The following is a 114,846-nucleotide window of genomic DNA, read 5'->3' as shown; positions in this document are numbered from 1 at the left end:
CCGCGACCAAGCGCGCCAACGAGCTGATGGCGCACAGCTACAGCCATCTGTTCCGATTGCCGACGACCGGGCTTCGCTTCTTCACCGTCTATGGTCCCTGGGGTCGCCCGGACATGGCGCTGTTCCTGTTCACCAGGAACATCCTGGCCGGCGCGCCGGTCAAGCTGTTCAACAACGGCAACCACACGCGCGACTTCACCTATGTCGATGACATCGCCGAAGGCGTGATCCGCGCCAGCGACAGCCCGCCCACGGGCAATGCCGCCTGGGACTCCAGCCGTCCCGATCCGGCCACAAGCAGCGCCCCCTGGCGCATCTTCAACATCGGCAACAACAACCCGGTGAAGCTGACCGCCTATGTCGAGGCGCTGGAAAACGCGCTGGGCCGCAAAGCCATCGTCGAACTTTTGCCGCTGCAGCCCGGCGACGTGCCCGATACCTTCGCCGACACCTCGGCGCTGGAGCAGGCGGTCGGCTACCGCCCGACGACGACAGTGACCGAGGGCGTCGGCCGGTTCGTCGAGTGGTACCAGGCGTATTTCGGGCGGGGATAAGGCTCGGCGTTTCCCGGCTGATCCGCGCTGTTCCATGATCACGTAACCAGGAGCAGATGGAATCGATACGGCTCGCAAACAGGCAGTCTGCAATCCAATGCAGTCCCAGGCGCTATTGAGCGTCTGCATCCCCACGTTCAATCGGCGTGATCGCGTTGCGGCGCTGGTTCAGCAACTGCTGCGTACGAACTGCCCATTGCAGATATGTGTCCATGTCGACGGTTCGACCGACGGAACGAACGAAGCGCTTGCGGAAATCGCATCTCGCGATGCCAGTTTGGTGGTCACCACCGGCCCGAATGACGGCAGAGGCCGCGCGATGTTTTCGGCGATTGCTTCCGCCACTGGCGACTATTGCATGGTCTTCGATGATGACGACGATCTCTTCACCGATCGCTTGCCGGAAGTCTGTGAGCACCTCTCGCAGAGAAGTGTCGATGAGAAGATTGCGGGTTTTGTGTTCTCGATGGCTCTTGGCCACCCAGAGACGGCAGCAGAGCCATTTCCGTCGGAACGGACAAACCTGATAAAGATGCGGGCCGACGAACGGGTGGTCGGCGACAAGAAGGAGGTCATCAAAACTCCTTTGCTTAAACGGGTTGCCGTGCCCCCAGCGGGGCGGTTCCGCCGTGTTCCAACATCTCTTCTCTGGTCCAGATTGGCGATCGAATACGACGTTATCTGTGTCAATGTCGAGATTGGACGGAAACGATATTTGCCGGAGGGGATGACGGCAAGGATTCGGCTTCTTCAGCGGCAAAATGCGTACCCGATGTTGTTGCTGAACTTGAACTACATCAAGGCGTTCTGGCTAGGACGATATCGGTCGGTTCGGTTCCTGGGCAAGGCGGTTCTTGCCTGTTTGAGCTTTGGTGCCTTGAGTTTCCCGTTCTTGCTCAAGAGGTCATTCGTGCGGGTGACTTCATGAAAGAAGCCAGCCTGTGGAAGTTGGTGGAAGCCATCGTAATACGAATTGTTCCTGGTCTTCTGAACATAGCGACGTTGCTGTACATCGGCAGCCATCTGGAGACTGGACAGTACGGTATTTTCAGCACGACGATTGCAACAGTTTCATTTATTTCGACACTTGTTTTTGGGGTCGCGACCTATTCGATAATGCCGGTTTCCGCAAAAATGCATGCCGCGGGAATGGGTAGAGAGTACGTATCGTCCATCTTGACCGTGCTGGCAGTTGTGGCGTTGTTTGTCGTCCTGTCTGGACTGGCACTGACGTGGCTGGGATTTGGCAATGCCGTTGCCGCGACCATCATCGTTTCTTTCGGCTTGCACACCGCACTTCAAGAGATTTTGAGGTCACAACTGCGCTTGTGGGCGTACGGTTGGTCGGCGATTGGCCAGGCCGTCGCATACCAGGCAGGAGCCATAGTCCTGCTTGTCGGAGATGCGAAAGTAGGCTCGGCTCTTGCAGCCTTTTCGCTCAGCTATTTCGTCGGAGCGCTGATTTCATTTGCCTTGCTGGGACCTAGGAATCTGAGACGGCCTGGCTTTTCCTATCTTGCCGGGTCTCTGGTCACTGGCTGGGGATTTGTGTTGAGCAATCTGGCCGAGAGCGGCGTGTTTGTCGGCATCCGATACATAGTTTTGTTGCTTGGCTCCGAGACCCATCTCGGTGTCTTCTCGTTTTGTGTCGATCTTTCACAACGGTCCGTCGGCTTCTTCATGAATGCGGCCAGCTTCGTTTTCGTGCCAAGGGCGTTTCTCAGCGCCGCAAATGAAAATGTCAGGGAGTTTCGGCGCGGACTGTTCGAGGGAGCGGCCATCGCACTCATTTTTGCGACCGCGGCGGCGGCCGGAATAGTTGGCCTGTTTTTCTCGGGCCATGCATCCGGGTGGCTGGGGAAGTCTTTTGATCCTGTGGTGTTCGGGATCGTTTCTTGTGCTGTTTTGGTCAACAGAACGAAAAAAGTGATCATCGATCCGTTTGCGCTTCGGTCGAGCAAAACGATGACGTTGACCTACTCCTACGCGGTAGGGGCGTTGGCTTGCTGTTGTCTGGCGGCATTGGGCCTTTGGTGGCGGGTGCCGCTTGGCAGTGAAATGGCATTTTTGTTCGGATATGTCGTTGCCGCTGCCTGTTCCTTTTTCGCATTGAGGAATGTGATTGCAGACCAAGGGCCTGGTGCGAAACAGCGCACCGTTTTGGTGGTCGGGCCGGATGCCAGAAATGAATGAGAAGAAAGCATTTTACGACAAGAAAAACAGGCGCATCGCCCATGTCGGCACGGTGGCTGATGACGACTATTGGGATTCTCACTGGGCCGAAGGGATTGTCTTGAGGCCGGATCGCTTTGTCGTTGAAACCACCAAGCGATATCTGACCGGATCGGCCAAGGTCCTGGACGCTGGATGTGGCTTGGCCAATACGGTCCATGGCCTCCACCAGGCAGGCTTTTCCGCCTACGGGATCGACTTCGCGCAGAAGACCGTGAGGATGGTGAACCGTGCCGCGCCCCATTTGCAAGTGACCGTGGGGGATGTTCGAGCAACGGGCTTCGCGGACGAATTCTTCGATGGGGTGTGGTCCCTGGGGGTGATCGAGCACTTCTTCGACGGTTACGATGAGATCGCATTGGAGATGAGGCGCATCATCCGGTCAGGAGGAGTTGCCTTCGTGACAGTGCCGAGCATTTCTCCTCTCCGACGGCTGAAGATCAGAATGGGTCTCTATCCCAGGTTTTCAGGTGAACAGGCCGGATTTTACCAGTTCGTTCTTGAGCCGTCTTCGATTGTTTCCAGTTTCGAACAGCACGGCTTCAAGCTTCTGGGATCACAGCCAAGGGGAGGCTTCAAGGGGCTGAAGGACGAGACATTTTTCTCCAAGCCGATGCAGGCCTGGTACGACAGCAAGAATGGAATCCTGAGAGGTTTGCGTGCTGCCGCGGACCGGTTGCTCGGCCCATTTTCGCATCATACGCGGCTCTACGTCTTCCACAGGATATAGCGCGGATGTCAAATCCGAGTGGGCGCAGATCGCCAGACGAAACCGGTGGTGAAGCAGTGTCGATATTGCGAAAGTTTGTTCGCGCGAATGTGGCCATTTCCGAGCTCCTGGACAGTGCTCTGCCGCGGCGCCTTCGCATCGACGGCAACCGGACCTTTGCGACGGAGATAGCACCTCCCTTACTTACCTCAAACGCACGGGTTTACGATCTTGGCGGGGGTGCCAGGCCGTTCGTCAGTCTTTCGGAGAAGCGGCGCCTGGGGCTTTTTGTCGTTGGGCTCGACCTCGACGCGGAAGAGTTGTCGAAAGCGCCACGCGGAATATACGACGAGGAGATTGAAGCGGACCTTACCTCGTTTAGGGGGAGGGGCGATGCTGACGTCGTCATTTGCCAGGCAACGCTCGAGCACGTCCGTGATGGCGAGGGTGCCCTGCGCGGCATTGCCAGTTGCGTGAAGCCGGGAGGCATGGTTGCCATTTTCTCGCCCTCGCGCAACGCCGTTTTTGCCAGATTGAATCGGGTCCTGCCGGAGGGGATGAAGCGACGGCTGCTTTTTGCGATCTATCCTGAAAAGGGCATGGGTCATGACGGGTTTCCGGCCTTCTACGACAAGTGCTTGCCCAGTGACGTCGAGACAATCGCAAAACGGAACGACCTGGAACTTGTCGAGCGCCGTCTGTTCTGGAAAAGCTCCTACTTCTATTTTTTCGTGCCGGCCTTTCTTGCCTGGCGCATCTGGTTAGGCGTTTCGGCCCTGTTTCTCCGCAAGGATGCCGCGGAAACCTACGCCTATGTCTTTCGGCGAAAACAGTGAGTTCCCGCGGCTCATGAAAAGGAAGCTCGCGCTGATCGCCATTCCGCTCGACAGAAGAGGCGGTGCCGAAACCATCCTGAAACTTGTTGCGCGCGCACTCGCGAGGCGACCCGACTGGGACGTCGAAATCGGTTTCTTGGGTAGCCAGGCGGCGGGCGAGGCCGCTGGATCACACCAGGACGGAATTCGGTGCAGCTACGGCTTTGGCGGCGGCAAGGCCATGAGCGAGTTTTTGCTCGCCCCGCGGCTGCTCCGGCGTCGGTACGATTTGGTGTTCTCGAGTCACGCACGGGTAAACTCGTTTCTGGCTGCCGCCCGAAGCATTGGACTTCTCCGCAGCCATAGGCTGGTCGCCCGCGAGTCCACGGTACTTCTGGATCGCTTCAAGGGTCCTCGCGCGCTCGCTTACAAGGCGCTCTACGCTGCCTATGGCAGCCAAGACATGATAGTCGCGCAAACGAGCTATATGAATGAACGCCTGCGTGACGTATTGCCCCGGCGAGCAATCGCCAAGCTGTGTACTTTGCCCAACCCGGTCGACGAAGATCTCATCGTCAAAATGTCCATGCAGGCATTGTCCGGGCACGACGCCGAGATACTTTCCCGCCGTCCGCAGATAGTCTGGTGCGGCCGGCTGATCGATGTGAAGCGTCCGACGATCGCGGTTGATGTGCTGGCCGAAGTCAGACGAAGGACCGGCGAGGATTATGAGCTGACCATGGTTGGCTCTGGCCCCATGGAAGCGGAGTTGAGAGCCCGCGCCGGCAAGCTTGATCTGGCCTCGCGACTAAATCTGCTCGGCCAGAGAGACAACCCGTTTCCGCTGTTTCGCGCTGCGCGTGCCGGCTTGCTTACGTCGGCGACGGAGGGATTTCCCAACGTCCTTCTGGAAATGATGGCTTGCCGGATTCCCGGCATCGTCACCACCCCCTGTGCGGGAGATCTGGACATGCTGTCGGGCCTGGAGATTTCAGCCGGCTTTGGCGCGTCGGAAATTGCGGAAGCACTGCTGAAGGTCATTCAAGTCGGTGATCGGTCGGCCTTGTACGGAAAGACCTTGTCGGAAAGATCGCCGGATCGGTTTGCGGATATGCTGTTGAGAGCGCCGTCGTCATATCCGGGTGGGCAGAGATGACGGCCGTTGCTCGCAACAAGATAGTCGTCTCGATAAACACATCCTGGAATGTCGTCAATTTCCGCAAGGGACTGATCGAGGCGCTGCGGAGCCGTGGCTATGACGTGGTCGTCGTCGCGCCGAGAGACGAGTATTCTCCGCTGATTGGGGCCATGGGCTGCCGCTATGTCGAACTCGACATGGACAATTCCGGCACGTCACCGTTGCGGGATTTGGTCCTTCTGTGGCGCTACTGGCGTCTCTTGCGGCGCGAGAGACCGCTGGCGTTTGTCGGCTTCACGATCAAGCCCAATGTGTTCGGCTCCATCGCGGCCAATCTGAACGGCATTCCCGTCATCAACAACATTTCGGGATTGGGGACGGCGTTCGTCCGCGGTGGTCTGCTGCTCAGGATTGCCAAGGCCTTGTACCGGGTGGCATTGGCCCGTTCCAAAATGGTTTTCTTCCAGAATGACGATGACCGGATGCTGTTCGTCGACGAACGTCTGGTTCGCAAGGATCGAACCGCGCTTTTGCCTGGCTCCGGGATCGACCTCGTGCGTTTTGCCCCGTTGTCCGAAGCGCGCACCGGGTCTGGCGCCATCGTCTTTCTTCTCGTGGCCCGGCTTCTCTGGGACAAGGGTGTCGGCGAGTTCATCACGGCGGCCCGTCGGGTTTGCCGTGAGGTGCCCGGAGTGCGTTTCCAGCTACTCGGCTTTCTTGATGTCGAAAACCGGACCGCGGTCAGCCGCGAGCACGTGGAAAAATGGGTTGGCGAGGGATTGGTCGAATATCTCGGCTCCACCGACGATGTGCGGCCTTTCATGCGTGCCGCCGATTGTGTCGTGCTGCCCTCTTACAGGGAGGGAACGCCGCGCTCGCTGCTCGAGGCGGCTGCGATGGGCAAGCCGCTGATCGCAACCGACGTGCCAGGATGCAGGGAAGTGGTGGACCACTCCGTCAATGGCTTCCTATGCAAGGTGAGGGACCCTGATGACCTTGCGAGCAAGATGGTCGAGTTTGCGCGGCTGGACGGCTCGTCCAGGGACAGGATGGGGGCACAGAGCAGAAACAAGGTCGAGCGGCAGTTTTCGGAAACGATCGTCATCGAGAAGTACATGCAGCAGATAGAAAGACTGAGCGCCCTTGCGACGAAATGAGCGGACCGGCCGCACAGGGTCGGATGGAGGATGGTTTTGTCAGTCAGGAGCATAGCGTTGCTTGCCGTCGTGGCTGTTTTGTTTGGTGTTGGCTTTCTGGGCATCATCGTGATGCAGAGGGGCGGCCCGTCCCCCGCGAAGCCGGTAGCCGAGCTCAAGCCGTTTGACGGCAAGCTCGCAATCCCATCGGTCGATGATCTACGCGTCGGCGGTCGCAAGATCCTGCTGTGCGGAGCGGCGTTTTCCAGGCCTCAGGCTATGCGCCTCCTGGTGACGGAAGCGGCGCGCCGAGACTACCAGGGGCTCGTCCTGGCCTGCAAACCTGTCGGTGCCGGAACACCTTGCGACGGCAAGATCGCCTCCAGGGTTGGCGATACCCTTGTTGTGCAGTGCTTGACGGCCGAGGGCGAAGATTTGGCCACCATACTTACGCAGGGCGGAATTCTCTGCGGCCAGCCGGTTCAGGCCGGCGCAACGTACAAACCTTGCTGAGCAGGTCGCCAGTAAAGACCGGAGCCTCTTGCGGCGAAGTGAGTGGGTCTTGTTCTCAAGCTGGCCGGCTGCCCGTATTTGGGTATTTATGGGTCCTTTCTTGGGTATGTCGGTTCTTGAATTTTCGGGTATTTGTGGGTATATTTGTGGGTATGACCCTGAAGATCGACTCTCTGCAAATTACCACCGAAATCCTTGCCCTGGTCTCGGAGATCGACGAATTCAAAGGGGCTTGGCGAGCGATGGGCGCGCTCGCTCCGGAGCGCCTATCGGCTCTGCGCCGCGTTGCGACCATCGAGAGCATCGGCTCTTCTACCCGTATCGAAGGAAGCAGGCTTACTGACGGCGAAGTGGAGCGGCTGCTCGCCAACCTCGACATCAAATTCTTTGAGTCCCGAGACGAGCAGGAAGTCGCCGGATATGCGCAGGTCATGGGAATGATCTTCGCACATTTCGATGCGATTGATCTGACCGAAAACCACCTGACACAATTACACCGTGACCTGCTGGCGTTCAGCAACAAGGATGAACGCCATCGCGGTGCATATAAGACACTTGCCAATAATGTCAGTGCGTTCGATGCCGACGGAAAAGAGATCGGCGTCATCTTCGAAACGGCGACGCCTTTTGATACGCCGAAGCGGATGAAAGAGCTCGTCGAGTGGACACGCGACACACTCAACGAGCAAAGCCTTCACCCTCTGCTCGTCGTCGCAATCTTCACGGTGGTGTTTCTGGAGATACACCCATTCCAGGACGGGAATGGACGGCTGTCGCGCGTTCTGACGACGCTCCTGCTGATGCGCAGCGGATATGCGTATGTGCCTTACTCTTCCCTCGAAAGCGTGATTGAGAACAGCAAGGAAGGCTACTATCTGGCGCTACGCCAGACCCAGAAGACGATCCGCAGCCCGAACCCCAATTGGCAGCCATGGGCTGTGTATTTCCTACGCGCTCTGCAGCAGCAAAAGCGGAGGTTGGAGAAAAAAATCGAGCGGGAGCGCCTTGTGCTCGGCACGTTGCCCGAACTCTCGCTGCAAATCGTTGAGGCCATCAATGAGCGTGGGCGCATAACCATCAGCGAGATCGTCAACTTGACAGGTGCAAACCGAAATACCGTCAAAAAACACTTGGCCATTCTGGTCGAAGCGAACCATCTGGCCCAACATGGAACCGGCAAGGGAACGTGGTACGGCCAAAATAGGCGGTAAAGGCTCCAAGTCTGAGGCACGTCGACTTGGTGAATTGGATCGAGGTGGGGGCATGGAGCCAGATCTCCATGGCCGAGAGATGAGGAATGGGTAGCCGAGCCGGCCGTCTACCCCCGTTGGCCGCGATTGGTATCGAGCCGATCTCGAATTACATGCTGTCAGCAGGAATATCTACACCGAAAATGTATCTATAATTCAATATATTAGCTTGGGTGTCGGAAGGTTTGGCGCGCTCAGCTTGGTCAAATCTTATCGAGCCAGTCACCACAGAAAGGAGACGTCAAATTTTTGCCCGATAATAAGAAACCTGTGAAAGTTAGTCGAAAACTATTAATGCGATTTGGCTAAAGTACTGTGCTCGGACAGACACGCATCAGCTTAAATCGCTTCGCGCGCGCGAAACAGGTTGGAATTGTGGCCAAAAACTGGTACGCGCTGATGCACTGCCTTTGACTGGGTGCGTCTGAAGTGGTGCAGCAAGAAGGGATCGAAGACTGATGAACCTTGTGGTTAAAACTGCGCTTGCCGTATTTGTCGTGTCAATCGGGTTTGGTCCAGCTTCATCGTTTGCCCAGGATGCTTCGTGCAGCTGCGCGACACCCTATCAAGGTTCGGCAAACCCGATCGGATCCATCCGTTCCGCCATCGGTGATGTGATGGTGTCGCAGACGGCGGGCTATGGCGCTGCCAAGGTTGGAAGCGCGCTCGATTTCGGCAGCCGTGTGGTGGTTGGCGCCAAGGGCGAGGCCTCCGTTCTGGTCGGCGGCTGCAATCTGGAGGTTTCGGCCAATTCGAGCCTCGACGTTTCCCGCCTTGGCGACAACATTTGCCTCAAGCTTGTCGGCTCGGAGCAGACGGCTGCTATTCAGCCCTCCGGGGGCGGCGCTGGGTTCGGTCCGCCGGAGGCGATTTTCGCCGGGGCGCTTCTGACGTCTGGCGTGCTCGCGGCGACGCAGGACGACGACAACGGCGTCAGCCGCTGACGAAGATATGGCGGCGTCGGCCGCTGTAGAGAAGGGTCTGGATAGGTTGGCGGGGCCGGCTGGTTTGTTGGGTTTGTTAACCATATTGTTCTATTGCTTGGAGCGGGGCGGGCTGTAATTCGTACCAACAGGGCGAGTTACAGGTTTTGGTGGGGTAAAATGATGAGTTGCCATCGGTTCGGGGCTGCTTTTGCTTTTGTTGCATTCGTCGCAGGGGGCGTCCTGTTCGCCGCTCCCGAGGCTGTAGCTCAGCAAACCTGTTCCTGTCTTGCGCCCGTGCCGGCGTCCGAAGACGCGATAGGTCGTCTTACGCAGGTCCGGGGTGATGTCCAGATGTCCCAGGCCAGCGGCTATGCAGGGGTGGATGCCGAGGCGCCGGTGTATGCGGGCGCGCGCATCATGACCGGGGCGCATGCGTCTGCTTCGCTGGCTATCGGAGCCAATTGCGCGCTCGATATTCCAGCCAATGCCACCGTCAAGGTCGACCCTATCGAAGGCGGCATGTGCGTTTCGCTTGAGACACCATCTGCGACGATCGTACCCGCCAGCTCAGAACCTGGCATGCTGCCGGTTCTCTTGGGCGGCGCCGCCGTCGGTGGTGCCGTCGCCCTTATTATCGGCCTGCAGGATGACGACGACGCGGTCAGCCAATAGGCGGGATACGACCCCCGTTGTTTTGCGTAAATTTGTCAAATGCGTCATTCGCCTTCATGCGGGTGACGCGTTTCTATTTTTGTCGAGGCGAAGCTTTGCCTCCTCTCAACCAGAAACGCCAATGATCGACCTGCATTCACATATCCTGCCCGGTCTCGATGACGGTTCTCCTGACTTGGCCATGTCGCTGGAGATGGCACGGCTGGCAGTCGCCGACGGTACAACGCATATGGCATGTACGCCGCATGTAATGCCTGGGGTTTATGAGAACGCCACGCCAAACATTGCCGAGGCTGTTCAGGCGTTGGAACTGGAGCTTCATCGCGCTGCCATACCGCTTACCCTATACGTTGGCGCTGATGTTCATCTCGCGCCTGATCTTCCCGATCGGTTGAGGCTTGGTACGGTGCCGACTCTGAACGGATCCCGCTATTTCCTGTTCGAACCGCCACATCACATTCTGCCTCCGCGGCTCGAAGATTTCGCCGCGCGTCTCATAGGCGCCGGCTTCGTGCCGATCCTCACTCATCCAGAGCGGTTGACCTGGATCAAGGCGAATTACGACGTCATCGAGAGGTTGAATACGCTAGGCTGCCTTATTCAGCTCACGGCTGATTCTGTGACGGGGGCCTTTGGACGTACGGCGCTCTACTACTCGGAGAAGCTGCTGGATGAGGGCAGGGTGGATATTGTCGCCTCCGACACGCACGGCGCCAGCCGGCGGCGGCCAGGGCTTTCGCAGGCGGTTGTCGCCATCGCGAACCGGTGTGGGGAAGATGAGGCTTACAACATGGCAGTGAAACGCCCGGACGCGATATTGCAAAATCGGCCGCTCGTGCCCATCGGAAAGCAAAGCGCGAGGAAATCGGGCGGCAGCAGTGCGGGGCGGTTTGGCGGATTGGGCCGGTTGTTCAAGAGCGGGGCTCTTTGATGGGCATTTTCGATCTTGCAAGAAGTCATGCGGGCACCGTGCCCGCTTTGCTCGCATCGCTAGCAATATCTGCTTGCGCAAGCACTTCGTCGACATCGACGTCCTCCACCAGTTCTGTCGATGCGCTGCAGCCGATGGCGTCTTCATCGGCGCTCTCAGGCGGTGGTACGCTGCAGGTGGTCAAGGATCTCCCGCCGCCGCAGAATACCCAGAACGGCAGCGAGCAGCCGCTGTCTGCCAACGATGTACTCGAGGTCAGTGTGTTTCAGGTCGATAATTTGAACAGAACAGTTCAGGTCGACGCGGGCGGGCAGATTTCGCTTCCGCTGATTGGAACCATGACCGCAGCCGGCAAGACCGTTCGTCAGCTCGAGAAGGAAATCGAGACTGCCTACGGTGAAAAGTACTTGCAGTCGCCTGACGTGACGATTTTCGTCAAGGAGTCGATTGGCCAGCGCATCACGGTCGATGGTGAAGTCAACAAGGCCGGCATTTATCCGGTGTCCAGCAGCGCTTCCTTGCTCGACGCGATCGCCCTTGCCGGAGGGTTCAATCCGGTCGGTGATGCCGGTAAGGTCTTCGTCTATCGCAATGTCGGCCAAAACAAGCTGGTCGCAAATTACAATGTCGAGGAAATCCGCGCCGGCAAGAACCGCAACCCGCGGATCTATGGCGGCGACGTGGTCGTCGTTTTTGCTTCGAAGTCGAAAATCGCGATGAACAATTTGAAGGATGCGCTGGGCCTCGCCTCCAGCGCTGCCCGCATTGCGGTCATTCCGTAGACACGGACAACCCCAGGATCACCTCGCGTATGCTCGATCGCAACAGGCAGCCCCAACTTGCCGGACCCGGACATGGCCAGGCCCTGTCCGCGGACTCCTATTACGACGTGCCGCAAAACTACGGTCCCTATGGTCGCGACTATGCGGGCCAGGATGAGGGGTTCAACCCGCTCAAGCTGCTTTTATACATCGTCCAGTATCGCTGGCTGATCGTCATGATGGCAGCGGCCGGGCTCGTTGCCGGCGTCATCGTGACGATGATGCAGACACCAAAATATCTGGCGACGACGCAGCTCGAAGTTCTGGTGCCTTCGGCGAAAGTGTTTCAGGACATTGAGGTTGTTTCCGAAAACAGCGACGTCCGGGCCTTCCTGACCGCTCGGGAGAAGCTGAAGAGCCGGGCATTGGCTCAGCGCGTGGTGTTCCAGCTTGGGCTTAGCGAAAAACCGGATTTTCTGTTTCCGACGCCGAGCTTTTCCCCGAGCAATATTGTCTACCGTGCGTTCGGGATGTCCAAGTCACCCTCCATTGAGGAGAAAACGCCCGAAGAGCGCGAGGCAATTGCGATCAAGCGCATCCAGGAAGATCTGACGGTCAATCTGGTCACCAATACAAGCCTGCTATCGATCACCTTCGTCGATCAAAAGCCGAAATATGCAAGCGACGTTGCCAATCAGGTTGCGCAGAGTTTTATCGATCAACGTCTCGATCAGACCAGCGAGACCTCTGACCTGGCACGGCAGTTCATCCAGGAACAGGTTTTGCAAGTGAAGCAAAAGCTGCAGACCTCCGAAGAGGAACTGGTCACCTATGCAAAAGATGCCGGCATCACGGTTACCGGCGATGACAAATCGCTGATCGGCTCCAACATCGAAGCCCTGAACACCGCCCTGGCCACGGCAATCCAGGAGCGTCTTGATGCGGGGCGGGTGGTCGATCAGATAGAAAAGGGCCGCGGGTCGAGCCTCGGTCCGGTTCTGGAAAGCGAAGGTTTGCAGAAGCTTAGCGATAAGCTGGCGGATCTGACCAGCCAGTATCAGCAGAAATTGGGCATCCTGAAGCCCGGTTTTCCGGAAATGCAGCAATTGCAATCGCAGATCAAGGAACTGCAGCGACTCTACAACAACGGCGTGCTGGCGATAACCGATTCGTTGCGGCTGAAATATCAGGAAGCGCAGAACAAGGAAACCGACCTCAAGTCCAAGCTCGCGGAGATGGAGAGGCAGCAGGTCGTCTTCAACGACAAGAATATCAAATACACGATCCTAAAACGCGAAGTCGACTCCAACCGATCGCAGTATGACAGCCTTATCGCCAAGCTGAATGAAGTCGGCGTTAGCTCGGAGCTCAAGACGCAAAGCGCTGCGATAGTCGATTTCGCTTCGCTGCCCACAGCCCCCTATTCTCCACGTCTGAGCATCAATCTTGCAGTCGCTCTCGCGCTTTTCATGGCCCTGGCTGCATCGATCATCTACATCATCGAGTTGCTGAACAACACTTTCACCAACCCGGAGCAGATCGAGAAAGAGCTGGGGCTGGCGATGCTCGGCATCCTGCCGCTTGTCGGTGACCGCGAACTCATAGCCAGCATCGCCGATCAAAAATCCGGGCTCTCCGAGGCCTATCGTTCGCTGCGAACATCGCTGCAGTTCTCCGGTGCGGAGGGCGCGCCGCGATCGCTGCTGGTGACCAGTTCGGAACCGTCGGAAGGCAAGTCGACCACGTCGTTCAAGCTTGGCCAGGATTTCGCGGCACTCGGCGCAAGGGTTCTGCTTGTCGACGGCGATCTCCGCAAACCCAACCTGCACCGGCTGTTCGGCCTCGACAATGCGATCGGGTTGAGCAACCTGCTGACAAATACCGTTCGCAAGGACGATCTGCCGAGCATTTTCAGACCGACGAAATACCCCAATGTCACCGTGCTGACGTCCGGAACGATTCCGCCGAATCCGGCCGACCTGCTCTCGTCGCCGAAGATGGCATTGATCTTGACCAATCTAGGCAAACGCTTCGATCTGGTCATCATCGACGCCCCGCCGGTCGTCGGTCTTTCCGACGCACCAATCCTCAGCCGGCTTGCCGAAGGCACATTGATGGTCGTTTCGACCAATCAGGTCACACGCAAGTCAGCCAAAACGGCACTCAAGCGTCTGCGCTCAGCCGGTGCGAACGTGATCGGAGCGGCGATGTCGAAATTTACGGTCAACAAGTTCGATTACAATTACGCCTATAAATACATGAACTATCAGTACTACGACTATGGCGCGAGTACCCCGAAAATTGAGGGCAAAGTCGATGACGGAGCAGGCCAGCCCGCTCACGCGAAATCTCCGGCGTTCAGGCGTTTGGTTCGTCGCCTCCGTTCTGGTGTTGGCGGTTTCGTCGATAGGGCTAAGTCGGCTTCTTGAGTCGGAAACGCCGGCCGTCTCGCTTGCGCTCGATCCCTTGAACACAGATGCCTTGATAGGCGAAATTGCCGGTCGGTTGAGCGAAACAGGCGACGGTGTTGATCTCGACGTCTTGGCGACAAAGGCGAAGGGCGCGCTTCGTTTCAATGTCGCGGATGCCCGGCTCTACAGCCTGATAGGCGAGATTGAGTATCGACAAGGTGAGAAAGACGAGGCTTTTGAACTCTTCGACCAGGCTCGAAAGCTGTCCAAGACTGAAATCCATTCGCTTCAGAGATCGATCGATCGCTCGATCGCAGTGGGCGATCTGTCAAAGGCCGTTGCCGAGATCGACACGTTGCTGCGTCGGTGGCCCGACAGATTTCCAGTCATTGCGGCGGGCATGCCGGCTATTCTTTCAAACCCGGACGGATATCAGGCTGTCCTGGCAGCCTTAAGGATCGAGGCACCGTGGAGGTCCAATCTTTTCTCCGCCCTTGGTAAGGATCCGCGGGGCCTGCGCGTCGCAAATCAACTGTTGCTGGACCTTGCCGGATCGAGCTCACAACCGACGTCGAAGGAGTTGTCTGCCGTAATCAACGGGTACATCCGGCAGAAGGAATACGAGGCGGCCTATCGGCTGTTCCTGTTCAGTCTGTCCGATCAGGAGCGGACACTGGCCGGATACATTTTCAACGGCGGCTTTGAGCATATCCTCAGCGACAAGCCATTCGACTGGCAGGTTCGCGACCCCTCCGGTCTGGAAATTACCTTTGCCGGGGCGCGCGATGTCGGCGAAAGCGATAGCGGAGCGACTGTTCGATTCCTGAATACGCCGGTGAAGAACGCCGCGCTCCAGCAATATGTCGAACTGCCTCCCGGCTCCTACAGGATTTCCCTGATCGCCTCCGCGAGAAACCTGAAGCTGCCCAAACAGTTGTTCTGGTCCATCAGATGCGCGGATCCGGCGGGCGAAATAGCGCGGTTCAACATTCCGGAAGGCACATTCAATCGGCGGCAGTTGAGCCTGGATTTCGCGATCGGACCAGGCGCGTGTCCCATGCAATTGTTGCGGCTGGAAACAGCTGCCATCGCTGAGAGCTGGCGATTTCGGTACGTTGGCACGCTGGTCATGCACAAATTGAGCATCGAAAGAGTTTCATCTTGAGAGAGCGGTCAACCCGGTCCACGGAATGGGAAAAATATCTGCTTGGGTCGGTTCTTTTCCTGTCAGTGCTGATTGGCGGCGGCACCGCGAGCGGTCTCTACACCGAAGCGCTGATCGAGGTGGCGGCGATTGCAGCGGCCGCGGCCGTCTTTTCAAGGCCGTCGGAGCACGGCATCCCTCGCTCGGCCCTGTGGTTGCTTGCTCTGGGCCTAGCCGTGTTCTGTTTTCAGATCGTGCCGCTGCCTGCCGCCCTGTTGAGCGGATTGCGGCCTGAGGTTTTACTTGCAAATCCATGGCTGAGCGGTGAAACCGGGCTGCGTTTCGTCAGTGTCGGCGTGGGACGTACGATCGAGTGTCTGTTGTACTTCGTGGCGATGGCTGCATTCTTTCTGAGCGTCACCCGCTTGCGCCTAGATCAGATCTACGGTCTTCTGCCCTTCTTTTTCATGGGTGTCATCTGTAACGGACTGGCTGCGGCGATCCAGTATTCGCTCTCCGACACGGTTGCCATACAGGGTTTGCTGCCGTTCACGATCAATGCGGGACTGTTTGCCAACCAGAACCATTTTTCAGCTTTGCTCTTCGTCTCCGTCCCCTTCGTCGTCTACTACGGCCTGTTTCGCGGGCACCTTCTGTCCGGGTCGCTCGGCTTGATAACGCTGCTGCTGTTGCTCCTGGCCGCCGGTTCGCGCGCCGGTATTCTGATAGGGCTGGCGATCACAATAATATCGGTTGTCTTTCTGTCCGCGCGCTCGAGGCTGGGCGGGTATGGAATACCCGCTGTCTTCATCGGGCTTTCGCTTTACACGATCGGGGCGTGGACGAAGATCGATGAGGAAGTGGTTGACCCGGCCTTTGGACGGGCCGAATTTGCCCGCACGACGATCGCGGGAATTGAAGAGAACTGGGCGACGGGCGTCGGCTTTGGCAGTTTTCCGAAAGTCTACCAGATTTACGAAAAGGGAGAGATGATCTTCAAGCCCTACGTCAATCACGCCCACAATGATTATCTGGAATTGGCACTTGAAGGTGGCGCGCCTGTTGTCTTTCTGGTCGCGGCCTACTCGGTATTGGTTTTTGCGTTTTCCCTTGCGGCACGGCGAGATCCGCTGCAGAAAATGGCATTTCTCTCAGTATCGTTTCTGCTCGTTCATTCCCTGGTCGATTATCCCATGCGAACGGCGGCGCTTGCGATGACTTTCGCCTATATGAATGGCATCATCTTTCACAAGGGATTCGCTGGGCGGTTAAGCCAGAGAGGCGAGTCGACCGAGGCCCATGATGACAATCTGCTTGTTCCCGTCAGGCCGGCCTTGGCAAGACGATAGCAATGCGTCGCCTGGAATTGGCCATGGATTGGCGCTGGACCGTGACCCGGTCGTTTGCCGAACGCCGAGATTGACAAGCCATTGCATGGAACCTAAGCACGGGCGGCTGGGGCCGGGGGGTTCAGGCATGTCAAGGAGAGCTTCTTGAAAGGAATTATCCTTGCTGGAGGCAGTGGAACGCGTCTTTATCCACTAACATTAGCAGTCTCTAAGCAAATTCTGCCGATATACGACAAGCCGATGATCTATTATCCGCTGAGCGTTCTGATGCTCGCGGGTATCCGTGAAATTCTGATCATTTCGACGCCGCGTGACCTGCCGATTTTTCGCGATCTGCTTGGCGATGGATCGGAGTTCGGCCTCGACCTGTCCTATGCCGAGCAACCGCAGCCCAACGGGCTGGCGGAGGCCTTCATCATCGGCCGCAATTTCATCGGCAAGGACAACGTGTCGATGATCCTCGGCGACAACATCTATTTCGGCGACGGGCTGTCGCAGCTTTGCCGCGACGCAGCCTCGCGCGAAAAGGGCGCTTCGGTGTTCGCCTATCATGTCGAGGATCCCCAGCGTTATGGCGTGGTTTCCTTCGACAAGGCCACAGGAACGGCGCTGACGATCGAGGAAAAGCCGCAGGTGCCGAAATCCAACTGGGCGGTCACCGGTCTCTACTTCTATGACAACGACGTCGTCGACATCGCCCCTGCCATCCGTCCCTCGGCGCGCGGCGAGCTCGAGATCACGGCGGTCAACAACGTCTACCTCGAGCGCGGCCAGTTGCATGTGCATCGGTTGGGGCGCGGCTTTGCCTGGCTCGACACCGGCACGCATGACAGCCTGCATGAGGCCTCGTCATTCGTGCGCACCATCGAGCACCGCCAGGGCATCAAGGTCGCCTGTCCCGAAGAGATCGCCTTTGAACAGGGTTGGCTGACAGTGGACCAGGTTCTGCGTCGCGCCGACCACCTGGGCAAGAATGAATATGCCGCCTATCTGCGCCGGCGTGTCGTCGACCTGTCGGAGGGCTAGGCGTTGGAGGTCAGGCCCCTTGGCATCGATGGCGTGCTGGAAATCGTTCCGAAGCGACATGGCGACGCGCGCGGCTTCTTCGTGGAAACCTACAATGCCGAGCGCTTTTCGCAGGCCGGCATAGACCTGGCCTTCGTGCAGGACAATCATTCCTATTCCGCCGCGGCGGGCGTCTTGCGAGGGCTTCATTATCAGCTTGCGCCGCGCGCGCAGGACAAGCTGCTGCGCGTCATCCGGGGCAGCATTCTCGATGTGGCGGTCGACATTCGCCGCGGTTCGAAAACCTTCGGAAAATGGGTCGCTCTCGAAGTATCGGCCGAGAAGGGCAACCAGATTCTGGTGCCGAAAGGCTTCGCGCACGGCTTCGTGACGCTCGTGCCCGACACCGAGGTCCTGTATAAGGTGACCGACACCTATTCGCAGGCGCATGATCGGTCGATCCGTTTCGACGATCCCGACATCGGCATCGAATGGCCGTCATTGACCGGCGGGTTCCAGCTCTCGGACAAGGACCTCAAGGCGCCGCTGCTGGCCGCCGCCGAGGTGTTCGCCTGATGGGTTACGTGAGGACAGCGGCATGAATTTTCTGGTGACGGGCGGTGCGGGCTTTATCGGTTCGGCGGTGTGCCGGCATCTGTGCGCCAACCCGGCCTATCGGGTGACCAATCTCGACAAGCTTACCTATGCGGGAAACCTGGCCTCGCTGCGGCCGATCGAGAACGCACACAATTATCGCTTCGCGCAGGCCGATATCTGCGACGAAAAGGCGGTGCTCGACATCCTCCGGCGCGACGATATCGACATCGTCATGAACCTTGCCGCCGAGAGCCATGTCGACCGCTCGATCGATGGGCCGGGCACCTTCATCGAAACCAACATCGTCGGCACCTACAAGATGCTCAATGCCGCGCTGGAATACTGGCGCGGCCTGCCCGAAGACAGGAAGAGCCATTTCCGCTTCCATCATGTCTCGACCGACGAGGTGTTCGGCGATCTTCCCTTCGACGGCGGCATGTTCGTCGAGGAAACGCCCTACGCCCCATCCTCGCCCTATTCCGCCTCGAAAGCGGCCTCGGACCATCTGGTGCGGGCCTGGCACGAAACCTATGGCCTGCCGGTCGTGCTTTCCAATTGCTCGAACAATTACGGGCCCTATCACTTTCCCGAAAAGCTGATCCCGCTGGTCATCCTCAATGCGCTCGATGAAAAGCCGCTGCCGGTCTATGGCGCCGGCGCCAATGTGCGCGACTGGCTGTTCGTCGAGGATCACGCGCGCGCGCTGGAACTTGTCGCGACCAGGGGACTGCCGGGCGAAAGCTACAATGTCGGCGGCAATTCCGAGCGGACGAACCTTGGCGTCGTCGAGACGATCTGCGATCTCCTCGACAGCAGGCGGCCGCGGGCAGGGGGCAAGAGCTATCGCGACCTGATTTCCTTCGTCACCGACCGCCCCGGTCACGATCGCCGCTATGCCATCGACGCCTCGAAGATAGGCCGGGACCTGGGCTGGGCGCCCAATGAGAATTTCGACAGCGGCCTCGCCAAGACCATCGACTGGTTTCTCGACAACACATGGTGGTGGGGACCGATCCGCGAGCAGCGCTATGCCGGTGAACGGCTGGGCGAAGCGCGCAAGGGGGCGGCGTGAGGCTGGTTGTCACAGGACGCGACGGGCAGGTCGCGGCAAGCCTCCTGGAGGCCGGCCAGGCGACCGCCGGCGTTGAGGTCATCGCCATTGGCCGTCCGCAACTCGACCTTTCAAGACCCGACACCGTGATCGAAGCCATCGCGGCCGCGAAGCCGGATATCGTCGTGTCGGCTGCCGCCTACACGGCGGTGGATCAGGCCGAGGATGAGCCCGATCTGGCATTCGCGGTGAACGCCATCGGCGCCGGCAAGGTGGCGGAAGCGGCGGCGCTGCTTGGCGTTCCCGTCATTCATCTTTCGACCGACTATGTCTTCGACGGCACCAAGGACGCGGCCTATGTCGAGACCGACGCGACCGCATCAGCCAGCGTCTATGGCGCCTCCAAGCTTGCCGGCGAGCAGGCGGTTGCATCGGCCAATCCGCGCCATCTGATCCTGCGCACGGCATGGGTCTACAGCCCGTTCGGCAAGAATTTCGTCAAGACCATGCTGCGGCTGGCCGCCGACCGCGACGAGATCGCGGTGGTGGCCGATCAATGGGGAAATCCGACATCTGCACTTGATATCGCAGACGCAATCCTGCATGCGGCGGCACAGCTGCACGAGGGCGCCGCCACATCCGGCATCTATCATCTGGCCGGAACCGGCGAGGCCAACTGGAGCGGCTTTGCCCGCCATATCCTCGACACAAGCCGCGTGTTGGGTGGTCCCTGGGCGCGGGTACGGGACATTGCTACGATGGACTACCCAACCAAGGCGCGCCGCCCCGCCAATTCCCGGCTGTCGAGCGCGAAATTCGCGGCGGCGTTCGCGTGGGATGCGCCGGACTGGCGGCAATCGACGGAGGCGGTGGTGCACCGACTCCTAGCCAGTGAGATGAAACAAGTATTGACGGCATGAACAAGCACCCGTCACCCGAGACCTTGCGCGATGCGATGCCTGCTGGCAAGGCACGCGCCAAAGCCAAAACGGCAAGGCCTGCAAAGCAGGCTCTTTCACTTCGTGACCTGTACGACGCGCATCGCGGCAAAGTGTCGGATAAATGGTCGATCTATCTCAGCACCTACGACGATATTTTTTCAGAGTATCGAGACAGGCCGGTTCGAATCCTGGAAATCGGAGTTCAGAATGGCGGATCCCTGGAGATATGGCAGAAATATTTCCCCAATGCTGAAATAATCGTTGGTTGTGACGTCAATCTGGCTTGCGGGAATCTCGTTTTCGACAGCCGGAAGATAAAGATCTCCGTAGGTGACGCCAATACTGATGAAACAGAGCGCGACATCATCTCGATGTCGGAAAAGTATGATATTATAATTGATGACGGATCGCACCTATCCTCGGATATAATACGCTCGTTCGCACGATATTTCCCCCATCTTTCCGAAGGGGGCATGTACATCGCCGAGGATTTGCATTGCAGTTACTGGCAGGAGTTCGAGGGCGGTCTCTACGATCCGCTTTCCTCAATCTCGTTTTTCAAACGCCTGCTTGATGTAGTCAACCATGAGCATTGGGGACTGGATCGTCGTCGGGTCGATGCCTTGGCGACTTTCGCCGACAGGCACAAAGTCACATTCGATGAGGCTTCTCTCGCGTCGGTTCATTCCGTCGAGTTCTTGAACTCGCTTTGCATTGTCACGAAGCTGCCTATTCCGGAAAACGTCCTGGGCGCGCGCAACGTGCACGGGCGGGTCGCGCTCGCCGACGGGAGCGTGGTTCTTCTCGACGAGACGAAGAGCAAGGCGATCGATCAAACCGGAAATCCATGGTCGTTGAAGGCAACAACGATGGAGGAGGAGATCGAAACCAACCGGAAATTGGTGGGGCATCATGGGGCGCGTATCGAGGCTTTCTCCAGCGAGATGGCTGAAATGCGAGAACAAATCCGGACCTACAAAGACGAGATCTCAAGCGCAAGGACACAAGTCAGCGCAAGAGACGACGAGATTGCTCAAGGGCGGACACAGATCATTGCGAGAGACAAGGAGATCGAGCTCCTGCAACAAAATTTGTCGATGGCGCACAGGGCGACGAGTGCGCTGCTTGCGGATCGCGACGAGGCGCGATCCGAGGAAATCCGGTTGCATGAGGTTCTCGATGCCGTTTATGCCAGCACATCCTGGCGAGTGACCAAGCCTCTGCGGGGGATTGGGAGCCGCGTCCGCGCTATCGGCGATGTTCGCATACGGGTCCGCCGCTTGGCGATTCGGGGTGCCTACGGTTGTTGGCACAATCTGCCGCTCTCCATCGACCTCAAGCGAAAATTGAAGAGAGCGGCGTTTTCGACCTTTCCTTCGCTGTTTGGCGTTACGAATGCCTACCGCGCCTGGAGAAGCATGGAGGCACCCCAAGCGCCTGTGGGCAGCAACGAGATGGTCTTGCGCGGGGCGCTGGTCAGTTCCGGCCCGATCTTCTCGCCCGAACCAGTCTATGTGCCGCTTCTCGATGCGCCGCCGTTGCTCCAGAAGCCGGTGCGCGTCATCGCGTTCTACCTGCCGCAATTCCACCCGATCCCCGAAAACGATGAATGGTGGGGACAGGACTTCACCGAATGGTCTAATGTCCGGCCCGCTGAGCCGCAATTTATCGGTCACCACCAGCCGCACGTGCCGGATACGCTCGGCTACTACGACTTGCGCGATACTGCTGTGCAGCATCGCCAGATCGAAATGGCAAGGCTCTATGGAGTGGAAGGCTTCTGCTTCTATTTTTATTGGTTCGGCGGCAAGAGGCTCCTGGAAAAGCCGCTCGAAAACTGGCTCGAGGATAAGCGCCTCGACATGCCATTCTGCGTCTGCTGGGCCAACGAGAATTGGTCGCGCCGCTGGGACGGAATGGACCAGGAGATCCTGATCGCTCAGGATCACTCCCCCCAGGATGATCTCGCGTTCATCGCCGAGGTCGCGCCCTATCTTCGTGACCCTCGCTACATCCGCATCAATGGCAAGCCGCTGTTGCTCGTCTATCGGCCAAGCCTGCTCCCGGCGGCGGCTGAGACAGCGCGGCGCTGGCGGACTTGGTGCCGGGAGAACGGCATCGGCGAGATTTTCCTGGCCTACACCCAGTCCTTCGAATCTGTGCCCCCCCATCGCTACGGGTTCGATGCCGCCGTGGAATTTCCGCCAAACAATTCCGCGCCGCCAAATGTCACGCATACAGTGACGCCGCTGCATGAGGATTTTGCCACGACCGTCTATGACTGGTCGGTATTCCCACAACGCAGCGAAACCTATTCATCCCGCAAATACAAGCTCTTCCGTTCGGTTTGCCCGGGCTGGGACAATACCGCACGCCGCAAGCGCGGCGGCACGGTGTTCATCAACAACACCCCCGAGCTGTATCGCAGATGGCTGGACAATGCCATTGAGGACACCTTGGCCCATATTAGCGAGCCATCCGAGCGGGTGGTTTTCGTCAATGCCTGGAACGAGTGGGCGGAAGGCGCTCACCTGGAGCCCGATAGCGTTAACGGCCACGCCTATCTGCAAGCGACCCGCGACGCTTTGGAGGCGGCGAAGGGGAAGTCCAAGGCCAGGATTGCAATCGTTTCCCACGACGCCCACCCGCATGGGGCGCAATTGCTGGCTCTCAATCTGGCCAAGGGATTCAAGCAGCTTGGTTTTGAGCCCGATCTCATCGTGCTGGGCGACGGGCCGCTGCTCGGCCGTTTCGCCCACGCCGCGACCGTGCACAGGATCGACTTGCCTGAACAAGGCGATGCCGATGTGTTGAAACGTCTGGCCACCATTAGAAACAACGGTGCCGAGGTCGCCGTCGTGAATACCACCGTATCCGGAAAGCTCATCCCGCTGCTGAAGCAGGCAGGGTTCCGCACCGTTTGCCTCGTCCATGAACTGCCCGGAATATTGGCGTCCTACGGTCTTGCTGACGCAGCCGCAGCCATTGTTGAGAACGCTGAAACGGTCGTTTTCCCAGCCGAGATCGTCAAAGCCGGATTCGAAGAGTTTGTTGGCCAACCGGTCAGCCAGTCGGTAGTCAGGCCGCAAGGACTCTATCTGCGTACGCCCTATCTCGCCGATGATCGCCGACAGGTCCGCGAGGCGGTTCGCGCAAGATTAGGGCTTTCGACAAACGCGAGCATCATCCTGTGCGCGGGCTATGCCGACCATCGCAAGGGCCTCGATCTTTTCCTTGATGCTTGCCTCAAGGTTGTGGCATCCAGGCCGGATGCGGTTGCAGTCTGGGTCGGTCATGTCGATACTGTCTTTCACGCCAAGCAAATGCGGCGGGTGAAGGAAGCGGGACTTGAGGGCAGCTTCGTCTTTGTCGGATTGGTGGAAAATCCGCAGGAATACTATTTCGCCGCTGATATCTACGCCTTGACCTCGCGTGAAGATCCATTCCCTTCGGTGGTGCTTGAGGCGCTGGATGCCACAGTGCCGGTCGTTGCCTTTGAGGGCGCTGGTGGCTTCCAGGATCTGCTGAAGCGGGATTGCGGAATCCTCGTGCAGGCATTCGACACCGATGCGATGGCCGAGGTCATTGGCAATCTGCTCGACAATCCAAGTGAAGCCCGGCGTCTCGCCAGCGTTGGCCGCGATATCGTCCGCCAGGAGTTCAGCTTCAGCCAATACCTGCATGATCTGCTGATTTACGCCGAAAAGCCATTGCCGCGGGTGTCGGTCATCGTGCCTAACTACAACTACGCCCGATACTTGGGCGCACGTCTAGGCTCCATTGTCGATCAGACGATAAAGCCCTACGAGTTGATCGTGCTTGACGATGCTTCGACCGATGATAGCGTCGAAGTCATCGAGAAATTTCTGGCCGGTTGCGACATTCCATACCGGCTGGTGGCCAATGCGCAGAATTCAGGATCGGTATTCCGCCAATGGATGCGGGGGGTCGAAATGGCGCGCGGCGATTATGTCTGGATCGCCGAAGCCGACGACCTCGCCGATCCCGATTTTCTGGCCGAGCTTCTGCCCGCCTTCGAACGCGAGGAGGTGGTGATGAGCTATTGCCAGTCGCGACAGATGGACGGCGCCGGCCGGGTCTTGTCCGAACACTATCTCGACTATGTGTCGGACATCGACCGGTCTCGCTGGACGAAACCCTACGTCGTGGACGGCCGCCGGGAAATCGCCGAGGCACTTTACCTCAAGAACACCATTCCGAACGTCAGCGGCGTCTTGTTTCGAAGGGAGGCGCTCAGGAATGCGATGGCCAAACACAGCGAAGAGATCATGTCGTTGCGCAACGCCGGGGATTGGGTGACATATTTGCGTCTGCTCGAAAATGGTTCGATCGCTTTTTCCCCGCGTTCGCTCAATTCACACCGCCGGCATCAGTCGAGCGTAACCATAGGAAATTTCGATCTCAGGCACCTACAGGAGATCAGGCAGGTACAGGCCGATACAATCCGCAGCCACGATCTTGGACCTGCCGCGCTCGAACGAGCGAGCATCTACAGCCGTGAACTCAGTGAACGATTTGGTATTCCAATTCAAGAATGACGACGCTGGTGACTGTGGGGAATTAGATGTCTACAGAGCGTCGAGGAGACTTTAGTGAGAGTTCTTTTTCTGGGAGCGTCAATAGCTCCGCATCCCGACCCGCAGATTGCCTTTGAAAAGAAATTCGAAGTCATTGGATATAACACCGGAAATCTTCTGATAGGACAGTCTCTGTTCGAGGAACTTCGCTTTGAAGAATTCGGGCAGGGGTTGGGCTATTCCCCGCAAGAGGCAAACGAACGTTTCGACATCATAGCTATCTCAGCGGCAAATTTCATTTTCAAGAATTTTGATTTGTCCTATTTGGCTGACTTCATAGAACCGACCAAGCTGCCATGCGTGGTCGCCGGCCTCGGTGCGCAAGCACCCGCCATCGGCAACAAAGTCACAGATATTCCCGAGGGCAGTAAACGCTTTCTTCATATAATATCCGAACGCAGCAAGACCGTGGGCGTGCGAGGTCATTTTACGGCCGAGGTCATGAATGACTTTGGGATAAAAAACGTCAGCGAGGTAGGATGTCCCAGTCTGTTTCGCAAATTGCGTCGTGACCTGAAAATAAAGCGGCCGGGAACAGACGCCAGCCTGAGGGTTTCGGTGAACGGATCACGAAACGTATTTTTGCATTCGGCCAATCCCGAAGCTGCCCGGCGCGTTGAAGCTGATCTTTTGAAATTATCTATCGATAGAAAGTATCCCTACGTCCTGCAGAACGAAGAACCAGAAATGGCAATGCTCCGTTCTGGAGAGGGGAATAAAACCGATTTAGAGAACGCTCAGGCAATTATCAACCAGCTGAATATGGGCATGGACCCGTCGCTCTATGTAAAGCATATCAAAGAGAACGCAAAAATGTTCTTCGACCTGGCGGAATGGGATAGTTACATATCAAGGTTTGATTACACTGTCGGGACACGCTTCCACGGAAACCTGATCGCGTTGACCAACGGCGTTCCCGCGACCATAATTTCCCATGACTCAAGAACCACGGAGATGGCGGAACTTATGAGCATCCCGCACGTCCCTGTCGGTAAAGTGGGACAATTGGACGTCCGCGAGCTCGTGCAGGCTGGCGACTATGATGCCTTTCAGCGCAAGTACACCGTTCTATATGATCGTTTTGCCCAGTTCCTTTCGAACAATGGAGCCAACCACAGGCTGGAATAGCACCATGAAGTGGTACTTTTTCGCGATGCGAACCGATCCGCGCGAGCACGCCAAGTGCGCCGCCGTCTCGGTTAAACGCGATCTCCCGCTATCCCTGCCGCGAAGTAGAAAAGGTGTGCCCATTTGGGAGAGTTGCCCCAAAGTGCGGCGACCCACCTTCGTTGCTTGCCAAAGCCCAGTCGCTAAACGGAGGGCTGCATCAGCACCGACACTTGGAACGGGTCAATGATCGATCGATCATGTCCCACTATATCCCAACCGTCACCGCCCAAAAAGTCGATCTCGCAAGAGATGTCCCCATAGGTTTCGCCTTCGACGCCACCGTGAGGAAGATAAGCAAATCCGTTAAGGCGATGGTTCGACTGCATTTTCGCAGCGACCGAAGTCTTTTGAATCCCATCGATAAAAGGCCAGAATTCAATTGGTCGAATAGTGGCCACGAACAATCCACCAGGCTTGATGTGTTTGCGAACTGCCATAAGGCAGGCTTTCGCGCTCGAAGGCGCCAGATGTGTGAATACCGAGAATGCGAAGATCAGATCGAACTTCTGGTCGTCGACTGGTAGCACGGAAGGAATCCGCTCCGATTGAGCGAACATGCCAGGCAATCTTGCCTCTCTACACAAGCTGAGAGACTTATCCCAGGCGTCAATACCCCATATGGACGATGGATCGCTGTAGTAGTACATCATGCGCAAGATGCGTCCGTAGCCACATCCAAAGTCGAGAATATCAGAGCCCGCCAGCGGCTTTTTGGTATGTCGGGTATAATTGTTTTCAAGTTGTCGGGCGAACGACGCGGTTTGCCGGTACAGATCGAGACCGGATGCCCCGGTCCAGGTCTTCTGGACTTCGTCACTGGCCATCGCGGGCAGAAGACGTGACAAACTGGGATAATCCTTGTTCGGCAAGGAAATCATGAAGAGGCCGAAGTCGTCCAGGCTCATTCGGCGAAGAAAAACGAGAGCCTCTTCAGTTGTGCACCCGTTGGCCGCCTCGCGTTCGGCGGCATTCAAATGTGGGAAGGCTGTTGAGAACATGCTAATATTCTTGCTCTTTCTGGCGCTGCCTGGGAACACATAGCCGTCTAACATGCGACGGATTGCGGTCAACGAATTAATAGTCAAAGAAATCACCACAGAATACTAGCCCAGCTGGACTCGCTGATCCACGATCCAAATGGTTGGACTAACAATCTCGAATCGAGGGTTCTCCGTACCCTAAATGTAACACGCTGCCGCAGCCGGGCGATATCGGCGACGCCAAGGTTCGAAAGCGAAAAGGCCATTAAGCTGGCCAGACTCGACCGAAGCGAGATCGTAAGGCCATGCCGGGCCTTTCTATATACCGATAACTCAGCAAGGATAGTGGTATCAACATCGCAAGAGTTGCTACCACTGAGGCAAGGAACGGCAAGGATGCTCCATCGAAGGATGCGTAAACCGTCCGGTACAGGCCCACCCGATCCAGGATGACGATAACGACCGGATGCCAGAGGTAAATGCTGAAACTGGCGTTGCCGAGCAGCTTCGCAGCCGGATTCACGAACCATCTTTGCGGATACAGGGAAACTCCCACGACAGCGCTCGCCAACGTCACCGCCCAAGCGGTTTTGACGCCGGAACCGCCGCTTGACCCAAGTATCGTTCCGAAGAGTACGGCAATCTGGCTCGTGAAACAGATCAGGCCAACGATTGTCAGAAGACTGGCAGCAAAGACTATTCGGCCAATCTGGGGGGAAGTGCGACAAACCCCCAGCCAGACATAATATCCCGCTATCCCTGCAGCAAAATAGAACAGTTGAGCCACTAGAGAAAAGTGGCCAAAGAGCGCTAACGCGCCCCCCGTTCCTTGGAATGCCAACGCCCAGTTGGCCGCCAAGAATACTGCTACCGCAAGAAACACCACAGAACGAGCTAGACCGGTGATGGCAAACACCAGCAGCGGCAGGATGGCATAGAACGCCATCTCGACACCGATGGACCATGACGCCATGACGAATCCGGTCACGTGGTTCGGCACAAAGTTGAAGATGAACAGTGCTGAACTGAGGAATTGGGAAAGAGGGACTGTCGTCTTCCATACTATCCAGCAGAACGGTATGTAGAACAGCATTATGAAATAGAATAGAGGCGCGATGCGCAGCAAACGCCGAAGGTAAAATTCTCGCAATTCCTGCCGCGTCTCGATCCTGCCACTATACCCGACAAAGAGACCGAATGCGCTGACTATGTAAAACAGCGGCACTCCGTTGCCGAAATGCGTCGGCACGAACCATAGGTAGCCGGGGATCTGCAGTTTTGGCAGCGCAATCAGATGAACAAGGACAATCGACAACGCCGCGTAGCAACGCATTGCCAGAAGTCCCGGGAGCTCAATTCGCGAATGCGCATCCTTTACTACGAATCTCCTATCGATCTCGACGTTCATTCTGCCCTCGACTATCTTGCAGCGACCTTAATAATTCCCACACTGCTTCACGACGCTCAACGGCTAGCTGCTCCCTCAAGAGCTTGCTGATTTGAGGAGCTGGGCGTCTCACCGAGCCGTATCAGTACGATGTCGTCTTTGATTTCCACGCTACCGGGAGCCGGCCAAACAGGCATGGTCGAAAGATTGACGATCGTTTGAAGTACCTGTTCTTGGTTAGAACCACTCAAATTTGAATAGCCAAGCAATTTCATATAGTAGGCGATCCGCCAGGAATTACCCCCATTCCATTCGAAGAAAGAATAACCGACCGTCGAGTCGGAAGGCTTCGGATAGTTGGTCACAAATGGCTGCGCGCCAAACACACTTAAAGCATAACTGCGCTTTGCGTCAAAACCGGGCGTGGCCGACAGCCTGTCGTATATGGCTCCCGCCAAGAGAGTATCGTGCTTGTCGACCAGATAATTGGATGCTTGGCGATAGTTCTGAACGACCTGAATCTGGAAAAGCGCCACCGCCAGCAAGATGGCCGAGGCTGCGCGGATTCTGGAGTTTCTGCTCGTCACCGCGACATAGGCAAACAGCCATACGGCAATCGGCACCCCGATGAGGCTCCTGACAGGCATGCTGCCCGCGGCAAGGAAGTGAAAGCCGAAGGGAACAAGCAATGAAACGAAGGCAACTGCCGTCAACAGCAATTTCGTGCGGGGCAATTCCTTCAAGAGCGCCCAGCCGCCCAGGAGCAACAAGAGCGGGATTGCCCACAATGCAACGCCGTATGTGCGCTGGTCCAGGCCATAGATCCCGCCTATCGCCTCAATCACGCGCCCGACAACGGTGATAGGATGTTGAAGCAGAAAGTTTGGCTGGGAAAGCGAGTCGAAATACTCGTTTCTGCCGGGGGCGAACGATCTGAAAATGATGTCGCCGATGACATAGAACAATATTGCGCCGGCCAGCAGAATACCGATCCGAAGCAGGTCTTTCGGCAACGATACGCTGCTGCCGGACCGTGCTTGCAGAATTGAGATCGCAATGCCCAGGACCAGAATTGCCGGTGCGAAACTCTGATAGATCGAGATTGCGAAGGCGCCGACTCCCACAGCTCCGAGAAAGCGAGGGCTGAGTGGGGAAACCTCCTCCTTTCGGATCAGCCAAAGCGCTAGAGCGGTCGCGAACAGGCCGACGCCGATAGCGGCAATGTTCGAATAAAATTCGACGATAAAAAACCAGGTCGGGAAAGCACAGAAAATCGCAAAACATGCGTACTCAGCGATGGAGAGCTCTTGCTTGTTGATGACATCCATGACGAGGAGGTAGGCGGCCACGCAACCGGCGCCAAAGACGGCCGGAGCCAGGAAAGGCATGACCGGATGAGGAATAAGGAATCTCTCGATCAGATACGCGCCCCAGCGTCCCTGAAGAATCCAGATCGACGCGTCCGTTCTGAAGGCGGTTACTTCGTCATCGATTGACAGCGGAAAGGAAGCCAATTCGGAAAAATACATCGCGACGAAAATCGCAAAGAGATTAATGGCTGGTCGTATTGTGCTCGGTCGCGTCAGCATGATCTGCGGAGTATCCATCGAGAAATCACGAAGTTGAGGATGGTCGTGATGGCAAGGGTGACAAAGAAGGCTGCTGCAGCATTTTGCAGAACGCTTTCAAGCGTTTTGAGGGCTGCTAGGCCGAGCACGAACACGACCGCAATCGACGCCCCGATTGCCAGTCGATCGGCGATGCCCGTGCGGCCGCCGGGAAAGACGCGATCGGGATAGAACACCATTACGAACACAAGTCCTGTCAGCCAAGCGAGCGCGTAAGACAAACTTGAGGGCAGGACGACAAGGCCGGCAAAATAGACAAGGCTGGTCAGGGCGGTATTCAGTCCGCCGGCGACAAGAAACCGGACGGCGTCTCCGCCAATGCGATCAGCGGTCATCCTGCCTGACCGTATCCAGGAAATCCGCATAGTCCCTGATGTAATCGCCAGCATCATAGTTGTGCGAAGCCATGACCAGCAATGCTGTATCGGGTTGGAATTTATACTGAATTCCCCAAATGCCGGGCGGAATGTAGAGGCCGATCGAGGGTTCGGTCAACGAAACCTCTTTTCTCTCATGGCCGTCGTCAACGACAACGGACAGGCGGCCATGGGCCGCGATCAGGAATTGATGGCACTCGCGATGCGCATGCTCACCCCTGACCTTGTCGGAGGGAACGCCATAAACCAGAAAGGACCGGGCCGGCTTAAACGGTAGGTTTGCACCGAATTCGAGCGGGGCGAGTTCGCCTCGCAGATCGCTAAAATGCGGCAGCCGCCAGAGCTCGGTACCACCGACCCCAAGCGACATTTTCTCGCCCACTGCGCCGGGGAGGGTTTGCGTCAAGGCTGGCACGATCTTCGGGCCGGTCTGGTAGCCGACGATGACTGCGGGATTTCCGACCACGACGGCATTGGCAGGGACGCTCTTGGTCACCACGGCGCCGGCGCCGACCATCGCCTGGCGGCCGACGACTATGCCCGGCAGGATTGTGGCATTGGCGCCGATGGAAGCGCCGTCCTCGATCATGGTCAGCAGAAACGCCTCGGGATATTCCTTGGAGCGTGGGAAGCGATCATTGGTGAAGGTCGCATTCGGGCCGACAAACACACGATTGCCCAGGCGCACCCCGTCCCACAGTTGGACGCCGCTCTTGACAGTCACGTCATCGCCGACGATCACGTCGTTCTCGATGAAGACGTGATCGCAGATGTTGCAGTTCGAGCCGAGCACGGCCCCAGGCAGCACGTGAGCGAAGGCCCAAATACGCGTTCCGTCGCCGACATGGGAGCTTTCGCAGATACCCCGTTCGTGCACGAAAAATGGCTTGGCGTTCATTTCGCTGTTCCGTCAACGACGCGGCTGATGATCCGAAGTGGGCGCGATTTGGTGTTTTCAACTGCCCGCCAGAGATAGCAACCAAGAATCCCTTGGACTAGAAGGCTGGCCGAACCGAAGCCCGTGATCAGCAGCACCAGTGTCGTATAGCCAGCGGGGTCTATATTGCCAAGCAGCCGTGCAATCACGGTAACGACTGCAAATAGGAGACTTAGCGCACAGCCGGCAAATCCTACCCAGAGGGTGAGCATTATCGGAAAATCAGAGAACGAGAAAATGCTGTCCATCATGTATCGGAACCGCCGTGCCATGCCCCAGGCGCTTGTTCCGTGCTTTCGTTCGCGCCGCCGATAAGGCACGAATTCCCGCCTGAAGCCGACCCAGAAAAGTTGTATGACAAGCGAGCTGTTCGGCTCCTCGATCGAGAGGATCGCTTCCAGAACCTGACGGTTGCAGGCGAAGATATCCACTCCGCCACTCGGCATGCTGGGCAGGACGAGCCTGCGGTAGGCCGACCAGAAAGCCCTCGACAGAAATTTGGTCAAGGGCGGATCGCTACGCCCGGTTCGCTGCCCAAACACGACGTCAGCCTCGTCCTTTTCCAGCTTCGAAAAGAATTCGACGATCAGTTCAGGCGGCTCCTGCAGGTCGGCGGCCATCGCAGCGACCTGGTCACCCGAAGCGTGTTCGAGCCCGGTTCGAATAGCAGTGAACGAACCAAAGTTCCGGCTATGGAAGATGATCTTGTAATCATAGCCCGAGCCTTTCAATTCCTTGATCAGCAGCGGGCCGGATTCGTCCGGCGACCCGTCGACGACGAAGACGAACTCGATGTCGCTATGATATCTGGAGTGGAAATCGGCGACTGCGCCCAGGAGGGAAGGGATGTTCGCCTGATTTCGATAGATCGGGAAAACGATCGAGCGTGTTGTCACATTGTCTCCCATTCGCGGAGGGCCAGGCAAACCCGCTCTACCTCGTCGTCCCTCATATCGGGATAGCAGGGGACCGAACAGAGACGGCTGACGCTGGCCCTCGAAACGGTGAGATTTTCGCTCCCCATCATCGGTAAGTCCGCCCAGCCGACTTGGTCGCAATCCAGCACAGGGTAGTGTATGTCAGTGTCGATGCCGCGCTCTTTCATGAACGCCCTGAAGGCGTCCCGGTCGTCGCAAAGCGCGACCGCGAGGTGCGCGACAGCGCCTTCGCCACCTTCCAGGAACTGGAATCGACGCCCGGCAACCGACTTGTACTGGTCTAGGATGCCACGCCGCTGCTGGTTGCGTCTATCCACATCGCCCAGCAAAACGTCCAGTATCGCGGCTTGAACTTCATCCATGCGGGAGTTGCGGCCGTTGGGCACGCCGACATGATATTTTGAACTCCAGCCATATTGTTGCAGTTGCCGTACATGCGCGGCGGTTGCCGTGTCGGAGGTAAGAACAGCGCCGCCGTCCCCCATGGCTCCGAGATTTTTGGTTGGGTAAAAGCTGAACGTGGAGATATCCCCCAGCGAGCCTGCAACGTCGCTTCCGATTCTCGCCCCGTGCGCCTGCGCGCAATCTTCCACGATTGGAATGTGCGAGAGGCCAGCCTGCTCAAGTCCGTCCCGGATGGCGCGGACATCAACGACGCCACCATAGAGGTGGGTGGCGACGATCGCAGCGGTGTCTGCGCTGGCTGCTTTCAGTACCGATTGAAGGGCTATGAGTTGGCTGGCTGGTTCGATATCGACGTAGTGCGGAACGAGATCATTCTGCCAGCAGGCACAACTGGCATAGCCCCCCGCATTGGCGGCGACGATCACCTCGCGCCCGTCGTAGCGCTTGGTCACTGCGGCCAATGCAAGTTCGAGCGCATCCGTCCCATTGGCCACGAGAACGCATTCCGAAACACCTATGAATCTGGAAAAATTTGCCGCAAATCTTTTGCCGATAGCGCCATTGAGCCACCATCCCGAACGTAGCGTGTTCACTACCTCACTCTCGATTTCGACCTGGTAGCGCTGATACAGGCGCTTCAGATCATTCATGGGAACAGATTCTTGTCTCGTCATCGGTAACTCAACGGCTCGAGCGCAATTCATTTTAGTAACGTCCGCAGGGCGCAACGCTGGCATACTCAACTACAGCAGGTGCGACGAATTGGGAATCTGAACTGCGAGCATATAGTATCCGGGAAGAGTACCTTTAAGACTTAGCTCGCGTTCCAGCCCTCTTTGCAGGTTTCGTCGTGAAGGCTTCGACCCTTCCGTTCTTAAGCGTCATTCTCTTCGTACATACGCTTTCGAGCAGGCTCTCATTGTGGGTCGCCAGGACGATGATGCCTGCCTTCTCTGCCAGTTCATCCATGCGTCGCTTGGCTTTTTCTTGAAATTGGGCGTCGCCGGCGCCGATCCACTCGTCCATCAGCAGAATTTCGGGGTCAAGGGCTGTAGCCGCTGAGAAAGCAAGGCGAGCGGCCATACCCTGGCTATAGGTTTTGAAGGGGACATCGATAAAGTCGCCAAGTTCGCTGAAGGCGATGATCTCCGGCATTTTTTCTTGGATCTCGGCCTCGGTCCACCCGCTGATCAAACCCCTCAGAACAATGTTTCGCCGCCCCGTCGCTTCGGGGCGAAATCCTATGTTGATGTTGAACAAAGCGTCGACTTTGCCTTCAATGGCTACTGTGCCGGCCGATGGCTGATAGATGCCGTACAACACCTTGAGCAGTGTCGTCTTGCCGGCCCCGTTTGGGCCGACCAAGCCCAAACGGTCGCCCGCTTTGAGTTCAAAGCTGACATCTTCCAGCGCCTGCACGACCTGCTTGCCGCCGGATCGTCCGATTTTGCCTCCAAGACCACCCAGGCGCCGGTCAGGCGCCGTAAGCGTCAATTTTTCGTAGAGGCGGTAGGCGAGGCTGACATTGTCCAGCTTGATGGAAATCATTTTGAGCTCAGATCAGGAAAACGACGCGCTTGCGATATCCGCCCAGCAGCAGCAACGCAACCGCCCAGAAAGCCAAGGAGATGTAGGCTGTCACAACAAAGGGATGCGTTGGGAATTCGCCGCTCGCGATTGGCGCACGCACCACTTCCAGGAAATATGTGAACGGATTCCAATGATAGGCATAGTTCTGTATACCGCCTTGCCCATGATAGGCCCAGAAGACTGGCGTAAGAAACGTGCCGACTCGCATGATGTTGCCGACGATGAACTGAGCATCGGGAAAGAATGCGCCCAGGAATGCGAAAACCATTACGATTGCAGGGGTCGCGAGCACAATCAGCAACAACCCCGGGATCGACAAAAGCCACTCAGCGCTGATTCCCAAACCGCTCAGCAGCAGGATGACGATGCAACCCGCGACCGAATAGCTCGCTCGGATGATACATTGCACCGTCAGCCGCATCACATACACGAAGAGTGGCAGCCTCGTACCTTGAATGAAACTGGCTTCGCGCGAGAACAGGGGCACGCTCAGGCTGATCATCTCCATAAGGTAGAACCAGACAACTAGGCCGATCGAGGCATAGGCCGTGTATCCGGCCGAATCCGTGTCCTTGGTCTTGAAAACGAAGATGAAAGTGCCGATGAATGCCAGATAATTGACCAGCATCCAAAGCGGGCCGAGCGTCGTGCGTCTGTGCTGGTCGCCGATGTCCTCATGGGCAAGCGCAATCCAGACCCGGTGTAATCTCATGGCCTTTGAGATGTCGTCAAAAGCGCCGTTTAGTGCCGCAATCATAGCTGGGAGTATCGCAATCCGTTGTTCTGGCGCATTATTCTTCGCTGGCCATAGCGAACCACCAAGCCCGTCTCTAATAGCCATTTCGATGGGCATATGGCAACGCATTGCGTCGTAACGCGGTGGGGAGCAGAGTCAACTGCGGCAAAACTGAACGCATGCTGATGCTGTGTGGCTTATTTAGCGTTTGGTAATGTTGACTTTGCGGCAATCGCCCGAGCAAGATCCATGTTCTCCACTGGACGCCTCTTCCCGAAAAAACCTCTGGCTATGCCCTCGCCCCCGCAGTATGCGATACAGGACGGCGGGGGCCGGGGATGGCACTTGAGTAAGGTGGTTGGTCGCGAAGTATCTTCGTGTTCGCACCTCGCAGGTGTCGATGCCTTTGATCCTGGAGTCTTCTGCCGTCCAATGAATTCTTATCTCGAATCAGTATTAGGGCTCAGGCCACAGATGCGGCGCGCCTTCATCATGGTCCAGGACGTGGTCATGGTCCTGGTCGCCGTGGCGCTCAGCCTCGTCCTTTCGCGGTCTAATCTTTCGTTCGAAGCGCTCTCCAAGGAGGGTCTGGCGACATGGGCGGGCATCGTCGTCATCAGCCATTTGCTGTTCCGCTACAGTGGCCTCTACACCACCGTCTGGCGCTTCGCCTCAACGCCCGACTTCTTCAACATCCTGAAGAGCTGCGCGATTTTGACGTTCACTCTTTACATGGCGTCGCTGCTGCTGCGTTTTTACCGGCCGGTGGCGGGGCTCAACGAGCGTCAGTTCATCGTCTTCTTCCTTGTCTCCTTCACCATCATCTCGGCACCCCGGCTGTTCTACCGCTTCCTGCGTGACGGCGCGAGCTGGGGGATTCTGAGCCGCAAGACCGACATCAGACAGGCCAAGCGCGCTCTGTTCGTCGGCCGGCTCGACGAGGCCGACCTGATCATTCGCTTCACGCGCACGGCGCAACCGGCGGACTATTCCATCGCAGGCATCATGGCGACCGAGCGCGGCGCACCGTTGGGCACGCGGATTCAAGGTGTTCCCGTGGTGGCGGCCATGCCGCGCCTGATCGATGTCCTGGAAGACTATGCGACCGGCACCAAAAGCCTGGACCTGCTGATTTTCGGCAGCGGCGCCGAGCACGAAATCGAGGACTATTCGGAACTCGTGCGCATTGCCCGGCACGGCGACATAAATGTGGTGCAGTTCTCAGGCCTTTCGGAGTTGGAACAGCACGGAAAGCTGGTTCTCGACACCGTTGAGATGGAAACGATCCTGCGCCGTCCGGCGGTCGCGTCCGACATCCAGCGCATCGGCGCCTTTGTCAGCGGCAAACGCGTTCTGGTGACCGGCGGCGCCGGTTCTATCGGCCAGACGCTGGTCAAGCGGTCGCTGGAACTGGGAGCCGAGGCGGTGCTGGTCGCCGACAACTCCGAGTTCGGCATTTTCCAGTTGAGCCAGTATGTTGACGAGAAGGACCATGACCGGCTCAAGGTCCGCATCGTCGATGTCTCGGACCGGCGCCAAATAACGCGTGTCGTCACGGAATTCCGGCCGGACATCATCTTTCACGCCGCGGCGCTCAAACATGTTCCGCTGCTCGAGGAGAACTGGGATTCAGCCATTCAAACCAACATTTTCGGAACGCTCGTCTGCGCCGAGGTTGCCGCCAAGTGCGGGGTTGCGCAATTTGTCCTGATATCGAGCGACAAGGCGGTGGATCCCTCATCAGTGCTCGGCATGACGAAGCGGGCCGCCGAACAGATCATCAGCGCCTTGCATGGCGAGACGGGCGGGCGTGACCCGGCCACCAAGTTCATTGCAGTGCGGTTCGGCAATGTCTTCGGCAGCAATGGTTCGGTGGCGACCATATTCCAGGCGCAAATCGAGGCTGGGGGGCCCGTCACCATCACCGACCGGCGCATGACGCGCTATTTCATGACCGTGGCCGAAGCCGTCGATCTCGTCATCATGTCGGCGGCCGATGCCGCGTCGCGGCAGAGCGGACACGATTATGCCGTCTATATGCTCGACATGGGCAAGCCGGTGCCGATCCTTGAAGTGGCCGAAACGATGATCCGCTTGTCCGGAAAGAGCCCATACAAGGACATCGCGATCCGGTTCACCGGCATCAGGCCGGGCGAAAAACTTCACGAAACGCTGCATGGCGAAGACGAGGAACTCGTCGAACTCGGCATCTCGAAGGTTTTCGGCCTCAGCACGGACGTCGTGGAATGGTCGGATGTCCAGGTCGCGCTCACGGCGCTGCAGCAGTCGGCGAAAAACCAGGACAAGGCTGCCGCGCTCGCCGCATTGGCAGGTCTCGACCGCGCCAAGAAGGCCCGGGAAAGCCCTCATCAGGGCGCGATCCCGAAAACGGCCGGGCAGGCGAGCTAGGCCCGGTTCAGAATTCAGAAAGCGATCTTGGTCGTGAGCAAAGCAGATCTGCGCGTCGCGGTCCTGATGGGCACGAAGGATGGCGCGGCCTTCATCGATGAACAGCTGCAGTCCCTGCTCGCGCAGTCGCACCCTCTGGTCGACCTGTGGATTTCAGACGATGGCTCCGTCGACGGCACGACCGCCATCATCGAGACATGGAAATCCCGCTGGCGGCCCAAAGGTCGGATGACGCTGGTAGAGGGGCCGCGGCAAGGCTTCGCCGCCAATTTCCGCTCCATGATCGTCGACCGACGCATCGAGGCGGACTGCTATGCCTTCTGCGACCAGGACGATATCTGGGAGACCGACAGGCTGGAGAGCGCCATCAGCTGGATGCGGACCCAGGATGCGAAAACCCCGCTGATGTTTTGTTCGCGAACCGCCACCATGACGGAAACAGGAAGTCTTGTCGGCCATTCGCCGCTGTTTGCCCGGCCGCCAACCTTTCGCAACGCGCTTGTGCAAAGCATCGCCGGCGGCAACACAATCCTGCTCAACGCTGCGGCACGCGACCTGCTGGCCAGGGCCTCCACGCGGACCGGGTTCGTCAGCCATGACTGGTGGGCCTATCTCATCGTGACCGCCGCCGGCGGCATCGTCCGCTACGATCCGCGGCCGCTGGTGCGCTACCGGCAGCACGCGGCGAACCTGGTCGGCGCCAACGTGTCCTGGAAGGCAAGGGTGTCCCGGCTTGGCCGCCTGTTCAAGGGGGAATTCGCCGGCTGGACAGACCTCAACCTCGACGGTCTCGCCCTCAATCGCGACCTCCTGACCGAGGACGCGACGGCATGCCTCGACCTTTTCACCCGCGGGCGTAACGGCGGTCTTTTCCGGCGCTTGGCGGGCTTGCGCCAAAGCGGCGTCTATCGGCAGACCGTTTCCGGAAACCTGGGGCTCTATCTCGCTTTCGTCCTGGGGCGCATCTGAACATTGGCACGAGTGCGTGGCACGCTTGGTCAAAAGATCGGCTCATGCTACTTCGACCGGATTGACGGCATTTGCCTGCGGCGTTGCCTCGGGACTTCGGCAGGGAGTACTATCGGCCGTTCATGAAGGCAGCCAAGCAAATCTTCGATATTGCCGGTGCGGCTCTGCTGCTGGTGGCCACATCTCCTGTCTTGGCGCTCACCGTCCTTGCCGTTCGGGCATCGTCGCCGGGCCCGGCTATTTTTTCACAGGTGCGGGTCGGCCGTGACGGTCGGCTTTTTCGCTGCCACAAGTTGCGCACGATGTATGTCGGGACGCCGTCACTGCCCTCGCATGAGGCGCCGGTGGATTCCGTGACATCGGTCGGGAAGGTCTTACGGAAGTTCAAGCTCGACGAGCTGCCACAATTCTGGAACGTCCTGAAGGGCGAAATGAGCCTGGTCGGGCCGCGCCCCTGCCTGCCGACCCAAACGGAGTTGATCGAGTGTCGCAGGCGGCTGGGGGTTTTGGCGGCGCTGCCGGGCATAACCGGCCTGGCCCAGATCAGGGGCATCGACATGTCGAACCCGGAGCTTTTGGCTGAAACGGATGCTGCCTATCTCGGGACGGCGTCGTTCTGGCTCGACCTTCGGATCCTGGCTGGGACGCTCTATCGAAGCTGAGCGGAGCATGATCCCAAAACTGGAAGCCGGTTTTTGGGAAAGGTCATGGTCAAACAGGAAGTCGAGATTTATTGAGCCGCGCTAGCTCGGCCAGCCGCTCCAGCGTGCCGGTTTCAGGCACCCATCCTTGCGATATCAGCAGGGCAGGATCGCATATCTGTGTCGCGGTCATGCTGTCCCAAAATGCCTGCTTGCCCAGCATGGCAGCGGCCGGCCGCATCAGGCCTGCCGGCACGGTCATCAGGCGCATCGGCCGTCCGAAACCCCTGCGAAAGGCGGCGATGATGGCGGTGACTGCGACCGGCGGTACATCGGCGCCGACATAGATCGGGCAAAGTGACCCCGAATGGCTCAGCAGGTGCGACACCGCTCGCACTGCGGCCCCGGCAGACATCAGCGAGCGGATTCCCGTCAAGGCGCCGGTCGGCAGCGGCAGTGCCGTATCGGCCAGGCGCATCAGCGTCGCCAGATTTCCCCTCATGCCGCTTCCATAAACCGGAGGCAGGCGCAACACGGCGGCGTCCGAGCGGCCGTGTAACGCGTAAGCGTCCAAAACCTTGATCTCGCCTTCGCGCTTCGAGCGTCCATAGGCGCATTGTGGGGCAGGAAGCGTGTCCTCGTAGATCGTTGCGCTGACGTGCGCGCCGATCACCGCTCGGATCGAGGAGAGATGGATGAAGCGTCCGCTGGCCTGTGCCGCCGCTGCATGCGCCAGCCGCGCGCTCAATTCCACATTGACCGCCCTGTAATCGGCTTCGGTTGCATTTCCCTGATCATTGTTGAGGCCGGCGCAATGGACCACGTCAGTCATATCCCGGGTCAGTTCCAGGAAGGCGGCGGCCGGCGCGTCGAAACCGGGCATCGGCACAGTCTCGTTTTCCGAACCCAGCCTCTCGGGATGGCGGGAGGCGAGGCGAAGCTCGGCACCGGCTTCGCGAAGGTGGCGCACGACAAGACGCCCGATGAAACCTGTCGCTCCCGTGACCAGAACCTTCATGGGCTTGCCCGAAACAGCTCTTTGCTGACTACTCGCTCTTCCATCACTGGCGCAGGTGCCTGCTCTTCCAACAACGGAACCTGGCGGCCGGAGGCGAGATATGTTCCGCTCACCAGGAAGACCATCAGCACCGAGTCCAGAATGTCATGGCCGATCAGGATGCCTGTCATTCCGGCCGTCAGATAGGTGATCACCACGACGACAATCATGGTCGCGCCGAACCGCTCGCTCGGATCGCTGCTGTTTCGCAAGACCCGGACGGCATTTCCAGCGGCAACGATAAAGATCGCCGCCAGCGTCACGGCGCCCAGAATTCCCGCTTGCACCAAGGCGGTCAGGAAGCCGTTGTGAAAATGGTTGAAGCCTGTGTCCATCGCGAACTGCTCATGAAAGCCCTGCTTGATCAGAAGCTGGGTTGCACCCACACCGTGCCCGAACAGTGGCATGTCATGGAATGCTTTGAGTCCGATCTCCCAAAGCGCAACACGTATTCCCAGCGAGGTGTCGTAGTTGCCGCTGGCTCCAAGCGCACCCCAATCGGAGCGCAAAAAGTCGACCCGCCCGGATATCGCCTGGAAGCTGGAAGCGGCGATCACGACGCCGACCGCCGCCAGCAGCAGCAGCAGGCGAACGGCATTCCTGCCTCTGAGCCTGTGCCGGTTGATCAGCATGACGGCGATACCGGTGATCAGCAGTGCCAGCCAGACGATACGCGAGCCGGAATAGATGACGGCGATCGTCCCGGCCAGTGCCGCGTAGAAGAGGGGTGTCCGGGCTTGCTCAATACCGGACAAGGCGCCAGCCACACACATGACCACGGCAAGGCAGACGACGGTTGCGAACACGATCGGATTTCCAGCTCCCCCCTCGGCCCTGACGCCAATCCAATATTGCTGGATGACGGCTATGAGCAGCGCGACAAAGCAGGCGGCCATGCTGGAAAGCACGATGATGCGGGCAAGCGTGGTTTTCTGCGTGATGCTCCAGGTCGAATAGGACACGGGGAAAAACAGGAAGGTCACCAGCGGGATAAGATGCGGCGCATCCCGGGCGAACGAATTGTTGACGATGGAAGCCAGGAGATTGGAGGCGCAGTAGGCATAGATCGCGACCGTCATCCAGATCATGGGCCGGTCGGCGTTGAAGCGCCTTTTCCGTAAAGCAATCAGCAGGACTGACGAAAGGCCTCCGCCATTGAATACGAAGCTGACCACCGATCCCAGAACCGGTGGAAAAAAGAAGCAAAGGATGGAGAAGTAGTTGTTGATCCGCGAAGGCGTGAATTGCTGTCTCAGGGATGAAAGCCGGGTCAATTTTCGGGCTCGCTGTCTTCGGCAAGTTTCATGCGGCGGATCTGTTTAGCGAAGTTGAATGCGCTCGCCTCGAAATTGCCCATGCCTCATGATGCACTTGCCCGCTTCCCGAGGCTGGTATAGCGGCTGCCCCCCATTTTCGATAGTGTATAGGGCAGATTGCCACCGAAAATCGGCGGCAGGCGCGGGCCGACCAGAGGAAGTCACTTGAAAGCCGCACACTGGTCCATTCAAGCAATATTTTCCCCGCGTTTTCTGGGCCGTTGAGCTTGCGGGCAGGAATTTCCGGGTTTGCCGGCATCTGTGGAAAATTCATTCTCGAACCATGTGCCGCCGGGCCAGTCTTGCATTGTTCTTGACAATGGCGATCTGCTAGAACGCCGGCACGAGAAAGATTGTCCGGAAACAAGGCTCGAACCGGGCGCGAAGAGCTCGATGATTTGAGGCAAGGTCTTCTGTTGGAAGATACGAAAGAACGCCCACGGCCCATGACAACAGCGCTTACGCATCTTCAGCGGCTTGAAGCCGAGTCCATCCATATATTCCGTGAGGTTGCGGCCGCTTTTGCCAAGCCGGTCATGCTCTATTCGGTCGGCAAGGATTCATCCGTGTTGATGCATCTGGCGATGAAGGCGTTTTATCCCGCCAAGCCGCCGTTCCCCTTTCTTCACGTCGACACGACGTGGAAGTTCCGCGAGATGATCGCCTTTCGCGATCAGATGGCGCAGAAACTCGGCTTCGATCTCCTGGTTCATGTCAACGAAGACGGCGTGCGCGACAACATCAATCCGTTCGACCATGGTTCGAACACCCACACCCATGTCATGAAGACCGTGGCGCTGCGCCAGGCGCTCGACAAATACGGTTTCGATGCGGCCTTTGGCGGCGCTCGTCGCGACGAGGAGAAATCGCGCGCCAAGGAGCGCATCTTTTCGTTCCGCAACGCTCAGCATGTGTGGGATCCGAAGAACCAGCGCCCCGAAATGTGGAAGATATTCAACACCCGCATCGCATCGGGTGAATCGATCCGCGTCTTTCCGCTGTCGAACTGGACCGAACTCGATATCTGGCAGTACATCCTGCAGGAAAGTATCCCGATCGTGCCGCTCTATTTCGCGAAGGAACGGCCGGTGGTGGAACGCGACGGCATGCTGATCCTGCGGGACGACGACCGCATGAAACTGCGCCCCGGCGAGACAGTGGAGAACAGGCTGGTGCGGTTCCGCACGCTGGGTTGCTATCCGCTGACCGGCGCCATCGAATCGGATGCCGACACGCTGGAAGCCATCGTCGGCGAAATGCTGACGGCACGCACGTCCGAACGGCAGGGTCGCCTGATCGACCGCGATGAAGCCGGCTCGATGGAAAAGAAGAAGCGCGAGGGGTACTTTTGACCATGCGCCACATCATGGCAAAGAGCCTCGCTCCCACCGACGACGTTCGCGACTATCTGGCTGCGCAGGAGAAAAAGTCGCTGCTGCGCTTCCTGACCTGCGGCTCGGTCGATGACGGCAAGTCGACGCTGATCGGGCGCCTGCTGTCCGACACCAAGCAGATTTTCGAGGATCAACTCGCCGCGCTCGAACGCGATTCGCGCAAGCATGGCACGACGGGCGACGACATCGATTTCGCGCTGCTGGTCGACGGTCTGGAGGCCGAGCGCGAGCAAGGCATCACCATCGACGTCGCTTACCGCTTCTTCGCCACACCGAAACGCAAATTCATCGTTGCCGACACACCTGGCCACGAGCAATACACCCGCAACATGGCCACCGGCGCCTCGACCGCCGACCTGGCAATCGTGCTGATCGATGCCCGGCAGGGGGTGCTTCGCCAGACAAGGCGGCATTCGATCATCGCCTCGCTGCTCGGCATCCGCCACGTCGTGCTGGCCGTCAACAAGATCGATCTTGTCGATTTCGATCAGGCGGTTTTCGACCGGATCGTCGAAGACTACGGGCAATTCTCACGCGATCTCGGCTTCCAGACCATTGTGCCGATCCCAATGTCGGCCCGTTATGGCGACAATGTCAGCCGCCGGTCGGAAAGCATGGAATGGTATTCCGGCCCGACGCTGATCGAGCATCTCGAAACCGTGTCGGTCGACGAAGCGATGGTCGAACTGCCGTTCCGTTTCCCGGTCCAGTATGTCAATCGTCCCAATCTCGACTTTCGCGGCTTTGCCGGCACGGTCGCCTCCGGCTCGGTTGCGCCCGGCGACGAGGTCGTTGTCGCCAAGTCCGGCAAATCCTCGCGCGTCAAGCGGATCGTCTCGTATGGCGGCGATCTCGCCCAGGCGGCCGTCGGCCAGGCCGTCACGCTCGTCCTCGATGACGAAGTCGAAATCTCGCGCGGCAACATGCTGGTTTCGCCTGCCGCACGGCCGCAAGTCGCCGACCAGTTCGCCGCCAACATCGTCTGGTTCGACGAGCATGCGTTGCTACCAGGCCGCTCTTACATCCTGCGCACCGAGACCGACCAGACCAGCGCCACCGTCACCGACCTGAAATATCGGATCAACGTCAATGACTTTGCCCATGAAGCGGCCAAGTCGCTCGAAATGAACGAAGTCGGCATCTGCAACATCTCGACGCGGACGCCGATCGCCTTCGATCCCTTCGCCGAAAACCGCACTACCGGCGCCTTCATCTTGATCGACCGCATCTCCAACGCCACGGTCGGCGCCGGCATGATCCTGCACTCGTTGCGCCGTGCCGAAAACATTCATTGGCAGTCGCTCGATGTGGGCAAGCGCGTGCGCGCCGACATGAAGAACCAGCGGCCCGCCGTGTTCTGGTTCACTGGGCTGTCGGGATCCGGCAAGTCGACCATCGCCAACCTGTTCGAAAAGAAGCTGTTCGCCACCGGCCGTCATACCTATATCCTGGACGGCGACAACGTCCGTCACGGTCTCAATCGCGATCTTGGCTTCACCGACGCCGATCGCGTTGAGAACATCCGCCGCGTTGCGGAAGTGGCGCGTTTGATGGCCGATGCCGGGTTGATCGTCATTGTTTCGTTCATTTCGCCGTTCAGCGCCGAGCGGCGCATGGCACGTGAATTGATGGCCGACGGAGAATTCGTCGAGGTGTTCGTCGATACGCCCTTCGAGGAATGCGCCAGGCGTGATCCGAAGGGCCTCTATGCGCGCGCGCTGAATGGCGAGATCAAGAATTTCACCGGCGTCGATTCCCCTTATGAAGCGCCGGAAACCCCGGAGATCCATCTGCGGACACTCGGCAAGTCGGCCGAAGAGATGGTCGACGCCCTGGAACACTGGCTGAACGAGCGCGACATTGCCGAAGACCAATACGATAGCGGCGGCGGCATCTGACGACAGGCTGATGCTCGAAATCTTCGAGCGCCTGGCTTTGTCGGCCGGGCGCGAGGTGATGCGCGTGTTCCACGCCGGCTGTGCGGTTGACCGCAAGTCCGACGCCTCGCCGGTGACCGAGGCGGACCGCGAGAGCGAAAAGATCATTCTCGCCGGACTGCGTGCCGCATTTCCCGATATCCCCTGCGTGGCCGAGGAAGAAGCTTCCGCCGGGATCGTGCCGCCCGACCTGGACGGGGCTTTTTTTCTGATCGATCCGCTCGATGGGACCAAGGAGTTCGTTAACCGCCGCACCGATTTCACCGTCAACATAGCGCTGGTTCGCGATGGAGTGCCGGAAGTCGGCGTCGTCTTTGCGCCCTGTACGGGGCGCTTCTTTTCCGGCCAGCCGGGCAGGGCGGAATCACTCGAAATCGACGGCGATTACCAGATCGTCGGCCGCCGGTCGATCGCGGCGAGAACGGCCGCGACGCCGCTGGCCGTCGTCGCCAGTCGGTCTCACAACACACCGGAAACCGAGGCCTATATTCGCGACCTGGGTGCCGCCGAAATCGTTTCGGTCGGTTCGTCCTTGAAATTCTGCCTTCTCGCCAGTGCCGAGGCCGATGTCTATCCGCGCTTCGGCCGCACCATGGAATGGGACACAGCGGCGGGCGACGCCATCCTGCGCGCCGCCGGCGGCATGACGCGCACGCTCGACGGCCAACCTCTGATTTATGGCAAGCGCAGGCAAAGCGACGACGAGGATTTTGCCAATCCGCATTTCATTGCCAGCGGCAGGGCGGCGGGCCCCGGCTGAGAAAGGCTCGGCAGCTTACTCCGCCGCGGCCTGCGCCGAATTCGAGCCGATATAGTTGCGGATCGTCTCGATGATGCGGTCCTGGTCGGCTTCGCTGAGATAAGGGTGCATCGGCAGACAGAGTATGCGCTTCGGCAGGTCTTCCGAAACGGCAAGGCCGCTCGGCGTGCGTGGGTAGTCGCGATAAGCGACCTGGGCATGCAGCGGCTTCACGTAGTAAATGACAGACGGAATGCCCTTTTCGCCGAGATGCGCCCTCAGCCCGTCGCGCTTGGCAGTCTCGATGGCGTATTGCGCCCAGGCCGAACGGCTGCCGTCCAGATTGCGGGCGGCGGTGACGATGTCGCCAAGCCCGTCGGCATAGCGCTTTGCCACCACCTGGCGCGCAACCATCTCGTCTTCGAGGATGGCCAGCTTCTCGATCAGGATCGCCGCCTGTATCGTGTCGAGCCGCGAATTGATGCCGACGCGGACATTGTCATATTGCGTTTCGCCCTTGCCGTGGAAGGCGAAGGATCTGAGCTGCTCGGCCAGCGCATCATCATTGGTGAACATCGCGCCGCCATCGCCGTAGCAGCCAAGCGGCTTGGCCGGATAGAAGCTGGTCGATCCGACATGGCCGAAAGCACCGCACATCTTGCCGTCGAGCGAACCGCCCATCGACTGGGCGGCATCCTCGATCACCATCAGCCCTTCGCGGTTGGCGATCGCCATGATCGCCTCGTAGTCGGCGGCAAGGCCGAACAGATCGACGGGAATGATTGCCTTCGGCTTCAGCCGGCCTTGCTTCTTGATCATGGCGATGGCCGCTTCGAGGCTGGCAATGTCGATGTTGTAGCTATGCGGGTCGACATCGACGAACACCGGCTCGGCCTTGGCCAGCGCCACCACTTCGGCGGTGGCGGCGAAAGTGAAGCTCGGCACGAACACCGCGTCACCCGGGCCGATGCCGGCCGCAAACAGCGGCAACAGCAGCGCGTCGGTGCCGTTGGCGCAGGCCACGACATGCTTGGTGCCGATATAGGCGGCAAGCTTATTCTCGAATTCGGTGACTTGCGGGCCAAGAATATAACGGCCTTCGTCGACGACACGGTCGATCGCGGCCTTCAGCCGGTCGCGGATTCGTTCGCGCTGCGCGCCAAGATCGATGAACTGCATGTCGGCCTCAAAACGGGTTAGCCAGATAATCGGCCGCTGGTACCAGAGTTGCGCTTGCCGAGAAAGCCGGGCAGGCGGAGCGCTAAATTGCCCAAGTGTCGCAGTCCGTTACCAGTATTTCCCGGCGAATGTCAGCCAGATGCCGGAAATCCGGGCTTCGTCGGGCGCCATCCCGCCCTCATAGCCCTGGAAAGAGCCCCTGCGAAACATAAAGTGATCGATTGGGCTCAGCTTATGTTGAGCGTTGCTCAGGCGATTTCATGTCGCCAGGGTGGATTGGCGCCGGCCCGCGACACGGTCACTGCCGCCGCCTTCGCGCCGAGCGCCAGCGCCTTGTGGATGGCGTCTTTCGACAAGCCGGAAATCGCCGCCTTGGTCAGCAGGCCCTGCTCATGCAAGGAGGCGAGGATGCCGGCGTTGAAGGTATCGCCGGCACCGACCGTGTCGACCACCTCGACCTTTTCCGGCATGACGGTGACGGCATGTTCCCTGGTATAGCCGACGGCGCCTTCGCTGCCATGGGTGACGACGATCAGCTTCGGGCCTCGATCCAGCCAGTTGCGGATGACATCCTCGTGCGAGCCGGCTTCGCCGAACCAGTTCAGATCTTCGTCCGACAGTTTCACGATGTCGGCCATCGCCATCATGGCGCGGATGCGCCTGAGGTGCTTGGCCTTGTCCGGGATGAAGTTCGGCCGGATGTTGGGATCGAGCATCATGACTCGACTTTCATGCTCGCGCCGCATGAATTCCTCATAGGCACTGCCGGCGGGCTCCGAAATCAGGCTGATGGCACCGAACAGCATGGCTTCGATCTCGCTGCCAAGCTGCGGTAGGTCGTCGACGGTCAGCATGCGGCCGGCGGTGTTCTCGTCATAGAAAGTGTAGGTCGCCTGGCCGTTGGTGAGCTTGACGAAGGCCAGCGTCGTTGGCCGTGGTGAGGTGTGCGCATAGGTGGAGCTGACCTTGCTTGCCCCCAGCGCATCCCGGAATTGGCCGCCGAACAGATCCGACGATAGGCCCGAAAAGAAGCCTGCCGGCGCGCCGAGCCGGCCAAGCGCGATCGCCGTGTTGAACACCGCGCCGCCGACATAAGGCGCGAAGGCCGGCTCACCCGCTGTCGTCGTGCGCGGCAGCATGTCGATCAGGGCTTCGCCGCAGCAGAGGATCATGGCTTCCTGGTCTCCGGCGGATGGATCACACCCTTGCGGATGATGATGTTGGCGTAGAGCCGCGGCTCGCTTGTCGCGACGATGGCGTGCGCCGATTTGACCCGTGCATAGAAGTCGGCGCCGGCCAGCGCAACCACCTTGCGGCCTGGCGCCCGTTTGGCGCAGATCGCCTCGATCTCATGATGGACGGGATCGGCAAGCGAGGGATCGCCCTTGACCGAGGCGCGAAACAGCGCCTCCGGCACGGCGTCATCGACAGGCAGGACACTCAATATCGCGTCGAGTACGGGGATAAGAGGGTGGCCATCGGCGCGCACCAGCCGGGTTGCCTGCTGTTCCGCCGGATAGTTTCCGTCGACAAGGGCGATTTCGTCGCCATGCCCCATGCCGCGCAGGATCGCCAGAAGCTCCGGACCGAGCAGCGCCGGAATTCCGATCAGCATCAGGCGCTCCTGGAAATCGTCGTCGAGCCGATCAGGAAGCGTTCGGAAAGTGGCAGGCTGGCGCCGCCGAGCGCCCGGGCATGGATGCCGACGGTTCCCTCGCGAATGGCGGGCAGCTTCAAGCCTTCGCCATCGATCGTGGCGATTGCCGCGATGATGGCGTCGACCAGCCGGCGACGCACCGCCTTCGGCATCCAGCCGTCGATCACCGCCGCTTCGAAATCGATGATCGAGGATGCGGCGACGATGGCGTAGGCGAGCGCTTGCGAGGCGCTGGCGATCCAGTCGTCGAGCTCGGGTCCGATCTCGCCCCAGTCTTCCGGCGAGGTCCACAGATGCGAAGCCTCGATGCCGCGCGCATTGAGCGCCTTTTCGAGCATGGCGATGGAAGCGACATCGATCAGTTGGGTCGGCTTGCCGTCCGGCCCGGGCACCGGCATGGAGCCGAGCGCTCCGGCATTGCCGGTCGGGCCGCCAAAAAGCCGGCCGTTCAGCACAATGCCGCCACCGGCAAAGGCACCGATATAAAAATAGACGAAGTCGCGCGCGGCGCCAGCCTGGCCGAAGACGAGTTCGGCGCCGCAGGCCGACGTGGCATCGTTCTGCAAATAGACCGGAAAATCGCATTGCGCCTGGATGTCGGCCCTGATGTCGCGGTGACGCCATTCGTCCATGACATCGCGCGGGGCGCCGGCGGTATCGGCCCAGTTCCACAATTCGAACGGCATGGCGATGCCGAGCCCGGCGATGCGCTTGTCTTGCGCGGGCGTCAGCTCGCCGCGCATCTGCCGCATGCCGTTGGCGACGAAGTCCACCGTCTCGCGCGGCGCCGGGTAGCGATAGGAATGCTGCAGCATCGAACGGACATGGCCAAGGAAATCTATCAATACCAGTTCAGCGCTGCGGCGGCCGATCTTCAGGCCAATGAAGAAAGCGCCTTCGGGATTGAGCGCCATCGGGATGGAGGGCTGGCCGATCTTGCCGCGCAACGGCGCCTGGCGCAGCAGAAGGCTTTCTTCCTCCAGCTCGCGCATGATGACCGAAACCGTCTGCGCCGAAAGCCCGGTCATGCGGGCGATGTCGGATTTCGCCAGACTGCCGTGCTGGCGCACCAGCGACAGCACCAACCGCTCGTTGTGGTCGCGCATGCCGCTCTGGTTGGTGCCGCGGTGAATGAGGCTGTCACTCACCTCGGGCGAACCGTGCCTCGCAATGGCGGTTTCCACCCTGTTCCTCCCGTCGTTTCCCCTCAATGCTTTTGGGCCAGAATGGGTGAATGAAGCAAGGCTGTCAATAATAAATAAGAGTGATTTAATTATTGACAGAGGCTTCGGCCTGGTGTCTGTTGAGGCAGCGTCCACGCTGGGAGAATTTCGTTGGATGCGCTGCAGGTGCCGGTTGGCCGGCATCGGAATGTTCCACTGGGAGGAAAATCGTGACCAATACAAAACTGTTGAAATCGACCGTGTTTGCCGCCGCGGCTCTGGGGTTGGTGGCGTTTGCGTCGTCCGCATCCGCGGCCGGTGTCGGTGCCTGTCTGATCACCAAGACCGACACCAATCCCTTCTTCGTCAAGATGAAGGAAGGCGCCACGGCGAAGGCCAAGGAACTCGGCGTCGACCTCAAGACCTACGCCGGCAAGATCGACGGCGACAGCGAGAGCCAGGTCGCGGCGATCGAAAGCTGCATCGCCGACGGCGCCAAGGGTATCCTGATCACCGCATCCGACACCAAGGGCATCGTACCGACCGTGAAGAAGGCGCGTGACGCCGGCCTGCTGGTGATCGCGCTCGACACGCCGCTCGATCCCATCGATGCGGCCGACGCAACCTTTGCGACTGACAATCTCGAAGCCGGCAAGCTGATCGGCGCCTGGGCAGCCGCCACGCTAGGCGACAAGGCCAAGGACGCCAAGATCGGCTTCCTCGACCTGACCCCGTCGCAGCCGACCGTCGACGTGCTGCGCGACCAGGGCTTCATGATGGGCTACGGCATCGATGTGAAGGATCCCAACAAGATCGGCGATGAGGACGATGCGCGCATCGTCGGCCACGATGTCACCAACGGCAACGAAGAGGGCGGCCGCAAGGCGATGGAGAACCTCCTGCAGAAGGACAACACCATCAACGTCATCCACACCATCAACGAGCCCGCCGCTGTCGGCGCCTACCAGGCGCTCAAGGCTGTCGGCCTCGAAAGCCAGGTGCTGATCGTCTCCGTCGACGGCGGCTGCCCCGGCGTGAAGTCGGTGGCCGAAGGTGTCATCGGCGCCACGTCGCAGCAATATCCGCTGCAGATGGCAGCGCTCGGCATCGAGGCGATCGCCGCCTTCGCCAAGGACGGAACCAAGCCGAAGCCGACCGAAGGCAAGAACTTCTTCGACACCGGCGTCAACCTGGTGACCGACAAGCCGGCCACCGGCGTGAAGTCCATCGACACCAAGGAAGGCCTCGCCAAGTGCTGGGGCTGATCCCGGTCTGACAGGCATCCAGGGAACCTGAGCGGCCGGGGCTTGATCCCCGGCCGCTTCGGGTGGACGATGGCTCGCGTGACCGCGAACAATCCCGGCAGCAGACCGGAAAGGCGTGGACTGGCGTCGGCGTTTGGCTGAAGCCTACGGGGAGTAAACATGGCTCAAGCTCAGGAATTCGAGAAGGTTCTCTCGAGCAGCGATACAAGCGTTGCCGCTTTTGACGAGCGCAAATCGGCCGTCAAGCGCATCCAGCATTTCCTGCATTCGACGCCGGCCGCGGTGCCGCTGATCGTGCTGGTTCTGGCGATCATCGTCTTCGGCATCACCATCGGAGGGCGGTTCTTTTCGTCCTACACACTGACGCTGATCCTGCAGCAGATCGCCATCATCGGCATTCTGGGTGCTGCGCAGACATTGGTCATCCTGACCGCCGGCATCGACCTGTCGATTGGCGTGATCATGGTGATTTCAGCGGTGATCATGGGCAATTGCGCGGTCAGCTATGGCATGCCGAGCGCGCTCGCCGTGGCGATCGGGCTTGCCGCCGGCGCGGCCTGCGGGCTGCTCAACGGGGTGCTTGTCGCCTACATGAAGCTGCCGCCCTTCATCGTGACGCTTGGCACCTGGAACATCGTCATGGCCACTAACTTCATCTATTCGGCCAACGAGACGATCCGCGACACCGATGTCGACACCCAGGCGCCGCTGCTGCATCTCTTTGCCATCAGCTTCAAGGTCGGCACGGCGGTGCTGACGCTCGGCGTCATTGCCACGGTCGTGCTCGTGATGATCCTCTGGTACGTGCTCAATCACACGGCATGGGGCCGCCATGTCTACGCCGTTGGCGATGATCAGGAGGCGGCGAAGTTGTCGGGCATCCAGACCAAGAAGGTGCTGATGACGGTCTACACCCTTGCCGGGCTGATCGCCGCTTTCGCTGCCTGGGTCTCCATCGGCCGCAACGGCTCGATCTCGCCGTCGGCCGCCGTCACCGACTACAATCTCCAGGCGATCACCGCGACGGTGATCGGCGGTATTTCCCTGTTCGGCGGACGTGGCTCGATCCTGGGCACGCTGTTCGGCGCGATGATCGTCGGCGTCGTCTCCATGGGCCTCAACATGCTGGGCGCCGATCCGCAATGGAAGGTGCTGCTCACCGGTGTGCTGATCATCGGCGCCGTGGCAGTCGACCAATGGATCAGAAAGGTTTCGGCATGACCACGACCCAGGAACCCATTCTCACCGCGCGTGGCCTGGTCAAGCGCTACGGCCGCGTCACCGCCCTCGACAACGCCGACTTCGACCTTTACCCCGGCGAAATCCTTGCGGTCATCGGTGACAATGGCGCCGGCAAATCGTCGCTCATCAAGGCGATTTCCGGCGCTGCCGTGCCCGATGAAGGCGAGATCCGGCTTGAAGGAAAACCCGTCTCCTTCAAATCGCCGATGGAGGCCCGCGAAGCCGGCATCGAGACCGTCTACCAGAACCTGGCGCTGTCGCCCGCGCTGTCGATCGCCGACAACATGTTCCTTGGCCGCGAAATCCGTAAACCGGGTTTTCTGGGCGATTGGCTTCGCATGCTCGATCGCCCGGCGATGGAAAAGCGCGCCCGCGACAAACTTACCGAACTTGGCCTGATGACCATCCAGAACATCAGCCAGGCTGTGGAGACGCTCTCGGGCGGCCAAAGACAGGGCGTTGCCGTGGCACGTGCGGCCGCCTTCGGCAGTCGGGTGGTGATCATGGACGAACCGACGGCCGCGCTTGGCGTCAAGGAAAGCCGCCGCGTGCTCGAATTGATCCTCGACGTCAAGAAGCGCGGCCTCCCGATCGTGCTGATCTCGCACAACATGCCGCATGTCTTCGAAGTGGCCGATCGCATTCACATCCATCGGCTGGGCCGTCGCCTCGCCGTCATCGACCCCAAGCAATATACGATGTCCGATGCCGTCGCCTTCATGACAGGAGCCAAGGCCCCGCCGGAGGCGGCGCTGGCGGCTTGATACATGTCGCCCAAAGTGGCTGGTGCTTGGCAACAGCGGCAAGCACGGAACAGGAATTTGAAGCGCGTCGCGCGGGCCGTCTTGACGCGTCACACTTCAGAATTGCCAAATTGCCGCAGGGGGCAAGCCGGATCGAACCTGTTTAAATCGATTGAATATATGGCGGTATCAGCTAGCATGGGCTGGGAGGAGCGATGAAAGCCGGTATGATCATGGCAACCGCACGAGAGGCATCATGACGAGCGCGATGACATCCGAACCCCTTCCGCCACTGCTCGAAAATCCTGATCCAAAGACACTCGCACGTGAAGTCTTGGTGGCCCTCAAATACAGGGTCGGCAAGGACACCACCGTTGCGACCCAGTACGACTGGCTGACCGCCTCGATCAAGGTCGTGCGCGACCGGATCGTCGATCACTGGATGCAGGCGACGAGAGAGGCTTACGACCAGAAGGAAAAGCGCGTCTATTATCTGTCGCTGGAATTCCTCATCGGCCGCCTGATGCGTGATGCCTTCTCCAATCTGGGCCTGATGGACAACATGCGCGAGGCGCTGTCGTCGCTGGGTGTCGACCTCGACTTGATTGCAGCACTCGAGCCCGATGCGGCGCTCGGCAATGGCGGCCTCGGCCGGCTCGCGGCCTGCTTCATGGAAAGCATGGCGACCGTCGACATTCCGGCGCATGGCTACGGCATCCGCTATGCCAATGGCATGTTCCGGCAGGAGATTCACGACGGCTGGCAGGTCGAACTGCCAGAGACCTGGCTTGATCACGGTAACCCGTGGGAATTCGAACGTCGCGAACGCTCCTTCGAGGTTGGTTTCGGCGGTTCGGTGGAATCGATCACCTCCAAGGACGGGCGCCTCGAACGCCATGTCTGGAAACCGACCGAGCATGTGCTGGCCGTCGCCTATGACACGCCCGTCGTCGGCTGGCGGGCCAACCGCGTCAACACGCTGCGGCTCTGGTCGGGGATGCCGGTCGATCCGATCCTGCTAGACAAATTCAATGCCGGTGACCACATCGGCGCGCTAGCCGAAAGCAACAAGGCCGATGCCTTGTCGCGCGTGCTCTATCCCGCCGATTCCCACAAGGCCGGGCAGGAACTGCGGCTTCGGCAGGAGTATTTCTTCTCCACCGCCTCGCTGCAGGACATCGTGCAGCGCCATCTGAGCCAATATGGCGACCTGAAGTCGCTGCCCGACAAGGCTGCGATCCACTTGAACGACACCCATCCCGCCATCGCCGTGCCGGAGTTGATGCGCCTGTTGATGGACGTCCACGGCATGGACTTCGACCAGGCCTGGGATATCACCCAGCGCACCTTCGGCTACACCAACCACACACTGCTGCCCGAGGCGCTGGAAAGCTGGCCGGTGCCGCTGTTCGAGCGGCTTTTGCCGCGCCACATGCAGATCGTCTATGCCATCAACGCTGAAGTGCTTCTGGAGGCGCGTGCTTCCAACCAGTTCTCGGACGAGCAGATTGGCCGCATCTCGCTGATCCAGGAAAATGGCGACCGCCGGGTGCGCATGGGCAATCTGGCCTTTGTCGGCTCGCATTCCATCAACGGCGTTTCGGCTCTTCACACCGACCTGATGAAGGAGACGGTGTTCGCCGACCTGCACAAGCTCTACCCCAATCGTATCAACAACAAGACCAACGGCATCACGCCGCGGCGCTGGCTGATCCAATGCAATCCCGGACTGACGTCGCTCGCCCGCGAGGCGATCGGCGACCGTTTTCTCGATGACATCGACGCCATTAAGGATCTCGACGGTTTCGCCGGCGATGCCGTCTTTCGCGACAAGTTCGCCGCCGTCAAGCGCGCCAACAAGGCGCGATTGGCCAACCTCGTCGCCGACCGGCTCGGCATCAAGGTCGATCCTTCGGCGCTTTTCGACATCCAGATCAAACGCATCCACGAATACAAGCGCCAGCTTCTGAACATCCTCGAGGCGATCGCCCTCTATGACCAGATCCGCTCGCACCCCGAGCGCGACTGGATGCCGCGCGTGAAATTCTTCGGCGGCAAAGCGGCGCCCAGCTACCACAATGCCAAGCTGATCATCAAACTCGCCAACGATGTCGCAAAAGTCATCAACCGCGATCCGGCCGTGCGCGGTCTGCTGAAGGTAGTGTTCGTGCCGAATTACAATGTCAGCCTTGCCGAGATCATGATGCCGGCCGCCGACTTGTCCGAGCAGATCTCGACCGCCGGCATGGAAGCGTCGGGCACCGGCAACATGAAGTTCGCACTGAACGGCGCGCTGACCATCGGCACGCTCGACGGTGCCAATGTCGAGATCAAGGAATGCGTCGGCGACGACAACATCTTCATCTTCGGCCTGACCACCGCCGAGGTCGCCGAGCGGCGCAACAACGGCTACGATCCGCGCGCCGTCATCGAAGGATCGCCCGAGCTGGCGCAAGCGGTCGCGGCTGTTTCGTCAGGCGTCTTCTCGCCGGACGATCCGGAGCGTTACCGCGACCTCGTCAACGGTCTCTACAACAGCGACTGGTTCATGGTCGCCGCGGATTTCGATGCCTACACCGCCGCCCAGCGCGAGGTCGATGCGGTCTGGCGCAACAGTCCCGACTGGTACGCCAGGGCAGTCCGTAACGTCGCGCGTGTCGGCTGGTTCTCCTCCGATCGCACGATCCGCCAATATGCGAAAGAAATCTGGAACGTGCCTGCCTGATGTGATTGCATGAGGCCGCAAACAATGTGGTCCCGGTGGTGTGAACTTGAAAGTCGGATCACACCACTAGAAAACAAACACTCGGTGCCTAAAACAAACACTCGGTGCCTGGGGAGGGACACTGCCTGATGAAGAAGCCGCGCGCGACCGCTGCGACAAGCGGGCCGGACGGACTGGCGGCAGCCAGCGATGTTGCGGCGATTGTTGCCGGTACGCATGGCGATCCGTTTGCCGTTCTCGGTGTTCAGGAGGATGGGAAGGGTTTTGTGGCCCGCTGCTTTGTTCCGAATGCCGAATTCGTCACCGCTTATACGCTGACCGGCACCATCGCGGGTGAATTGTCCAGGCGCGACGATGGCGGCTTTTTCGAAGGCAAGCTCTCGATCAAGAAGCGGCAACCGCTTCGCTATCACGCGCGCAATGCCGGCGGCGACTGGTGGCTGACCGATCCCTATTCGTTCGGTCCGGTGCTCGGGCCGATGGACGACTACTACATCGCCGAGGGATCGCATCTCAGGCTGTTCGACAAGCTCGGCGCCCATGTCATCGAGCACGAAGGCGCCACGGGCGTGCATTTCGCCGTCTGGGCTCCCAATGCGCGGCGTGTCTCTGTGGTCGGCGATTTCAACGAATGGGACGGCCGCCGGCACTCGATGCGCGACCGCCGCGACACCGGCATCTGGGAGGTGTTCATTCCCGATATCGGTGCTGGCCGGCCCTACAAATACGAGATCATCGGCCCCGACGGCGTCAGGCTGCCGCTGAAGGCCGATCCGTTCGCCTTCAAATCCGAACTGCGTCCGGCCACCGCTTCGGTCGTTGCTGTGCCGCCGGCGCATGAGTGGGGCGATGAGGCGCATCGCAATTTCTGGCGCAATGCCGATCACCGGCGCGAAGCCATTTCGATCTACGAGGTCCATGCCGGCTCCTGGCAGCTTCGCGACGACGGTACGTTCTTGTCATGGGACGAGTTGGCCGACCGGCTCATCCCCTATGTGGTCGAGACCGGTTTCACCCACATCGAATTCATGCCGATCTCTGAACATCCCTATGACCCGTCCTGGGGCTACCAGACGACCGGCCTCTACGCGCCATCGGCGCGCTTTGGCGATCCGGACGGCTTTGCCCGCTTCGTCGACGGCGCCCACCGTGCCGGCGTCGGCGTTATTCTCGACTGGGTGCCGGCGCATTTCCCGGTCGATGAGCACGGCCTGGCCAATTTCGATGGCACCGCGCTCTATGAACATGCCGATCCGCGCAAGGGGTTTCATCCCGACTGGAACACCGCGATCTACAATTTCGGCCGCCGCGAGGTGGTGTCGTTCCTGGTCAACAATGCGTTGTTCTGGGCCGAGAAATACCATGTCGACGGACTTCGCGTCGATGCGGTCGCCTCGATGCTGTACCTCGACTATTCGCGCAAGGCCGGCGAATGGATCCCCAACGAGAAAGGCGGTCGGGAGAACCTTGAGGCGGTCAACTTCCTGCAGAAGATGAACAAGGAGGTCTACGGCCACCATCCGGGCGTGATGACCATCGCCGAGGAATCGACCTCTTGGCCGAAGGTCTCGGCACCGGTGCATGAAGGCGGGCTGGGCTTCGGCTTCAAGTGGAATATGGGCTTCATGCACGACACGCTGGAGTATTTCTCCAAGGAACCGATCTTCCGAAAGCACCACCACAACGACCTCACCTTCGGCCTGACCTACGCCTTCTCCGAGAATTTCGTGCTGCCGCTCTCGCATGACGAGGTCGTGCACGGCAAAGGCACGTTGCTTGGCAAGATGGCCGGCGACGACTGGCAGAAGTTTGCGACGCTGCGCGCCTACTACGCTTTCATGTGGGGCTATCCCGGCAAGAAGCTGCTTTTCATGGGGCAGGAGTTCGCGCAGCGCCGCGAATGGAGCGAGGCGCGCGCGCTCGACTGGAACCTGCTTGAATTCCGGCCGCATCGCGGCGTCTGGCAGACGGTGCGCGATCTCAACTATCTCTACCGTTCGCGCCCGGCACTGCATGGCCGTGATTGTGAGCCGGAAGGGTTTTCCTGGCTGATCGTCGATGACAGCCAGAATTCGGTTTTTGCCTGGCTGCGCAGTGCACCGGGCGGCAGCCCGGTGGCCGTCATTTCCAATTTCACGCCGGTGCCGCGTGACAATTATCGCGTGCCGTTGCCGATATCAGGCAAATGGCGCGAAATCATCAACACCGACGCTTCCGAATATGGCGGGTCCGGCAAGGGCAATGGCGGCATGGTCGAGGCACGGGCGGAGGGAGGAAGCATCTCCGCGACGATGCTTTTGCCGCCGCTGTCGACGATCATGCTCGAGCTCGTTGCCGACTGAGCCCGTCGAGACTGAGTAAAACGGCGATATCGAGTAACTTGGGAGGGTAGAAATGGCAGACTTGAAACGGACCCAGCCGCTGGCGCGCGATGCCATGGCCTATGTATTGGCCGGCGGCCGTGGGAGCCGCCTCAGGGAACTGACCGACCGGCGTGCCAAGCCGGCCGTCTATTTCGGCGGCAAGACGCGCATTATCGACTTCGCGCTCTCCAATGCTCTGAATTCCGGCATTCGCCGCCTTGGCGTTGCCACCCAGTACAAGGCGCATTCGCTGATCCGTCATCTGCAGCGCGGCTGGAACTTCCTGCGGCCCGAGCGAAACGAGAGTTTCGACATCCTGCCGGCCAGCCAGCGCGTCTCGGAAACGCAGTGGTATGAAGGCACCGCCGACGCCGTTTATCAGAACATCGACATCATCGAGGCCTACGGGCCCGAATACATGGTGATCTTGGCCGGCGACCACATCTACAAGATGGACTACGAGATGATGCTTCGCCAGCACGTCGACGCCAATGCCGATGTCACCGTCGGCTGCCTCGAAGTGCCGCGCATGGAAGCCACCGGCTTCGGCGTCATGCATGTCGATGCCAAGGACAACATCATCGCCTTCGTCGAAAAACCCGCCGATCCGCCCGGCATTCCCGATAAGCCGGAATTCGCGCTGGCTTCGATGGGCATCTACGTGTTCAAGACCAAATTCCTGATGGAGCAATTGCGCCGCGATGCGGCCGAGCCGGGCTCAAGCCGCGACTTCGGCAAGGACATCATCCCCTATATCGTCCAGCACGGTAAGGCGATCGCGCATCGCTTCGCCAAATCCTGCGTCCGCTCGACCGCCGAGAACGAGGCCTACTGGCGCGACGTCGGAACGGTCGACGCCTATTGGGAAGCCAATATCGACCTGACCGATATCACGCCTGAACTCGACCTCTACGACCGCGACTGGCCGATCTGGACCTATGCCGAATTGAAGCCGCCGGCAAAGTTCGTGCATGACGAGGATGGCCGCCGCGGTTCGGCCGTGTCCTCGCTTGTCTCGGGCGACTGCATCGTCTCGGGTGCGTCGCTCAAAAGAAGCCTGATCTTCACCGGCGCGCGCATCAATTCCTTTTCGACGCTGGAAGAGGTCGTCATGCTGCCCGACGTTCATGTCGGCCGGAACGCAAAGTTGAAGCGCGTGGTCATCGACCATGGTGTTAGGATACCGGAAGGCCTGGTGGTCGGCGAAGATCCCGTCCTCGATGCCAAGCGCTTTCGCGTCTCGGAGAAAGGCATCTGCCTGGTCACGCAGGACATGATCGACAAGTTAGGGCTTTAACGCATGCAGGTTCTGTCGGTCACGCCCGAGATCTTTCCGCTGATCAAGACCGGAGGGCTTGCCGACGTGACCGGCGCGCTGCCCATTTCCTTAGCGGCCAAGGACGTGACCGTGCGCACGCTCATCCCAGGGTTTCCGACCGTCATGGCCGCCTTCAAGAAGAAGCGGGCGGTTCTGCAATATCCCTTGCTGCAGGGCGGCAAGGCCTCCGTCCACTCCGTTCAGCTCGCCGGGCTCGAGCTTTTCGTGCTCGACGCGCCGCATCTGTTCGACCGTCCCGGCGGCCCCTATGGCAATGCGACCGGGGTCGATTGGCCCGACAACTGGCGGCGCTTCGCGGCGCTGAGCCAGGTCGGCGGCGACATTGCCGGTGGCGCCATCTCGGGCTACCAGCCCGACATCGTCCACGCCCATGACTGGCAGTCGGCGATGACGCTGGCCTATATGCGCTACGGCAAGGCGGTCGGCGTGCCATCGATGATGACTGTCCACAACCTCGCTTTCCAGGGCCAGTTCGGCGCCGCCATCTTTGGCGAACTCGGCCTGCCGGCGGCGGCAATGGCGCTCGACGGCGTCGAATATTACGGCGGCGTCGGCTTCCTCAAGGCCGGCCTGCAGGCCGCCTGGGCAATCACCACGGTCAGTCCGACCTACGCGCAGGAGATCCGCTTGCCGGAATTCGGCATGGGCCTCGACGGCCTCATCAACATGCGCTCCAGCGATCTCTATGGCATAGTCAACGGCATCGACACCGACATCTGGGATCCGGAAACCGACAAGCACCTGGTGTCCACCTATACGGCTAGCACGCTGAAGGCGCGCGCTCCCAACAGGGTTGCCGTGGAAGACCGCTTCAGCCTTGAGCGCGACGATAGCCCGATCGTCTGCGTCGTCAGCCGCCTGACCTGGCAAAAGGGCATGGATACCTTGGCGACAGCGGTCGATGGCATTGTTGCGACCGGCGCGCGCCTGGCCATCCTGGGCTCGGGCGATGCCGGCCTCGAAGGCGCGCTGCTCGCCGCCGCCGCCAGGCATCGCGGCCGCATTGGGGTCGTTGTCGGCTACGACGAGGGGCTGTCGCACATCATGCAAGGCGGCTGCGACGCCATCGTCATTCCCTCGCGCTTCGAACCGTGCGGGCTGACGCAGCTTTACGGCCTGCGCTATGGCTGCGTACCCGTGGTTGCCCGCACCGGCGGCCTTGCCGACACGGTAATCGACGCCAATGAGGCTGCCGTTTCGGCCGGCGTCGCCACCGGCTTCCAGTTCGCGCCCAACAATGGCGGTGCCTTGCTGCACGCCATCCGCCGCCTCGTCGACGCACATGCCAGTCCGGCGGTCTGGGAATCGTTGCAGCGCCAGGGCATGAAGGCCGATGTGTCGTGGGACAAGAGCGCCGAAAAATATGTCGAACTCTATCGCTCGCTGCTTTCGAAAAGGGTTGCCTGAAGCATGATACGAACCGTCCCCACCAAGCCTTATTCCGACCAGAAGCCCGGCACGTCGGGCCTGCGCAAGAAGGTGCCTGTCTTTCAGCAGGAGCACTATGCCGAGAATTTCATCCAGTCGATCTTCGACGCGCTCGACGGTTTCAAGGGCAAGACCCTGGTGATTGGCGGCGATGGCCGCTTCTACAACCGCGAGGTCATCCAGAAGGCCATCGCCATGGCGGCCGCCAACGGCTTCGGCAAGGTGATGGTCGGGCAGGGCGGTATCCTGTCGACGCCGGCCGCCTCGCATGTCATCCGCAAATACAAGACCTTTGGCGGCATCATCCTGTCGGCCAGCCACAATCCGGGCGGCCCGCATGAGGATTTCGGCATCAAGTACAATGCCGGCAATGGCGGCCCGGCGCCGGAAAAGCTGACCGACGCGATGTTCGAGAAAACCAAGACGATCTCAAGCTTCAAGATCGCCGATATCGATCCGATCGACATCGACACAACAGGCACGGTCAAGGCCGCCGGCATGACGGTCGAGATCATCGACCCGGTCGCCGACTATGCCGAACTGATGGAAAGCCTGTTCGATTTCGATGCCCTGCGCAAACTGTTCAAATCCGGCTTCCGCATGCGCTTCGACGCCATGCACGCGGTGACCGGCCCCTACGCCAAGGAGATCCTGGAAAACCGGCTCGGCGCGCCCAACGGCACCTGCCGCAATTTCAAGCCGCTGCCGGATTTCGGCGGCCATCACCCGGACCCGAACCTCGTCCATGCCAAGCACCTCTATGACGAGATGATGGGACCAGACGCGCCGGATTTCGGCGCTGCCTCGGATGGCGACGGCGACCGCAATCTGATCATCGGCAAGGGCATTTTCGTCACCCCGTCGGACTCGGTTGCCGTGCTCGCCGCCAACGCCCGCCTGGCGCCCGGCTACAAGGCCGGTTTGAAGGGCATTGCCCGCTCGATGCCGACCAGTGGCGCTGCCGACCGCGTCGCCGAAAAACTCGGCATCGCCCTCTATGAGACGCCGACCGGCTGGAAGTTCTTCGGCAATCTGCTCGACGCCGACATGGCGACGATCTGCGGCGAGGAAAGTGCCGGCACCGGTTCCAACCACGTCCGCGAAAAGGACGGCCTTTGGGCGGTGCTTTTGTGGCTCAACATCCTTGCCGCGCGGGGCGAAAGCTGCAAGCAGATCGTCGCCGAGCACTGGGCGACCTACGGTCGCAACTACTATTCGCGGCACGATTATGAAGAGGTTGAGAGCGACCGCGCCAACGCATTGGTCGACGAACTGCGCGCCAAGCTCGGCGCGCTGCCGGGTGCCAGCGTGCGCGGCATGACAATCGCCAGCGCCGACGACTTTGCCTATCACGATCCCGTCGACGGTTCGATCAGCGAGCATCAGGGCATCAGGGTGCTGTTTGAAGGTGGTTCGCGGGTGGTCTTTCGGCTGTCCGGCACCGGCACGTCAGGTGCCACGCTGCGCGTCTATATCGAGCGCTACGAGTCGGACAAGTCGAGGCACGACCTCGACACCCAGGCCGCCCTTGCCGATCTGATAGCCGCGGCCGATGATATTGCCGGGATTCACAGCCATACCGGCCGCGCCGAGCCAAGTGTGATTACTTGAGGATGGCGCTGCACGCGCCCATAACTCTCGCAGAGCGCCAGGTTAGATAATGACGGGCGTATGGCGCTGCACCCCCCTCTGGCCTGCCGGCGATCTCCCCCTCAAGGGGGGAGATCGGCAGTTTCAGCGCCTCGTTCCTCATGCTGCGTTGGCCGTTGGCGAAAGCGATGCGACGGTCCGATCTCCCCCCTTGAGGGGGAGATGCCCGGCAGGGCAGAGGGGGGTGCCTCGCGCTAACCTTGGCGGTATTTTCCAGTGACCCAGCTCGGCGCCACCATCACCCGCGAAGGCATCCGCTTTGCCGCTTGGTCGCAGGCCGCCCGTCGGCTTTGGGTCTCGATTTTCGACGAGCGGGGCAACCGGGAGATCGAACGGCTCGAACTGCAGCCGGAAGGTGAGGGCGTCCATGCGCTGTTCGTTGCGGGCCTTGGCCAGGGCATCCGCTACGGCTTTCGCGCCGATGGCGACTACGCGCCGGAACGCGGACTGTGGTTCGATCCCGCCAAGCTCCTGACCGATCCTTATGCCGTCGAGATCGACAGGTCCTATGTCTATGACTGGCGGCTGGCCCAGCGCCGGGGCGAGGGCGCTGATACCGCACCGCTGATGCCGAAGGCGATTGCCGCTGCGCTGCCGAAGCCGGTGCAGGCTGCCCCGCCGCTATTCCAGCCGGGCGGCCTTATTTACGAAGTGCCGGTGCGCGCCTTCACCATGCTGCATCCGGACATTCCCGAAGGATCGCGCGGAACAGTCGCCGCACTTGCTCACCCGGCGGTTATCGAGCATCTGAAAAAACTGGGGGTTGGCGCGGTCGAGCTGATGCCGGTGACCGCGTCGATGGACGAGCGACATTTGCCGCCGCTCGGGCTGCGCAATGCCTGGGGCTACAATCCCGTGACTTTCATGGCCCTCGATCCGCGTTTGGCGCCGGGCGGCGTCATGGAGTTGCGAAACACGGTCGCCGTGCTGCGCGAGGCTGGCATCGGCGTCATCCTCGACCTCGTCTTCAACCACACCGGCGAGAGCGACTGGCTTGGCCCGACGTTGTCGCTGCGCGGTCTGGACAACCAGGCCTACTACCGGCACTCATCAGACGGCGGGCTGGCCAACGATACCGGCACCGGCAACACGGTCGCCTGCGACCATCCTGTCGTCCAGGAGATGGTCCTCGACACGCTTCGCCATTTCGTCAGGGATGCCGGCGTCGACGGCTTCCGCTTCGACCTGGCGCCCATTCTGGGCAGGGTTGAAGGAACATTCGATGCCGAGGCGCCGTTGCTGAGAGCGATGCGCGACGACCCGCTGCTGGCCGATCGGGTGTTGATCGCCGAGCCGTGGGACATCGGTTCCGACGGCTATCAGCTCGGTAATTTCCCGCCGCCCTTCCTCGAATGGAACGACAAGTATCGCGACGATGTCAGACGCTTCTGGCGCGGCGACGCCGGCATGGTCGGTGCGCTGGCGACCCGGCTTGCCGGTTCGTCCGATGTGTTCGCAACGAACAGGCAAAACGCCAGTCGGACCGTCAATTTCATCGCCGCCCATGACGGCATGACGCTCGCCGATATCGTGCGCTACGAGCGCAAGCACAACGAAGCCAATGGCGAGCAGAACCGCGACGGCCACAATGAAAACCTGTCTTGGAACAACGGCGCCGAAGGGGATGCGGACGATCCGGCCGTACCAACTGCTCGCCTGAACGATCAGCGCGCGCTGCTCGCCACGCTGTTTGCCTCACGCGGCACCATCATGCTGACCGCGGGCGACGAATTCGGCCGTACCCAGCAAGGCAACAACAACGCCTATGCGCAGGACAACGAGATCACCTGGCTCGTCTGGGCCGGCCGTGACCAGGCGCTGGAGCGCTACACGGTGGAACTCTCGAGGCTGCGCCGGTCGATGCCGGCGCTCTTCGATACAAGCTTCCTAACTGGCCAGCCGCAGGCAGGTTCGGGGACGCCGGACGTCGCATGGCTGACCGAAACGGGCACGCCGCTCGATGGACAAAGCTGGCAAGATCCGCAGCGGCACCGTCTTGTCATGATCCTGGGTGGCGCCAGCGACGACGAGCGCCGTCTCGCGGTGCTCGTCAACGGCGATCGTAGGGCCTGCATGTTCACCTTGCCTGAGCGTGAAGGATTTTGCTGGGTGCCAGCCCTCGAAACCGCCGAGCCAGCGGACAGCTCGCGACCGATATCGGGACGGGCGGTGATCTTCATGATCGAACGAGCGCAGGCCGGCACAGGGGAGAAGCGCAATGGCGGCAGGTGACAAGACCGGATGGTGGCGCGGTTGCGTCATCTACCAGATCTATCCGCGCTCCTTCCAGGACACGACCGGCGACGGCAGCGGCGATCTCGCCGGCATTACGTCGAGGCTCGCTCATGTCGCTTCGCTTGGTGTCGACGCAGTCTGGCTGTCGCCTTTCTTCAAGTCGCCGATGGCCGATATGGGCTACGACGTGTCGGATTACTGCGATGTCGATCCGATGTTCGGCACGCTCGAGGACTTCGATGCGCTGGTCGCCGAGGCGCATCGTCTCGGCCTGAAGATCGTCATCGACCAGGTGCTGTCGCATTCGTCCGACAAGCACGACTGGTTTGTCGAAAGCCGCGCCAGCCGCGATAACCCCAAGGCCGACTGGTACATCTGGGCCGATACCAAGCCCGATGGCGGCGCGCCCAACAACTGGCTCTCCGTCTTCGGTGGCCCGGCCTGGGAATGGGATTCGACCCGCCGGCAGTATTACATGCACAATTTCCTTGCCTCGCAGCCCGACCTGAATTTCCACAACCCGGAGGTCCAGGACGCGCTTCTCGACACGGTGCGGTTCTGGCTGGAGCGCGGCGTCGACGGCTTCCGGCTCGATACGGTCAATTACTATGTCCACGACCGCTGGCTGCGCAGCAATCCGCCCCTGGCGTCGAGCGTCGCCGGCACCAACGGAGAGACCAACACCTACCTCTACCAGGAGCATCTGTTCGACAAGACGCAGCCGGAAAACCTGGCGTTCCTCCAGCGCTTCCGGGCCCTGCTCGACGAGTATGAAGACCGCGCCGCGGTCGGCGAGATCGGCGACGAAGGCCGCTCGCTGCAGACGCTTGCCGCCTATACCTCCGGCGGTGACAAGCTGCATATGTGCTACACGTTCGACCTGCTCGGTCCGCAGTTCTCGGCGGCGCATGTTCGCGGCTGTGTCCAGGCCTTTGAAAATGCAGTTGCGGACGGCTGGGTCTGCTGGGCATTCTCCAACCATGACGTCGTGCGCCATGTCAGCCGCTGGACAAGGCCGGATAGCGATCCCGACGCGGTCGCAAGATTCTCGATCATGCTGCTCGCCTGCCTGCGCGGCTCGATCTGCCTCTATGAGGGCGAGGAACTGGGCCTGGAGGAGGCGGAACTGGCCTATGAGGATCTGCGCGATCCCGTCGGCATCCGCTTCTGGCCAGGCGTCAAGGGCAGGGATGGGTGTCGCACGCCGATGGTCTGGGAGGCCGGCGCCGACAATGCAGGCTTCTCCACGGCCAAGCCGTGGCTGCCGATACCGGCCAGCCATCGCACCCACGCGGTCGACGTCCAGAATGCCGACACGGCCTCGGTGCTGAAGTCCTATCGGACCACGCTGGCCTTGCGCGGAGAGCATGAGGCGCTGGTATCAGGCTCGATCCGCTTTCTCGACGCCGAGGGTGACGTGCTCGCTTTCATTCGCGAGGGCGGCGGCGAAAGACTGCTCTGTGTCTTTAATTTCGCCGAGGGATCGGCCAATTGGCAGTTGCGGGGGGACATCGGAGCGGTTGTACAGCTGGATGGCAATGCCGCGGTCGTCGAGACCGAGCTTTTGCTGCCAGCGCTCGGAGCCTTTGTTGGCAGGCTCGACTGATACCCGGACCGTTACTGCACCAGCACCGCACGTCCGCATGTCGCGCCGGTGACCCGGACATCGGCTTCGCCGAGATGCACGCCGAGCGTATCGAGCAGATTGTAAAGCAATGTGTCGACTGGTGCGGTCACGGTTTTCAAGAGCGTCGTCACCGCAGGTTTCACTGCGCCGAGCAGGGCGGTTACGTCAAGCCCGAGGATACCCAGCGCGTTGACGGAGAGTGACAACTTGTCGACCAGTGATGTTGTCAGCGTCTGAGTCAGGTCCCGTGTCGGCGTCGTCTTGATGGTTTTGGCGGCGATCTCGGTTTTGTTGAAGACCAGGTTGGTCGGGCTGACGTTGGTGATATCGGCACCCGCCGACCCCTTCACCAGTATTAGCGGGATTTTTAGCAGCAACAGATTGAGGCTGACATCCGCTATGTTGGCGTCGGAGAACGACTGCGGGTTGCTGAAATCGGCGAAAGCGGTGGGGCTGTTATCGGCGTCGCTGGCGGCAAGGTTCACCGCGGCGACGCCGGGCTTCGCGGCAATGGTAACCTTCAGGCTGTCGGGGCCGGTCGGGCAGCTGATGTCGGTCAGCTTGGCCTCGGCGTAGGCCACTTCGACATTCAGCGGCAGCTTGACCGACAGCAGGCTGATGCCGCCGCCCAGGTTTGGATTGCCGACGCCGACCGTGACCAGCAGCTTGATGCGCGTTTGCGCGGTGCGCACCACGGTGCCGGCTTCTCCAACCGCCAGCCATGGCGAGGATTGCGGCGGTTCGCCGATGGCGATGGCGAGCGTGGTCGACAGCACCCCGGGAATGGTGGCGCCGAGGGCGACGTCGACCTGCTTCGAACCGTTTGCCAGTCCGGCAGCGGCCGTCAGCATTCCCAAGGCGCTGGCATCGACGCCGAGGCCGGCGGGCCTTTGCCCGAGGCCCAATTTGCCGACGGAGCCGAGATCGACCAGATGACTGAGCGGGATCTTTACCGTGCTGGTCGACTTGGACGCGATCGTCTGCAGGGCGACCTTGGCCGTGTTGCCAAGCCCGGGCACATTGGCCATGGCCGTGGCGATCTGGCCGACGGTCGCCTTCGATGCCAGCACATCCGAATACGACACGCCGGTCAGGTTCAGCTGTGTGGCAACGCCGTCGACGAAGGAGAGCACGCTCACATCCGCCGAGATCAGCGCGTTGTAGTCCATGACGCTGAGCGAGATGTTGCTGCCGAGAAGTCCGCCGAGAAGCGCGTTGAGGATGCCGCCATTGAGGCTGGCGAGCCTCGATCCGACCGAGAACGTCGCCTGCGGCGTCATGCTGGCGGTGGCTTGGGTGCCGATGACGGGAGTGGGGATCAGCGAACTCGCGAAATAGCGGGCAGGGATCTTCTTCAGGGTGACGCGGACGGCATTGTAGGGTGTTATGCTGGCCTGGAAACGCTGGCCCACATTGGCCCCGGATGCCACATATCTCCCGGGCGTGACCGTCACGACGGTTTTGCCGGCCGCCGGCTCGATCGTCTGTCCCGAGCTTTGAACGACAACCCCTGGCATGCCGTTGTCGGTCAGCGTGGTGACAACCGCTGTGTTGACTTTGGTCATGTTCGAGGCGGCGGTGATCGCCGCCAGATCCACCATTGCCTGTGCTTCGCGGCGCTCGGTGTAGATCGAGGCTTCGTCGATGGCCACCGCGGCCAGGGCCAGCGCCACCGGCGCGCTCAATGCCGCCATGACGGTGAAGTTCGCTTTCCTGTCACCCAGCATCAACCGGGCAAGCCGACCGATCCCATTGCACGCATGCAGCAGCATTTAAATGCCCCCGACCCTGATCGTTGACTGGCGCTTGATGGTGGTCCCGGGCATGGCTATGCCCGGGAAAAGGTTCCAGATCGGCAGGTTGCGGGCATCGTACTGGATGGCCACCACGAACTGGCTTCCATCGGCCGCGCTGTCGTTGGCCTGGTAGGTCAACTTGCTGACATCCACGAAGGGATATCCGCCGGCATTGTTGGTGACGAAGCTGGCCACGAGCGTCTGGCGCTCGGTCTGGTTCAGCCCGGCAATGGCCGTGCGGGCCGCATCCGCCGCTATCTGCTGGATCGAGTTGGCGGCGCCGAAATATATACCGTATGCAACCATTCCGAGTAGAAGAAGAATGAAGATCGGCGAGAGTAAGGCAAATTCAACCGCAGAAGTTCCACGTTCCTCTTGAAATTTTCGTACCAATTGAAAGACCTTGGGCAATTTACTTGCTCCGTTGCTCATAGCCGCCACGCGTCTGAGATCGAACTGTATAGAAGGCAATCATAATGTAACCTGTGGTTGCTTAAGAACGCATTAAGACATTCCGGCAAACTGGCATGGCTCCGATTCGCGGTGAAAAATGGCGTCGAGGTGAAGAAACCAAGTCAAGCTTCTGGTTTCGACTGGTGTTTCAGCGGCCACGCCATAGCTTTCGTCCGCCTTACTTTGGGTGACCCAGAGAGTCTGTTGAAATAAAAATTCTCCGCGTTAGTGTCTGGGCACGAGCCGCAGGACGGGAACCAGCGGCGCGCTCAAGGGGTCAGATATCGGCTCCAGGGCGTCAACACTTAATAGGCGCGCCAACGGCAGCGCCGACAGGGAGAACTTCATGCTGAAAAACATGCTGAAGGCGACGGTGCTCGCCACGACCATGGCGCTGGCCGCCGGCACGTTCTACACGCCGGCTTTCGCCGAGACCGTCTATAACAGAGGCAGCGCCGCCGAAGCGGAGACGGTCGATCCGCACAAGACCTCGACAGTCTACGAAGCCGATATCATACGCGACCTGTTCCAGGGCCTGGTCATGCATGACCAGAAGACGAACCTCATTCCGGGCGCGGCCGAAAGCTGGACAGTGTCCGACGACGGCACTGTCTACACCTTCAAGCTGCGCAAGGATGGCCTCTGGTCGGATGGCAGCCCGGTGACGGCGGACGACTTCGTCTATTCGTTTCGTCGGCTGGAAGACCCGGCCACCGCTGCCGAATACGCCTCGATGCTGTACCCGGTGAAGGGTGCGGAGGACGTCAACACCAAGAAGGGCAAGCCGGAGGATATGGGTGTCAAAGCGATTGATGCAAATACCCTCGAAGTCACGCTGAAGGCGCCGACGCCTTACTTCCTGGAGATGCTGACCCATCAGGCCACCTATCCGGTCAACAAGGCTTCGATCGACAAGCTCGGCGCCGACTGGATCAAGGCGGGTAATCTCGTTTCGAACGGCGCCTATACGCTGGCCGAGTGGATTCCCAACGACCACATGAAGCTGGTCAAGAATCCGAAATTCTGGGACGCCGCGACCGTCAAGATGGACGTCGTCAACTATATCCCGACCGAAGACCGCTCATCGGCGATGAAGCGCTTCGAGGCCGGCGAACTCGACAGCTACGGCGACCTGCCGACCGAACAGCTCGCTGACCTCAAGACCAAGTTCGGCGACCAGGTCCGCGTCGGACCTTATCTCGGCACCTATTATTATGCGATCAAGACCGACAAGGCGCCGTGGGACAATGTCGAACTGCGCAACGCCATCTCGATGGCGATCGACCGCGACTTCCTCGCCGAGAAGGTCTGGCAGAACTCGATGCTGCCTGGCTATTCGATGGTGCCTCCGGGCATCGCGGGCTACTCGCCGGCAACGGCCAAATACGCCGACATGTCGCAGATCGACCGCGAGGACGCTGCCAAGAAGACCCTCGAGAAACTCGGCTATACGCCCGAGCATCCCTTGAAGATGGAGATCCGCTACAACACGTCGGAAAACCACAAGAACACGGCCGTCGCCATCCAGGAACAGTTGAAGCCGCTCGGCGTCGACGTCTCGCTCGTCAACACCGACACCAAGACCCACTACTCCTTCCTCGAGCAGAAGGGCGACTACGACGTGGCGCGTGCCGCCTGGATCGCCGACTACAAGGATCCGGAGACCTTCCTCGGCATCACCCGCAAGGCCAGCGGTAACAACTATTCGAGCTATGTCAGCCCGGCATATGAAGCGGCCATGGACAAGGCGGCGGCTGCCGGCGGTAAGCCGGAAGAGCGCATGAAGGACCTCGCTGAGGCCGAGCGCATCCTTGTCGATGACGTCGGTAACATTCCGCTTCTCTACTACAGCTTCCACGACATCGTTTCCTCGAAGCTGCATGGCTTCGACGACAATGTGATGGATATCCATCCGTCCCGCTTCATCAGTAAGGACTGATCCTTAGCCGGGCCGCCGCGCAACTCAATGCGCGGCGGTGCTGGTTGGCCATCGCATCGGTCCGGAAACCGGAATCGATTTTCGGTATGTCGGTGCGAAGATTTGAAGGCTAGAGCGCAACCGTCCGGCTGGACGCGCGTTGCTCTGGATCAAGCGGGGCACCGATGCTGCGATACGTATTACGGCGGCTTCTGACCGCCATCCCGACGCTGTTCGTCATCGTGACCATGGCGTTTTTCCTGATGCGCGTCGCGCCGGGCGGCCCATTCAACCAAGAGCGGGGGCTGAGCCCCGAGATCAAGGCCAATCTCGAAGCCCAGTTCGGCCTCAACGACCCGCTCTGGCTGCAATTCGTCCATTATCTCGGCAATCTGCTGCGCGGCAATTTCGGCCCGAGCTACAACATGCCGGACTTCACCGTCACCGAACTCTTCGCCAAGGGCCTGCCTATATCGGTTCAGCTCGGCGCCTCGGCGCTCGTCCTGGCGCTGCTGCTCGGTTGTGTGCTCGGCACCATTGCGGCGCTTAACCAGAACAAGCTTGGCGACTATACGGTGATCGCGCTGGCGACGGCCGGCAGCACCATCCCAACCTTCGTCATCGCGCCGGTGATCCAACTCCTGTTCGGGCTGACCTGGAGGCTGCTGCCGATCGGTGGGTGGGGCGATGGCGCTTTCATCAACAAGGTCGGTCCGGTGTTGACGCTCGCTCTGCCGCAGATCGCCATCGTCGCCCGGCTGATGCGTGGCTCGATGATCGAATCCTTGCGGTCCCATCACATCCGCACGGCGCGCGCGCTCGGCCTGTCCGATTGGTCGGTGGTGGTCAAGCACGCGCTGCGCGGCGCCATCCTGCCGATCGTCTCCTTCACCGGTCCGGCGGCGGCGGCATTGCTGACCGGCTCGGTCATTGTCGAGACGATCTTCTCCATTCCAGGCGTTGGCCGCTATTTCGTCGATGCCGCGCTCAATCGTGACTACACGCTGGTGATGGGAACGGTGGTGGTGATCGCCATCTTTACCATTGTCTTCAACCTGATCGTCGACGTCATGTACGCGGTCGTCGATCCGAGGGTGCGCTATGACTGACATCGCAGCCACAGCCGCCCCCGCCGTCATCGGCCGTTCACTCTGGGGGGATGCCTGGGCGCGTCTCAAGGCCAATCGCGCCGCCATGTTCAGCCTGTACTACCTTGCCCTGATCGGTGTCGTCAGCGTATTCGGGCCGTGGTTCGTGCCACATCAATACACTACCATCTATGCCGACTATGTGCGCATGCCGCCAAGCCTGTCAGCCTATCCGAAGGCCGACATGGTCGAGACGGCGCTTACCGAAGCGATCAAGCGCATGCGGGTCGAGATCAAGGAGTGGCGGCAGGAAGGCAACCAGGTCTTCGTCACCGTCAAGTCGACCAGGCCGATCGACGATCGCAACATCCGTTATCTCGACCGTTCCGATGCCTTTGACGGCACCAAGATCGAGAGCAAGTCGCCCGACGGTCTTGAAGCGACGATGAGCGCCTCGATCAAGCAGCAATATTTCCTGTTCGGCACCGACAACACCGGCCGGGACCTATTGTCGCGCACGCTGATGGCCGGGCGCATATCGCTGGCCATCGGCCTGCTCGCGGGTGTCGTGGCGGTGGTCATCGGCGTGGTCTACGGGGCCGCTGCCGGCTTTGCCGGCGGCAAAATCGACGAGGTGATGATGCGCATCGTCGACGTGCTCTATTCCTTGCCCTTCATCTTCTTCGTCATCATGCTGGTGGTGTTCTTCGGCCGCAACTTCGTGCTGATGTTCCTGGCGGTCGGCGCCGTGCTGTGGCTCGACATGGCGCGGATCGTGCGCGGCCAGGCGCTGTCGATCCGCCGGCAGGAGTATGTCCAGGCGGCGGAAGCCATGGGTGTCGGCCAGCGCGGTATCCTGCTGCGCCACGTCATTCCCAATCTGCTCGGCCCGGTGGTCATCTACATGACGCTGCTGGTGCCGCAGGTCATCATCCTGGAGAGTTTCCTGTCATTCCTGGGGCTCGGCGTGCAGGAGCCGATGACCAGCTGGGGCGTGCTGATCTCGGTCGGCGCCAAGAACATCGGCACCGCCAACTGGCTGCTCCTGTTCCCCGCCTTCTTCCTCGTCTCGACGCTGTTCGCGCTGAATTTCGTCGGCGACGGCCTGCGCGACGCACTTGACCCAAGGGATCGCTAAGATGGGGATCGCCGAGATGGCTGCTTCCGAAACGATCCTCAGCGTCAAGGATCTGCGTGTCCGCTTCCGCACGCTTGACGGCGCCGTCGAAGCAGTCAAGGGCATCAACATCCATGTCAAATCTGGCGAGACCGTTGCCGTGGTTGGCGAATCCGGGTCCGGCAAAAGCCAGACGATGATGGCGGCGATGAGCCTGCTGGCATCGAATGGGGAAGCGACAGGCAGCGTCGATTATCGCGGCCGCAATCTTCTGACGCTTAGCAAATCCGAGCTCAACCAGGTTCGTGGCCGCAAGATCAGCATGATCTTTCAGGAGCCGATGACTTCGCTCGATCCGCTCTATTCGATTGGCAATCAGTTGATCGAGCCGATCCGCCGGCACCGGGGCCTGAATGCCCCCGACGCGCGGGAAGAGGCGCTCAAGCTGCTGCGGCTGGTGCATATTCCCGATCCCGAGCGGCGGATGAAATCCTATCCGCATGAAATGTCCGGTGGCCAGCGCCAGCGTGTGATGATCGCGATGGCGCTCGCCAACGACCCTGACATATTGATCGCCGACGAGCCGACGACGGCGCTCGACGTGACCATCCAGGCGCAGATCCTGATGCTTCTGGCCGAATTGCAGCGCAAGCTCGGCATGGCGATCGTCTTCATCACCCACGATCTTGGCATCGTCCGCCGCTTTGCCGACCGGGTCTATGTCATGCGCCAGGGCGAGGTTGTCGAGGAGGGGGAGGCGGAGGCCATCTTCGTCAATCCCCAGCATGCCTACACGAAAATGCTGCTGGCGTCCGAGCCGACCGGCAGCAAGGCGCCGCCGCCCGCCAATGCTCCGGTGCTGCTTGAAGGCAGAAATGTCGAAGTGACGTTCAGGATTGGCGGCGGGTTTCTTGCTGGTGAACCGCTGATGCTGCGTGCCGTCGATCACATCTCGATCCGGCTGCAGCGCAACCAGACCATCGGCATCGTTGGTGAATCCGGCTCGGGCAAGTCGACGCTCGGCCGCGCCTTGCTGCGGCTGTTGCCGAGCGACGGGCTTATCCGTTTCGGCGATCGCGACATTTCCCAAGCCGACAGGCAGGCGATGCGGCCGCTGCGGCGCCAGATGCAGCTTGTCTTCCAGGACCCGTTCGGCTCGCTGTCGCCGCGCATGACCGTCGGCCAGGTCATCACCGAAGGACTTCTGGTGCATGAGCCTGATCTCTCGGGCAAGCAGCGTGATCAACGCGCGGTCGACGCCTTGCGCGAGGTCGGCCTCGACCCCAACGCACGCAATCGCTACCCGCACGAATTCTCCGGCGGCCAGCGGCAGCGCATCGCCATTGCTCGCGCCATGATCCTGAAGCCCAGGCTGGTGGTATTGGATGAGCCGACCTCGGCGCTCGATCGCTCTGTGCAGAAACAGATCGTCGAACTGTTGCGCAAGCTGCAGGCGGACCACGAATTGTCCTATCTCTTCATCAGCCACGATCTGTCGGTCGTGCGCGCCATGGCCGACTACATCATCGTCATGAAACAGGGCAAGATCGTCGAGGAGGGGCCGACCGAGGCGATCTTCAGCGATCCGCGGCACGCTTACACACAGACGCTGATGGCCGCCGCGATCGACATGACGCGATTTCGCCTGAGCGCCTGAACCAGGCTTCGCACCGATACACTGGCTGTCCGCTCAATTTGTGGAGCTCGGGCACTTGCGTGCTCGCACAGCGGCAATGGCATCCTGTTGCTGCTTGAGCCGGTCGATCCTGGCTGTTTCACGGTTGGCCACCGCGGTCTTCACGCGTGAGCCGCCGAGCAGCCAGCGTGGAACATTGGTGTTGGCGACCTTGCCGCGCGTGATTGCCGTTTGCGAGATGTCACGGGCGACGTCTCCCATCGCCCTGTTGAGGTCGGTGCACGTCATCGAATCGTATTTCGCTGGATCGACGGTTCTGCCGAGCGATGAACAGCCAGCGACGAGAACCAGCGTCGTCACGAGAATCAAGGGCGAGGCTGTGGTTGAATTCAAATTCATGTCGCACTCGGCCCGCCGTTTCACTGACTCCATCAAGTTCACGACCCTAAGACCGACAGACCTTTTCGTCAAAATGTGCGGCCTCGAAGAAACCTCCCACTGGGCCCGGCCTTTGCGGCCGACGCAGGAACATCTCAGTCACTGGAATTGCTATCTGCCGAGTGTTGGGCTCAATCGCTGGCAAACGGAGAGTACCGGTTCCGGCGACGTCGGGGCGTCCTTTCCTACGCTGCCTCGGCCACGAACCTCGACGGGGGGCAACCGCCGAGCACTGTCTGAGCGATGTCGGCGTCATTTTCATCGACATGCGCCGTCACCAGAACGACCCCTTCGGCAACCTCCTGATCATCCGCCTTTATGGCGGCCGTGGCGAATGTTCCAAACAGACCGGCAACGCCGCCACAGACCGCGCCAGCCACCGCTGTTGGCAATACGCCCGCAGCAACAGGATTGATGCCATAGGCCGCAACGGCACTCAGGCAGACCAACCCGCCGGCGGCAGCGCCAAATAACGATCTCAAAGCGGAAACCCGAAGAGATCCCGCCTCGTCATTGTAAGGCCCGATGATCGCGATCTGTACGCGAGGAATTCCGGCTGCCACCAAGTCGCTGGCGACCCGCGCCGCATCGGCGGGGGAATCAAAAAGTCTGCAAATCGTCGGCATGGTCGCTTAACGCTTCTGGCTGTTCAGCGTCGTCTCGGTGAGGAATGACGTGGCAATCAGATCGTCAACCTCGATTCGGCCCTCGCCGCCCTCCATGATGGCTGCGACCTTCTGAAAAGTCTTCATCTCGTCTTCGGTAATCTGGGCTTCCTGCATCCTGGCCTTGATCTCTGTCATGCGCATGCTCAGGGCATGGGATTTCTTGGTCTCACGGTTCGACATGCTGCTGCTCATAGTTTCATTGATCATTTTTTGCCCGCCACCCGAATTTGGGGCAAGGGCAAACGTTTCCAACCCTGGACTTCGGTCGGGGAGGGGTCGGACCTAAGTCTGGTCGTGGGGCGCAATGGTCTTGCCGACGGCGCCGCCAAAAGCATGACCCAGGATGCGTGCCAAAAGGCCTTTCGTGGCCCGACTCATCAAGAATCGGGCCGGAGATCTGCGATCAGTACCCGTCGTTCTCGATCACAACGGGATGGTGCCGATGGTGGTGACGATGGGTGGAGACGGAACCTGTCACGACAACAGTATCGCGGTGATGATGCCGGCGCCCATGGTCATAGAACGCTACGGTACCATGGCGGCGGTGGTGCAAGCGCTGACCGTCTTCGTTGATGATCTTGACGCTTTCGTGATGTCGATGATGGGTTCTAACAACCACATCGGCTTCGGCTGCCGAAGCCACAACGGGCAGTCCAAGGGAAAGCGCCAACGCGCACATGATCATTGTTTTCATTGCAGTTTTTCCATTTTCTTAATTAGCCCTTCATTGGATAAACTGCCCCTGATCGCTTTGGTTCCGGTCGTCCGGCATCGACCCGAACGTTCACCGGTCATCGCTGGATCTCGTCAAACGGCGGAACATTAGGCGTGCCTGATGGTTTATTTCCCGCAGCCGGGATCACGATTTGGTGTCTGCTGCGGATCAGTCGGCAAAGGCTGGTCGGCCCGCGTTCTCTGCCAGAGGCGCGGGCTTCCCAGGCAACAGGAGAGAGATCATGAACAATATCATTTGGCTCGTTGGAGCTGTGGTCATCGTGATAGCGATCTTGAGCTTTTTTGGCCTCCGCTGAGGGGGACGCGCGTACCAGTCGGGATGTTTACCGGAAACTGTCCGCGAGCGCACGCATGAAGGCATCAGGCGGCCGGTTGAGACCGTCTGGTTACTGTCCAGCGCAACAGGCATCGCTGTCGGCCGGGTCATAGAGGCACGGCGGATAGAAATTCGCCCATCCGACTGGCGGGGGACGCGAGTAATCTCGCTTGAGGCGCAGGTGGAGCGCCGAAGTCGGGATGCGCTAACTCTTTGTTTTCTCTGGTCGGAGTGGCAGGATTTGAACCTGCGACCCCCTCGTCCCGAACGACGGGGTCTGCCAGAAAAAGCCCGGATTTCCGCCATTCCTCATTACGGTCGGCGACCTTTGTTCACCTTTGTTTCTAGCATATCTGTGGGGTTTCTGTGGGGGCCTGTGGGGACGTTCGTCGTCTGTGCCTCCGGCATGCGGACCACATTTTTTGGAAGGCTCCTGTAGCGCGACTTGGAGACAATCGCCTCGGCCGCCTCCGCCTGGAAGTCTGGATGATGGTGGCCATACGTCTGGATCAGCATCTCGACGGTCATGCCGAGGAAGCCAGCGGCTGCCCAAGGGTCGGAGCCTTGTTGCATTAGCCATGTTGCAGCGGTGTGGCGGAAGATGTGCGGAGTCACGTCGGTCCGGAATATGCGTCTGACGCTTCCATCCGGGGCTTCAACATCGTCGTACCAGCCCAATCCGGCTGCCTCGACCACCGAGCGGAACGCCTTCTTAATTGACTGGACGGGCTTCCCGTTCCACTCAACGACGTAGTCGTGGGCTATCATTCGACCGACGTTTGAGCTCTTGCCGCGACCCATGGTCTTGATCTCCAGCGGAGTGATAGCCCATCGCCGTACATGGGCAAGCAGACGATCGGGCAGACGCACCGGCGGCTGGCGCTTCTTGGTCTCGAGGCGACCAGCTGCGCGACGATAGAAAACGCCGCGCTCCAGGTCCAAATGGCCCGCCCCTTCGGTAGGTCGAACGGCGGCACCACAGATCGCCGCCGAGCGCGTGCCGGTGTAGAGCGCGACAAGGATAAAGCGCGCGACGTGACGCCCTGTGCGACGGTGGCTAGCCCGACCTTTCCACGACTGACGCATACGCCACGCAGCGCGGATCAAAGCCGCCGCTTCGTTTCGTGTCAGCCAGCGATCTCTGGGCACGGACTTAGAGGGCAGCACGATGGCCGGCGCTGAGGTTATGTAGCCTTCTCGATGATAGTTGTTCAGTGCTGCCCGCAAGTCCTCCAGCTGCCGCCTAGCGGCTGCACCACCGCCGTGTGCTTTAGCATAGTCCCGGCAGCTCTTACCGTCGATGTCGCCGATCATCCTGTTGCCAAACCAGTTCAGCACCGAGACCATACGGCCAGCGGTTTCCTTCGGCTTGGCGTGATTTGGCGCGATGTCGGTTAGGTAGACACCAATGGCGTCGGCTATTGCGACCGTAGCGGGATCACGACTGCGCTCGCGGACCGGCTCGTACTTTTCGGTGATAAAGCCGGCGAGGCTTTTCTCAGCTTGTTCGCGGTTGCCAGTGCCGCCGCAAGCGCTGACGAAGGTGCCGCCGTCACGGATGAACCAGCCGGCCCGGCTCCGCAAGGATCCGTCCTGCTTCCTGCTTTCGTCCCGCCAGACGAGGCGTGCCCCTTTCGAAGTCCTCGACATCTTTCCCTCATCTCGGCGATCGCGGCCAAGGTGACATACTCCTTCCCCGCGATCATCTCTGTTACTAGTCGGCCAGCATCCCGTTCCTTGCGCAGCCCTGGTGCCCCCATCGTACCGTCGGGGAAAGCGATTCGAGCGGCTATGTCCAGCCGGAGCGGCGCGTTTTGGTCAGGGCGATTGCTTTTCTCAAAAATGCGGTTGGTCATAGATCAGAAGACACGCTGGTGTGTGGAAGCCATAGGTGGCGGAGCCAGCCTGATCTAGTTCGCTGGACAATATGGTTCTATGGCCCTTGGGCGTGGTACTATAGGGGGAGAGGCTTTTCTTGACCGCGGGACGGACGGCGGCGAGTGCTATTACCCGAAAAAGCGAAAATTTGTGCGTGCCGTAGGTAGGTCCATTCCCGCGCAAACCCTGCCCGTCAGCACAGAATATCGTGTGCCCCTTCCGCTAGTCCCCTCGAGGCGCGCACGTGATCGAAAGATCCGCGGTCGAGCCGGTTCCAAAACCTTCCGGCAGGTGGCCGAGATGCAGGGCGGAAATGTCGGCCGAAAAATCCAGCCGGCTGTACCGCTCATCCTCGTCCCCGAAGCGGGACAGCTCGGCCAAGCAGGCGCTGCCCAGCCGGTGGATTCGTTGGGGGTACGACTGCCGATCCGGCAGATCCGAAGAACGCCGCGCGAGCCTTGGGCAAACGTGCCACCGAAGAAGACCATTGGACAAACATTGGCTGCGTGAGGAAGGAGGAAGTGCGTGGCAAAGGATCATTCAGGATCCTCAGGATCAAACTTTGCCATGCGTTCAACGGCCTCTCGAAGCGTTGCCGCCTTCCGCCGGCCTCGCTCCTGGATCATCTCTCGGAGCCGATCAGGCAGGATGGTCGCCACGAAGTCCGCCGAGGTTATTTCGGCATCCTGATAGGTGAACTTGAGCGCCGTTGCGCCGACCAGATTGACGTGTTGGGCAATGACGGACGCGAGCTCGTTGAGGCTGGCGGCGTGGGCGTACAGGAGCGCGGTGGCTACAGGCGATCTGCGGATAATTGCATTGCTGACCAGGAGCTCGAAGCCCTTCCACCACATCAGTTCCCCGATGCCTCGCCCTGTGACCGAGGCGGCGGACTGAGCCGCGCTCACGTACCTGGCCAGAAAGTCATTTTCATAAACGACTTCGTGGTCGCCTCGCGCCCAGTTAACCTCCGCGTTTCCCTTTTGGTTAACCCTTGCGTGGAGATAGGCCCGCGGTTTCCTGTTCTCATCGCGTACGGCGGAGCTCCAGTTGGCGGGATAGATAAGGACATCGACGTGTTCTTGGTTCAAGCCGCAGGCGTAGTCGTTGTCGAGCATTTGGGAGAGATCCTCGTGTAGTCTGGATGTTCCGGTCCGGTCGCGATCACGCGCCAGGGCCAGATAGTCGGAGCTCGAGATGAACGGGTCGAACAGTTTGGTCATTGAAAGTCCTTTGAGGAGGAAGGCTGGACGCCGTGAAGTTTGGCTTCGGCTATGTTAGGAACGAGTCGCCCGTTCGAAGCGGCGCATGACATGGTGATAGACTTCAGGGGTCTTGTGGCCGGCGTCCGTCATCAGGGTGGCAGCGCTTCGCAGCGTTTCAATCGTTGATTTAAGGGCTGTAAACTCTTCATCTTCGTGATGAAGGTCCAGTTCCGAGGAGAGTTCGCGAAGGAGGTCGGTCAGCACTTTTGCCGTTGTCTGGTCGATGGTCATGTTGTGAGTTCCTTGGGATTGGTAGTTGATCGTATACGGTGTGTTTGCACTATATGCGATACATAAGTGGCGCAAAATTGCCTTCAATAGGCCGCCAAAGATTTTTTGCTGGAGAATGTTCGGATGACCGAAGCCGAGTGGGAGCGACTGATCAGCGGGGTGTTGAAGGCCGAGCTAAAGCTTCAGGGTCTGAGCTACGCCGACTTGGCCGAGAAGTTGGCTGTCATCGGCGTCGAGGAGAAGGTGCCGAACATCCGCAACAAACTGTCACGCGGACGCTTCAGCGCTGTCTTCCTAGCGCAGTGTCTTCACGCGATAGGGTCGAAGAGGCTGAAGCTCGACTGACTTTTGTGGGGGCGCCGGCGCCTGGTCCATGCAGTGATATAGACACAGCTACCGCGGCTAGTTGACCAGTCGGGTTTGGGCCCTTGGACCTGGCTCAGGTTTTGGCGCAGGCGGGATTGGTCACTCGGAGACGATCTCGACGGAGTTCTCTTCCCCTAGAGTATCGCGGATTACGCGCCTAGCGGAACGAGCTTGGCGGGACCAAATGGGTCGGACCAATCCATTGAAAGGAAACCAATGTCCGACAAATATTTGACAGTCTCAGAAGTTGCCGACTTGCTTGGTGTGCTCAAAGAAAACGTTTTGCGAATGGCTGAGCACGGGGCGCTCCCACCTCCGGTCACGACAAACGGTGAACCACACTTTCCTGAGGAGCCTATCTTGCGTCGACGTGAGGAGGAGGACGACGCTATCCCCTCTGCAGGCGTCTACCTCTCGACGGGCGAAGATTTTTTCTATCATAGGGTGGTGAAGGCCAGCCACATGCTTGTCTACAAAAACTGTCCATTCGCAGTTTTCAGTCTCTGGGACAAAAGCCTTCACATTCGCCCATGGCTCACACACTTGGTCGATGATCTTCCCGATCACGAGACCATCTTGCTTTCCTGTGAGGACGCAAGTGTCCCTGAGGTCAGTTTGGAGGATCTTCCAAAGCCCACTTCAATCGCCTGGGGGCCGGACGGTACGATTTGGATGTGATGGTCGCAGCTCCAAATGTGAGCCACTGATCCCAGCAAGCATTAGTACCGCGTCATGGATGCCGAGTTTCAAATGCTCGGCGTCCAAAAGGCTGCACTTGTGTGGTTCGCGGCCTGCGCACGTCACACGCCTCGTGGTGAGATCTGACTGCAGCACGACGCAGCACACTTCGGTTGTTCCCCTCATCGGTAGTCAACATCTGTTCGCCACTGGCAGCGGCCAGGTGAACCGAAAGGCGGAATACATGAAAGAACAAAGTCCCATAGACCTCTTCCCATATTTGGCTAAGTACGAAAGACATCTTATGGTCGACCACAAGGTAGCTCTAAAACTTCACATCACCAAGCAAGCGCTCATCGAACTGGTACAGGCAGGGTTGGGCCCGAAGCCCCATCCCGCCTTTGCGTCTGGACACTACTGGTTTTCGAAGGCGTTCGTTCCAAGCTGGAAATCCTGGGCAGCTCGGGAAGCAGGTGACGACGATATAAGGCAAGCGGCCGATATCATTCTGAAAGACGATCGCACTCGGCGCATTCGTGAGTTCGAACACTATGACAACGCAGATCCGCGCAGGTTTCTGACTACCTTATTTTCTCGGAAGGCATGGTAGGTCCGCATGCAGTCCGACAGGAAACAAATTAAGAACTACGTCGAGCGGATGTTCGGGCAGGACAGCGGGGGAAACCTGGTTGTCTTCGAACGCGATCTGTCGGGGGAACGTAAACGGCATGCGGTCTTCCCATACGCCGATCGGGAAATCGTCTTCGACTTCCTGGCAGCGCAGCCCGATAACGTTCATCGGTATCTCGCGGTGGCCCTCCACGACGGGCAAGCCTTTGAGGAACAGACGCGCCGAGGGGACACAGCCTGTGCCCTCGCCTTCTTGGCGCTCGACATCGACCTGGCTACGGGGGTCCACGCTGCCACGAACCTCCCCAAAACCGAGGAACAGGCGCTCGGTCTGCTAAATGAAGCCGATCTGCCCGAGCCGACTCTGGTCATCCATTCTGGGGGAGGACTCTACCCGATCTGGCAGTTTCAGCAGCCGCTGCTTTTGGAAAGCAAGGACGATCGGAGCCGCATTCAGCGGCTCTGGTCAGCGTGGTATGAGCAGGCCCGAATAACTTGGGAACGGCATGGCCTCAAGTTGGACCCTATCGCAGATCTCGCGCGTGTCCTGAGGGTCCCCGGCACTTTCAATCCTAAGACTAAGCCGGCCAAGCCTGTCCGCATCTTGGGCACGTCAAGTGATCGGCTCTGGACCCTCGAGCAACTGGAAGACGTTGTCGCGGATCGGGTTGCTTCGAGTTCCAACAATTCGCCGCGTTTCGGCGAGCACCAACTAGCCGACGCGCTTCGTCAGGAAATGATGTCGGGCGACGAAGATGCCTGCAAGAATGCTGCTGGAGCTCTGGCGATGATCTCCGGATGTAGTTTTCTCAAAGGGTGTGACGAGGGCAGCGAACGCCTAACAGAACCGCAGTGGAAGGATGCTGCGGACCTTCTGGCGCACATTCCGGAAGGGAGGCGGTATTTTCACAATCTGTCCAGCCGTGATCCCCGCTACTCATATCGCGAAGCGGAGGCCAAACTGGATCACGCCAGTAAATACCGCCCGAAGCTATGCGAGACGATTGCCGAAACAAACTCCGAGTGCGACGGCTGCCTGTTCCGTGAAGGAATGGTGATTCGCACCCCGGTGCAGCTGGCAAAGTCGGAACCGGGGCTTGTGCCACTGCAGGGGCGATATGTGCTCGACGCCAAAACTGGTTTGTTCTTTGACATCTCGACGGGACGGGACAAGACGAAGGACGATTTCGATCGCTCCTTCACGCGGAATATACAGAAGAAGCGGCTGGCCAGCACCACTTTCCGCAATTCGGCACTCTCATGCTTGGCCGATGAACACGACTTCCTGGTTGGGAATGACAAGCTCATCGTCGAGGAAAATGGCATCCGGACATTCAACACCTGGCAGGACGGAGGCGTCGCCGCGGTGGAAGGTGACGCCTCGATCTGGCATGACCATCTTCGCTATCTTTTGCCTGGCGAGGGCGAGAGGAAATGGGTTCTCCAATACCTTGCTCATCTCGTCCAGCGGCCGGCTGTTAAGATCAAGTCGGCTATCGTGCTGCAATCTAAACAAGGCGTCGGCAAAAACCTCTTGGTGCGCGCCGTAAAGCGCATGTTTCATGAGAACGATGTTCGCGAGGTGTACGGTGGCATCCTAGGCGAGCGTTGGCAGGCGGAGCTGGGAAACACTCGTCTGCTAGCCCTCGACGAACTGCAGATCGACGAGCTGAAGACCGCTTACAATCGCCTGAAGAGATGGACCACGGAGGAGATCCAGTCCGTCGAGCGCAAGGGGGTTGATGCGTTCAACGTGAGAACGCCGCGCGGCATCATCATCATGACCAACAGCGACAAGCCCATGGCCATCGAGCATGACGACCGGCGGCTCTTCGTGTGCAAGGTGGAAGCCGCTAAACGGGAGGACGCATACTACAGTGAACTTTGGCAGGTAGGCATGTCAGACGAGAGCGTTGCGGCCTTCAAGCACTATCTCCTCCACCTCGATCTATCAGACTTCGACGCGAATGCAGAGCCGCCGCTTACCGGTGCCAAAGAAGAGTTGATCCGGGCCAGCGCATCCCTTCTGGAACAGGTTATCACTGAGCTTCGGGAAACGGGTTCGGCGCCGTTCAATCGTCAGGTGTACCTGGCAGAAGATGTGGCCAGCGCCGTTGAAGAGCGCATGAGGCGAACGGTAACCGTGCAGCAGATCACTCCGATCCTGAAAAAGCTCGGTGACTGCAAGCGGAGCACTAAGACATCAGTCCCGCGCCTTGGAAGATCGCCGCGTGGCTACGTCTGGGCGTGGCAGGAGGTGGAAAGGTGGCTAAACGCTTCGAGCGACGAGGTCAGAACTGCTCTGGTGGCTAGAGACGTGGATGTCATGACATCGGGATTGATGCCGATTGTCGCGGCGGCTGTCCAAGTGGCCAACTGACCAGGTGCGCGGAGCAACGGACCATGCAGACTTGTATCTCTTCTAGCTATCACTTTGAAGAAAAAGAGGTTGGACAGTTGGACAGCTGGACACCGAAGGGGATCGCCAAACACCTCGACGTAAAGCACTTCTTCTCGGTTGCCATGACGACAAACCTTCCTCCATGGCGCCCGATACCATCTCGCCTCGCGGCAAGGTTTCTTGGCGCCAGCCTCCAGAGCTTAGCGAATTGGAGAATGCGCGATTTGGGGCCCGCAACCGAGCCGATGCGTCGGGGGCAGGGCAACCGAATATACTATCGCCCTGACAAGATCGCCGAGTGGCTCTCTGGTGGGAAATGTTGCGACTGGCAGTTCTCGGCTTTGTGGCTCCAGCACATGGGCATGCCGCTCGATGTGATCAGCGAGGATGCCGTACGCGATCGTATCGCCCAGCTGGAGGGCGTGAGCAACCTATTTCCGGCAGTCAATCGGCTCTGGCGGAATTTCAGAGAGGTCGAGGCAGCCTAGGCCACGTGAAATAATAGTACGGAACGCGAGGAACACTCACGTTCGGCAGCGCATCTCGCAGAAAGCTAGTGGACCAGTGCAACCGCCGACTGGCTTCGTCGTATCAACCCCAGTTCAGCGAACTAGGCCCTCCGGCGAGGCGATGATTCCTGCCTACAGGTCTTTCGCGGCAACATTCGGCGTATCAAGCTGACTGGGCTCGGCCTTTCTGGCCGATACTATAGGGCAAGTCTAATCTGCCCATCGAAAGGCGAGACAGCGGTGACTATTTCACAGCTCGAGCCGGCGCGGCAAGCGTGTTGGCGGCGAACTCGAAAGGATGTCGATGGAATTTCGTGAATACGTATCGCTCGCAGCTAATTTTTTTGAACACAGGTGGGATTGTAATTTCCTCTATGTAAACTCTGACATTGATGGGACTGCCATCAGATATGTAGTGCAGGAAACTGAAAAAATCGGCGAAAGAGGATTCCTCTTTCTCTTCCTGCAAACAGAAAGCGGAAATGCTGAATCGGCAAAATCTATAGTCAGCTATCTCAATGAAAAATATACCTGGGTGAGCGTTGTTGCGTTAGAACAATGCCGTGGTGCTGGAGCCGCAATGTGCGGCGGTTTCGATGAAGTGTGGGTCAGCGAACCAAACGCGCTTCAGGTAGCATATCAGTGCCAAGTGCCCTTCCACACGCTAAACAGAGAAAAGGTCTGGAGTGAATTCAAACTCCACAACGAAATGGGGGATCAAGATGATGATGGAAGGTTCGAAAGGGATCTTCAGGAACTCACAGAGGACGTTCAGAGAATGATCTCAAGGCAACCGGTTCAGCAACGTGGCCGTGACATCCGGTATTTGAACAAAATGGATCAACCGAAGCACGTAAGGTAGTATGGGGCAGTTCCAGCTGGTGACCTGTCACTTAGCTGGTTTTTTGGGAAAGGCGCAGCTGCGTTGCGCCCCTCCTCCTATATTTCATCCGTGCCGATACCCGGGGGTAGCATGGGGCCGACATCCAATCAGTCGCGAGATTGGCTCCACTTTTCCGCTACATGTTGAGGGACAACCCTAGTTGTTGCTGTGGTGACGTTCGACCATGAGCATTGGGACAAGCCCAGCGCGGTCTCAGCAAAGGCTCGCAGGCCATGCCGTCGGCGTCACGGTCCAGCTTGCCGCCCCGCGAGCAGTAGTGGAGATACCACTGGGCCTCGTCGCATGAGCTAATCTGGCCACACGTTCGCCTTCGCGCGCACGACAGACCGCTTTGCGCAACCAACTTGCAACTGATGATGCCTAGAGGCTGGCGCGACGGCGCCGCGCCGTCCGCGTACGCCGCCCGCCAGTCGCACGGCTCTTGGAGTTTCCCCAAAATCCGCCTTGGTCGCTTCAGCCTTTTGCCCGCTACCTGCATAGGCGCCGTGGCGGTAGCGAGGCCTAATGCAGCGCTTGGCCGTGCTCGACCATCCAGTCCGCCACGCTGGTGCCGTCTGCGCGCCGGCAATCGCCAACGAAGCAGTAACAGCGATCCCACGTCACGAACGTGCGCTGTACTGTGTCGATGCCGCCCGAAACGCGTCGAGCGCTTCGGCCGACCAATAGCAGCACGGATAGTCTAGGAGACGACCTCTGCTGTGAGCTCGATGGGATGAACTTGGCTGCTGCTGTTTTCGCCGGACAAAGGGTTCCTCATTCTTTCTGCTTGGTGAGTGCAATCCACAGCCTGCCCCAAAAGAATTCCACCCTCTACGAAGGGCATTCGAGCGAAGGACATTGGGAATGGTAGCCTGCTTAGGGATCGGTATCACTGACGGCGCCAGCATCAGACCTCTATTCCTTATGCAGGCCCAACGATATGGCCGCTTTGCGCCCAAAATCGGCCGATAGGCCGTTCCTATCCGTGCCGATAAGCGGGCATCGATAAACAACCCGCCATGAACGGCTTTCGCCGCAGAGGGGAACACCCGCGCGGTCCAGCCCGAGACCCGGACGTGGCCTTCGAGGGACTCGCGAACAGAGATGTCATCGTCGACGACACAGACCGTTTCGAGCGTTGTCAGGCCGGGGTACTCCTATGGCGGAGGGCGGGTGAGGGGCCATCGTCGCGTTGAACGGCTTTTGCATGCAGAACCCTCATCCCCTTCCTAGCGCAGCTTCCACGGCCTTGACGATCGCCTCCTCCGTAAAAGGTTTGAGCAGAAAAGCCACCGCGCCGCGCTCGAGCACTTGCGCTTCCAACATCGCATCGGCGTGAGCCGTTATGAATACAATGCCTACGTCGATTTGCCGATTCAGAAGCTGAATCTGCAGTTCGGGGCCTGTCATCCCCGGCATCGAGACGTCAATAACCAGACACCCAGGCGACGTCAGTACTTCGGAAGCGAGAAAAGCTTCCGCCGACTCGAAGGGGCGCGTGACGAACCCGTAGGAATTCAGGAGGTCAGGAAGGGACTCACGAACGGATTCGTCGTCGTCCACCACGCAGACCAGATCACGGTGCATCATTACGCTTGCCTTGAATTGAGACCTGCAACCTCTACGGCCTTGCACGGCAGGGAGAATGTGAACGTCGCTCCAGGCTCGTTCCCGTTGGGTACCGCCGTGAGGCTGCCACCGTGGGCCTGGATGATCGAGCGACTGATGGACAGCCCTATCCCCATGCCATCGGGTTTGGTCGTCTGAAACGCCTCGAAAAGCTTTTCGGTCTCCTGTGGGTTGATACCGTGCCCGGAATCGCGGACTTCAAGCGAAATATCGCCATCGGGTTCGCACCGGGTCGCGATCCGAAGCATTCGGACACGGTCCGTGACCTCGCTCATGGCCTCAGCGGCATTCAGGACGAGGTTCAGAATAACCTGTTGGATCTGGACTCGGTCCGCGGCAGCGGGGGGCAGGTCTCCTGCAAAGGTCGTTCGCACGATCACACGGCGACGCTGTAGTTCGCTTGCGAGAAGGGCAAGGACTTCGCGGGCAATCTCCTGCAGGTCGATGGGTTCAAGGGTCGGGGCGCGACGAGCGTAGAGCGAGCGCAGGCGCTTGATCACTTCCGATGCGCGATTGCCGTCACGGAGAGTGCGCTGGGTGTTCGCTAAGGCTCCCGCCAAGTCAGGCGGCTCGGCCGCGAGCAGGCGCAGGCAGGTGCTTGAATTGGTGATGATACCAGCCAGTGGTTGGCTGACCTCGTGGGCTATGGATGCGGTGAGCGTGCTAAGCGCCGTCACGCGCGCGACATGAGCCAAGTCCTCACGTGCCCGATTGAGGTCGTCTTCGGCAAGCTTCCTGGCCGTGATATCCTGCAGCGCGCCCATGAACACCGGGCGATCGGGAATCTGGTCGATCCGATGGCCGACCACTTGAGCGTGGCGGATACCCCCATCGGTGTTAATAACACGGAATTCGAGCTCGAAGTTTTCGCCTATTCGCGCGCCGCCGATCAGGGCCTCGACCTGACCCACGTCGTCCGGATGAATCGCCGTCATCATCATGTCCATAGTCACCTTGCAACCGGGCTCAAACCCAAACACTTTGTAAATGACCTCAGACCAATTGTGCTCATCAGCATGGACGTCCCAGGTAAAGCTCCCGGTCTGGCTCAAGCGTTGGGCCGCGGTAAGGTAAGTGTTGGCCCGTGCCAGTTCGTCTTCCGCCCGTTTGCTGACCGTGACGTCTTGCGTGCTGCCCAGGTAGAGGAGACGCTCAGCGACTTCCGGAATGCGCGCAATGACGGTGTGGACATGCTTGGTCTCACCGGCTGGCGTGACGATCCGATAGAAGACGTCGAAGTCGGTCCCGAAGCGCTGACCGTCGGCGGTAACCTGAGCAACCCGGGGCAGGTCCTCGGGATGGATGCCGCTGAAGATCGTGTCCATTGTCGGAGGCTGTTCCGGGTCAACGCCCCAGATCCGATAGTTTTCGTCTGACCAGTCGATATCATCGGACTCTGGGTCCCACGTGAAGCTGCCGATCCGGCTGAGCGACTGAGCGATCTTTAGGTAGCGGTTGGCGCGCGCTAGCCTCGCTTCACTCGCCTTAAGAGCGGCCTCAGCGAGCCGGTCTTTGGTTACGTCTTGGTTGCTGCCGATATAAACAATACGATCGGTGATCTCGGGAATCCGGGTGCTAACGGTGTGTATATGCTTTACGCCTGCCGACGTGACAATGCGGTAGATGACATCGAAGTTCTCGCCAGACCGGCGGGCACCATCGATGGTCTTCAAGACCACATCTACATCGTCGGGATGGATTGCGTTCACGATGACGTCTAACGTGGGCGTGACGGCCGGGTCGACCTCCCAAATCCGATAGTTCTCGTCCGACCAGTCAAGCTTGTTGGAATCTACATCCCAGGTGTAACTGCCAACGCGACTGAGGGTCTGCGCGGCCTTGAGGTAACGGTTGGCACGCCGCAGACCAGCCTCACTCGCCTTCAACGCCTCTTCGGCGACTTTGGCTTCGGTGATGTCCTGAAGTGCGCCGAAATAGGCCGGCCCATCCGTGGTTTCCGACATGCGTGTGACGACCGAGCGAATATGCTTGGTGACGCCCGCGGGGGTTACGATGCGGTGCACCATCTCGAAGTTGGCGCCTGCCTGCGTCGCCTCGCTCATGCCCGTCGTGACCCACTCCCGATCATCGGGGTGGATTCCGTTCAAGACCATCGACATTGCAGGTGGTAGCGAGGGGTCGATGCCCCAGATTCGGTAAGACTCGGCTGACCAGTCGAGGTGGCCTGTTTCAACCCCCCAGGTGAAGCTGCCCGTCTTGCTGAGCCGTTGGGCCGCGGTTAAGTACAGGTTGACCCGCATGAGATCCGCTTCGCCCGTCTTCAGAGCCGCTTCGGCCAGCTTGCTCTCGGTGATGTCCTGCGAGCTGCCGAGATAAACCGCCCGGTCAGAGATTTCGGAAATGATCTCCATCACAGTATGCAGGTGCTTCACGCCCCCAACAGGCGTGACGATGCGATAGAAGACCTCGAACCCTTCCTTGGCTTGCGTAGCCGCGGCGAAGGTCTCCAGCATCTGCTCGCGATCCTCCGGATGGATGGCGGCGATGACCATCTCTATGGTCGGGGGCACGGCCGGATCGAACTCCCAGATGCGATAATTCTCCTCCGACCACACCTGCTCGTCGGAAGCCGTGTCCAGCGAAAAACTGCCGGTCTTGCTGAGCCGCTGCCCTCCCACTAGGAAGTGGTTGGCCCGCCGGAGGTTGGCCTCCCCGGCCTTCAGGGCGAGGTCGGATCTGGCGCGCTCGATAGCGATGCCGGCAATGCGCGCGAAGCGGTCGACCAGTTCCTCGTCCTGGCCCGTGGGGCCTTGCGGCACATGCTTGTAGATCGCGAAAATCCCGAGCACGTTTCTATGACTGTCAAAGATCGGGGCAGACCAGCACGACGCCAAGCCGAAACCCGTGACGAGTTGCGGCCAGGGCGACGCTGCCCAACGAGGATCTCGCGGCGGGTCGGCGGCGATAATGGTCGCGCGGGATACGACGGCCAGTGAGCAGGGGCCGTACTCCGGGTCGATCTTCAAGCCTTCGAGCGCCGCGTTGTAGTCTGCCGGAAGGTTTGGGCCCGCCGCAACCCGGAATCGCTGCCCGTCGTGGTCGACGTAGAGGATACTGCACACCGAGCTAGACGAGAGATCCTCAACGAGAAGACAAAGCTCGTTAAGCACGCTAGGAAGCGGCAGACCACGTGCGACGAACTCAAGCAGACGCTTTTCCGCCGCCAACTGAGCCTCGGCCCGCGTGCGGTCCTCGATATCGGTGTTCACGCCGCACCAACCGATCAGGTTTCCCGCCATGTCTCTGAGTGGACGGGTCTGCAGGTTGAAACGCCTATAGACACCATCGTGTCGGCGGAGCCGAGCCATCACGTTGATTTCCTCAGGCGCCGTGACGCTAAGGGTTTCTTTCCACGCCGCCTCAACGACCGCCAAGTCATCCGGATGGAAGAGCGAGATCCAGCCGGAAGCGTTCGCCAGCTCGAGCGTAGTTCCCGTGTACTCGCGCCAAAGTCGGTTGACGAAGTCACAGGATCCGTCTGGCGTGGCAGTCCATACCATCCCTGGCAGTGCGTCCAGCAGGCGAGTCTGATCCGTCTCCATCATTGACTTTCGTGCTGTCCCCGGTTGACGAGAATGCAGAGCCCGACCCGCACGCGTCCATAGGACTATGGTGTCGGTCGTCGCGGTTCCTGTAGCCGCTCTCGTTCACGGCTTGTTAGCAGCACTCGGAAACGGCCCAGCCGTAGGCCGCTGGTTGTCCACGAAGCGTGACAGGAATCTAGTGGTAGGCGTTGGTGACATTGCGGCCCCAGATCCACTCTCGGCGCTTGCCGTCTGCGCTTTGGAGTCCGGCGCAAAGGTCCGCCAGGCGCCGCCACCTTCTCCTTGGCTGCATCAGCCAATCCAAGTTGATCCTGGAGGCTTCCGGGACCGTCGGACTTCTCGGCGCCGCTGAAGGTGTGGGTTGGGGCCAGCTATCGCGTGACTGGGCCAGTCGATCGCGCGGCCTTGGGTCGCCAAGTGCGCCTTTGGTATAGCCAATACCATCGCTCAATTTTCGGTCGTCGGCGTGCCGCTTAGTTCTACATCCGTACCTTCGTGACCGCGGGCTCGCTTCGGCTCTGGCGGGCGGGCTGCCGCGGCCTTGACGACAAGGTCGAGGCGGGATGTCCCCGCGGCGCACTGACAAACGGAGACGGTCAATGAAGATATTGATGATCCTCACCTCCCATGTGGAGCTCGGCGAGGCGACGCGTTGGGCCCACGAGGTCGATGGCCAAACTAACCCCCATGTGATCACCACATCCGCGCTGATCGCCGAACTCGAGGAGGTCGTGTCTTGAGCGCCGCAGGTTATTTCGCCATCGACCGGTCGGAGCCGGGCATCTGGCGCGCTACCTTCTCCAATCCGCCCATCAACCTTTTGCCGCCAGCGGCAATTACGGAGTTGCAGGCCATAATCACGGCGGCGGAGGCAGATGCGTTCGTGCGGGTGATGGTCTTTGACTCAGCAGACTCCGATTTCTTCATCGCGCACTTCGACACGGCCAAGGCCGCCGAGATGAGCCGCGAGCCTGGATGGAGCGGCCATTCGCCCTGGATCGACGTTGTGATTCGGCTGAGCCGCTCGCCCGTAATCAGCATCGCCAAGATCAGCGGGCGGACAAGAGGGGTCGGAAGCGAGTTTGTCCTGGCGTGTGACATGCGCTTTGCCAGCCGCCAGCGCGCGATCCTGGGCCAGCCGGAAGTGGGCGTCGGCCTCCCGCCGGGGGGCGGTGCGCTTGAGTGGCTGCCGCGCTTGGTGGGTCGAGCCCGTGCACTCGAGATCGTGCTGAGCGGCGACGATTTCCGAGCCGACGTGGCGGAGCGCTACGGTTGGATTAACCGGGCCCTCGACGATCACGCCCTTGGGCCCTTTGTCGATGATCTCGCCCGAAGGCTGGCGTCTTTCGATCGCGAGACCCTGGGCGAGATCAAGACCTTGGTGAATCGTGTCGGCGTCCCAGACGGCGACGCGATCGAAACTAGCAACCGGGCATTTTTCGATGCGCTCGCCCGAACCGCCGCACAGGCGCGGCGCAGCCAGCTCGCGGGTATGGGCTACGGCGAGCGCAGCGATTTCGAACTGAACTTTGGGCGGCGGCTGCCGGACCTGCAGCCCGGCGCGGCCCCCGTCCTATCCGCTGCTAGACCCACCTAGAAAAACCGAAATTCACACGAACCGGGTCGGTTTTCCCGACCATGTCCGTAAGGCGGCCATCAAGCTGCTGCAAGCCTCGGCTCGATCACGACACGCAGTTGGAGCAGTGGCACTGGGACGTCCTTGGATGGGCTTCTTCGGGCGGCATCATCCCTTCGATGCCGTGCATGGCGAGGTCGAGGCGTTCGTCGGCACCCTTGCCGAACGCATCGCAACACTAGGAGAGAAGCGCGTGCAGACGACCGCCGCGAAGCATGGCGGCGGCGATGGCCCAATTCGCCAAGGCGCACCAGATCGACATCGGTTCCGCTACCGCCGTTTCCGATGCCGACGCGGCCGACGTCATCATGGAAGTCCCCCGGGGCGCGGACAAACAGCTCAGTTTCGTGGAAGCGCCTCTTGATGAGCGCTGGCACCTGCGCCACCACTTCATGCCTCGGCTCCGCCGTCCCCACGCTTGCCAGGCGCCTCAAGGGACCCCCAGGCCGGAGGCGCCGCGCCTTGTTTTCTGCCCGGCAAAGCCGGTGGAACTTCTCGGATCAAGGGCCGCGGCCTCGGTCCCGAACTTACGAAAGTCGCTCGGGACGCCCGACGCCGTTTGCATTGCCCTTTGCCCACACTTTGCGATGGCTCTCCGGGTGACACCTTGGTGTCCGCGACACCAAGGTGCAATCGACTCACTCTTCTGAGAGCCTAATCTGGGTACCACCTTGCCTTCTGGCGCCGCAGTCAGATCATGGAGACCGCAATGGGCTTGTTGGATGGAAAGGTCGCGCTGATTACTGGGGCCGCTGGAGGGCAGGGACGTCTCGCTTGCCTCGCTTTCGCGCGGGAAGGAGCGAAAGTCATCGGCTGTGATCTCCAGGAAGCCGACAACACTGAGACGGTGCGGACCGTGCTAGCGGCAGGGGGAGACATGACGGGCTTCGCACCGGTGGACCTCACAAAGCCGGCCGAGGTTGAGCGCTTTGTTGCCCGCGCGGCAAAGCGCTATGGCGGCCTGGACGTCGTCTACACCAATGCCGGGGGCCCCCGTTTCGGAGCCGTCTCCGAGATGCTAATCGAAGACTGCCGAACGACAATCTCAGTGGAACTCGACACGGTTCTTCGTCACGCGGTACGCTTGGCCGCATCTTGTCGCGCGCGGCCGTGGTGTCATCATCAACATCAGCTCGGTTGCAGGCTTGATCGGCTTTCCGCAACCGCCCATGGCGGCTCATGCCGCGGCCAAGGCCGGCGTCATCGGGCTCACCCGCCAGTTCGCGGTCGAAGGCGCACCGATAGGGATCAGGGCGGTGACCATCAGTCCTGGCGCGATCCTCTCGCGCGAGGCGGATCTGGACGGCCCGGAACGCGATGCTGTGACAGCCCGGACCCTTCTCAAACGCTGGGGCCGGCCGGAAGAGGTTGTCGAGGCCGCAGTATTTCTCGCGTCCGATCGAGCATCGTACATCACCGGTGCAAACCTCGCTATCGAGGGCGGCGCCACCGCCTGGTGATCCTTCGATGACATCGCCTCTGCCGCGAGAAGCGATACCATCACATGACTGTCCTGTTGCTCGGTTCAGCGAAGCAACGCCGAGACTCGATGCTGAGGGCGATCACGAGCGTTCCAGCTAACGAACCGATGTACGTGCGAACGTAGTTACACGTGAGGGCCTGAAGGCTGGCTGCGGCACATCCAATTCGACGATTGCATCACTGCGGCCTCATTGGTCTCAATGATCCGCGGCTTTGCCGTCAGCCATCAAGTCTTCGTTCAAAGAAGCGACCGCAGCAGTTACGTCAGCGTGAGCAGGCAACTCCAGACGAAGCGAGCGCGCCATCGGTGGCAACGAATCCCCTCTTAGCACCGCAAGTGCACTATTAATCAGAATATTACCGCTGAATTGTTCGAACGTATCGACGATACCATAGAACAATAGTCTCCATCTGTTCGGGGTATAAATTACACGATGACCGGCTTAATTTCGGCGGTTGTAAAGACCTCATCGAGGAGAAGGAATTCGATATGAACATCAAAGCTAAATGTCTCTGCGCAGCAATTGCATTTTCGACACTCGAGGGAAGCGCTTTTGCTGGCGCCCTTGATGTTATCGACCCTATTAGCCAGCGGTCGTTTTATTATACCAGTTCCATCAAGGGTCCGACCCACACGGATCCCATTATGAGAAGCAGGTTCAGGGCAGCCCTCGAAGTCCTTCCGATGGGCAAGCGCAAGGCGATGATAAGAGAATGTCAGGACGCAGGGATGACCAAGCCTTATGCGGAATTCTGTGCGGATCTGAATCCTCTTGGCCAAGGGAAGTGAATTCTGGACGAGCTGAACAGTGGCGGGCTTCGTGGCCCGCCACTTCTTGTCGCTGTGCAAGTTGTATCGGCCTGTCGCTGTTGGAGTCGGCTGAGTCTCGGCAGAGAATTTACTGCCCAGGACCGTCGTTCAGGGGTTATTTTAACACCAAAGTATTAACCGATACCTAAGGTCAATAAATAGTTGATAATAGTACGGCAGATCATTTCTGTGAAACATTGTTTTGAGATAGGAGATATGTAATGCTTCTCTTCTGTTCTGATTTTTTGAGGTTAGCGGCGAAGGTAGGTTCATTCCTGGTCGCTGCTGGACTCGGCTTAACGCCAATCGGGGGCGCCCGCGCCGAGACCTTGCCCGGATAGCCCGGCGCCCCTTACCAGAGTATGCCGTCGTTGGCGCCGATAGGCACTCGTGTCGATCACTACCTTCCGATCCCCAAGGAAGACGTAACTCCGACCATCGACCCGAAGAAGGGCTACCGGAACCAAAAGCTAGGCCGTGGCCTCTATATGGTCACCGACAACGGCTACCAGTCAATGTTCATGGTGTACGAAACAGGTGTCGTTGTGATCGACGCCCCTCCAGGATACTCAGCGCATTTGCGCCAGGCTATTGCTGAGGTGACGGATCAGCCTATCACACGTGTCGTCTACAGTCACGCGCACGTAGATCATATCGGCGGCGTAAGCGACCTCGCCGGCCATCCGATTATCATCGCCCAGCTTGAGACCCAGCGGCTGCTCGAACGCGCGAAGGATCCGAGACGACCCCTACCGACGGTCACTTTCAAGGATCACCACACCTTGAAGGTCGGTAGTCAGGTCCTTGAGTGGAGCTACCCCGGCAGCAGCCCTCATGAGCCGGGAAACATCTTCATCTATGCTCCAGAACAGAAGGTCCTGATGGTGGTCGACGTGATCTTCCCAGGTTGGATGCCGTGGCGTCGCTTCGCACTTGCCAAGGACATTCCCGCATACTTCGACCAAGTGGCGTACATCGATACCTTGCCGTTCGAAATGCTCGTCGGCGGGCACGTCAACCGCGTGGGCACCCATTCCGATGTCGGTACCCAGATCGAATTCATGAATGACCTGAAGGCAGCCGCGGCTGCAGCTCTCAAGTCGACGCCCCCTGGCGAAGAAATGGAAGCCGAGGACAGGTCTAATCTCTGGGCCGTTTACGACACCTATATTGACCGAGTCGTTGTGAAATGCGTGAATGCCGTCACGCCCATGTGGCAGTCCCGACTGGCCGGCTATGACGTTTTCATCTGGGATCAGTGCTATGCGATGGAGCAAAGCCTTCGCATCGACTGAAAACTTGGCGGCTCGAGAGCCAGACGGGGCCGTCGTCGCGCGGCGGCCCCGCGTATAACTGGGTATTGCCACTCTTGTCCACACGACAGGCCGACACGCAGAAACTGCAAGATGCCTTGACTGCACGGGCTGCGGGCAGGAGCGCTCGGTTCAGCGGATATGTTTGGCGAGAACCAATCTTGAAAGCTACGCCGCTCACCGACCTCGTCTATGACAGGACTCGGACGACACTCTAGCTCATCCTGCCGCCGTCCCATACCATTAGGACCAAGCCTGATTCTCGATCCGTCGGCCGGCGCCTAACCCAAAGATCTGCAGGTAAGGGCGCAAAGGCCGCCGGCTGCTCCTGATGCATTGCGAGTTCCGGAAGCTTGGACGCCTCGACTCCTTCGGTTCGAGGCTCGCCCTCATGGCCAGTTACGGGCTGAAAAGCTTCCTCATCGCTCAATCCCTCATCAGATCGAGAGGGCGTACGGCGGCTCGCCCGCTGCTCACGCCTGGTGAAATGATGCAGTTGCCGGCTACCAACGCATAGCCTCGGATGCTCCCGCCAATATGCCCAAAAAGGCATTCAATAACGAGGATGCCCGCGTTGGGGAACGTATCATGGCGCCTTCCGACGTTGGTGGCGCCAATGGAGGGAGACATGACAACTGGACCAGCCTGCCTCTGCCTTCCGTCCCCGGAATGCTGAGACCATGGCGGCGGCGTGGGGCGCTGACTTCGAGATCGGTCACAAGGACGACGTGGGAGACAAGTTGCGCATGATCGTCGAATAGAGCGCCTCATGCAAGGCTTCGGGACCAGTACTGAACTAGGGAGTGTCAAGCCCTGCCGCCACCCAGGCGGAGGTGATCATCGACGGTATCTAAGGTATTCTCTCCCAAGCGATACCTTTACAAATAACAATATGTGTTATGTTGGCATATGGCAAAAATACGCCGCTTTGTGGCCAAAAAAAAGTATTTCCGACACCTAAGTGCAATTTATTTGTTGACGCCCTCAGTCGATTACTAGCGCGTCGAACAGAGGAGATGTTTCATGGGCGATCATCGGCCTAGTAATTCACGCGTGGCAGCTATCATCAAAGCGAAGCACGAAATTAGCGTCAACCAAGCGCGGTGGATACTCATTCCGGTGTTCGGATTGTGGATCCTGGTTTCCGCTGCAGGCATGATCCTCGGCTAAGAAAATAGGCTCGGCAGTGAGCTCAGCGGCGACACAAATGCCCTTAGCAGGGCAAGTGCTGCCTGACGGCTATAGGGCCTTGGCCGCAGTGCTATCGATATGCTGTTGCATTCAACGCGTCTTCCAATCAACCCGGCCAACACAGCATAGCCATAAGGTGCTTCTCCCACTTGTGGTCCTGACGTGCGCCAATCGCGCGTTCCATTTCGAGGCGCATAGCCAAGCCACATCAGGCACCGGCCGAAGGCTCCGCATAGCCGCGGCCATCATGCTGATCGAGAGGCCGTTTGTAGTGCCTCATTGTTATAGCTGAGTTGCACATCCGTCCTTGTGATCAGGGCCAGGAGACAAGTGGCTGACGGCTGTCAAGGTGGTATGCCGCGCCCAGCAACGTCTTGCTGCTCGTGAAGTGACGAGCTCTGCGACACTGGCCGCCCCGACGACACGCCGGATAGGGAACATCCCCCTCAGCTCTTCCCCCCGCTTCTCGAAATTGTCAGCCAACCAACGCCGAGTGTCGTGTCGACAAAGCCGCCGGCGATCAGGTCACGCGGGGCCGGGCCATTTCGAGCGCCAGATTGGCGATGAGCGCAGGCAATGCGACCGCACGATTGTAAGGCCCGGACCGGGATAACGTGCGCCAGGGCCACCCATGAATGTTAGCGATCGACCTTGCATCAGCTTGCCCACGATGTATCGGCAATATCGATCGCGAGCAGCAGATGCTTTGTGAGATCGTTGCCCCCTCGGGTGGCATTTCAAGTAGTGGGCTACAGCTGCGCGCGCCTCCAGCGCGTCGCATCGTTGGCGTCGAAAGTGGCGACGGGTTTCGCACCGGTTTCGTGCACCTCATGTTGTCGGGGCCTGGCATCATGAGGTTGGAGGCTACCGAGCTAGCACGCAGGCCCATCTCTAGCCCAAGCCCGGCGCGGCCTCCAATTACAACAACAGTCTGATCAAGCAGGTGGTTCGCACTGGGCAAGAGGGGCGCGGTGGCACAATTAATCCTTACGCCACGGGTTCACCGCCGACTATGTCTCAATTCAATTGCCTTTATCTAGAAACCGCGTGGCAGCTGGTCATCCGCCCGTAAGCCTAAAGAGGCAGCGTTTTGCCCGCATATTCGGCAACGATGTATTCGGCGTACCAATCCGGCCAATTCTCATCGTGCCGGCCACCGTCGCGCTGTTCGTGCACTCCATGCGCAGCAGCCGCGCGGCTGAGTGCACCGGCAAGATCCGCCAAGGAAGCAAAGCTTGTGGCATCGGCATTGACCCTACCAGGGAAGCGGTCGGTGATCTCTTGAATCAGCCACGTGTTGCGGTCAGGATCGTTGAATGTAGCGAACGAGACGTAGCTACGTCCTTCGGGGTCGCGCCCCTGGATAGATGGCTGGCCTGGCCCCGGGCGGTGGAATACCTCACTGACTTCCGCCCCATTTGCCAAAAGCTCGGCACGGGCGGTTTCGATGTCAGACACCACAAGATAGGTTGTACTTGCAGCGCCGGGTGTGGCCGATGTGAGTCCTGTTCCGAAGTGCACCGATGCCGGGGAACCCGGAGGCGTAAATTGCACCACGCGGAAGGATTCTCCGACCGCGAAATCAGCGTCTAGTCGCCACCCGAGTCGGCAGTAAAAGCCCTTGGCGCGATCTACATCCGTAACCGGGATCACAACTACTTCAAGCTTCATATCGCTTGTCGCCGTCGGCGTGGCATTGCCGTCACAAACTTGGACAATTGTCATAGGTTCTCCATTTGTCGATTTCCAGGCCGCATCCCAGCCGCGCTGCTATGCATCCACGGCAACCCTGTAACGGGACGCCGGCATTTTCCGGGACAGATTCGGGATCAGCTTCTGGCGCGCTGCTTCGTAGCTATCCCAGTCCGACCTGTCCGGGAGCGACGGGATGGTGACGAGCTCTCCTTGGTCGAAACCGGCCAGTGCGGCGTCGACCAAGTCTTCTGCCCGCATCACTCGTTCGTCCGGGTAGTTGGAAAGATCACCACCGGCGACCTCCCAAAAGTTGGTTTCCACCGCGCCCGGGAGCACCGCCTGGACGGCGATATTCTTGTCCGCAAGCTCCTTGTGAAGTGAGAGGGTGAAGGCCGTGACATAAGCCTTTGTTGCGCCGTAGACACCGTTGAGCAACTCCGGCCAGAGGCCCATAGCCGAACTGATGTTGATGATGGCCCCGCCTCCCCGTGCCACAAAAGCCGGCGCCGCCGCATAGGTCAGGCGGGTCACCGCTGTGACATTCAGCTCTATCATATCATCCATGGCGTCGACATTGGTCTCCAGTATGGAGCTGACAGCTCCGAGACCTGCATTGTTGACAAGCATCGAGATCCCGCTTCCACCGCGAAGGAGCGCCTCAATCCTGCCGCGGTCAGCCTTGTCGTTAAGGTCGGCCGCAACCGTTTTTACGGCGCGGCCTGTTACGCCCGATATGTGGCGCGCCACGCCGTCAAGCTTTTCCTGGTTGCGCGCCACGAGAATAAGATCGTAGCCGCGGCGTGCGAGCCGGTCGGCATAGATGGCCCCGATGCCCGAGGACGCGCCCGTTACCAATGCAGTTCCTTTTACCGACGTTTTCATGGTGTTCTCCACTTGAAGGTGCAGCTTGACATTGGCGCGGCCGGGCCGGGGAACCCAGCCGCGCCCTTGCGAGGAGGCGTGGGAGGCGCCTGTGCTCGCACTAGATAGATTCGCGTAGCGTTTTGAACGAAGCCCGAAGCTCGGCGCTAAAGGTCGCCGGCTGTTCCCAGGCGGCGAAATGACCGCCTTTAGGAAGCCGGTTATAGTGGATGAGCTTCGGATAAGCCTTCTCGGCCCAGCTCTGCGGAGCTTGGTAAATCTCGTCGGGAAACGCGCTGACTGCCACCGGAATCTGGATGCCCCGAGGATCGAAAAATCCTCCTGCAGGGAAGTGTGCGTTATCCCAGTAGAGACGCGCCGAGGAAATCGCGGTGTTGGTCAGCCAATAAAGTGTGACGTTGTCCAGGATGTCATCACGTGTCAGACCCTCGGTTTGTCCGTCGAAGACACGCGCTATCAGTTCATAGCTGCGAATGTCGTGATCAAGCATCCAAGCCGCGAGGCCGACCGGCGAATCAGAAATGCCGTAGAGCGTCTGCGGACGATTGTTCATCTCAATCGCGTAGCCGAGTCCGTTTTTGTAAAAATCGTCGAGCTGATTCCAGGCACGCCTTTCGTCCGGAGTCAGAGTTGCCGGCGGCGGCGTCCCAGCGGCAAGCGCCTTCGCAATTTCCGCTGGGACCGTGGCTGCCATGTTGGTGTGGATACCCAGCAGTCCGGAAGGCTGCTGCAGGGCCATCGTTTCGGTGACCGCATTGCCCCAATCACCGCCCTGAGCCACGTACTTGGTGTAGCCAAGACGCTGCATAAGCTCCGCCCAGGCCTTCGCGATGCGGGTCGGAGTCCAGCCCGGCGCCGTTGGCTTGCCAGAGAAGCCGTAGCCCGGCAGCGATGGGATGACCACGTGGAAGGCGTCGGAAGCGCTGCCTCCATGAGCTGTTGGGTCCGTCAGTGGCCCGATGATCTTCAACTGCTCGATGATTGAACCCGGCCAGCCATGCGTGACAATCAGCGGCAGGGCGTCTTTGTGCTTGGATCGGACATGGATGAAGTGGATGTCCAGCCCGTCTATGCCCGTTATGAAGTGTGGCAGCGCATCCAGCCGCGCCTGCATTGGGCTCCAGTCGTAGTCTGACGCCCAGTAAGCGGCCAGTTTCTGGATTGTGGCCAATTGAACGCCCTGCGTGTCGCCAGCGACGGTTTCCTTGTCAGGCCAACGAGTCGCACTGACCCTTTTGCGCAGATCGTCAAGCTGGTGTTGCGTGAAACGGGCGGAAAATTCGCGGATAGAAGTTTCTGCCGCGGCCGCCTTCAAAGCACTCGGAACGACGGATAACGCTCCCAAGGCAACTGTGGTGGCAATGACTTCGCGTCGGTTGGGCATCGTCGATTTTGCTCGCATTGCGGTGTCCTCTGTTTCCCGGTCAAGTCGATGGGTGAACATTTCGCTCGACGTGAGCCGGAATGCGATTGCACGAACGTATTGGCGATACCTTTGTGTTGCCCGCGGCTGGCCGCGCAAATCTGGGACAAAACCAACACCAAGGCATAGTGGACGTCACAGCCCGCCTGGCGCAGGATCAGAGCCGCGCGATTTCCGCGAAGGGACGGCAATGAAGATGGACCAATGAAGATGGACCTAGGCCGCGTTCTGTATGCACTGCCCGGACTGGTCTGGACTGCATTGCGAGACGGCCGTATCGATTTCGTCAACCGACAATGGGCCGAATACACCGGTCTCGGCCTCGATGAGGGTCACGGCAGTGAATGGAAGTCGATCGTTCACCCTGACGATCTCCCCGCGCTGCTTGAACGATGGCAATCGATGTCTGAGGCGGCAGACCTGGCCGAACTGGAGGTTCGCCTGCGTCGCTTCGACGGAGTCCACCGCAGGTTCCTCGTCAGGTGCAGTCCGCTATTCGATGATCAGGGGCAAGTCGAAAGATGGTGCGGCGTAGGAACGGAGCTAGAGACATTGCAGCCTGTAGTAGAAGGCCTCTTGGAGCAGACGACTAGTTTCCAACACATTGTGGATAGCATTCCGATCCCGGTCGCCGTGACGTCGCCGACAGGCGCTGTCGAATGGCTTAACCAGCCAACTCTCAATTATTTCGGGAAGACTTTGGAAGATTTGAAGGGCTGGAAAGCGTCCGACGTGGTACATCCAGACGACCTGGAGAGAACGATCGCCGCGCAGGCCTACGCTCACCTTCAGGGGACCAGCTACGATGTTGAGAGCCGTCACCTACGCGCCGACGGTGTCTATCGGTGGTACAACGTCCTAGGACTGCCGTTGCGAAATCCCAGCGGGGACATCCTGCGCTGGTTCCATCTGCTCATTGACATCGATGACCGGAAGCGGATCGAGGAATCGCTGAGAAACAGCGAAAACAATCTACAAATGATCATCGACACGATACCCGCCCTTGTATGGTCTGCGAGGGCCGACGGTACGGCCGACTTTTTTAACCGGCATTACCTGGAGTACGTCGGTCTCGGCCTTGAAAATATAGGAGATTGGGGATGGATAGCTTCCGTCCATCCGGCTGACATCGAGACTTTGAAATCCGTCTGGGGCGAAACTATGGCCACCGCGCGGCGCGGTGAATGTGAAGCGCGGCTTCAACGCTTCGACGGATCGTACAGATGGTTTCTGTTCCGCGTGGAGCCATTGTTCGACAAGGCCGGAAACATTGTTAAGTGGTACGGAGTCAACACCGACATTGAGGCACAGAAACGCGCGGAGGCCGCATCGCGAGCGAATGAAGTCGATATTCGCAACATAGTGGACTCAATTCCTGCCCTTGCATGGTCAGCCCAGCCAGACGGATGGGTGGATTTTATGAATCAACATTATGTCGATTTCACCGGCCTGCCCATAGAGGAGCTTCTCGGCTGGCGCTGGGTAGCCGCTGTTCATCCGGACGACATCGAAGGAATGGCCAAGCTTTGGCGCGAAGGCATTGATACAGGCCTCCCCCTGGAAGCAGAGGGCCGCCTACGCCGCCATGATGGAACGTATCGATGGTTCCTGTTTCGATCCAGTTCTGTTCGCGACAAGAATGGAAGCGTGGTCAAATTCTACGGTTTTATCACCGATATCGAGGATCGGAAGCGTGCTGAGCAGGCCCTTGCCGAAAGCGAGGTCGAAGCACGCCTCGCCATGGACAGCATCGACGGTATGATCTGCCTCTTTACACCAGAGGGCGCGCTGAACGGCGGCAACAGGCAGCTTCTGGACTACTTCAACCTGCCCCTCGAAGAAGTAATGAACTGGGCAACGAACGGGATCACCCATCCCGACGACCTGCAACATTGTATCGACAGTTTCATGGCATCCGTCGTTTCGGGTGAACCTTACGATTTCGAGACCCGTTTTCGCCGTTTTGACGGCGTCTTTCGCTGGTTTCAGATACGCGGGCTGCCTCTCCTCAACTCTCAGGGAGATATCATTCGCTGGTACGGGCTCCTAACCGACATCGACGATCGCAAACATGCGGAAGAGAAGTTAAAGCACAGCCAGATGCTATTGGCCGAAGGTCAGCGAATGAGCCTCTCAGGCACCTTTTCATGGCTGGTCGAGTCAGACGAATTGACATTCTCCGAAGAACTTAAGCGCATCTTCGGTTTCGACGAGGGCGTTCTGATCACATTCGAGGCCATTCAAGGCCGGGTTCACCCGGAAGATCTCCCGCTACTTGCTGGAAAAATGGCGGAGGTGCGCTCAGGCGGCGACAATCCGGAGTATGCAATCAGGCTGCGCATGCCTGACGGTGCGATCAAATATCTCAGGGTGATAGGTCGCTTGATAAGAAGCGACAACGGCCGATCGGAATGTATCGGAGCAGTACAAGACGTTACACAGAAGCGGCTGGCCGAACATGCCCGCGACGAGCTGCGGTCGGAACTTGCCCATGTCACCAGGGTGACAAGCCTCGGCGCAATGGCCGCCTCCATCGCGCATGAGGTCAATCAGCCGCTTTCAGGCATCGTCACGAACGCCAGCACGTCGCTAAGGATGCTGGCTGCTAATCCCCCTAACATTGAGGGGGCCCGGGAAACCGCGCGTCGCACCATCCGCGACGGAAACCGTGCGGCAGATGTGATAACGCGTTTGCGTGCGTTATTCGGCAAGCGTGTTTTCCAAGTTGAGCAGGTCGACCTCAACGAAGCCGTGCGAGAGGTCGTCGCGCTTTGCTGGAGCGATCTGCAACGAGCCCGGGCCAGTCTAAGGACCGAATTGGCCGAAGGGCTTCCGCTCGTTTCAGGCGACCGAGTCCAACTACAGCAAGTGGTCATGAACCTGCTGCGCAATTCTGCTGACGCGGTAGCAGATATCGACAACGCACCACGACACGTCGTCCTGACGACCACACTTGGCGAAGGGGATGCGGTTCGCCTTTCTATATCCGACTCGGGTATCGGATTTCGCACCGTCGATCCTGCTCGCGTATTCGATGCGTTCTACTCAACTAAGCGCGATGGTATGGGCATCGGATTGTCCGTCAGCCGAACGATTATCGAGAGTCACGGCGGGAAGCTGTGGGCTGAAGCAAACGAAGGACCGGGCGCGACCTTCACACTTTCCGTCCCGACAATGGCCTGCGATCTTACGACACCGTTCGATTCCGAACGGCCAAAAAGCAGTGCATTACGGTGAGGTTTTGATGAACACAAAAAGTCCACTCGTGTCGATCGTCGACGATGACGAATCTGTACGTGAGTCCTTGCCTGACCTCCTAAGGGAGTTGGGCTACCGTGTAGAGGCGTTCTCATCGGCCGAACGCTTTCTAGCGTCAGGCGTCGAGGTCGGGACCAGTTGCTTGATACTAGATATTGCGATGCCGGGCATGACTGGAACCGAGTTGTTGCGCAACTTACGCAACAGGGGGCAACAGGTGCCGATCATTTTCATCACCGCACATCGGGATGAATTCGTCAGGCGGCGACTAATGGCCGACGGGGCCGTGGATTGCCTTTACAAGCCATTCAGCGACGCCGCCTTGCAAATGGCTCTGGCGAAGGCAATTCCATTCGTTTGAACAACACGACCGAATACGAGATTTGTTGACTGGAGCTGCGCAATGCTTAGGGATTTAGGTTACTCACCGAACCATATCGGATCAACACCCATGACGAATGAGACGCCTGTCGTGTTCGTGGTCGACGACGACATTTCAGTCCGCGAATCCCTCGAGCTGCTCATTGGATCCGCCGGCTGGCAGCCGGGGATATTCGGATCTGCCATGGAGTTTCTTGCTCAACCTCGGATGGCAGTGCCAAATTGTCTTATCCTTGACGTCAATCTGCCCGAGTTGAATGGGCTTGATCTGCAGCAACTCATCGCTGCCGAGCGTACCGAGACCCCAATAATCTTTGTAACCGGCTACGGCGACATACCCACCAGCGTCAAGGCAATAAAGGCTGGTGCCGCCGAATTCCTGACAAAACCGTTCCGCGAGGATGTTATGCTGTCGGCCATAGAGCACGCACTCAAGCGCAGTAGGGCCGCGCTCTCATCGCAATCTGATCTGGAGGTGCTCAGGCAACGATACGCTTCACTCAGTCGGCGTGAACAGCAGGTTCTGTCGTTTGTTGTGTCCGGTCTGATGAACAAACAGATCGCTTTTGAACTCGGCATCAGCGAGATTACAGTCAAGGCGCATCGGGGGCAGATGACACGTAAGATGCACGCCAAGTCGCTGCCGGATCTCGTCACCATGGCCGCTACACTTGGTATCAACCATTGACCATGCATGCCGGGACCGATTCGATTGTATCGATGACACCTTGGGACAATAGGTCAAGAGTTCACCTGTTCGCTACCCTGATCGCGGCATCGCAGCAGTGATGGGTTAGGGAAGTCCGCGACCCTGAGGCGCCGGTCCATGCGACTGCAGCATTCCCATCCGACCACATCGAGTGAGGTTTTCCATGTCCATAGCATCTGATATCCCGTCAGGGTCGCCTCGTCCCCATCAGCCCGGCCAAGAGCACTTCTTGGCCATCCGACCAGAGGAAATCGTTTGGGAACCATTCGCCGGATACCCGAACGCAGCCCGCGTAGCGACCCTGGTGGGAGATCCTACCCGGCCAGGGCCCTACGCCGTCCGAGTCAGGTTGTCTGCGGGGACTCGGATGGCGCCGCACCGCCATCCTGAAGACCGTCTCTACACCGTGATTTCCGGCGTCTTCTATATAGGCCGCGGCGAAGTCTTCGATGAGGATAAACTGGAGGCTTTTGCGCCGGGAACCTTGATCTTCCTTCCGGGTGGCCAACCACATTTCCATTGGGCGAAATCGGGAGACTATGTGACACAGGTAATTGCGATCGGCCCATTGGGGCTGGATTATGTGGATCTCAAAGACGACCCTCGCACGGAACAATGAACCGAGCCCCGCGCCCCTTGTGATCAACTAGTCAAAAGATTGCGAAGGCCTGGTCGAACGCGCCCAGGCCAACGCGCCAATCCAGGCAATTGATATTCCTAACTGGTGCTTTTCCCTTCCCGAAGACGAATATCGTGCATGCTCGCCCGACCACATCGCCGCCGGCTTCACGACAGCTTTAGATGGCCGGCGAATGTCAATTCATGTCGCAGCTGCCGGGAAAACCCTTCTTGTCCACCACTATGTTGAGACAGTTCACCGCAGCGATCGTCTCATATTGAAGTCCGTCTCCGAAATGTTCACGCCTTCGGGCCGTACTACGATCGACACCGAGTGGGACCTCAGCGTCACTGTAGTCGACAACCGCCGATGCGAGTTTACAAACCGCCTCCGTTCCCGGGCAACAGACGACTTCCTCGCCTATCTCGCGCGCGAAGGTATTTCGTTCGATCAGATTCGCTCACAACAGCAACTTTGGTGCACGGCTCATAATACTGCACGAACACCTTCACTCGCGGCAAGCATCGAGCGCGCCGCTCTGATCAATGGCATTCTAAACAAATGACTCTAATGCCGGTGATATGGCCTTCTGCCGCTCACTGGGGCGTGGGATGGGAATGAGAGACGTCTGGGCCATAAGCGCAGGTTTGAGCTTAGGCAACTATGCATCTCGGCCGTGACGAATGGGGGCGGGTGTAGGTCGCGGGACGAGAGCACCGTTCCCGCCCGCGAAGACCTCGTCAGGCGGCGTGTGGATGGACCCTTGGCGGGGGCTCAGACTTTCGGGACCTCGCATCCACGGCTTTTGCGAGCAATGCACCAAAGTGTCCGCTATGCCTTTGAAGAGAATTGGGCGTATTTCGTCGAGACGAACGGCTTGGGCTGCCGTACGTTTGCACAAGCAGAGGGACTGCCCTGATGGATCGTATCGACGCAATGAAGGTCTTCGTCACGGCCGTCGAGGAAGGAAGCCTCGCGGCAGCGGCCCGCAGACTGAAGCGATCCCCAACTGCAATCAGTCGCGCACTGGGAATGCTGGAGCGACATGTCGGCGTCGAACTTCTTCATCGTACGACGCGCAGCCTGAAACTAAGCGAGGCTGGTCAGCGCTACGTCGAAGCATGCCGGAGGGTGCTGGTCGACCTTGAGGAAGCCGACCTGGTCGCGGGTTCGGAACGATCCTCTCCTCGGGGAACGTTGACCATCTCCGCACCTCCCATATTGGGGGAGGAAGTGCTGCGACCCATTCTTGACAGCTATCTGCGCGAGAATCCGAGCGTCTCGGTTCGGCTTCTGATGCTTGATCGGCTCGTAAATTTGGTCGACGAAGGCGTGGACGCGGCGCTTCGGATCGGCAACCTCACGGACTCAACACATATCGCCACGCGCATCGGAGGCGACGTCCGGCGCGTGGTTGTAGCCGCCCCGAAATACCTCGAAAGCCACCCCGACATCAACGAGCTTCCCGATCTGGCCAAACACGACCTCATCGCCTTCTCAAATTTCGGTCTCGAATCCTGGAGCTTCGCACCGCCCCAGGATTCGTCCATCCCGAGAACCGTGCACTTCGCTCCTCGGTATCTCGTCAACAGCGTTCGGGCGGCCGCCGCGTCGGCTGCGGAGGGAATGGGTGTGACACGGCTTTATTCCTATCACGTCGCTGAGTACGTCCGCGACGGCCGCCTCAAGATCATTCTTCCGCACGCCGAGCCGCCGGCTCTGCCCGTTCATATATTGACCCCTCAAGGCCGTGCAGCCGTTCCGAAAGTCCGAACGTTCATTGACTTCGCTGTTCCGCGTCTTCGATCAGAAATTGGACGCATCGCGGCGGAATCGGGTAGCCTTGGGTGATTTGAGTTGCGGCGGGCGTCTTTAGGCAAGTGACTATTCTGAAGAACAGCGGACGCGTCTAACTCCCTAACCAACATGGCGAGCTACGGCTTAGCGCCTGACGTGAATGGCGGACACAAACGCTGTCGCAGGTAGCCAGCGGGGAACACGCCGGTCCGATCGGATCGACCCTTTCACGCGCCGCACAGGCGGGGAGGGCGCTGCGGCACAGCCCTTCGGAGACGCCGAAACCGTCCTTTCCGGAGACGTCGGCATCGAGGCCGCCAGCGCAAGCCCGTTGGCGCGATCGACGTCGGACAATGCGAATGACGGCGTTGAACTTCATGTCGATGTGGTCGGCGTGCACGGACGTCGGTGAGCTTGGTTCTTGGACCATTCCGTCGCACGGGGCAGTTACACCAGATCCGAGAACGATCTGCGATTGCCAAGGTCAGCGTCCATTGTTCGAAGGTGTCGACCCGCCGCTCACCCCGACAACCGGTGCTTAGGTATCGGCGATACCTAGGCACAATATCATCGGCAGCGCTTCTGCCAGACGATCCTTGGACCACATCACAACCACTTCGATCCAGACGGAGGACGTCATGTCAGCAGAAGTCGAGACCAAGACCGTACTGTCGCCGACGAGGCGCGAAGTACTCGCCGCCACAGCCGCAACCGCCGCCCTCAGCGCTCTCCCGAGACCTGCCCGCGCGGCGGCGGGAGGCGACGCAGTGCGTCAGTTCAAGTGCGAGATTCCGCAGCAGGACGTCGACGAACTCCGTCGCCGCGTTCGCGCCACCCGCTGGCCCGGCAAGGAGACGGTCTCCGATCGCACGCAAGGCGCTCAGCTTCAAAGGTTGAAGCCGCTCATCGAATACTGGGGGACACATTACGACTGGCGCCAGTGCGAAAAGAAGCTGAACACGCATGCGCAGTTCATGACCAGGATCGACGGCCTGGACATCCACTTCATTCACGTCAAGTCCAAGCATGAGAATGCGCTGCCGCTGATCATGACGCATGGCTGGCCGGGATCTGTCCTTGAACTTGTCAAGACGATCGGACCGCTTACCGATCCGACCGCGTACGGCGGTGCCGCCGAGGACGCCTTCGATGTGGTCATACCTTCTATGCCAGGATACGGCTTCTCCGAGGTTCCGACCGAGACTGGGTGGGGACCGGACCGCATCGCACGTGCCTGGCACGCGCTCATGAAGCGGTTGGGCTATGACCGCTATGTCTCGCAGGGCGGCGACTGGGGCGCGGTCGTTTCCGACAAGATGGCAGCCCAAGCGCCGGAAGGCCTGCTCGGCATCCACACTAACATGCCGGCCACTGTCCCTCCGGAGATCGCGAAGGCTCTTGCCGATGGCGAGCCCGCTCCCGACGGTCTCTCCGCAGACGAAAAAGTCGCATACGAGCAGATGAGCGCTCTTTACACGAAGGGAGCGGGTTACGCCCTGATGATGGTCACCCGGCCGCAAACCTTGGGCTATGCGTTGACGGATTCACCGGTCGGTCTTGCCGCCTGGTACTACGACAAGTTCGCAGACTGGACGTACAGCGGAGGTGATCCGGAGAAGTCGCTGACTAAAGACGAGATGCTGGACGACATCTCGCTCTATTGGTTCACCGGGACGGCAACCTCGGGCGCGCGTCTGTACTGGGAAAACAACGCCAACAACTTCAACGCTGTCGACATCAATATTCCCGCGGCAATCACCGTGTTTCCCGGCGAGATCTACCAAGCGCCCAAGAGTTGGGCCGACAAGGCATACCACGACCTCATCTACTACAACAAAGTCGATAAGGGCGGGCATTTCGCCGCGTGGGAACAGCCTGAACTCTTCACATATGAACTGCGTGCGGCGTTCAAGACCCTGCGCTGAAGCGTCGAACGCTGCTCTCACGAATCTTGATTACGAACTGCGAGGCGAGCAATGCCCGATAGCGATCTAGTGAACCGGTTTCCGCGCGTACGTCTCATGAATGGACCAACGCCGATCCAGCAGCTCAGTCATCTGGAGAAGGTCCTTGGCGAAAAACGCAAAGGCGTCTCGATCTGGGTGAAGCGTGACGATCTGATGGAACTCGGCGGGGGCGGTAATAAGCTCCGCAAGCTCGAGTTTCTCCTCGGGGAGGCGATGGCGGAAGGCTGCGATACCGTGGTCGTGACCGGCGGAATTCAGTCCAACTTCGCCCGATTAGCCGCCGCCGCCTGCGCCAGAACCGGTCTGGCATGCGAAGTCGTTCTGGCTCAAATGGTGCCCCGCGAGACCGAGATCTATCAAGCCAACGGCAACGTCGTATTGGACCGACTGTTCGGTGCGCACGTCCATATTCTGGAACTGGGAGACGATGCAGGCGGGTTCGCTTTGCGCCGGGCGGCGGAGATAGCGGCGTCTGGGGGGAAGGCTTTCGTGGGCACGCTCGGCGGTTCGACTCCGGTCGGGGCTCTGGGCTACGTCGGCTGCGCATTCGAAATCGAATCGCAGTCGACTGAAATCGGCACTCCGTTCGACCAGGTCGTCATCCCGAACGGCAGCGGCGGCATGCACGCAGGCCTTGTGGCGGGAGCAGCTATCTCGGGAAGAGATCCTTTCCAAATAAGGGCACATACCGTCCTGTCGCCAGCGGACGCATGCGTCGCCGCGACGGCCGGCAAAGTCAACGCTGTCTTTGAGCTTCTCGGGAGCAAAGCCCGTATTCAAGCGGAAGATCTGAACATAAACGGCACGCAGCTCGGTGGGGGCTACGGCATACCGACCTCCGAAATGGTTGGAGCGGTCAAGCTCGTCGGCCGCTCGGAAGGCTTGCTCCTTGATCCCGTTTACGGAGGCAAGGCCTTTGCGGGTCTGCTCTCCGATATTGAAACCGAAGTCATCGCCCCTGGATCGAACGTCCTATTCATCATGACGGGAGGTTCCCCCGGGCTTTTTGCTTACGCAGACGCCCTGAACAGCAACTGATCCTCTTCAAGAGGTAATCATTTTCAACTCAAAAATGAGGAATACTATGGCTATGAAACCAAAAATCGCCATCATCATCGGCTCCACGCGGCCTACTCGTTTCGCCGACAAGCCGGCGCTGTGGATCCTGAAGCAGGCGCGGGGCCGCAACGACATCGACGTTGAAGTGGTTGATCTGCGCGACCATCCCTTGCCGTTTTTCGACGAGGTGGCATCCAATGCCTATGCTCCCAGCCAGAACGCGGAAGCGGTCCGCTGGCAGCAGACTGTGGGTCGCTACGACGGCTACATATTCGTCGTCGCGGAATACAACCGCTCCATCACCGGCGTACTGAAAAATGCCCTCGACCAGTCCTACACGGAATGGGCTCGCAAGCCGTTTACCGCGATCGCATACGGCACTGCAGGCGGTTCACGCGCGCTCGAACATCTGCGTGGGATCGGGGTCGAGCTGCAGATGGTCTCTACCCATGCGGCTGTTCATATCGGCGGCAGCGATTTCTTCACAGTCTCCTCAATGGGCGCCAACAAGCCGATCGAGGAGATCGAAGCCAACCTCCTGCCGTCGGCGAAGACTGCGCTCGACGAACTTGTCTGGTGGGCGGGGGCAACGATGGCCGCCAAGACTGCAGGCGCCTGACGTGGGATCCGGATGTCGCGGGGGCATGAGCCGCCCCCGCCATTGATATCGTCTTTCTTGGCGCGGGGACGGCCCGCCTAGCTGTGGAACCTCAACAGGTTGTCCAGGGTTAGATCGAGGCGTCTGATGGGTAGTTTGGAATTTAGGCTGCCGTGTGGGCGATGCCAATTGTATCTGTGCAGCCAGAAAGGCAGTTCGGCGACGAGGGTCTGGCCAACCTCGAATCCGGCACCGACAAAAGCGCAAAAGTCCCCGATTGGAGCCCCAACCCCGCGACCGGGCGCCGGCGGCGGCTTTGCCGACCAGCGCAGAGGTTTAGTGAAGGGCGGTGCAAGTCTTGAAGATGATCGGCGGCGAGGGCAGACGCGTTTCACCGCCGACGACTGAAGACGCCAGTGGAAACTTCGACGCTCGAACACCGCGATTTCCTGCAAACTGCCGTCGCGGACCCCTTTCGCGAAGAGGCGAAGCCGTCCCACGGACTAGCGAGCTCACTTTGATGCGTCCACGTGCAGCGCTTGCAGAACGAGAACATCGCCCAGTGCAAGAAGCCGACCTTCGACGGAACCGCACTCCGCGGGCGCGATTGCGGTAAATCGCAGCCCGCCGCGCAGGCCTCGAGGGATGGCTTCCGAACCCAAGTAAGCATCGAAAAGGCATCCCAACACTCGACCCGCATAATACTTGTTCCGGGCAAAAAAATCCGGCGTGCGCGTAGACGCCTGCCGGATTGTGGAGACGGCGCTACCGCGAGACTACGCCGCCTGCGTGAGGGCGATCGCCGCGATGGTTTCCTTAGTGTCGACAATCGCGCTGGCATAGCTTGGGAGATTGACCTCCAGTGCCGCATGCATCATCTCTGGCGAGTAGTCGGCAACCGCGTCCTTTACGACCGTAACGTCGTAGCCGAGCTCCGCGGCGTATCGTACCGTGGCCTCTATGCAGGTGTGAGCGACGAGCCCGATCACGATGACCCTCTGGATTCCATGCCGCTTCAGTTCCAGATCGAGGTCGGTGTTGGCAAAGCCACTCGAGCACCAGTGCTCGGAGGCGACGACCTCGCCGGCCATCGGCACGAATTCGGCGCGGAATTCACCGCCCCACGTTCCGAATTCGAAACTCTTGCGGTGCCATGCCGCCCGCTGGATGGGCGCCACAAACTTCCAGTTCTCATAGTCGCCGGCACGATAGCGATGATGCATCGCAAAGAAGACCCGGAACTTGGCCTTGCGTGCGGCCGTCAACACCTCAAGCATGTGCGGAATGCAGTTATTCGCCTCCGCGACCTCCTGGATCCGAGGCCAGATCTTGCCGCCCTCGGAGATGAAATCGTTGTATGGGTCCACCACCAGCAAGCCAGTGTTGCTCCGGTCGAACGACAGTTCTGTCATGGGATACCTCCTTCGGCGCTCAGGCTGCCTTCGTGGACGTGTTCTGAAGTGCAGCCCGCTCGATGCTTGCCGCAAACAGAGGTGTCTCCCCCTTGTTGTGCGCGATCGACATCGGCTGCCGCTGAGAGCGGAAGATATCGAACGGAATCCCCTGGCTCCCGAGGTAGGCAATCATTTCGTCGGTCGCGTAGGATCTAACGCGATTCGTAAACTCGCAGCGGACGGCATCGATCTTCTTCACGCTCAGTTCCCAGGTGACGTGGATGGTCACTCGGCCGTTCGACGTGAAGACGTCGGAATCGGAGTCGAGGATCAGACGATTCTTTTCACCCAAGGTCTCGTGATAGTGCTGGACCATCAGGCTCCCGCCGATCGTTTCGACGTTGATCGACATCCGGGTGCCGTCCGCCGCAGTCGTGAAACCTGCTGCGATGTGCGCGGGGGAGCATCCCTGGTATTCTTTTTCCGGAAGATTGAAGCACCACTTCGGAATGTCGATCTTCTCGATCGGAGCGTTGATAATCGCCGAGAAGCTTGAATCGACGATCTGGTTTTCGATGCTGTGCATGTGTCTCTCCATGGTTTAACGGGGTTTTTACGGGCTGCGATTATCGCGTTACCGCAAGGCGAAGTGCGACTTCGCGACTGGGTTTGGCAGTTCAAATTGGTGCCCGCGCGACCTGCCGTCACTGGCGGGCTCCGCCTTAGCTATTTGTCGGCAAGAGACTGCGTGTAATGTCCCAGTCTTGCTTCGACGTCCGGGTCTTTCTGCAGGCCCATATCGATGAGACGGCCGATGTTCTTCTGCGCGACCGGGCGCTGGACCGATGTTATGAAGGCGTCCCATCCTGCCGCGATCTCGGGATCGCTCGGAAGGCTCGCGAAATCGACGAGGCGTTTGGTGTCAGCGATCGCCTGGCGGTCGAACCCGGAGATCCGGGTTGCCAGCCCGTCGACGAACGGATCGAGCTTGTCGTCATCGAACGACCGATTGACGTAGCCGTACTCCTCGGCGAGATCGCCGTTGATGTCGTCGGATCCAAGGAGGACTTCGAGGGCGCGGCCACGTCCCATCAGTCTGGGAAGCCGTGCCATCGGGCCGCCACCAGGGACGAGGCCCGCGCCGACTTCCCATTGCGACAGAATCGCCTTCTGGCGGCTGGCGAACCGCATGTCGCTAGCCAGCGCAAGCTCGCTCCCGACCCCCGTCGCGCGGCCGCGGATCAGGGCGATGGAAACCACGGGCGCCTTGCTGATGCGGACCAGCATGTCGGGGAGTGGGTGCAGTCCGGTCGGTCCAGAGGGGAGGCCGGTGGATTCAGCAAGGGGTGGCGTAAAGTTATAATGGGTCAGAAAGAAGCCGGGCACCGCGCTATCGAACACGATGACGCGGAGATCGGGATCCTTCTCTATCTGAGAAACGACCTTTTCCATCTGCGGGATTGTTTGCGGCCCGAAAATGTTGAACGGCGGATTGTCGAAGGTGACGCGCCAATAGGCAGCCGTCCGCTTCTCAAGCTTGATCAGCGCCTTCTCCTGACCGGCCACGGCTCTGACGTCCAGAGATCGATAGACCTTCTCGGGCGCCTTCATCTCCCCCGCGAGGGCAAGCGCCGGAATCAGCAGCACGGCAGTAGCAGTGAGCAGTTTTGACGACATGGTAATGGCTCTTGTCGTAGTAGGGGGTCTGATCTTCATGACTGCCTCCGTTTCGGGTTAGAGCAAGTTGCCTCGCTAAGATTCGATCTCGAAGACGAGTTCGATCTCGACGGGCATTCCAAGCGGTATGCTAGAAACGCCAAGCACGATGCGGGGCGGAAGCCGGGCGGCACCAAAAACCTCGAGCAACAGCTCTGAGGCGCCGTCGGCTACCTTTGGATGCTCGTGAAATTCCGCCGGGCAGGCGATGTAAACGCCCAGTTTGGCAACTGAACGAATCCTATCCAACGATCCTAGATGAGACCGCGCAGCAGCAAGACCGCTGAGGCACGCGGTTCGCGCTGCGTCATAGCCCTCGGCGACCGATAAGTCCTTGCCGACAAGGCCAGTGTAACGGGGGACGTGGTCGACCACCGGAAGCATGCCACTCAAGAACAGCAGGGAGCCGGCCCGCGCTGACTGGACGTAAGCGCCGAACGGGGTGGGTGCCACCGGCACGAGCAGATCGAGTTCCTTCAACCGCGCTTCCGCGCTCGCGACTACCATTTGACGTGATGTGCGCAGTTGTCGACGTGCAGCACCTCCCCGGAAATGCTTGACGATTTTGTCAGATAGACCACGCCATCGACGTCGCCTGTCTTCACCAGGCCTGCTCCGATCCCTTGTGACGTGCCGGTGCCGATCACAGTCTTATGCACGCTCATGCCTGCCTCCGTTCTGGCGACGCGGGTACCCTCGGCCGCCAGGTGGCGGTCGGTCGCTCTGGTGTTGAGTGTTCGTTGGACCGGCCACGA

Annotated in this window: 99 protein-coding genes and 2 pseudogenes; 64 read left to right on the top strand and 37 right to left on the bottom strand. The window is 59.6% G+C overall.

The window, feature by feature from the left end:
- The 22 genes from NKH06_RS10875 to NKH06_RS10770 form a co-directional block, all read left to right on the top strand.
- A partial coding sequence (locus tag NKH06_RS10875; RefSeq protein ID WP_352893036.1) for an NAD-dependent epimerase/dehydratase family protein occupies window positions 1-554 on the top strand: 554 nt, incomplete at its 5' end.
- A 97-nt stretch (window positions 555-651) separates the two neighbouring features.
- Window positions 652-1,482: a glycosyltransferase family 2 protein gene (locus tag NKH06_RS10870; RefSeq protein ID WP_352893034.1), complete on the top strand. Its 831-nt coding sequence runs from the start codon at window positions 652-654 to the stop codon at window positions 1,480-1,482.
- A complete protein-coding gene (locus NKH06_RS10865) occupies window positions 1,479-2,747 on the top strand; it encodes an MATE family efflux transporter (protein ID WP_352893032.1) in 1,269 nt (422 codons plus the stop codon). The genes NKH06_RS10870 and NKH06_RS10865 overlap by 4 nt, the downstream gene beginning before the upstream one ends.
- Entirely contained in the window at window positions 2,740-3,516 is a 777-nt protein-coding gene (locus tag NKH06_RS10860; protein ID WP_352893030.1) for a class I SAM-dependent methyltransferase, read from the top strand. Before NKH06_RS10865 ends, NKH06_RS10860 begins: the two co-directional genes overlap by 8 nt.
- Before the next feature lie 5 nt (window positions 3,517-3,521).
- Complete coding sequence (locus tag NKH06_RS10855) at window positions 3,522-4,331, top strand: class I SAM-dependent methyltransferase (RefSeq protein WP_128302898.1); 810 nt, start codon at window positions 3,522-3,524, stop codon at window positions 4,329-4,331.
- On the top strand, window positions 4,309-5,466 hold the full coding sequence (locus tag NKH06_RS10850) for a glycosyltransferase (RefSeq protein WP_352441360.1): 1,158 nt from the start codon (window positions 4,309-4,311) through the stop codon (window positions 5,464-5,466). The genes NKH06_RS10855 and NKH06_RS10850 overlap by 23 nt, the downstream gene beginning before the upstream one ends.
- A complete protein-coding gene (locus NKH06_RS10845) occupies window positions 5,463-6,605 on the top strand; it encodes a glycosyltransferase family 4 protein (protein WP_352795236.1) in 1,143 nt (380 codons plus the stop codon). The genes NKH06_RS10850 and NKH06_RS10845 overlap by 4 nt, the downstream gene beginning before the upstream one ends.
- Before the next feature lie 57 nt (window positions 6,606-6,662).
- A complete protein-coding gene (locus NKH06_RS10840; protein WP_127295725.1) occupies window positions 6,663-7,097 on the top strand; it encodes a hypothetical protein in 435 nt (144 codons plus the stop codon).
- Between the two features lie 152 nt (window positions 7,098-7,249).
- Window positions 7,250-8,308, top strand: a complete 1,059-nt coding sequence (locus tag NKH06_RS10835; protein ID WP_352441358.1) for a Fic family protein — start codon at window positions 7,250-7,252, stop codon at window positions 8,306-8,308.
- Between the two features lie 656 nt (window positions 8,309-8,964).
- Window positions 8,965-9,291, top strand: a complete 327-nt coding sequence (locus NKH06_RS10830) for a hypothetical protein (protein ID WP_352441357.1) — start codon at window positions 8,965-8,967, stop codon at window positions 9,289-9,291.
- Window positions 9,292-9,624: 333 nt separating this feature from the next.
- Entirely contained in the window at window positions 9,625-9,945 is a 321-nt protein-coding gene (locus tag NKH06_RS10825; protein ID WP_352441356.1) for a hypothetical protein, read from the top strand.
- Window positions 9,946-10,066: 121 nt separating this feature from the next.
- Window positions 10,067-10,876 (top strand): tyrosine-protein phosphatase, encoded by an 810-nt coding sequence (locus tag NKH06_RS10820; RefSeq protein ID WP_352441355.1) that lies wholly within the window; start codon window positions 10,067-10,069, stop codon window positions 10,874-10,876.
- Entirely contained in the window at window positions 10,876-11,658 is a 783-nt protein-coding gene (locus NKH06_RS10815) for a polysaccharide biosynthesis/export family protein (RefSeq protein ID WP_031212196.1), read from the top strand. Before NKH06_RS10820 ends, NKH06_RS10815 begins: the two co-directional genes overlap by 1 nt.
- A gap of 29 nt (window positions 11,659-11,687) precedes the next feature.
- Window positions 11,688-14,066, top strand: a complete 2,379-nt coding sequence (locus NKH06_RS10810; RefSeq protein WP_352441354.1) for a GumC family protein — start codon at window positions 11,688-11,690, stop codon at window positions 14,064-14,066.
- Window positions 13,954-15,213: a tetratricopeptide repeat protein gene (locus NKH06_RS10805; RefSeq protein WP_352441353.1), complete on the top strand. Its 1,260-nt coding sequence runs from the start codon at window positions 13,954-13,956 to the stop codon at window positions 15,211-15,213. The genes NKH06_RS10810 and NKH06_RS10805 overlap by 113 nt, the downstream gene beginning before the upstream one ends.
- Window positions 15,210-16,541: an O-antigen ligase family protein gene (locus tag NKH06_RS10800; protein ID WP_352441352.1), complete on the top strand. Its 1,332-nt coding sequence runs from the start codon at window positions 15,210-15,212 to the stop codon at window positions 16,539-16,541. The genes NKH06_RS10805 and NKH06_RS10800 overlap by 4 nt, the downstream gene beginning before the upstream one ends.
- 144 nt (window positions 16,542-16,685) lie before the next feature.
- Complete coding sequence (gene rfbA / locus NKH06_RS10795) at window positions 16,686-17,567, top strand: glucose-1-phosphate thymidylyltransferase RfbA (protein ID WP_023808535.1); 882 nt, start codon at window positions 16,686-16,688, stop codon at window positions 17,565-17,567.
- Window positions 17,568-17,570: 3 nt separating this feature from the next.
- Window positions 17,571-18,122, top strand: a complete 552-nt coding sequence (rfbC, locus tag NKH06_RS10790; RefSeq protein WP_023808534.1) for a dTDP-4-dehydrorhamnose 3,5-epimerase — start codon at window positions 17,571-17,573, stop codon at window positions 18,120-18,122.
- A gap of 22 nt (window positions 18,123-18,144) precedes the next feature.
- A complete protein-coding gene (rfbB, locus tag NKH06_RS10785) occupies window positions 18,145-19,215 on the top strand; it encodes a dTDP-glucose 4,6-dehydratase (protein ID WP_352441351.1) in 1,071 nt (356 codons plus the stop codon).
- Window positions 19,212-20,114 (top strand): dTDP-4-dehydrorhamnose reductase, encoded by a 903-nt coding sequence (gene rfbD, locus NKH06_RS10780; RefSeq protein WP_352441350.1) that lies wholly within the window; start codon window positions 19,212-19,214, stop codon window positions 20,112-20,114. The genes rfbB and rfbD overlap by 4 nt, the downstream gene beginning before the upstream one ends.
- The gene (locus tag NKH06_RS10775) at window positions 20,111-24,694 is read left to right on the top strand and encodes a glycoside hydrolase family 99-like domain-containing protein (RefSeq protein WP_352441349.1); all 4,584 of its coding nucleotides are present in this window, start codon (window positions 20,111-20,113) and stop codon (window positions 24,692-24,694) included. The genes rfbD and NKH06_RS10775 overlap by 4 nt, the downstream gene beginning before the upstream one ends.
- Window positions 24,695-24,748: 54 nt before the next feature.
- On the top strand, window positions 24,749-25,861 hold the full coding sequence (locus tag NKH06_RS10770) for a polysaccharide pyruvyl transferase family protein (protein WP_352441348.1): 1,113 nt from the start codon (window positions 24,749-24,751) through the stop codon (window positions 25,859-25,861).
- A 182-nt stretch (window positions 25,862-26,043) separates the two neighbouring features.
- Here the strand turns inward: NKH06_RS10770 and NKH06_RS10765 are convergent, their stop codons facing one another.
- The 9 genes from NKH06_RS10765 to NKH06_RS10725 form a co-directional block, all read right to left on the bottom strand.
- On the bottom strand, window positions 26,044-26,955 hold the full coding sequence (locus tag NKH06_RS10765; RefSeq protein ID WP_352893021.1) for a class I SAM-dependent methyltransferase: 912 nt from the start codon (window positions 26,953-26,955) through the stop codon (window positions 26,044-26,046).
- A gap of 193 nt (window positions 26,956-27,148) precedes the next feature.
- Window positions 27,149-28,291 (bottom strand): acyltransferase family protein, encoded by a 1,143-nt coding sequence (locus tag NKH06_RS10760; protein WP_352441346.1) that lies wholly within the window; start codon window positions 28,289-28,291, stop codon window positions 27,149-27,151.
- A gap of 56 nt (window positions 28,292-28,347) precedes the next feature.
- Window positions 28,348-29,859, bottom strand: a complete 1,512-nt coding sequence (locus NKH06_RS10755) for a glucosyltransferase domain-containing protein (protein ID WP_352866467.1) — start codon at window positions 29,857-29,859, stop codon at window positions 28,348-28,350.
- A complete protein-coding gene (locus NKH06_RS10750) occupies window positions 29,853-30,233 on the bottom strand; it encodes a GtrA family protein (RefSeq protein ID WP_164748973.1) in 381 nt (126 codons plus the stop codon). Before NKH06_RS10750 ends, NKH06_RS10755 begins: the two co-directional genes overlap by 7 nt.
- Window positions 30,223-31,173 (bottom strand): WxcM-like domain-containing protein, encoded by a 951-nt coding sequence (locus tag NKH06_RS10745; protein ID WP_352441344.1) that lies wholly within the window; start codon window positions 31,171-31,173, stop codon window positions 30,223-30,225. The genes NKH06_RS10750 and NKH06_RS10745 overlap by 11 nt, the downstream gene beginning before the upstream one ends.
- The gene (locus tag NKH06_RS10740) at window positions 31,170-32,108 is read right to left on the bottom strand and encodes a glycosyltransferase family 2 protein (protein ID WP_206517162.1); all 939 of its coding nucleotides are present in this window, start codon (window positions 32,106-32,108) and stop codon (window positions 31,170-31,172) included. The genes NKH06_RS10745 and NKH06_RS10740 overlap by 4 nt, the downstream gene beginning before the upstream one ends.
- A complete protein-coding gene (locus NKH06_RS10735) occupies window positions 32,105-33,205 on the bottom strand; it encodes a DegT/DnrJ/EryC1/StrS family aminotransferase (RefSeq protein ID WP_164748809.1) in 1,101 nt (366 codons plus the stop codon). The genes NKH06_RS10740 and NKH06_RS10735 overlap by 4 nt, the downstream gene beginning before the upstream one ends.
- 157 nt (window positions 33,206-33,362) lie before the next feature.
- Window positions 33,363-34,103 carry an ABC transporter ATP-binding protein gene (locus NKH06_RS10730; RefSeq protein WP_352441343.1) on the bottom strand — a complete coding sequence of 247 codons (741 nt, stop codon included), beginning with the start codon at window positions 34,101-34,103 and terminating at the stop codon, window positions 33,363-33,365.
- 7 nt (window positions 34,104-34,110) lie between these two features.
- Window positions 34,111-34,998 carry an ABC transporter permease gene (locus NKH06_RS10725; RefSeq protein ID WP_245273030.1) on the bottom strand — a complete coding sequence of 296 codons (888 nt, stop codon included), beginning with the start codon at window positions 34,996-34,998 and terminating at the stop codon, window positions 34,111-34,113.
- A 315-nt stretch (window positions 34,999-35,313) separates the two neighbouring features.
- Here NKH06_RS10725 and NKH06_RS10720 point away from each other — a divergent pair, with 315 nt between their 5' ends.
- From NKH06_RS10720 to NKH06_RS10710, 3 genes are all read left to right on the top strand, one after another.
- Window positions 35,314-37,290, top strand: a complete 1,977-nt coding sequence (locus NKH06_RS10720; protein WP_352441342.1) for an SDR family NAD(P)-dependent oxidoreductase — start codon at window positions 35,314-35,316, stop codon at window positions 37,288-37,290.
- A 33-nt stretch (window positions 37,291-37,323) separates the two neighbouring features.
- Window positions 37,324-38,259: a glycosyltransferase family 2 protein gene (locus tag NKH06_RS10715; protein WP_352441341.1), complete on the top strand. Its 936-nt coding sequence runs from the start codon at window positions 37,324-37,326 to the stop codon at window positions 38,257-38,259.
- Window positions 38,260-38,381: 122 nt separating this feature from the next.
- Window positions 38,382-38,921 (top strand): sugar transferase, encoded by a 540-nt coding sequence (locus NKH06_RS10710; protein WP_352441340.1) that lies wholly within the window; start codon window positions 38,382-38,384, stop codon window positions 38,919-38,921.
- Between the two features lie 49 nt (window positions 38,922-38,970).
- Here NKH06_RS10710 and NKH06_RS10705 read toward each other — a convergent pair whose 3' ends face one another.
- Window positions 38,971-39,918, bottom strand: coding sequence for an NAD-dependent epimerase/dehydratase family protein (locus tag NKH06_RS10705; RefSeq protein WP_352441339.1), 948 nt, complete (start codon window positions 39,916-39,918; stop codon window positions 38,971-38,973).
- Complete coding sequence (locus tag NKH06_RS10700) at window positions 39,915-41,231, bottom strand: O-antigen ligase family protein (protein WP_352441338.1); 1,317 nt, start codon at window positions 41,229-41,231, stop codon at window positions 39,915-39,917. The genes NKH06_RS10705 and NKH06_RS10700 overlap by 4 nt, the downstream gene beginning before the upstream one ends.
- Before the next feature lie 488 nt (window positions 41,232-41,719).
- On the opposite strand from NKH06_RS10700, the gene cysD reads away from it, so the two are divergent.
- Genes cysD through cysQ form a run of 3 tightly spaced genes read left to right on the top strand, consistent with a single transcriptional unit; the run spans window position 41,720 to window position 45,364 of the window.
- Entirely contained in the window at window positions 41,720-42,625 is a 906-nt protein-coding gene (gene cysD, locus NKH06_RS10695; RefSeq protein ID WP_023808519.1) for a sulfate adenylyltransferase subunit CysD, read from the top strand.
- Window positions 42,626-42,627: 2 nt separating this feature from the next.
- The gene (gene cysN / locus NKH06_RS10690; RefSeq protein WP_352441337.1) at window positions 42,628-44,565 is read left to right on the top strand and encodes a sulfate adenylyltransferase subunit CysN; all 1,938 of its coding nucleotides are present in this window, start codon (window positions 42,628-42,630) and stop codon (window positions 44,563-44,565) included.
- A 10-nt stretch (window positions 44,566-44,575) separates the two neighbouring features.
- Complete coding sequence (cysQ, locus tag NKH06_RS10685; RefSeq protein WP_352441367.1) at window positions 44,576-45,364, top strand: 3'(2'),5'-bisphosphate nucleotidase CysQ; 789 nt, start codon at window positions 44,576-44,578, stop codon at window positions 45,362-45,364.
- A 15-nt stretch (window positions 45,365-45,379) separates the two neighbouring features.
- On the opposite strand, the gene NKH06_RS10680 is transcribed toward cysQ, so the two are convergent.
- The 4 genes from NKH06_RS10680 to NKH06_RS10665 form a co-directional block, all read right to left on the bottom strand.
- A complete protein-coding gene (locus tag NKH06_RS10680; protein ID WP_352441336.1) occupies window positions 45,380-46,522 on the bottom strand; it encodes a DegT/DnrJ/EryC1/StrS family aminotransferase in 1,143 nt (380 codons plus the stop codon).
- Window positions 46,523-46,770: 248 nt separating this feature from the next.
- Window positions 46,771-47,694, bottom strand: a complete 924-nt coding sequence (locus tag NKH06_RS10675) for a carbohydrate kinase family protein (protein WP_023808514.1) — start codon at window positions 47,692-47,694, stop codon at window positions 46,771-46,773.
- Entirely contained in the window at window positions 47,691-48,137 is a 447-nt protein-coding gene (locus tag NKH06_RS10670) for an RbsD/FucU family protein (RefSeq protein WP_023808513.1), read from the bottom strand. Before NKH06_RS10670 ends, NKH06_RS10675 begins: the two co-directional genes overlap by 4 nt.
- A complete protein-coding gene (locus NKH06_RS10665; RefSeq protein WP_352441335.1) occupies window positions 48,137-49,363 on the bottom strand; it encodes an ROK family transcriptional regulator in 1,227 nt (408 codons plus the stop codon). Before NKH06_RS10665 ends, NKH06_RS10670 begins: the two co-directional genes overlap by 1 nt.
- Before the next feature lie 209 nt (window positions 49,364-49,572).
- Here NKH06_RS10665 and NKH06_RS10660 point away from each other — a divergent pair, with 209 nt between their 5' ends.
- The 10 genes from NKH06_RS10660 (at window position 49,573) to bglA (ending at window position 65,938) form a co-directional block, all read left to right on the top strand.
- Window positions 49,573-50,607, top strand: coding sequence for a sugar ABC transporter substrate-binding protein (locus tag NKH06_RS10660; protein ID WP_502895158.1), 1,035 nt, complete (start codon window positions 49,573-49,575; stop codon window positions 50,605-50,607).
- Between the two features lie 159 nt (window positions 50,608-50,766).
- Window positions 50,767-51,828, top strand: coding sequence for an ABC transporter permease (locus tag NKH06_RS10655; RefSeq protein WP_352441334.1), 1,062 nt, complete (start codon window positions 50,767-50,769; stop codon window positions 51,826-51,828).
- Complete coding sequence (locus NKH06_RS10650; protein WP_352441333.1) at window positions 51,804-52,613, top strand: ATP-binding cassette domain-containing protein; 810 nt, start codon at window positions 51,804-51,806, stop codon at window positions 52,611-52,613. Before NKH06_RS10655 ends, NKH06_RS10650 begins: the two co-directional genes overlap by 25 nt.
- A 235-nt stretch (window positions 52,614-52,848) precedes the next feature.
- A complete protein-coding gene (locus tag NKH06_RS10645) occupies window positions 52,849-55,317 on the top strand; it encodes a glycogen/starch/alpha-glucan phosphorylase (protein ID WP_352893013.1) in 2,469 nt (822 codons plus the stop codon).
- 128 nt (window positions 55,318-55,445) lie between these two features.
- Complete coding sequence (gene glgB, locus NKH06_RS10640; protein ID WP_352893012.1) at window positions 55,446-57,659, top strand: 1,4-alpha-glucan branching protein GlgB; 2,214 nt, start codon at window positions 55,446-55,448, stop codon at window positions 57,657-57,659.
- A gap of 52 nt (window positions 57,660-57,711) precedes the next feature.
- Window positions 57,712-58,977 (top strand): glucose-1-phosphate adenylyltransferase, encoded by a 1,266-nt coding sequence (gene glgC / locus NKH06_RS10635; RefSeq protein WP_023808506.1) that lies wholly within the window; start codon window positions 57,712-57,714, stop codon window positions 58,975-58,977.
- Between the two features lie 3 nt (window positions 58,978-58,980).
- A complete protein-coding gene (glgA, locus tag NKH06_RS10630) occupies window positions 58,981-60,426 on the top strand; it encodes a glycogen synthase GlgA (protein WP_352893010.1) in 1,446 nt (481 codons plus the stop codon).
- Window positions 60,427-60,429: 3 nt separating this feature from the next.
- Window positions 60,430-62,058, top strand: a complete 1,629-nt coding sequence (locus tag NKH06_RS10625) for an alpha-D-glucose phosphate-specific phosphoglucomutase (RefSeq protein ID WP_352893009.1) — start codon at window positions 60,430-60,432, stop codon at window positions 62,056-62,058.
- Between the two features lie 255 nt (window positions 62,059-62,313).
- On the top strand, window positions 62,314-64,329 hold the full coding sequence (glgX, locus tag NKH06_RS10620; RefSeq protein WP_352893007.1) for a glycogen debranching protein GlgX: 2,016 nt from the start codon (window positions 62,314-62,316) through the stop codon (window positions 64,327-64,329).
- The gene (gene bglA, locus NKH06_RS10615; protein ID WP_352893006.1) at window positions 64,316-65,938 is read left to right on the top strand and encodes a beta-galactosidase BglA; all 1,623 of its coding nucleotides are present in this window, start codon (window positions 64,316-64,318) and stop codon (window positions 65,936-65,938) included. The genes glgX and bglA overlap by 14 nt, the downstream gene beginning before the upstream one ends.
- A gap of 11 nt (window positions 65,939-65,949) precedes the next feature.
- Here bglA and NKH06_RS10610 read toward each other — a convergent pair whose 3' ends face one another.
- Window positions 65,950-67,731 (bottom strand): TadG family pilus assembly protein, encoded by a 1,782-nt coding sequence (locus tag NKH06_RS10610; protein ID WP_352752537.1) that lies wholly within the window; start codon window positions 67,729-67,731, stop codon window positions 65,950-65,952.
- Window positions 67,732-68,187 carry a TadE/TadG family type IV pilus assembly protein gene (locus NKH06_RS10605; RefSeq protein WP_164780233.1) on the bottom strand — a complete coding sequence of 152 codons (456 nt, stop codon included), beginning with the start codon at window positions 68,185-68,187 and terminating at the stop codon, window positions 67,732-67,734.
- A 367-nt stretch (window positions 68,188-68,554) separates the two neighbouring features.
- On the opposite strand from NKH06_RS10605, the gene NKH06_RS10600 reads away from it, so the two are divergent.
- From NKH06_RS10600 to NKH06_RS10585, 4 genes are all read left to right on the top strand, one after another.
- Window positions 68,555-70,147 (top strand): peptide ABC transporter substrate-binding protein, encoded by a 1,593-nt coding sequence (locus NKH06_RS10600; RefSeq protein ID WP_023808499.1) that lies wholly within the window; start codon window positions 68,555-68,557, stop codon window positions 70,145-70,147.
- Between the two features lie 164 nt (window positions 70,148-70,311).
- Window positions 70,312-71,235: an ABC transporter permease subunit gene (locus NKH06_RS10595; RefSeq protein ID WP_027035849.1), complete on the top strand. Its 924-nt coding sequence runs from the start codon at window positions 70,312-70,314 to the stop codon at window positions 71,233-71,235.
- Window positions 71,228-72,352 (top strand): ABC transporter permease, encoded by a 1,125-nt coding sequence (locus tag NKH06_RS10590; RefSeq protein WP_352441325.1) that lies wholly within the window; start codon window positions 71,228-71,230, stop codon window positions 72,350-72,352. Before NKH06_RS10595 ends, NKH06_RS10590 begins: the two co-directional genes overlap by 8 nt.
- Before the next feature lie 16 nt (window positions 72,353-72,368).
- Entirely contained in the window at window positions 72,369-73,988 is a 1,620-nt protein-coding gene (locus tag NKH06_RS10585) for an ABC transporter ATP-binding protein (protein WP_023808496.1), read from the top strand.
- A 33-nt stretch (window positions 73,989-74,021) separates the two neighbouring features.
- Here the strand turns inward: NKH06_RS10585 and NKH06_RS10580 are convergent, their stop codons facing one another.
- The 3 genes from NKH06_RS10580 to NKH06_RS10570 form a co-directional block, all read right to left on the bottom strand.
- Window positions 74,022-74,366 carry a hypothetical protein gene (locus NKH06_RS10580; RefSeq protein WP_352893002.1) on the bottom strand — a complete coding sequence of 115 codons (345 nt, stop codon included), beginning with the start codon at window positions 74,364-74,366 and terminating at the stop codon, window positions 74,022-74,024.
- A gap of 224 nt (window positions 74,367-74,590) precedes the next feature.
- Entirely contained in the window at window positions 74,591-75,031 is a 441-nt protein-coding gene (locus NKH06_RS10575; protein WP_352893000.1) for a hypothetical protein, read from the bottom strand.
- 6 nt (window positions 75,032-75,037) lie between these two features.
- Entirely contained in the window at window positions 75,038-75,280 is a 243-nt protein-coding gene (locus NKH06_RS10570) for a hypothetical protein (RefSeq protein WP_502914448.1), read from the bottom strand.
- A 157-nt stretch (window positions 75,281-75,437) separates the two neighbouring features.
- Between NKH06_RS10570 and NKH06_RS10565 the strand changes: the two genes are divergently transcribed.
- Entirely contained in the window at window positions 75,438-75,899 is a 462-nt protein-coding gene (locus NKH06_RS10565; protein WP_352892998.1) for a hypothetical protein, read from the top strand.
- A gap of 537 nt (window positions 75,900-76,436) precedes the next feature.
- Here the strand turns inward: NKH06_RS10565 and NKH06_RS10560 are convergent.
- The 4 genes from NKH06_RS10560 to NKH06_RS10545 all read right to left on the bottom strand — a co-directional run bounded on the left by NKH06_RS10560 (window position 76,437) and on the right by NKH06_RS10545 (window position 79,498).
- Window positions 76,437-77,774, bottom strand: coding sequence for a site-specific integrase (locus tag NKH06_RS10560; RefSeq protein WP_352892996.1), 1,338 nt, complete (start codon window positions 77,772-77,774; stop codon window positions 76,437-76,439).
- A 450-nt stretch (window positions 77,775-78,224) separates the two neighbouring features.
- Complete coding sequence (locus NKH06_RS10555; protein WP_352892994.1) at window positions 78,225-78,383, bottom strand: hypothetical protein; 159 nt, start codon at window positions 78,381-78,383, stop codon at window positions 78,225-78,227.
- Between the two features lie 155 nt (window positions 78,384-78,538).
- Complete coding sequence (locus tag NKH06_RS10550; protein WP_128302933.1) at window positions 78,539-79,225, bottom strand: hypothetical protein; 687 nt, start codon at window positions 79,223-79,225, stop codon at window positions 78,539-78,541.
- Window positions 79,226-79,279: 54 nt separating this feature from the next.
- Window positions 79,280-79,498, bottom strand: a complete 219-nt coding sequence (locus NKH06_RS10545) for a hypothetical protein (RefSeq protein WP_023808489.1) — start codon at window positions 79,496-79,498, stop codon at window positions 79,280-79,282.
- A gap of 123 nt (window positions 79,499-79,621) precedes the next feature.
- Here NKH06_RS10545 and NKH06_RS10540 point away from each other — a divergent pair, with 123 nt between their 5' ends.
- The 6 genes from NKH06_RS10540 to NKH06_RS10515 all read left to right on the top strand — a co-directional run bounded on the left by NKH06_RS10540 (window position 79,622) and on the right by NKH06_RS10515 (window position 84,944).
- Complete coding sequence (locus NKH06_RS10540) at window positions 79,622-79,843, top strand: DUF6471 domain-containing protein (protein ID WP_023808488.1); 222 nt, start codon at window positions 79,622-79,624, stop codon at window positions 79,841-79,843.
- A gap of 237 nt (window positions 79,844-80,080) precedes the next feature.
- Window positions 80,081-80,542 (top strand): hypothetical protein, encoded by a 462-nt coding sequence (locus NKH06_RS10535; protein WP_352892991.1) that lies wholly within the window; start codon window positions 80,081-80,083, stop codon window positions 80,540-80,542.
- 244 nt (window positions 80,543-80,786) lie between these two features.
- A complete protein-coding gene (locus NKH06_RS10530) occupies window positions 80,787-81,152 on the top strand; it encodes a hypothetical protein (RefSeq protein WP_352892989.1) in 366 nt (121 codons plus the stop codon).
- Between the two features lie 6 nt (window positions 81,153-81,158).
- Window positions 81,159-83,552, top strand: coding sequence for a primase-helicase family protein (locus NKH06_RS10525; protein ID WP_352892986.1), 2,394 nt, complete (start codon window positions 81,159-81,161; stop codon window positions 83,550-83,552).
- A gap of 23 nt (window positions 83,553-83,575) precedes the next feature.
- Window positions 83,576-84,061 carry a hypothetical protein gene (locus NKH06_RS10520; protein WP_128302937.1) on the top strand — a complete coding sequence of 162 codons (486 nt, stop codon included), beginning with the start codon at window positions 83,576-83,578 and terminating at the stop codon, window positions 84,059-84,061.
- A gap of 325 nt (window positions 84,062-84,386) precedes the next feature.
- On the top strand, window positions 84,387-84,944 hold the full coding sequence (locus NKH06_RS10515; RefSeq protein WP_352892983.1) for a hypothetical protein: 558 nt from the start codon (window positions 84,387-84,389) through the stop codon (window positions 84,942-84,944).
- 157 nt (window positions 84,945-85,101) lie between these two features.
- Here NKH06_RS10515 and NKH06_RS10510 read toward each other — a convergent pair whose 3' ends face one another.
- The 3 genes from NKH06_RS10510 to NKH06_RS10500 form a co-directional block, all read right to left on the bottom strand.
- Window positions 85,102-85,464, bottom strand: coding sequence for an excalibur calcium-binding domain-containing protein (locus NKH06_RS10510; protein WP_352892980.1), 363 nt, complete (start codon window positions 85,462-85,464; stop codon window positions 85,102-85,104).
- Window positions 85,465-86,183: 719 nt separating this feature from the next.
- Window positions 86,184-86,555: a response regulator gene (locus tag NKH06_RS10505; RefSeq protein WP_128302939.1), complete on the bottom strand. Its 372-nt coding sequence runs from the start codon at window positions 86,553-86,555 to the stop codon at window positions 86,184-86,186.
- Entirely contained in the window at window positions 86,555-90,160 is a 3,606-nt protein-coding gene (locus tag NKH06_RS10500; protein ID WP_352892977.1) for a PAS domain-containing protein, read from the bottom strand. The genes NKH06_RS10505 and NKH06_RS10500 overlap by 1 nt, the downstream gene beginning before the upstream one ends.
- A 599-nt stretch (window positions 90,161-90,759) precedes the next feature.
- Between NKH06_RS10500 and NKH06_RS10495 the strand changes: the two genes are divergently transcribed.
- From NKH06_RS10495 to NKH06_RS10485, 3 genes and pseudogenes are all read left to right on the top strand, one after another.
- The gene (locus NKH06_RS10495) at window positions 90,760-90,900 is read left to right on the top strand and encodes a hypothetical protein (protein ID WP_352892974.1); all 141 of its coding nucleotides are present in this window, start codon (window positions 90,760-90,762) and stop codon (window positions 90,898-90,900) included.
- Window positions 90,897-91,757, top strand: coding sequence for an enoyl-CoA hydratase/isomerase family protein (locus tag NKH06_RS10490; protein WP_352892972.1), 861 nt, complete (start codon window positions 90,897-90,899; stop codon window positions 91,755-91,757). Before NKH06_RS10495 ends, NKH06_RS10490 begins: the two co-directional genes overlap by 4 nt.
- A gap of 736 nt (window positions 91,758-92,493) precedes the next feature.
- A pseudogene (locus NKH06_RS10485) lies at window positions 92,494-93,256 on the top strand (SDR family NAD(P)-dependent oxidoreductase).
- Window positions 93,257-93,475: 219 nt separating this feature from the next.
- Here the strand turns inward: NKH06_RS10485 and NKH06_RS10480 are convergent.
- Window positions 93,476-93,679, bottom strand: coding sequence for a hypothetical protein (locus NKH06_RS10480; RefSeq protein ID WP_352892971.1), 204 nt, complete (start codon window positions 93,677-93,679; stop codon window positions 93,476-93,478).
- Window positions 93,680-93,768: 89 nt separating this feature from the next.
- Here NKH06_RS10480 and NKH06_RS10475 point away from each other — a divergent pair, with 89 nt between their 5' ends.
- The 3 genes from NKH06_RS10475 (at window position 93,769) to NKH06_RS10465 (ending at window position 95,919) form a co-directional block, all read left to right on the top strand.
- Window positions 93,769-94,068, top strand: coding sequence for a hypothetical protein (locus NKH06_RS10475; protein WP_352892970.1), 300 nt, complete (start codon window positions 93,769-93,771; stop codon window positions 94,066-94,068).
- A gap of 392 nt (window positions 94,069-94,460) precedes the next feature.
- Window positions 94,461-95,384, top strand: coding sequence for an MBL fold metallo-hydrolase (locus NKH06_RS10470; protein WP_352892968.1), 924 nt, complete (start codon window positions 94,461-94,463; stop codon window positions 95,382-95,384).
- A 349-nt stretch (window positions 95,385-95,733) separates the two neighbouring features.
- The gene (locus NKH06_RS10465; protein WP_352892966.1) at window positions 95,734-95,919 is read left to right on the top strand and encodes a hypothetical protein; all 186 of its coding nucleotides are present in this window, start codon (window positions 95,734-95,736) and stop codon (window positions 95,917-95,919) included.
- A 1,748-nt stretch (window positions 95,920-97,667) separates the two neighbouring features.
- Here the strand turns inward: NKH06_RS10465 and NKH06_RS10460 are convergent.
- The 3 genes from NKH06_RS10460 to NKH06_RS10450 form a co-directional block, all read right to left on the bottom strand.
- Window positions 97,668-98,318, bottom strand: coding sequence for a VOC family protein (locus NKH06_RS10460; RefSeq protein ID WP_352892965.1), 651 nt, complete (start codon window positions 98,316-98,318; stop codon window positions 97,668-97,670).
- A gap of 45 nt (window positions 98,319-98,363) precedes the next feature.
- Entirely contained in the window at window positions 98,364-99,170 is an 807-nt protein-coding gene (locus tag NKH06_RS10455; protein ID WP_352892964.1) for an SDR family NAD(P)-dependent oxidoreductase, read from the bottom strand.
- 100 nt (window positions 99,171-99,270) lie between these two features.
- Window positions 99,271-100,572: an epoxide hydrolase family protein gene (locus NKH06_RS10450; RefSeq protein ID WP_352892963.1), complete on the bottom strand. Its 1,302-nt coding sequence runs from the start codon at window positions 100,570-100,572 to the stop codon at window positions 99,271-99,273.
- Window positions 100,573-100,797: 225 nt separating this feature from the next.
- On the opposite strand from NKH06_RS10450, the gene NKH06_RS10445 reads away from it, so the two are divergent.
- The 9 genes from NKH06_RS10445 (at window position 100,798) to NKH06_RS10405 (ending at window position 111,002) form a co-directional block, all read left to right on the top strand.
- Window positions 100,798-103,830, top strand: coding sequence for a PAS domain-containing sensor histidine kinase (locus tag NKH06_RS10445; protein ID WP_352892962.1), 3,033 nt, complete (start codon window positions 100,798-100,800; stop codon window positions 103,828-103,830).
- A gap of 7 nt (window positions 103,831-103,837) precedes the next feature.
- Complete coding sequence (locus NKH06_RS10440) at window positions 103,838-104,212, top strand: response regulator (RefSeq protein ID WP_128302944.1); 375 nt, start codon at window positions 103,838-103,840, stop codon at window positions 104,210-104,212.
- A 90-nt stretch (window positions 104,213-104,302) separates the two neighbouring features.
- Complete coding sequence (locus tag NKH06_RS10435) at window positions 104,303-104,920, top strand: response regulator transcription factor (RefSeq protein WP_352892961.1); 618 nt, start codon at window positions 104,303-104,305, stop codon at window positions 104,918-104,920.
- Window positions 104,921-105,308: 388 nt separating this feature from the next.
- Window positions 105,309-105,560, top strand: coding sequence for a cupin domain-containing protein (locus NKH06_RS10430; protein ID WP_245273262.1), 252 nt, complete (start codon window positions 105,309-105,311; stop codon window positions 105,558-105,560).
- A gap of 49 nt (window positions 105,561-105,609) precedes the next feature.
- Window positions 105,610-106,125, top strand: a complete 516-nt coding sequence (locus tag NKH06_RS10425; protein ID WP_352893046.1) for a hypothetical protein — start codon at window positions 105,610-105,612, stop codon at window positions 106,123-106,125.
- Between the two features lie 353 nt (window positions 106,126-106,478).
- A complete protein-coding gene (locus tag NKH06_RS10420) occupies window positions 106,479-107,411 on the top strand; it encodes a LysR family transcriptional regulator (protein WP_128302948.1) in 933 nt (310 codons plus the stop codon).
- Between the two features lie 584 nt (window positions 107,412-107,995).
- Window positions 107,996-109,282, top strand: a complete 1,287-nt coding sequence (locus NKH06_RS10415; RefSeq protein ID WP_128302949.1) for an epoxide hydrolase family protein — start codon at window positions 107,996-107,998, stop codon at window positions 109,280-109,282.
- A gap of 51 nt (window positions 109,283-109,333) precedes the next feature.
- Window positions 109,334-110,362, top strand: coding sequence for a D-cysteine desulfhydrase family protein (locus NKH06_RS10410; protein WP_352892959.1), 1,029 nt, complete (start codon window positions 109,334-109,336; stop codon window positions 110,360-110,362).
- Window positions 110,363-110,408: 46 nt separating this feature from the next.
- Window positions 110,409-111,002, top strand: coding sequence for an NADPH-dependent FMN reductase (locus tag NKH06_RS10405; protein ID WP_352892958.1), 594 nt, complete (start codon window positions 110,409-110,411; stop codon window positions 111,000-111,002).
- Window positions 111,003-111,079: 77 nt separating this feature from the next.
- Here the strand turns inward: NKH06_RS10405 and NKH06_RS10400 are convergent.
- The 6 genes and pseudogenes from NKH06_RS10400 to NKH06_RS32015 form a co-directional block, all read right to left on the bottom strand.
- Window positions 111,080-111,202 (bottom strand): annotated as a pseudogene (locus NKH06_RS10400) (IS481 family transposase); the annotation flags it as partial.
- Window positions 111,203-111,757: 555 nt separating this feature from the next.
- Window positions 111,758-112,393 (bottom strand): cysteine hydrolase family protein, encoded by a 636-nt coding sequence (locus NKH06_RS10395; RefSeq protein ID WP_128302951.1) that lies wholly within the window; start codon window positions 112,391-112,393, stop codon window positions 111,758-111,760.
- A gap of 19 nt (window positions 112,394-112,412) precedes the next feature.
- Entirely contained in the window at window positions 112,413-112,961 is a 549-nt protein-coding gene (locus NKH06_RS10390; protein WP_352678209.1) for a hypothetical protein, read from the bottom strand.
- A 140-nt stretch (window positions 112,962-113,101) separates the two neighbouring features.
- Window positions 113,102-114,091, bottom strand: a complete 990-nt coding sequence (locus NKH06_RS10385; protein WP_352678212.1) for an enoyl-CoA hydratase/isomerase family protein — start codon at window positions 114,089-114,091, stop codon at window positions 113,102-113,104.
- A 36-nt stretch (window positions 114,092-114,127) separates the two neighbouring features.
- On the bottom strand, window positions 114,128-114,598 hold the full coding sequence (locus NKH06_RS10380) for a RidA family protein (protein WP_352678215.1): 471 nt from the start codon (window positions 114,596-114,598) through the stop codon (window positions 114,128-114,130).
- A complete protein-coding gene (locus tag NKH06_RS32015) occupies window positions 114,592-114,756 on the bottom strand; it encodes a hypothetical protein (protein WP_502897974.1) in 165 nt (54 codons plus the stop codon). Before NKH06_RS32015 ends, NKH06_RS10380 begins: the two co-directional genes overlap by 7 nt.
- Between the last annotated feature and the right edge of the window lie 90 nt (window positions 114,757-114,846).

The sequence above is a fragment of the Mesorhizobium sp. M1342 genome (genome assembly GCF_040317955.1).
Lineage (GTDB): Bacteria > Pseudomonadota > Alphaproteobacteria > Rhizobiales > Rhizobiaceae > Mesorhizobium.
Note: the sequence above shows the minus strand (reverse complement) of the source record. Positions and strands in the feature narration are given on the sequence as shown.

What these genes read in the sequence shown, in the direction of transcription:
- NKH06_RS10870 (WP_352893034.1), top strand. Translation starts at nt 652, where the DNA reads ATGCAGTCCCAGGCGCTATTGAGCGTCTGCATCCCCACGTTCAATCGG.
- NKH06_RS10865 (WP_352893032.1), top strand. Translation starts at nt 1,479, where the DNA reads ATGAAAGAAGCCAGCCTGTGGAAGTTGGTGGAAGCCATCGTAATACGA.
- NKH06_RS10860 (WP_352893030.1), top strand. Translation starts at nt 2,740, where the DNA reads ATGAATGAGAAGAAAGCATTTTACGACAAGAAAAACAGGCGCATCGCC.
- NKH06_RS10855 (WP_128302898.1), top strand. Translation starts at nt 3,522, where the DNA reads ATGTCAAATCCGAGTGGGCGCAGATCGCCAGACGAAACCGGTGGTGAA.
- NKH06_RS10850 (WP_352441360.1), top strand. Translation starts at nt 4,309, where the DNA reads ATGTCTTTCGGCGAAAACAGTGAGTTCCCGCGGCTCATGAAAAGGAAG.
- NKH06_RS10845 (WP_352795236.1), top strand. Translation starts at nt 5,463, where the DNA reads ATGACGGCCGTTGCTCGCAACAAGATAGTCGTCTCGATAAACACATCC.
- NKH06_RS10835 (WP_352441358.1), top strand. Translation starts at nt 7,250, where the DNA reads ATGACCCTGAAGATCGACTCTCTGCAAATTACCACCGAAATCCTTGCC.
- NKH06_RS10830 (WP_352441357.1), top strand. Translation starts at nt 8,965, where the DNA reads ATGGTGTCGCAGACGGCGGGCTATGGCGCTGCCAAGGTTGGAAGCGCG.
- NKH06_RS10825 (WP_352441356.1), top strand. Translation starts at nt 9,625, where the DNA reads ATGTCCCAGGCCAGCGGCTATGCAGGGGTGGATGCCGAGGCGCCGGTG.
- NKH06_RS10820 (WP_352441355.1), top strand. Translation starts at nt 10,067, where the DNA reads ATGATCGACCTGCATTCACATATCCTGCCCGGTCTCGATGACGGTTCT.
- NKH06_RS10815 (WP_031212196.1), top strand. Translation starts at nt 10,876, where the DNA reads ATGGGCATTTTCGATCTTGCAAGAAGTCATGCGGGCACCGTGCCCGCT.
- NKH06_RS10810 (WP_352441354.1), top strand. Translation starts at nt 11,688, where the DNA reads ATGCTCGATCGCAACAGGCAGCCCCAACTTGCCGGACCCGGACATGGC.
- NKH06_RS10805 (WP_352441353.1), top strand. Translation starts at nt 13,954, where the DNA reads ATGACGGAGCAGGCCAGCCCGCTCACGCGAAATCTCCGGCGTTCAGGC.
- rfbB (WP_352441351.1), top strand. Translation starts at nt 18,145, where the DNA reads ATGAATTTTCTGGTGACGGGCGGTGCGGGCTTTATCGGTTCGGCGGTG.
- NKH06_RS10775 (WP_352441349.1), top strand. Translation starts at nt 20,111, where the DNA reads ATGAACAAGCACCCGTCACCCGAGACCTTGCGCGATGCGATGCCTGCT.
- NKH06_RS10765 (WP_352893021.1), bottom strand. Translation starts at nt 26,955, where the DNA reads ATGTTAGACGGCTATGTGTTCCCAGGCAGCGCCAGAAAGAGCAAGAAT.
- NKH06_RS10760 (WP_352441346.1), bottom strand. Translation starts at nt 28,291, where the DNA reads ATGAACGTCGAGATCGATAGGAGATTCGTAGTAAAGGATGCGCATTCG.
- NKH06_RS10755 (WP_352866467.1), bottom strand. Translation starts at nt 29,859, where the DNA reads ATGCTGACGCGACCGAGCACAATACGACCAGCCATTAATCTCTTTGCG.
- NKH06_RS10750 (WP_164748973.1), bottom strand. Translation starts at nt 30,233, where the DNA reads ATGACCGCTGATCGCATTGGCGGAGACGCCGTCCGGTTTCTTGTCGCC.
- NKH06_RS10745 (WP_352441344.1), bottom strand. Translation starts at nt 31,173, where the DNA reads ATGAACGCCAAGCCATTTTTCGTGCACGAACGGGGTATCTGCGAAAGC.
- NKH06_RS10735 (WP_164748809.1), bottom strand. Translation starts at nt 33,205, where the DNA reads ATGAATGATCTGAAGCGCCTGTATCAGCGCTACCAGGTCGAAATCGAG.
- NKH06_RS10730 (WP_352441343.1), bottom strand. Translation starts at nt 34,103, where the DNA reads ATGATTTCCATCAAGCTGGACAATGTCAGCCTCGCCTACCGCCTCTAC.
- NKH06_RS10725 (WP_245273030.1), bottom strand. Translation starts at nt 34,998, where the DNA reads ATGCCCATCGAAATGGCTATTAGAGACGGGCTTGGTGGTTCGCTATGG.
- NKH06_RS10720 (WP_352441342.1), top strand. Translation starts at nt 35,314, where the DNA reads ATGAATTCTTATCTCGAATCAGTATTAGGGCTCAGGCCACAGATGCGG.
- NKH06_RS10710 (WP_352441340.1), top strand. Translation starts at nt 38,382, where the DNA reads ATGAAGGCAGCCAAGCAAATCTTCGATATTGCCGGTGCGGCTCTGCTG.
- NKH06_RS10705 (WP_352441339.1), bottom strand. Translation starts at nt 39,918, where the DNA reads ATGAAGGTTCTGGTCACGGGAGCGACAGGTTTCATCGGGCGTCTTGTC.
- cysD (WP_023808519.1), top strand. Translation starts at nt 41,720, where the DNA reads ATGACAACAGCGCTTACGCATCTTCAGCGGCTTGAAGCCGAGTCCATC.
- cysN (WP_352441337.1), top strand. Translation starts at nt 42,628, where the DNA reads ATGCGCCACATCATGGCAAAGAGCCTCGCTCCCACCGACGACGTTCGC.
- cysQ (WP_352441367.1), top strand. Translation starts at nt 44,576, where the DNA reads ATGCTCGAAATCTTCGAGCGCCTGGCTTTGTCGGCCGGGCGCGAGGTG.
- NKH06_RS10680 (WP_352441336.1), bottom strand. Translation starts at nt 46,522, where the DNA reads ATGCAGTTCATCGATCTTGGCGCGCAGCGCGAACGAATCCGCGACCGG.
- NKH06_RS10675 (WP_023808514.1), bottom strand. Translation starts at nt 47,694, where the DNA reads ATGATCCTCTGCTGCGGCGAAGCCCTGATCGACATGCTGCCGCGCACG.
- NKH06_RS10670 (WP_023808513.1), bottom strand. Translation starts at nt 48,137, where the DNA reads ATGCTGATCGGAATTCCGGCGCTGCTCGGTCCGGAGCTTCTGGCGATC.
- NKH06_RS10655 (WP_352441334.1), top strand. Translation starts at nt 50,767, where the DNA reads ATGGCTCAAGCTCAGGAATTCGAGAAGGTTCTCTCGAGCAGCGATACA.
- NKH06_RS10650 (WP_352441333.1), top strand. Translation starts at nt 51,804, where the DNA reads ATGGATCAGAAAGGTTTCGGCATGACCACGACCCAGGAACCCATTCTC.
- NKH06_RS10645 (WP_352893013.1), top strand. Translation starts at nt 52,849, where the DNA reads ATGACGAGCGCGATGACATCCGAACCCCTTCCGCCACTGCTCGAAAAT.
- glgB (WP_352893012.1), top strand. Translation starts at nt 55,446, where the DNA reads ATGAAGAAGCCGCGCGCGACCGCTGCGACAAGCGGGCCGGACGGACTG.
- glgC (WP_023808506.1), top strand. Translation starts at nt 57,712, where the DNA reads ATGGCAGACTTGAAACGGACCCAGCCGCTGGCGCGCGATGCCATGGCC.
- glgA (WP_352893010.1), top strand. Translation starts at nt 58,981, where the DNA reads ATGCAGGTTCTGTCGGTCACGCCCGAGATCTTTCCGCTGATCAAGACC.
- NKH06_RS10625 (WP_352893009.1), top strand. Translation starts at nt 60,430, where the DNA reads ATGATACGAACCGTCCCCACCAAGCCTTATTCCGACCAGAAGCCCGGC.
- bglA (WP_352893006.1), top strand. Translation starts at nt 64,316, where the DNA reads ATGGCGGCAGGTGACAAGACCGGATGGTGGCGCGGTTGCGTCATCTAC.
- NKH06_RS10610 (WP_352752537.1), bottom strand. Translation starts at nt 67,731, where the DNA reads ATGCTGCTGCATGCGTGCAATGGGATCGGTCGGCTTGCCCGGTTGATG.
- NKH06_RS10605 (WP_164780233.1), bottom strand. Translation starts at nt 68,187, where the DNA reads ATGAGCAACGGAGCAAGTAAATTGCCCAAGGTCTTTCAATTGGTACGA.
- NKH06_RS10600 (WP_023808499.1), top strand. Translation starts at nt 68,555, where the DNA reads ATGCTGAAAAACATGCTGAAGGCGACGGTGCTCGCCACGACCATGGCG.
- NKH06_RS10595 (WP_027035849.1), top strand. Translation starts at nt 70,312, where the DNA reads ATGCTGCGATACGTATTACGGCGGCTTCTGACCGCCATCCCGACGCTG.
- NKH06_RS10590 (WP_352441325.1), top strand. Translation starts at nt 71,228, where the DNA reads ATGACTGACATCGCAGCCACAGCCGCCCCCGCCGTCATCGGCCGTTCA.
- NKH06_RS10585 (WP_023808496.1), top strand. Translation starts at nt 72,369, where the DNA reads ATGGCTGCTTCCGAAACGATCCTCAGCGTCAAGGATCTGCGTGTCCGC.
- NKH06_RS10580 (WP_352893002.1), bottom strand. Translation starts at nt 74,366, where the DNA reads ATGAATTTGAATTCAACCACAGCCTCGCCCTTGATTCTCGTGACGACG.
- NKH06_RS10575 (WP_352893000.1), bottom strand. Translation starts at nt 75,031, where the DNA reads ATGCCGACGATTTGCAGACTTTTTGATTCCCCCGCCGATGCGGCGCGG.
- NKH06_RS10570 (WP_502914448.1), bottom strand. Translation starts at nt 75,280, where the DNA reads ATGATCAATGAAACTATGAGCAGCAGCATGTCGAACCGTGAGACCAAG.
- NKH06_RS10560 (WP_352892996.1), bottom strand. Translation starts at nt 77,774, where the DNA reads ATGTCGAGGACTTCGAAAGGGGCACGCCTCGTCTGGCGGGACGAAAGC.
- NKH06_RS10550 (WP_128302933.1), bottom strand. Translation starts at nt 79,225, where the DNA reads ATGACCAAACTGTTCGACCCGTTCATCTCGAGCTCCGACTATCTGGCC.
- NKH06_RS10545 (WP_023808489.1), bottom strand. Translation starts at nt 79,498, where the DNA reads ATGACCATCGACCAGACAACGGCAAAAGTGCTGACCGACCTCCTTCGC.
- NKH06_RS10540 (WP_023808488.1), top strand. Translation starts at nt 79,622, where the DNA reads ATGACCGAAGCCGAGTGGGAGCGACTGATCAGCGGGGTGTTGAAGGCC.
- NKH06_RS10535 (WP_352892991.1), top strand. Translation starts at nt 80,081, where the DNA reads ATGTCCGACAAATATTTGACAGTCTCAGAAGTTGCCGACTTGCTTGGT.
- NKH06_RS10530 (WP_352892989.1), top strand. Translation starts at nt 80,787, where the DNA reads ATGAAAGAACAAAGTCCCATAGACCTCTTCCCATATTTGGCTAAGTAC.
- NKH06_RS10525 (WP_352892986.1), top strand. Translation starts at nt 81,159, where the DNA reads ATGCAGTCCGACAGGAAACAAATTAAGAACTACGTCGAGCGGATGTTC.
- NKH06_RS10520 (WP_128302937.1), top strand. Translation starts at nt 83,576, where the DNA reads ATGCAGACTTGTATCTCTTCTAGCTATCACTTTGAAGAAAAAGAGGTT.
- NKH06_RS10515 (WP_352892983.1), top strand. Translation starts at nt 84,387, where the DNA reads ATGGAATTTCGTGAATACGTATCGCTCGCAGCTAATTTTTTTGAACAC.
- NKH06_RS10510 (WP_352892980.1), bottom strand. Translation starts at nt 85,464, where the DNA reads ATGCAGGTAGCGGGCAAAAGGCTGAAGCGACCAAGGCGGATTTTGGGG.
- NKH06_RS10505 (WP_128302939.1), bottom strand. Translation starts at nt 86,555, where the DNA reads ATGATGCACCGTGATCTGGTCTGCGTGGTGGACGACGACGAATCCGTT.
- NKH06_RS10500 (WP_352892977.1), bottom strand. Translation starts at nt 90,160, where the DNA reads ATGATGGAGACGGATCAGACTCGCCTGCTGGACGCACTGCCAGGGATG.
- NKH06_RS10495 (WP_352892974.1), top strand. Translation starts at nt 90,760, where the DNA reads ATGAAGATATTGATGATCCTCACCTCCCATGTGGAGCTCGGCGAGGCG.
- NKH06_RS10475 (WP_352892970.1), top strand. Translation starts at nt 93,769, where the DNA reads ATGAACATCAAAGCTAAATGTCTCTGCGCAGCAATTGCATTTTCGACA.
- NKH06_RS10465 (WP_352892966.1), top strand. Translation starts at nt 95,734, where the DNA reads ATGCATTGCGAGTTCCGGAAGCTTGGACGCCTCGACTCCTTCGGTTCG.
- NKH06_RS10460 (WP_352892965.1), bottom strand. Translation starts at nt 98,318, where the DNA reads ATGACAATTGTCCAAGTTTGTGACGGCAATGCCACGCCGACGGCGACA.
- NKH06_RS10455 (WP_352892964.1), bottom strand. Translation starts at nt 99,170, where the DNA reads ATGAAAACGTCGGTAAAAGGAACTGCATTGGTAACGGGCGCGTCCTCG.
- NKH06_RS10450 (WP_352892963.1), bottom strand. Translation starts at nt 100,572, where the DNA reads ATGCGAGCAAAATCGACGATGCCCAACCGACGCGAAGTCATTGCCACC.
- NKH06_RS10445 (WP_352892962.1), top strand. Translation starts at nt 100,798, where the DNA reads ATGAAGATGGACCTAGGCCGCGTTCTGTATGCACTGCCCGGACTGGTC.
- NKH06_RS10440 (WP_128302944.1), top strand. Translation starts at nt 103,838, where the DNA reads ATGAACACAAAAAGTCCACTCGTGTCGATCGTCGACGATGACGAATCT.
- NKH06_RS10435 (WP_352892961.1), top strand. Translation starts at nt 104,303, where the DNA reads ATGACGAATGAGACGCCTGTCGTGTTCGTGGTCGACGACGACATTTCA.
- NKH06_RS10430 (WP_245273262.1), top strand. Translation starts at nt 105,309, where the DNA reads ATGGCGCCGCACCGCCATCCTGAAGACCGTCTCTACACCGTGATTTCC.
- NKH06_RS10420 (WP_128302948.1), top strand. Translation starts at nt 106,479, where the DNA reads ATGGATCGTATCGACGCAATGAAGGTCTTCGTCACGGCCGTCGAGGAA.
- NKH06_RS10415 (WP_128302949.1), top strand. Translation starts at nt 107,996, where the DNA reads ATGTCAGCAGAAGTCGAGACCAAGACCGTACTGTCGCCGACGAGGCGC.
- NKH06_RS10410 (WP_352892959.1), top strand. Translation starts at nt 109,334, where the DNA reads ATGCCCGATAGCGATCTAGTGAACCGGTTTCCGCGCGTACGTCTCATG.
- NKH06_RS10405 (WP_352892958.1), top strand. Translation starts at nt 110,409, where the DNA reads ATGGCTATGAAACCAAAAATCGCCATCATCATCGGCTCCACGCGGCCT.
- NKH06_RS10395 (WP_128302951.1), bottom strand. Translation starts at nt 112,393, where the DNA reads ATGACAGAACTGTCGTTCGACCGGAGCAACACTGGCTTGCTGGTGGTG.
- NKH06_RS10390 (WP_352678209.1), bottom strand. Translation starts at nt 112,961, where the DNA reads ATGCACAGCATCGAAAACCAGATCGTCGATTCAAGCTTCTCGGCGATT.
- NKH06_RS10385 (WP_352678212.1), bottom strand. Translation starts at nt 114,091, where the DNA reads ATGAAGATCAGACCCCCTACTACGACAAGAGCCATTACCATGTCGTCA.
- NKH06_RS10380 (WP_352678215.1), bottom strand. Translation starts at nt 114,598, where the DNA reads ATGGTAGTCGCGAGCGCGGAAGCGCGGTTGAAGGAACTCGATCTGCTC.
- NKH06_RS32015 (WP_502897974.1), bottom strand. Translation starts at nt 114,756, where the DNA reads ATGAGCGTGCATAAGACTGTGATCGGCACCGGCACGTCACAAGGGATC.